117 protein-coding genes, 1 tRNA gene, 2 riboswitches and 1 other annotated feature (2 of these 121 cut by a window edge) are annotated in these 115,343 nt (G+C 40.6%); of the genes, 76 read left to right on the plus strand and 42 right to left on the minus strand.

Going from position 1 to position 115,343, the window contains the following annotated elements:
• Both ACCB35_RS07530 and ACCB35_RS07535 read right to left on the minus strand, forming a co-directional pair.
• Positions 1-73 carry the 5' end (the start) of an MATE family efflux transporter gene (locus ACCB35_RS07530; RefSeq protein WP_374056400.1) on the minus strand. 1,283 nt of this gene lie to the left of the window's left edge, so 73 of the gene's 1,356 nt are visible here — the first part of the coding sequence; its start codon is at positions 71-73; the stop codon falls past the left edge of the window.
• Positions 74-152: 79 nt separating this feature from the next.
• Complete coding sequence (locus ACCB35_RS07535) at positions 153-1,913, minus strand: alpha-glycosidase (RefSeq protein ID WP_374056401.1); 1,761 nt, start codon at positions 1,911-1,913, stop codon at positions 153-155.
• Between the two features lie 293 nt (positions 1,914-2,206).
• Between ACCB35_RS07535 and ACCB35_RS07540 the strand changes: the two genes are divergently transcribed.
• The 5 genes from ACCB35_RS07540 (at position 2,207) to ACCB35_RS07560 (ending at position 8,524) form a co-directional block, all read left to right on the plus strand.
• Positions 2,207-3,487: an extracellular solute-binding protein gene (locus tag ACCB35_RS07540; protein WP_374056402.1), complete on the plus strand. Its 1,281-nt coding sequence runs from the start codon at positions 2,207-2,209 to the stop codon at positions 3,485-3,487.
• Between the two features lie 151 nt (positions 3,488-3,638).
• Entirely contained in the window at positions 3,639-4,925 is a 1,287-nt protein-coding gene (locus ACCB35_RS07545; RefSeq protein ID WP_374056403.1) for a carbohydrate ABC transporter permease, read from the plus strand.
• A 1-nt stretch (position 4,926) separates the two neighbouring features.
• Entirely contained in the window at positions 4,927-5,769 is an 843-nt protein-coding gene (locus tag ACCB35_RS07550) for a sugar ABC transporter permease (protein ID WP_148993371.1), read from the plus strand.
• A 38-nt stretch (positions 5,770-5,807) separates the two neighbouring features.
• Entirely contained in the window at positions 5,808-7,343 is a 1,536-nt protein-coding gene (locus tag ACCB35_RS07555) for an alpha-amylase family glycosyl hydrolase (protein ID WP_374056404.1), read from the plus strand.
• A gap of 149 nt (positions 7,344-7,492) precedes the next feature.
• The gene (locus tag ACCB35_RS07560) at positions 7,493-8,524 is read left to right on the plus strand and encodes a LacI family DNA-binding transcriptional regulator (protein WP_044337714.1); all 1,032 of its coding nucleotides are present in this window, start codon (positions 7,493-7,495) and stop codon (positions 8,522-8,524) included.
• 64 nt (positions 8,525-8,588) lie between these two features.
• Here the strand turns inward: ACCB35_RS07560 and ACCB35_RS07565 are convergent, their stop codons facing one another.
• The 5 genes from ACCB35_RS07565 to ACCB35_RS07585 all read right to left on the minus strand — a co-directional run bounded on the left by ACCB35_RS07565 (position 8,589) and on the right by ACCB35_RS07585 (position 13,192).
• Complete coding sequence (locus ACCB35_RS07565; protein ID WP_374056405.1) at positions 8,589-9,458, minus strand: SDR family oxidoreductase; 870 nt, start codon at positions 9,456-9,458, stop codon at positions 8,589-8,591.
• Between the two features lie 367 nt (positions 9,459-9,825).
• Positions 9,826-11,178 carry a CoA-disulfide reductase gene (locus ACCB35_RS07570; protein ID WP_374056406.1) on the minus strand — a complete coding sequence of 451 codons (1,353 nt, stop codon included), beginning with the start codon at positions 11,176-11,178 and terminating at the stop codon, positions 9,826-9,828.
• A 69-nt stretch (positions 11,179-11,247) separates the two neighbouring features.
• Positions 11,248-11,739, minus strand: a complete 492-nt coding sequence (locus ACCB35_RS07575; protein WP_044337711.1) for a YajQ family cyclic di-GMP-binding protein — start codon at positions 11,737-11,739, stop codon at positions 11,248-11,250.
• 406 nt (positions 11,740-12,145) lie between these two features.
• Positions 12,146-12,277 carry a DUF3941 domain-containing protein gene (locus tag ACCB35_RS07580; protein WP_098353057.1) on the minus strand — a complete coding sequence of 44 codons (132 nt, stop codon included), beginning with the start codon at positions 12,275-12,277 and terminating at the stop codon, positions 12,146-12,148.
• 57 nt (positions 12,278-12,334) lie between these two features.
• A complete protein-coding gene (locus tag ACCB35_RS07585; protein WP_374056407.1) occupies positions 12,335-13,192 on the minus strand; it encodes a DegV family protein in 858 nt (285 codons plus the stop codon).
• Positions 13,193-13,379: 187 nt separating this feature from the next.
• Here ACCB35_RS07585 and ACCB35_RS07590 point away from each other — a divergent pair, with 187 nt between their 5' ends.
• Both ACCB35_RS07590 and ACCB35_RS07595 read left to right on the plus strand, forming a co-directional pair.
• Complete coding sequence (locus ACCB35_RS07590; protein ID WP_374056408.1) at positions 13,380-14,234, plus strand: YitT family protein; 855 nt, start codon at positions 13,380-13,382, stop codon at positions 14,232-14,234.
• Between the two features lie 54 nt (positions 14,235-14,288).
• The gene (locus ACCB35_RS07595) at positions 14,289-15,026 is read left to right on the plus strand and encodes a BsuPI-related putative proteinase inhibitor (RefSeq protein ID WP_374056409.1); all 738 of its coding nucleotides are present in this window, start codon (positions 14,289-14,291) and stop codon (positions 15,024-15,026) included.
• Between the two features lie 41 nt (positions 15,027-15,067).
• On the opposite strand, the gene ACCB35_RS07600 is transcribed toward ACCB35_RS07595, so the two are convergent.
• The 3 genes from ACCB35_RS07600 to ACCB35_RS07610 all read right to left on the minus strand — a co-directional run bounded on the left by ACCB35_RS07600 (position 15,068) and on the right by ACCB35_RS07610 (position 16,339).
• Positions 15,068-15,259 (minus strand): DUF3813 domain-containing protein, encoded by a 192-nt coding sequence (locus ACCB35_RS07600; RefSeq protein ID WP_374056410.1) that lies wholly within the window; start codon positions 15,257-15,259, stop codon positions 15,068-15,070.
• Positions 15,259-15,408 carry a hypothetical protein gene (locus tag ACCB35_RS07605; protein ID WP_181778135.1) on the minus strand — a complete coding sequence of 50 codons (150 nt, stop codon included), beginning with the start codon at positions 15,406-15,408 and terminating at the stop codon, positions 15,259-15,261. The genes ACCB35_RS07600 and ACCB35_RS07605 overlap by 1 nt, the downstream gene beginning before the upstream one ends.
• 115 nt (positions 15,409-15,523) lie before the next feature.
• On the minus strand, positions 15,524-16,339 hold the full coding sequence (locus ACCB35_RS07610; RefSeq protein ID WP_374056411.1) for a Cof-type HAD-IIB family hydrolase: 816 nt from the start codon (positions 16,337-16,339) through the stop codon (positions 15,524-15,526).
• A 190-nt stretch (positions 16,340-16,529) separates the two neighbouring features.
• Here ACCB35_RS07610 and ACCB35_RS07615 point away from each other — a divergent pair, with 190 nt between their 5' ends.
• Together ACCB35_RS07615 and ACCB35_RS07620 are read left to right on the plus strand one after the other, a co-directional pair.
• Positions 16,530-17,303, plus strand: a complete 774-nt coding sequence (locus tag ACCB35_RS07615) for a prolyl oligopeptidase family serine peptidase (protein ID WP_374056412.1) — start codon at positions 16,530-16,532, stop codon at positions 17,301-17,303.
• A gap of 86 nt (positions 17,304-17,389) precedes the next feature.
• The gene (locus tag ACCB35_RS07620) at positions 17,390-17,698 is read left to right on the plus strand and encodes a metal-sulfur cluster assembly factor (protein WP_044337705.1); all 309 of its coding nucleotides are present in this window, start codon (positions 17,390-17,392) and stop codon (positions 17,696-17,698) included.
• Positions 17,699-18,007: 309 nt separating this feature from the next.
• Here ACCB35_RS07620 and ACCB35_RS07625 read toward each other — a convergent pair whose 3' ends face one another.
• Both ACCB35_RS07625 and ACCB35_RS07630 read right to left on the minus strand, forming a co-directional pair.
• A complete protein-coding gene (locus tag ACCB35_RS07625) occupies positions 18,008-18,700 on the minus strand; it encodes a Crp/Fnr family transcriptional regulator (RefSeq protein WP_374056413.1) in 693 nt (230 codons plus the stop codon).
• Between the two features lie 72 nt (positions 18,701-18,772).
• A complete protein-coding gene (locus tag ACCB35_RS07630) occupies positions 18,773-19,582 on the minus strand; it encodes an undecaprenyl-diphosphate phosphatase (RefSeq protein WP_044337704.1) in 810 nt (269 codons plus the stop codon).
• A 204-nt stretch (positions 19,583-19,786) separates the two neighbouring features.
• Here ACCB35_RS07630 and ACCB35_RS07635 point away from each other — a divergent pair, with 204 nt between their 5' ends.
• Positions 19,787-19,966, plus strand: a complete 180-nt coding sequence (locus ACCB35_RS07635) for a YjzC family protein (RefSeq protein ID WP_044337703.1) — start codon at positions 19,787-19,789, stop codon at positions 19,964-19,966.
• Between the two features lie 160 nt (positions 19,967-20,126).
• The gene (gene clpB, locus ACCB35_RS07640; RefSeq protein WP_374056414.1) at positions 20,127-22,727 is read left to right on the plus strand and encodes an ATP-dependent chaperone ClpB; all 2,601 of its coding nucleotides are present in this window, start codon (positions 20,127-20,129) and stop codon (positions 22,725-22,727) included.
• A gap of 28 nt (positions 22,728-22,755) precedes the next feature.
• Here the strand turns inward: clpB and ACCB35_RS07645 are convergent, their stop codons facing one another.
• The gene (locus ACCB35_RS07645; protein WP_044337701.1) at positions 22,756-22,938 is read right to left on the minus strand and encodes a DUF2929 family protein; all 183 of its coding nucleotides are present in this window, start codon (positions 22,936-22,938) and stop codon (positions 22,756-22,758) included.
• 269 nt (positions 22,939-23,207) lie between these two features.
• Here ACCB35_RS07645 and ACCB35_RS07650 point away from each other — a divergent pair, with 269 nt between their 5' ends.
• The 4 genes from ACCB35_RS07650 (at position 23,208) to ACCB35_RS07665 (ending at position 25,954) form a co-directional block, all read left to right on the plus strand.
• Complete coding sequence (locus ACCB35_RS07650; protein ID WP_374056415.1) at positions 23,208-23,951, plus strand: hydrolase; 744 nt, start codon at positions 23,208-23,210, stop codon at positions 23,949-23,951.
• Positions 23,935-24,687, plus strand: a complete 753-nt coding sequence (locus ACCB35_RS07655) for a hypothetical protein (RefSeq protein WP_374056416.1) — start codon at positions 23,935-23,937, stop codon at positions 24,685-24,687. Before ACCB35_RS07650 ends, ACCB35_RS07655 begins: the two co-directional genes overlap by 17 nt.
• 113 nt (positions 24,688-24,800) lie before the next feature.
• Positions 24,801-25,769 (plus strand): BMP family ABC transporter substrate-binding protein, encoded by a 969-nt coding sequence (locus tag ACCB35_RS07660; RefSeq protein WP_374056417.1) that lies wholly within the window; start codon positions 24,801-24,803, stop codon positions 25,767-25,769.
• A complete protein-coding gene (locus ACCB35_RS07665; protein ID WP_044337697.1) occupies positions 25,766-25,954 on the plus strand; it encodes a ComZ family protein in 189 nt (62 codons plus the stop codon). The genes ACCB35_RS07660 and ACCB35_RS07665 overlap by 4 nt, the downstream gene beginning before the upstream one ends.
• A gap of 46 nt (positions 25,955-26,000) precedes the next feature.
• Here ACCB35_RS07665 and ACCB35_RS07670 read toward each other — a convergent pair whose 3' ends face one another.
• On the minus strand, positions 26,001-26,216 hold the full coding sequence (locus tag ACCB35_RS07670; protein WP_374056418.1) for a hypothetical protein: 216 nt from the start codon (positions 26,214-26,216) through the stop codon (positions 26,001-26,003).
• Positions 26,217-26,421: 205 nt separating this feature from the next.
• On the opposite strand from ACCB35_RS07670, the gene ACCB35_RS07675 reads away from it, so the two are divergent.
• From ACCB35_RS07675 to ACCB35_RS07690, 4 genes are all read left to right on the plus strand, one after another.
• Entirely contained in the window at positions 26,422-27,354 is a 933-nt protein-coding gene (locus tag ACCB35_RS07675) for a beta-ketoacyl-ACP synthase III (protein WP_044337695.1), read from the plus strand.
• A gap of 44 nt (positions 27,355-27,398) precedes the next feature.
• The gene (gene fabF, locus ACCB35_RS07680; protein ID WP_374056419.1) at positions 27,399-28,640 is read left to right on the plus strand and encodes a beta-ketoacyl-ACP synthase II; all 1,242 of its coding nucleotides are present in this window, start codon (positions 27,399-27,401) and stop codon (positions 28,638-28,640) included.
• 100 nt (positions 28,641-28,740) lie between these two features.
• A complete protein-coding gene (locus ACCB35_RS07685) occupies positions 28,741-29,511 on the plus strand; it encodes a DUF2268 domain-containing protein (RefSeq protein ID WP_374056420.1) in 771 nt (256 codons plus the stop codon).
• Between the two features lie 440 nt (positions 29,512-29,951).
• Positions 29,952-30,701: a YjbA family protein gene (locus ACCB35_RS07690; RefSeq protein ID WP_044337692.1), complete on the plus strand. Its 750-nt coding sequence runs from the start codon at positions 29,952-29,954 to the stop codon at positions 30,699-30,701.
• A 120-nt stretch (positions 30,702-30,821) separates the two neighbouring features.
• Here ACCB35_RS07690 and trpS read toward each other — a convergent pair whose 3' ends face one another.
• Positions 30,822-31,820 carry a tryptophan--tRNA ligase gene (gene trpS / locus ACCB35_RS07695; protein WP_374056421.1) on the minus strand — a complete coding sequence of 333 codons (999 nt, stop codon included), beginning with the start codon at positions 31,818-31,820 and terminating at the stop codon, positions 30,822-30,824.
• 51 nt (positions 31,821-31,871) lie between these two features.
• Positions 31,872-32,104 (minus strand) — a binding site (T-box leader).
• Between the two features lie 43 nt (positions 32,105-32,147).
• Positions 32,148-32,531, minus strand: a complete 384-nt coding sequence (locus ACCB35_RS07700) for a DUF3899 domain-containing protein (protein WP_374056422.1) — start codon at positions 32,529-32,531, stop codon at positions 32,148-32,150.
• Positions 32,532-33,040: 509 nt separating this feature from the next.
• On the opposite strand from ACCB35_RS07700, the gene ACCB35_RS07705 reads away from it, so the two are divergent.
• The 12 genes from ACCB35_RS07705 (at position 33,041) to pepF (ending at position 47,632) form a co-directional block, all read left to right on the plus strand.
• On the plus strand, positions 33,041-34,696 hold the full coding sequence (locus tag ACCB35_RS07705) for a peptide ABC transporter substrate-binding protein (RefSeq protein WP_374056423.1): 1,656 nt from the start codon (positions 33,041-33,043) through the stop codon (positions 34,694-34,696).
• A gap of 170 nt (positions 34,697-34,866) precedes the next feature.
• Complete coding sequence (opp3b, locus tag ACCB35_RS07710; protein ID WP_374056424.1) at positions 34,867-35,796, plus strand: oligopeptide ABC transporter permease; 930 nt, start codon at positions 34,867-34,869, stop codon at positions 35,794-35,796.
• A complete protein-coding gene (opp3C, locus tag ACCB35_RS07715; RefSeq protein WP_374056425.1) occupies positions 35,796-36,821 on the plus strand; it encodes an oligopeptide ABC transporter permease in 1,026 nt (341 codons plus the stop codon). Before opp3b ends, opp3C begins: the two co-directional genes overlap by 1 nt.
• A 19-nt stretch (positions 36,822-36,840) precedes the next feature.
• Positions 36,841-37,911 carry an ABC transporter ATP-binding protein gene (locus tag ACCB35_RS07720; protein WP_374056426.1) on the plus strand — a complete coding sequence of 357 codons (1,071 nt, stop codon included), beginning with the start codon at positions 36,841-36,843 and terminating at the stop codon, positions 37,909-37,911.
• Complete coding sequence (locus ACCB35_RS07725; RefSeq protein WP_374056427.1) at positions 37,911-38,846, plus strand: ABC transporter ATP-binding protein; 936 nt, start codon at positions 37,911-37,913, stop codon at positions 38,844-38,846. Before ACCB35_RS07720 ends, ACCB35_RS07725 begins: the two co-directional genes overlap by 1 nt.
• A 235-nt stretch (positions 38,847-39,081) precedes the next feature.
• The gene (locus ACCB35_RS07730) at positions 39,082-40,275 is read left to right on the plus strand and encodes a putative glycoside hydrolase (protein WP_374056428.1); all 1,194 of its coding nucleotides are present in this window, start codon (positions 39,082-39,084) and stop codon (positions 40,273-40,275) included.
• A gap of 292 nt (positions 40,276-40,567) precedes the next feature.
• Entirely contained in the window at positions 40,568-41,140 is a 573-nt protein-coding gene (locus tag ACCB35_RS07735) for a GNAT family N-acetyltransferase (protein ID WP_044337684.1), read from the plus strand.
• A gap of 299 nt (positions 41,141-41,439) precedes the next feature.
• Positions 41,440-41,835, plus strand: a complete 396-nt coding sequence (gene spxA, locus ACCB35_RS07740) for a transcriptional regulator SpxA (RefSeq protein WP_032089161.1) — start codon at positions 41,440-41,442, stop codon at positions 41,833-41,835.
• A gap of 356 nt (positions 41,836-42,191) precedes the next feature.
• The gene (gene mecA, locus ACCB35_RS07745) at positions 42,192-42,863 is read left to right on the plus strand and encodes an adaptor protein MecA (RefSeq protein WP_044337683.1); all 672 of its coding nucleotides are present in this window, start codon (positions 42,192-42,194) and stop codon (positions 42,861-42,863) included.
• Positions 42,864-42,938: 75 nt separating this feature from the next.
• Positions 42,939-44,444 (plus strand): cardiolipin synthase, encoded by a 1,506-nt coding sequence (gene cls, locus ACCB35_RS07750; RefSeq protein ID WP_374056429.1) that lies wholly within the window; start codon positions 42,939-42,941, stop codon positions 44,442-44,444.
• A gap of 88 nt (positions 44,445-44,532) precedes the next feature.
• Positions 44,533-45,720, plus strand: a complete 1,188-nt coding sequence (locus ACCB35_RS07755) for a competence protein CoiA (protein ID WP_374056430.1) — start codon at positions 44,533-44,535, stop codon at positions 45,718-45,720.
• Between the two features lie 88 nt (positions 45,721-45,808).
• Positions 45,809-47,632 (plus strand): oligoendopeptidase F, encoded by a 1,824-nt coding sequence (pepF, locus tag ACCB35_RS07760; protein WP_374056431.1) that lies wholly within the window; start codon positions 45,809-45,811, stop codon positions 47,630-47,632.
• Positions 47,633-47,732: 100 nt separating this feature from the next.
• On the opposite strand, the gene ACCB35_RS07765 is transcribed toward pepF, so the two are convergent.
• The 5 genes from ACCB35_RS07765 to ACCB35_RS07785 form a co-directional block, all read right to left on the minus strand.
• The gene (locus ACCB35_RS07765) at positions 47,733-47,921 is read right to left on the minus strand and encodes a hypothetical protein (RefSeq protein WP_052504431.1); all 189 of its coding nucleotides are present in this window, start codon (positions 47,919-47,921) and stop codon (positions 47,733-47,735) included.
• 284 nt (positions 47,922-48,205) lie between these two features.
• A complete protein-coding gene (locus tag ACCB35_RS07770) occupies positions 48,206-49,072 on the minus strand; it encodes a ClpXP adapter SpxH family protein (RefSeq protein WP_253275471.1) in 867 nt (288 codons plus the stop codon).
• The gene (locus tag ACCB35_RS07775; protein WP_374056432.1) at positions 49,065-49,466 is read right to left on the minus strand and encodes a globin; all 402 of its coding nucleotides are present in this window, start codon (positions 49,464-49,466) and stop codon (positions 49,065-49,067) included. The genes ACCB35_RS07770 and ACCB35_RS07775 overlap by 8 nt, the downstream gene beginning before the upstream one ends.
• Before the next feature lie 272 nt (positions 49,467-49,738).
• A complete protein-coding gene (locus ACCB35_RS07780; protein WP_374056433.1) occupies positions 49,739-50,383 on the minus strand; it encodes a lytic transglycosylase domain-containing protein in 645 nt (214 codons plus the stop codon).
• A 52-nt stretch (positions 50,384-50,435) separates the two neighbouring features.
• Positions 50,436-51,017: a CYTH domain-containing protein gene (locus ACCB35_RS07785; RefSeq protein ID WP_374056434.1), complete on the minus strand. Its 582-nt coding sequence runs from the start codon at positions 51,015-51,017 to the stop codon at positions 50,436-50,438.
• Positions 51,018-51,697: 680 nt separating this feature from the next.
• On the opposite strand from ACCB35_RS07785, the gene ACCB35_RS07790 reads away from it, so the two are divergent.
• From ACCB35_RS07790 to ACCB35_RS07805, 4 genes are read left to right on the plus strand one after another with little or no spacing between them, the layout of a single operon-like run.
• Positions 51,698-52,072, plus strand: a complete 375-nt coding sequence (locus ACCB35_RS07790; RefSeq protein ID WP_374056435.1) for a hypothetical protein — start codon at positions 51,698-51,700, stop codon at positions 52,070-52,072.
• Positions 52,073-52,091: 19 nt separating this feature from the next.
• Complete coding sequence (locus tag ACCB35_RS07795; RefSeq protein ID WP_044337674.1) at positions 52,092-52,748, plus strand: GTP pyrophosphokinase family protein; 657 nt, start codon at positions 52,092-52,094, stop codon at positions 52,746-52,748.
• 18 nt (positions 52,749-52,766) lie between these two features.
• Positions 52,767-53,564, plus strand: a complete 798-nt coding sequence (locus tag ACCB35_RS07800; protein ID WP_034763479.1) for an NAD kinase — start codon at positions 52,767-52,769, stop codon at positions 53,562-53,564.
• Between the two features lie 21 nt (positions 53,565-53,585).
• Entirely contained in the window at positions 53,586-54,479 is an 894-nt protein-coding gene (locus tag ACCB35_RS07805) for an RluA family pseudouridine synthase (RefSeq protein WP_374056436.1), read from the plus strand.
• A 91-nt stretch (positions 54,480-54,570) separates the two neighbouring features.
• Here ACCB35_RS07805 and prpE read toward each other — a convergent pair whose 3' ends face one another.
• Positions 54,571-55,308 (minus strand): bis(5'-nucleosyl)-tetraphosphatase PrpE, encoded by a 738-nt coding sequence (gene prpE / locus ACCB35_RS07810; RefSeq protein WP_374056437.1) that lies wholly within the window; start codon positions 55,306-55,308, stop codon positions 54,571-54,573.
• A gap of 222 nt (positions 55,309-55,530) precedes the next feature.
• On the opposite strand from prpE, the gene mgtE reads away from it, so the two are divergent.
• The 5 genes from mgtE (at position 55,531) to ACCB35_RS07835 (ending at position 61,628) form a co-directional block, all read left to right on the plus strand.
• Positions 55,531-56,931 carry a magnesium transporter gene (mgtE, locus tag ACCB35_RS07815; RefSeq protein WP_374056438.1) on the plus strand — a complete coding sequence of 467 codons (1,401 nt, stop codon included), beginning with the start codon at positions 55,531-55,533 and terminating at the stop codon, positions 56,929-56,931.
• Between the two features lie 21 nt (positions 56,932-56,952).
• Complete coding sequence (locus ACCB35_RS07820; RefSeq protein ID WP_374056439.1) at positions 56,953-58,815, plus strand: monovalent cation:proton antiporter family protein; 1,863 nt, start codon at positions 56,953-56,955, stop codon at positions 58,813-58,815.
• A gap of 112 nt (positions 58,816-58,927) precedes the next feature.
• The gene (locus ACCB35_RS07825) at positions 58,928-59,413 is read left to right on the plus strand and encodes a DinB family protein (RefSeq protein ID WP_374056440.1); all 486 of its coding nucleotides are present in this window, start codon (positions 58,928-58,930) and stop codon (positions 59,411-59,413) included.
• Between the two features lie 81 nt (positions 59,414-59,494).
• Positions 59,495-60,271 carry an enoyl-ACP reductase FabI gene (gene fabI, locus ACCB35_RS07830; RefSeq protein WP_374056441.1) on the plus strand — a complete coding sequence of 259 codons (777 nt, stop codon included), beginning with the start codon at positions 59,495-59,497 and terminating at the stop codon, positions 60,269-60,271.
• Between the two features lie 805 nt (positions 60,272-61,076).
• A complete protein-coding gene (locus ACCB35_RS07835) occupies positions 61,077-61,628 on the plus strand; it encodes a CotO family spore coat protein (protein ID WP_374056442.1) in 552 nt (183 codons plus the stop codon).
• Positions 61,629-61,675: 47 nt separating this feature from the next.
• Here the strand turns inward: ACCB35_RS07835 and ACCB35_RS07840 are convergent, their stop codons facing one another.
• Positions 61,676-62,161, minus strand: a complete 486-nt coding sequence (locus ACCB35_RS07840; RefSeq protein WP_299740310.1) for a CotY/CotZ family spore coat protein — start codon at positions 62,159-62,161, stop codon at positions 61,676-61,678.
• A 128-nt stretch (positions 62,162-62,289) separates the two neighbouring features.
• Between ACCB35_RS07840 and ACCB35_RS07845 the strand changes: the two genes are divergently transcribed.
• The 10 genes from ACCB35_RS07845 to ACCB35_RS07890 all read left to right on the plus strand — a co-directional run bounded on the left by ACCB35_RS07845 (position 62,290) and on the right by ACCB35_RS07890 (position 68,282).
• A complete protein-coding gene (locus ACCB35_RS07845; protein WP_374056443.1) occupies positions 62,290-62,640 on the plus strand; it encodes a DUF1360 domain-containing protein in 351 nt (116 codons plus the stop codon).
• A gap of 263 nt (positions 62,641-62,903) precedes the next feature.
• Positions 62,904-63,371 carry a sporulation protein gene (locus ACCB35_RS07850; protein WP_374056444.1) on the plus strand — a complete coding sequence of 156 codons (468 nt, stop codon included), beginning with the start codon at positions 62,904-62,906 and terminating at the stop codon, positions 63,369-63,371.
• Between the two features lie 12 nt (positions 63,372-63,383).
• Positions 63,384-63,854 carry a stage V sporulation protein AC gene (spoVAC, locus tag ACCB35_RS07855; RefSeq protein WP_374056445.1) on the plus strand — a complete coding sequence of 157 codons (471 nt, stop codon included), beginning with the start codon at positions 63,384-63,386 and terminating at the stop codon, positions 63,852-63,854.
• Entirely contained in the window at positions 63,854-64,870 is a 1,017-nt protein-coding gene (gene spoVAD / locus ACCB35_RS07860) for a stage V sporulation protein AD (RefSeq protein ID WP_374056446.1), read from the plus strand. Before spoVAC ends, spoVAD begins: the two co-directional genes overlap by 1 nt.
• A gap of 18 nt (positions 64,871-64,888) precedes the next feature.
• The gene (gene spoVAE, locus ACCB35_RS07865) at positions 64,889-65,245 is read left to right on the plus strand and encodes a stage V sporulation protein AE (RefSeq protein WP_044337663.1); all 357 of its coding nucleotides are present in this window, start codon (positions 64,889-64,891) and stop codon (positions 65,243-65,245) included.
• Between the two features lie 15 nt (positions 65,246-65,260).
• On the plus strand, positions 65,261-65,953 hold the full coding sequence (locus tag ACCB35_RS07870; protein WP_374056447.1) for a DUF421 domain-containing protein: 693 nt from the start codon (positions 65,261-65,263) through the stop codon (positions 65,951-65,953).
• 80 nt (positions 65,954-66,033) lie between these two features.
• Positions 66,034-66,150, plus strand: a complete 117-nt coding sequence (locus ACCB35_RS07875) for a YjcZ family sporulation protein (protein ID WP_082051146.1) — start codon at positions 66,034-66,036, stop codon at positions 66,148-66,150.
• 383 nt (positions 66,151-66,533) lie between these two features.
• The gene (locus ACCB35_RS07880; protein WP_113970022.1) at positions 66,534-66,794 is read left to right on the plus strand and encodes a stage VI sporulation protein F; all 261 of its coding nucleotides are present in this window, start codon (positions 66,534-66,536) and stop codon (positions 66,792-66,794) included.
• Positions 66,795-66,991: 197 nt separating this feature from the next.
• Positions 66,992-67,270 (plus strand): hypothetical protein, encoded by a 279-nt coding sequence (locus tag ACCB35_RS07885; protein WP_374056448.1) that lies wholly within the window; start codon positions 66,992-66,994, stop codon positions 67,268-67,270.
• A gap of 115 nt (positions 67,271-67,385) precedes the next feature.
• Positions 67,386-68,282, plus strand: a complete 897-nt coding sequence (locus tag ACCB35_RS07890; RefSeq protein ID WP_374056449.1) for an MBL fold metallo-hydrolase — start codon at positions 67,386-67,388, stop codon at positions 68,280-68,282.
• Here the strand turns inward: ACCB35_RS07890 and ACCB35_RS07895 are convergent.
• The 4 genes from ACCB35_RS07895 to ACCB35_RS07910 all read right to left on the minus strand — a co-directional run bounded on the left by ACCB35_RS07895 (position 68,279) and on the right by ACCB35_RS07910 (position 70,925).
• Positions 68,279-68,953, minus strand: a complete 675-nt coding sequence (locus tag ACCB35_RS07895) for a DUF421 domain-containing protein (RefSeq protein WP_374056450.1) — start codon at positions 68,951-68,953, stop codon at positions 68,279-68,281. The genes ACCB35_RS07890 and ACCB35_RS07895 overlap by 4 nt on opposite strands.
• Positions 68,954-69,084: 131 nt before the next feature.
• Entirely contained in the window at positions 69,085-69,507 is a 423-nt protein-coding gene (locus ACCB35_RS07900; RefSeq protein WP_374056451.1) for a GNAT family N-acetyltransferase, read from the minus strand.
• Positions 69,508-69,510: 3 nt separating this feature from the next.
• The gene (locus ACCB35_RS07905) at positions 69,511-70,029 is read right to left on the minus strand and encodes a YjcG family protein (RefSeq protein ID WP_044337656.1); all 519 of its coding nucleotides are present in this window, start codon (positions 70,027-70,029) and stop codon (positions 69,511-69,513) included.
• A gap of 170 nt (positions 70,030-70,199) precedes the next feature.
• Positions 70,200-70,925, minus strand: coding sequence for an alpha/beta hydrolase (locus ACCB35_RS07910; RefSeq protein ID WP_374056452.1), 726 nt, complete (start codon positions 70,923-70,925; stop codon positions 70,200-70,202).
• Between the two features lie 151 nt (positions 70,926-71,076).
• Here ACCB35_RS07910 and ACCB35_RS07915 point away from each other — a divergent pair, with 151 nt between their 5' ends.
• From ACCB35_RS07915 to ACCB35_RS07930, 4 genes are all read left to right on the plus strand, one after another.
• A complete protein-coding gene (locus ACCB35_RS07915) occupies positions 71,077-71,631 on the plus strand; it encodes a phosphatidylglycerophosphatase A (RefSeq protein WP_374056453.1) in 555 nt (184 codons plus the stop codon).
• Between the two features lie 312 nt (positions 71,632-71,943).
• Positions 71,944-72,936, plus strand: a complete 993-nt coding sequence (locus tag ACCB35_RS07920) for a TAXI family TRAP transporter solute-binding subunit (RefSeq protein WP_374056454.1) — start codon at positions 71,944-71,946, stop codon at positions 72,934-72,936.
• A 123-nt stretch (positions 72,937-73,059) separates the two neighbouring features.
• Positions 73,060-73,578: a DUF1850 domain-containing protein gene (locus ACCB35_RS07925; protein ID WP_374056455.1), complete on the plus strand. Its 519-nt coding sequence runs from the start codon at positions 73,060-73,062 to the stop codon at positions 73,576-73,578.
• On the plus strand, positions 73,565-75,550 hold the full coding sequence (locus tag ACCB35_RS07930; RefSeq protein WP_374056456.1) for a TRAP transporter permease: 1,986 nt from the start codon (positions 73,565-73,567) through the stop codon (positions 75,548-75,550). Before ACCB35_RS07925 ends, ACCB35_RS07930 begins: the two co-directional genes overlap by 14 nt.
• Positions 75,551-75,606: 56 nt before the next feature.
• On the opposite strand, the gene ACCB35_RS07935 is transcribed toward ACCB35_RS07930, so the two are convergent.
• On the minus strand, positions 75,607-75,831 hold the full coding sequence (locus ACCB35_RS07935; RefSeq protein ID WP_044337650.1) for a hypothetical protein: 225 nt from the start codon (positions 75,829-75,831) through the stop codon (positions 75,607-75,609).
• A 147-nt stretch (positions 75,832-75,978) separates the two neighbouring features.
• Between ACCB35_RS07935 and ACCB35_RS07940 the strand changes: the two genes are divergently transcribed.
• Positions 75,979-76,050: transfer RNA gene (locus tag ACCB35_RS07940), tRNA-Val, on the plus strand.
• 184 nt (positions 76,051-76,234) lie between these two features.
• Here ACCB35_RS07940 and ACCB35_RS07945 read toward each other — a convergent pair.
• On the minus strand, positions 76,235-76,435 hold the full coding sequence (locus tag ACCB35_RS07945; protein WP_188048455.1) for a hypothetical protein: 201 nt from the start codon (positions 76,433-76,435) through the stop codon (positions 76,235-76,237).
• A 312-nt stretch (positions 76,436-76,747) separates the two neighbouring features.
• Here ACCB35_RS07945 and ACCB35_RS07950 point away from each other — a divergent pair, with 312 nt between their 5' ends.
• Positions 76,748-76,948 carry a cold-shock protein gene (locus ACCB35_RS07950; RefSeq protein ID WP_034763533.1) on the plus strand — a complete coding sequence of 67 codons (201 nt, stop codon included), beginning with the start codon at positions 76,748-76,750 and terminating at the stop codon, positions 76,946-76,948.
• Positions 76,949-77,072: 124 nt separating this feature from the next.
• Here ACCB35_RS07950 and ACCB35_RS07955 read toward each other — a convergent pair whose 3' ends face one another.
• Positions 77,073-77,204 carry a hypothetical protein gene (locus tag ACCB35_RS07955; protein WP_374056457.1) on the minus strand — a complete coding sequence of 44 codons (132 nt, stop codon included), beginning with the start codon at positions 77,202-77,204 and terminating at the stop codon, positions 77,073-77,075.
• A 183-nt stretch (positions 77,205-77,387) separates the two neighbouring features.
• On the opposite strand from ACCB35_RS07955, the gene ACCB35_RS07960 reads away from it, so the two are divergent.
• The 3 genes from ACCB35_RS07960 to ACCB35_RS07970 all read left to right on the plus strand — a co-directional run bounded on the left by ACCB35_RS07960 (position 77,388) and on the right by ACCB35_RS07970 (position 80,583).
• Complete coding sequence (locus ACCB35_RS07960) at positions 77,388-78,155, plus strand: 3-hydroxyacyl-CoA dehydrogenase (RefSeq protein ID WP_374056458.1); 768 nt, start codon at positions 77,388-77,390, stop codon at positions 78,153-78,155.
• A 113-nt stretch (positions 78,156-78,268) separates the two neighbouring features.
• Positions 78,269-79,414, plus strand: coding sequence for an acyl-CoA dehydrogenase family protein (locus ACCB35_RS07965; protein WP_374056459.1), 1,146 nt, complete (start codon positions 78,269-78,271; stop codon positions 79,412-79,414).
• A gap of 14 nt (positions 79,415-79,428) precedes the next feature.
• Complete coding sequence (locus ACCB35_RS07970) at positions 79,429-80,583, plus strand: acetyl-CoA C-acyltransferase (RefSeq protein ID WP_374056460.1); 1,155 nt, start codon at positions 79,429-79,431, stop codon at positions 80,581-80,583.
• 111 nt (positions 80,584-80,694) lie between these two features.
• On the opposite strand, the gene ACCB35_RS07975 is transcribed toward ACCB35_RS07970, so the two are convergent.
• Positions 80,695-81,621 (minus strand): nucleoside hydrolase, encoded by a 927-nt coding sequence (locus ACCB35_RS07975; RefSeq protein WP_374056461.1) that lies wholly within the window; start codon positions 81,619-81,621, stop codon positions 80,695-80,697.
• Positions 81,622-81,739: 118 nt separating this feature from the next.
• Positions 81,740-82,600: a MurR/RpiR family transcriptional regulator gene (locus tag ACCB35_RS07980; protein WP_374056462.1), complete on the minus strand. Its 861-nt coding sequence runs from the start codon at positions 82,598-82,600 to the stop codon at positions 81,740-81,742.
• 163 nt (positions 82,601-82,763) lie between these two features.
• On the opposite strand from ACCB35_RS07980, the gene gndA reads away from it, so the two are divergent.
• Positions 82,764-84,176 carry an NADP-dependent phosphogluconate dehydrogenase gene (gndA, locus tag ACCB35_RS07985; RefSeq protein ID WP_374056463.1) on the plus strand — a complete coding sequence of 471 codons (1,413 nt, stop codon included), beginning with the start codon at positions 82,764-82,766 and terminating at the stop codon, positions 84,174-84,176.
• A gap of 43 nt (positions 84,177-84,219) precedes the next feature.
• Here gndA and ACCB35_RS07990 read toward each other — a convergent pair whose 3' ends face one another.
• Positions 84,220-84,396 carry a hypothetical protein gene (locus ACCB35_RS07990; RefSeq protein ID WP_172655620.1) on the minus strand — a complete coding sequence of 59 codons (177 nt, stop codon included), beginning with the start codon at positions 84,394-84,396 and terminating at the stop codon, positions 84,220-84,222.
• Positions 84,397-84,522: 126 nt separating this feature from the next.
• Positions 84,523-85,299 (minus strand): SurA N-terminal domain-containing protein, encoded by a 777-nt coding sequence (locus ACCB35_RS07995; RefSeq protein WP_374056464.1) that lies wholly within the window; start codon positions 85,297-85,299, stop codon positions 84,523-84,525.
• 641 nt (positions 85,300-85,940) lie between these two features.
• A riboswitch (cobalamin riboswitch) is annotated at positions 85,941-86,122 on the plus strand.
• Between the two features lie 147 nt (positions 86,123-86,269).
• On the opposite strand from ACCB35_RS07995, the gene ACCB35_RS08000 reads away from it, so the two are divergent.
• Positions 86,270-88,516, plus strand: a complete 2,247-nt coding sequence (locus ACCB35_RS08000) for a ribonucleoside-diphosphate reductase subunit alpha (protein ID WP_374056465.1) — start codon at positions 86,270-86,272, stop codon at positions 88,514-88,516.
• 19 nt (positions 88,517-88,535) lie between these two features.
• Positions 88,536-89,573, plus strand: a complete 1,038-nt coding sequence (locus ACCB35_RS08005) for a ribonucleotide-diphosphate reductase subunit beta (RefSeq protein WP_374056466.1) — start codon at positions 88,536-88,538, stop codon at positions 89,571-89,573.
• A gap of 315 nt (positions 89,574-89,888) precedes the next feature.
• On the opposite strand, the gene ACCB35_RS08010 is transcribed toward ACCB35_RS08005, so the two are convergent.
• Both ACCB35_RS08010 and ACCB35_RS08015 read right to left on the minus strand, forming a co-directional pair.
• A complete protein-coding gene (locus ACCB35_RS08010; RefSeq protein WP_374056467.1) occupies positions 89,889-91,355 on the minus strand; it encodes an aldehyde dehydrogenase family protein in 1,467 nt (488 codons plus the stop codon).
• 19 nt (positions 91,356-91,374) lie between these two features.
• On the minus strand, positions 91,375-92,118 hold the full coding sequence (locus ACCB35_RS08015) for an SDR family oxidoreductase (protein ID WP_374056468.1): 744 nt from the start codon (positions 92,116-92,118) through the stop codon (positions 91,375-91,377).
• Between the two features lie 174 nt (positions 92,119-92,292).
• On the opposite strand from ACCB35_RS08015, the gene ACCB35_RS08020 reads away from it, so the two are divergent.
• Positions 92,293-92,622: a DUF3243 domain-containing protein gene (locus tag ACCB35_RS08020; RefSeq protein ID WP_374056469.1), complete on the plus strand. Its 330-nt coding sequence runs from the start codon at positions 92,293-92,295 to the stop codon at positions 92,620-92,622.
• 44 nt (positions 92,623-92,666) lie between these two features.
• Here ACCB35_RS08020 and ACCB35_RS08025 read toward each other — a convergent pair whose 3' ends face one another.
• From ACCB35_RS08025 to kynA, 3 genes are all read right to left on the minus strand, one after another.
• Entirely contained in the window at positions 92,667-93,119 is a 453-nt protein-coding gene (locus ACCB35_RS08025; RefSeq protein ID WP_374056470.1) for an SACOL1771 family peroxiredoxin, read from the minus strand.
• Between the two features lie 105 nt (positions 93,120-93,224).
• Positions 93,225-93,425: a cold-shock protein gene (locus ACCB35_RS08030; RefSeq protein WP_034763568.1), complete on the minus strand. Its 201-nt coding sequence runs from the start codon at positions 93,423-93,425 to the stop codon at positions 93,225-93,227.
• A gap of 215 nt (positions 93,426-93,640) precedes the next feature.
• The gene (kynA, locus tag ACCB35_RS08035; protein WP_374056471.1) at positions 93,641-94,480 is read right to left on the minus strand and encodes a tryptophan 2,3-dioxygenase; all 840 of its coding nucleotides are present in this window, start codon (positions 94,478-94,480) and stop codon (positions 93,641-93,643) included.
• A gap of 405 nt (positions 94,481-94,885) precedes the next feature.
• On the opposite strand from kynA, the gene ACCB35_RS08040 reads away from it, so the two are divergent.
• A complete protein-coding gene (locus ACCB35_RS08040; RefSeq protein WP_374056472.1) occupies positions 94,886-95,698 on the plus strand; it encodes a YihY/virulence factor BrkB family protein in 813 nt (270 codons plus the stop codon).
• A gap of 41 nt (positions 95,699-95,739) precedes the next feature.
• Here the strand turns inward: ACCB35_RS08040 and ACCB35_RS08045 are convergent, their stop codons facing one another.
• Complete coding sequence (locus ACCB35_RS08045; RefSeq protein WP_374056976.1) at positions 95,740-97,134, minus strand: peptide MFS transporter; 1,395 nt, start codon at positions 97,132-97,134, stop codon at positions 95,740-95,742.
• A 125-nt stretch (positions 97,135-97,259) separates the two neighbouring features.
• Between ACCB35_RS08045 and ACCB35_RS08050 the strand changes: the two genes are divergently transcribed.
• The 4 genes from ACCB35_RS08050 (at position 97,260) to ACCB35_RS08065 (ending at position 101,448) form a co-directional block, all read left to right on the plus strand.
• Positions 97,260-97,499 carry a hypothetical protein gene (locus ACCB35_RS08050; RefSeq protein WP_374056473.1) on the plus strand — a complete coding sequence of 80 codons (240 nt, stop codon included), beginning with the start codon at positions 97,260-97,262 and terminating at the stop codon, positions 97,497-97,499.
• Between the two features lie 57 nt (positions 97,500-97,556).
• On the plus strand, positions 97,557-98,612 hold the full coding sequence (locus tag ACCB35_RS08055; protein WP_374056474.1) for a M42 family metallopeptidase: 1,056 nt from the start codon (positions 97,557-97,559) through the stop codon (positions 98,610-98,612).
• Positions 98,613-98,795: 183 nt separating this feature from the next.
• Positions 98,796-100,271 (plus strand): UDP-N-acetylmuramoyl-L-alanyl-D-glutamate--2,6-diaminopimelate ligase, encoded by a 1,476-nt coding sequence (locus ACCB35_RS08060; protein ID WP_374056475.1) that lies wholly within the window; start codon positions 98,796-98,798, stop codon positions 100,269-100,271.
• A 124-nt stretch (positions 100,272-100,395) separates the two neighbouring features.
• Positions 100,396-101,448, plus strand: coding sequence for a GGDEF domain-containing protein (locus ACCB35_RS08065; protein WP_374056476.1), 1,053 nt, complete (start codon positions 100,396-100,398; stop codon positions 101,446-101,448).
• Between the two features lie 52 nt (positions 101,449-101,500).
• Here ACCB35_RS08065 and ACCB35_RS08070 read toward each other — a convergent pair whose 3' ends face one another.
• A complete protein-coding gene (locus ACCB35_RS08070) occupies positions 101,501-102,718 on the minus strand; it encodes a NupC/NupG family nucleoside CNT transporter (protein WP_044337631.1) in 1,218 nt (405 codons plus the stop codon).
• Positions 102,719-102,890: 172 nt separating this feature from the next.
• On the opposite strand from ACCB35_RS08070, the gene ACCB35_RS08075 reads away from it, so the two are divergent.
• The 4 genes from ACCB35_RS08075 (at position 102,891) to nhaC (ending at position 108,658) form a co-directional block, all read left to right on the plus strand.
• Positions 102,891-103,124: a YueH family protein gene (locus ACCB35_RS08075; protein WP_044337630.1), complete on the plus strand. Its 234-nt coding sequence runs from the start codon at positions 102,891-102,893 to the stop codon at positions 103,122-103,124.
• Between the two features lie 159 nt (positions 103,125-103,283).
• The gene (locus tag ACCB35_RS08080) at positions 103,284-104,852 is read left to right on the plus strand and encodes a peptide chain release factor 3 (RefSeq protein ID WP_374056477.1); all 1,569 of its coding nucleotides are present in this window, start codon (positions 103,284-103,286) and stop codon (positions 104,850-104,852) included.
• A gap of 199 nt (positions 104,853-105,051) precedes the next feature.
• Positions 105,052-106,080: an EAL domain-containing protein gene (locus ACCB35_RS08085; protein WP_374056478.1), complete on the plus strand. Its 1,029-nt coding sequence runs from the start codon at positions 105,052-105,054 to the stop codon at positions 106,078-106,080.
• Positions 106,081-107,251: 1,171 nt separating this feature from the next.
• On the plus strand, positions 107,252-108,658 hold the full coding sequence (nhaC, locus tag ACCB35_RS08090; RefSeq protein ID WP_374056479.1) for a Na+/H+ antiporter NhaC: 1,407 nt from the start codon (positions 107,252-107,254) through the stop codon (positions 108,656-108,658).
• Between the two features lie 65 nt (positions 108,659-108,723).
• Here the strand turns inward: nhaC and ACCB35_RS08095 are convergent, their stop codons facing one another.
• Complete coding sequence (locus tag ACCB35_RS08095; RefSeq protein ID WP_374056480.1) at positions 108,724-109,596, minus strand: hypothetical protein; 873 nt, start codon at positions 109,594-109,596, stop codon at positions 108,724-108,726.
• 196 nt (positions 109,597-109,792) lie between these two features.
• On the opposite strand from ACCB35_RS08095, the gene ACCB35_RS08100 reads away from it, so the two are divergent.
• The 4 genes from ACCB35_RS08100 to ACCB35_RS08115 all read left to right on the plus strand — a co-directional run.
• The gene (locus ACCB35_RS08100) at positions 109,793-112,882 is read left to right on the plus strand and encodes an efflux RND transporter permease subunit (protein ID WP_374056481.1); all 3,090 of its coding nucleotides are present in this window, start codon (positions 109,793-109,795) and stop codon (positions 112,880-112,882) included.
• Between the two features lie 127 nt (positions 112,883-113,009).
• A complete protein-coding gene (locus ACCB35_RS08105; protein WP_374056482.1) occupies positions 113,010-114,098 on the plus strand; it encodes an SDR family oxidoreductase in 1,089 nt (362 codons plus the stop codon).
• 182 nt (positions 114,099-114,280) lie between these two features.
• Positions 114,281-114,742 carry a hypothetical protein gene (locus ACCB35_RS08110; protein WP_374056483.1) on the plus strand — a complete coding sequence of 154 codons (462 nt, stop codon included), beginning with the start codon at positions 114,281-114,283 and terminating at the stop codon, positions 114,740-114,742.
• Positions 114,743-114,805: 63 nt separating this feature from the next.
• A riboswitch (yybP-ykoY riboswitch) is annotated at positions 114,806-114,902 on the plus strand.
• A 99-nt stretch (positions 114,903-115,001) separates the two neighbouring features.
• A protein-coding gene (locus ACCB35_RS08115) for a TerC family protein (RefSeq protein WP_044337623.1) crosses the window boundary here: on the plus strand, positions 115,002-115,343 show its beginning. 450 nt of this gene lie beyond the right edge of the window; only the first 342 of its 792 coding nucleotides appear in the window; the start codon lies at positions 115,002-115,004; the stop codon falls past the right edge of the window.

Raw genomic sequence — 115,343 nt, forward strand, 5'->3', positions numbered from 1 at the left:
TATGAAGAAAGATTTCAATGAAAATCGGCCAAGTCAAGGCAAAGAGGGTCATGTTTTTTTGATTCTTGGGCATAGATTTTCTCCTTATGATTTAAATAGATAAGGGGACTAACCGTTAAGGTGTAGTCCCACTTTTTACGAACAAAGCTTTATTAAAATTTCAATATTGCAAATCCATACCCCTCGAGTGCCACTTCGATGGACTCTGCTTCAGCGGCAAATTCTTCTCCACTCCACAGATTTGTGATTTTCTCTCCTTTTAATTCAAATGGAAGAGTGTAGGTGGTCGATTCATCACTGCAGTTTAATAGAACAAATATTGTTTCCTCTCCGTTTGATTTGGTGAAGGAAAGGCAATGCTCATGAAGGTCCCCGGGTAAAAATGTCAGATTCCCTTCGTTGCTTAACAGTGGATACTGCTTGCGAAGGGCGATATGTTTCTGTATATGCCCGAAGAGCTCTTCATTATGTTGTTCTTGTTCCCATGGGAAGCACTTACGGCACCCTGGATCCTGTTCACCGGTCAGGCCGATTTCATCACCATAATAAATACAAGGTGTACCTGTGAAAGTGAGCATGAACGTGTAGATTTGTTTAGCACGTCGGATATCTTCGGCGCACTCTGTTAATACACGCGGTGTATCGTGACTTCCGACAAGGTTGAAATTCACTTCGTTTACGTTCTTTGGATACATATGAACAACCGAAGTCATGTTTTCTACAAATCGAGAAGCAGAAATTGTTTGATGAGCGAACAGATTCAATAAATTTGTCGTGAAAGGATAGTTCATGACAGCATCGAATTGATCCCCCCGCAACCAAGGCATTGAATCGTGCCAAATTTCTCCTAAGATATATAAATCAGGCTTTATACTTTTCACTTCTTTGCGGAATTCACGCCAGAAGTGGTGATCGACTTCATTTGCAACATCCAGTCGCCATCCATCGATATCAAATTCCTTAATCCAGTAACGGCCAACCTCCAATAGATAATTGCGCACCTCTTCATTTTCAGTATTTAACTTCGGCATGGAAGCTTCGAATGCAAAGGTATCATAATTAGGCGGCAAAATGTCTATATCCAAAGGAAATTCATTTACATGAAACCACTCTTTGTAAGGAGAGTCCTCACCGTTTTCAAGTACATCCTGAAACTGGTCGAAGTAGAAGCCGCTGTGATTGAAGACGGCATCCAGCATGACTCTAATTTCATTTTCATGACAAACCTTAATTAATTCCTTCAATGTTTCTTTTGTCCCGAACTGTGGGTCTATTTCGAAATAATCAATCGTGTCGTATTTATGATTAGAATGAGCTTTAAAAATTGGAGTGAAATAGATCCCGGAGATCCCAAGCTCTTTTAGATAAGGGATGTTCTCGATCACACCTTCTAGATCCCCTCCGAAGAAATTGGTTGGAGAGGGCTCAGCGCTATTCCAAGCCAGTGTTCCTTCAGGATCATTCTCAGTATTCCCATTTGCGAATCGCTCAGGGAAGATTTGATACCATACTGTATCCTTCACCCAAGCCGGTGCTTGAAAGACATCGATGGTATTCAAGAACGGGAAGCAGAAGTAATCCCCGATATCAGTAGAAGGGGTCCCATTAAATCCTTTTTCTCCATAAAACACTTCTTCTGTTTCGTCATGCAGAAGGAAGCCGTAACGAAGGCGTCTGTAAGGAGGGGAGATGGGAGCAAACCAATAATCAAAAAGCTGATCTGTTCCGGTTAAAATCATCTCCTTACGATCATATAGCCATTTTCCATCCTCCCATCGATAAGGGTCTCCGTGCAGGAGTGTGACATTTTCTACATCATTCTTCTTCGTACGAATCCGTATGTGTAATTCATTCTTTGTGCAAGCGTATGCATAATTATCTTTCGGTCTATGATAGATGGCTTCCAATAGCATCGTATATCCTCCTCTTTTTCATTCCATTTAAAGAGTATTCTAAACCAACAATGTTGTCAATGATAGGTATCCAATCTAGTAAAGCGTTTTCTTTTTCTTCCTCGCAAACATAAAAAATTTTCAAAAAAGTATTGTCAAAGTAGATTTAATTTGTATAATAAGAAGTAGGTTGTGCAATCGTTTTCACAAAGAATGTAAGCGATATCTTGAGAGATTTAGTCATAGTATGTGCAAGCGTTTGTTCAGTCTAACAGAAAGCTTAATATTTTTCACCATACTTAGGAGGGGTCGAGATGAAGAAAGCGTTATCATTATTGATGGTAATCATGCTTGTACTAGGGGCGTTGGCTGCTTGTGGTCCTAATCGTGAAGAAGGATCAGGAAACAACGACAGCGGAGAGAAAAAAGCTGACGATGCAAACAAACCTGAAAAACTGGTTGTCTGGGAAGATGAAAAGAAATCTGGATGGCTGGATGAAGTAGGTGCTAAGTTCGAAGAAGAAACTGGCATCAAAGTAGAAGTAAAAGAAGTCGAAATGGCTACTAAAATGAAAGAACAATTACGTTTAGACGGTCCTGCCGGAACTGGTCCGGACGTATTAACATTACCACATGACCAAATTGGTGAACTTGCTCTTGCCGGTCATATTGCTGCATTAGAAGTTGAAGGGGACATTGAAGAGCGTTTCACTGAATCTTCCATGACAGCAGAGAGTTATGATGGGAAATTATATGGTCTTCCAAAATCTTCTGAAACGCCTGTATTTGTTTACAACAAAGCGTTGATGGAAGAAGCACCAATGACAATGGATGAAGTATACTCATTCTCTAAGGATTTCACGAAAGATGGAAACTACGGTTTCTTGGCTCTATGGGACAACTTCTATTTCGCTCATGCACCGATCGGTGGATTCGGCGGATATGTATTTGCTGAAAATGATGGAGCATTAGACGCGCAAGATCTTGGTTTAAATAATGAAGGTGCTGTAGAAGGTACTGAATATATTCAAAAATGGTACTCGGAAGGATTATTCCCTAAAGGTATCGTTGGAGAAAATGGTGGATCGGCAATGGACGGTCTATTTAATGAAGGAAAAGTTGCTTCTGTCATGAACGGTCCATGGTCTTTCCAAGGTTACAAAGATGCTGGAATCGATATCGGCATTTCGGCTATGCCTAAACTTCCAAACGGAGAGCCAATGAAAACATTCATGGGTGTTAAAGGCTGGCACGTATCAGGATATTCTGAAAATAAAGAGTGGGCTCAAAAATTCATCGAGTTCATCACTCAAGATGAGTATGCTAAATTACGTTTTGAACAAACACAAGAAGTACCAACAAACCAAGGCTTGATCGACGATCCTGCGATTGCTGATAACCCTGGTGCAAAAGCGGTTGCCGAGCAATCCCAATATGCGGTTCCAATGCCAAACATTCCTGAAATGGGAGAGGTTTGGGGACCGATGGCAGACTCACTTCAAACGGTTGTGACGGGCAAACAAGAACCGAAAGCGGCCCTTGATGCAGCTGTAAAGCAAATTCAACAAAACATTGAAGCGAACCACTCTAACTAATGCATAAACATAGCGGTACCTTCTCATACTTGAGAGGTACTGCTATCCTTTTAAAGACCCATTCAAGGGCTTTTTAAGGAAATAAAGACTTCTTTTCTTAAAAAGCTCTTGAAGCTTATCAAAATTGTGAACGCAGAAAGGGGAATATAGGATGGATCAACAATCCTATCAAACAAAACATAGAAAAACAGCACTGGCCCTTTCCCTAATCCCTGGATTAGGTCAGATGTATCATAGACAGTTTCTAAAAGGCGGATTCTTCTTGATCATGACAGCCGCTTTTATCCTTGTCTTTAGAGATTTGATCGGTTACGGATTATGGGGGATTACAACGCTTGGGACAGACATCTCATACGGAGATCATTCCATTTTCTTAATGGTATACGGAATCCTGGCAATCATCGTATTAATCTTCGGAATCGGATTCTACTTATTCAATCTTCGGGATGCATATAAAAACGGAGAAAAGAGAGACAGAGGAGAGAAGCTAAGTACGATTCGGGAACAGTACAGGAATTTAGTAGACAATGGCTTCCCATACCTCATAATGTCTCCTGGATTTTTACTACTCGTATTCGTAGTCATTTTCCCGATCATCTTTGTTATTTTACTTGCGTTTACAAACTATGATTTGTATCACTCACCACCGGCTAAATTGGTCGACTGGGTAGGGATTCAAAACTTTGTTGATATTTTCAAGATTGATATTTGGAGAGAAACATTCATTACCGTATTAGCCTGGACTCTTGTTTGGACATTCGGTGCCACAACGCTTCAAGTTGCCCTGGGTGTATTTCTTGCCATCCTGGTCAATCAAAAAGATTTAAAAGGAAAAGCAATCATTCGTACCGTGTTCATCTTACCTTGGGCCATCCCTGCTTTCGTGTCCATACTGGTTTTCGCTGGTATGTTCAATGAATCTTTCGGAACGATCAACCGGGATATCCTAGGATTCTTCGGTATTGAAGGTTTACCATGGATGACAGAACCGATGTATACACGAATTGCCCTGATCGGTATTCAAGCCTGGTTGGGCTTCCCATTCATCTTTGCCATGACGACCGGGGTACTTCAATCGATTCCTGACGAGCTTTATGAAGCAGCAACGGTGGACGGGGCATCAGCTTTCCAGAAATTCAAGAACATTACGTTGCCACTCGTTCTATTTGCAACGGCACCAATCATCATTACGCAATATACATTTAACTTTAATAACTTTAACGTTATTTACTTATTCAATGGCGGAGGACCTGCCCTGACAGGACAAAATGCAGGCGGAACGGACATTCTGATTTCATGGATTTACAGTTTGACTATGACATCCGCACAGTATTCGAAAGCCGCTGCCATCACATTATTATTATCTGTCATCGTCATTACAGTAGCGATCTGGCAGTTCAAGAGAACGAAATCATTCCAAGAAGAGGATATGATGTAATATGAATATGAAGAGACAGAAGCTCATACGTTTAACACTTTCATACGCAGCCATCGGAATCATGTTTGCCATCATTCTTTACCCGGTTGCATGGATCATCGGATCTTCATTCAACCCAGGTCAAAGTTTGTCCGGTTCATCCATCATCCCGAAGAATGCAACATTGGCACATTATAAAGAACTATTCGATCTGGAGCAAAGTAATTATATGCTTTGGTACTGGAACTCATTAAAAGTCAGTTTATCAACCATGGCACTTACGGTTTTACTGGTCAGTTTAACGGCTTACTCTTTCTCGCGTTACCGTTTCGCCGGCCGGAAGAATGGATTGATGACATTCCTGATCCTGCAAATGATCCCTAACTTTGCTGCATTAATTGCGATTTTCGTTTTAGCACTATTAACAGATCTATTGGATACCCATATTGGATTGATCCTCGTATACGTAGGTGGACAAATCCCAATGAATACATGGTTAATGAAAGGGTATCTGGATACCATTCCGAAAGAGCTTGATGAGTCAGCAAAAATGGACGGAGCAGGACATTTGCGTATCTTCTTCCAAATCGTCATGCCCCTTGCGAAACCGATCATTGCGGTAGTTGCACTATTTTCGTTCATTGCACCATTCGCAGATTTTATCATTGCCAGTATCCTATTGCGTTCAGAAAAAATGTACACATTGCCGGTTGCACTTTATGATATGGTAGCAAAACAATTCGGAGCTGAATTTACTACATTTGCTGCTGGATCTGTATTAATTGCCGTACCGATTGCTCTATTATTCCTGTTCTTCCAGAAATACTTCGTTTCAGGATTGACGGCAGGGGGTACAAAAGGATAATCTTATAGGCGTTACTAATAGTTTTAGGAGGAGCGGAGATGAAAAGAAGAGTATTATCTCTCATTTTAGTCCCGTTTCTTCTTTTTTACGCCCTTCCGGTAGGTGCAGTTGAAAAAGAAGAAAGAAAATGGCAGGATGAGACCATTTATTTTCTAATGGTCGATCGCTTTAATAACGGGGATACGAGCAATGATGTTCAAGTGGATACGAAGGACCCTAAAGCCTATCAGGGCGGGGATTTTCAAGGTGTGATTGATAAGCTGGACTATATTAAGGATATGGGATTCACCGCCATATGGCTGACCCCCGTCTTTGATAATCAACCGCTGGGTTATCATGGGTATTGGATAACTGATTTCTATAAGACAGAAGAGCATTTCGGTTCAATGGAAACGTTCAAAAAGCTTGTTGATGAAGCTCATAAGCGAGATATGAAAGTGATGCTGGACTTTGTGGTAAACCATGTCGGACCTGAACACCCCTGGGTGAATGACCCTGAAAAAGCGGACTGGTTTCACGAAAATCAACAGATGAACTTTGATAATGAAGAAAGCCTTCAAAATGCGTGGTTATATGATCTTCCCGATTTAAATACAGAAAATCCCGAAGTGAAAAACTACTTATTTGATGCCGCCAAATGGTGGATCGAAGAAACGGATGTTGACGGCTATCGATTGGATACGGTCCGTCACGTACCCCAGGAATTCTGGACTGAATTCAGCGAAGAGGTTAAGTCAGTCAAGGAAGACTTCTATCTTCTTGGAGAAGTGTACGATCGCGATCCCCAGAAGATAGCGAAGTACAATGATGTAGGAATTGATGGATTCGTTAACTTTCCTCAAGCAGAAGAAATGCGTTCTGTGTTCCAAAAACCTGATGGATCGATGGATCGACTGTTTAACTTCTGGAAATACAATGAAACGTACTATGATGATCCCTATTTAATGGGAACTTTTATCGATAATCATGATATGGAACGTTTTACGAGACTGCTCGTTCAAGAGAAGCTCTTCCCGGGTACCAGGTGGAAGCTCGCTCTGGCGTATATGTACACAACCCCAGGAATCCCGATTGTTTATTATGGATCGGAAATCGCCGTCGATGGTGGAAATGACCCGGATAATCGCCGCTTTATGAATTTCAGGGCAGATGAAGAACTGATTGATTATATCACTCAATTAGGAAAAATTCGTCAAGATTATCCTGCACTGACCAGAGGGACGATTGAACCCATCTATGAAAAAGACGGCATGGGAATATTCAAGCGTGTCTACGGGGATCAAACACTCATAATCGCGATTAACAACACTAGTGAATCTAAAAAAGTTCAACTGAGTGAAGAAGAATTAGCGGAAAATAGTGAGTTGAAAGGGTTACTAACCGCAGACCTGGTACGTAGTGATAAAGATGGAAACTATACAATCATACTTGATCGTGAAGAAGCAGAGGTTTATTCCCTTAAGCAGAAGAGTGGACTGAATTATCCTTATCTATTGGCACTCGGTACGGTGTATGTCCTTTTCTTACTCTTTATTTATCTTGTATGGAAACGTGGAAGAAAGAAAAAGCAGTAATAAATCCATCAAGGGCTCTGTCTAAGAGCCCTGTTTTTCCAAAACTTCAAGATTAATAAAATGGAAGCGTTTTAATTCACGAATAAAATAGAATAAAGCAGCCTTCGTCACGTAAGAGGGTAAGTTTTTTAAAGAGGGGGGTGGAATGAATGGCGGTCACCATAAAGGATGTTGCAAAGCTTGCAAACGTAGCACCATCTACGGTTTCACGGGTTATTGCAAATAATCCAAGAATCAGCGAGAAAACAAAGCAAAAAGTAAGAGAAGCGATGGAGCAATTGGGATATCATCCTAACTTCATCGCAAGGAGCCTGGCGAATCAATCCACGCAAGTATTGGGACTTGTATTACCAGGTTCAGCTAGTACTTTTTCACAAAACCCATTCTTTCCAACAGTATTAAGAGGACTAAGTGAAGGGGCACAGGAAAAACAATACGCACTACAAATGTCCACGGGTCAATCTGAAGAAGAAATATATGAAGGTGTCGTCCAAATGGTTCAAGGGGGAAGAGTAGACGGTATCATCCTCCTTTACTCGAAAGTGGAAGATAAGGTTATGAACTATTTAAAAGATCGCGACTTTCCCTTTGTTGTCGTAGGTAAACCCTATAAATATTGTGAAGAAATCACCCATGTAGACAATGACAATTACAGGGCAACGAAGGAAGTGACCGATTATCTCTTAAAGCTTGGTCATGAGTGTATCGGCTTTATCGGGGGGGACCTCAATCTCGTTGTAACCGTCGAGCGTCTATTAGGTTATGAGAAGGCTTTGCGGGATGCTGGGATTGATATGAAAGACAAGTACATCATTCATGAAGAATTCCTTCGAGAAGGAGGACGTGAAGCCATTAATGAGCTTATGCAATTAGATGATCCACCGACGGCCCTGGTAGTGGCCGATGACTTAATGGCATTGGGCGTACTCAACACACTTGATGAAATGGACATCCGTGTTCCTGATGACATCTCCATTGTAAGCTTCAACAATGTACTGCTGGCCGAAATGTCCCGTCCACCGCTCACATCAGTGGATATCAATATATTCAACCTGGGGAACGAGGCAGCTAAGAGTCTTATCCAAAAGATTGAAAACCCCAAAGAGCCGATCAAGAGAATCATCGTTCCACATCAGCTCGTTACAAGATGCTCCTGCAGTGAGCGAAAAGTGAAATCATAATAAAAAGCGACTGAAACGTTGGAATCTCCCTTAATGGAGAATCATATGTTCAGTCGCTTTCATTTTAACCGTTTATAACCGTCCCGCCATTAATATGAATCATCTGTCCTGATACGTAGCTTGAATCTTCGCTTGCTAAGTATACGTATGCAGGGCCTAATTCATACGGCTGACCGGCACGTCCAAGTGGAGTGTTCCCTCCAAACTGAGATACCTTTTGAGAGCTGAAGGTGGACGGAATCAGAGGAGTCCAAATAGGGCCAGGTGCCACTCCGTTTACTCTGATTCCATCGGATGCAATGTTTTCTGCAAGGGATCGCGTGAAGCTGACAATGGCACCCTTGGTAGAAGAATAATCAATCAAATCCTTATTCCCTTTATAAGCTGTGATAGAAGCCGTGTTAATAATGGAAGCTCCCTTTTTAAGATGAGGCAATGCTGCCCTGGTTAAGTAGAACATAGAGAATACATTCGTCTTAAAGGTACGCTCCAACTGTTCATCACTTATATCCGCAAGCCCTGCCTGAGGATGCTGTTCAGCGGCATTATTCACAAGAATATCAAGTTTCCCAAACTCTGAAATCGTTTTGTTCACGATGTCTTTACAAAATGTCGAACTTCCGATATCACCTGACAGCAGGATACACCTAACACCTTCAGCTTCCACCAATTCCTTCGTCTTATTCGCATCTTCATGTTCATCTAAATAAGAAATGGCAACATGGGCGCCTTCCCTGGCAAAATACCAGGCGACCGAACGTCCGATCCCGCTGTCTCCTCCGGTGATGAGGGCGACCTTCCCGTCTAACTTTCCGCTGCCTTTATAATTTTGATCTGTATGAATCGGCTGGGGATTCATCTCATCTACAGTACCAGGCTGATGATCCTGGTGCTGGGGGGGGAACGTTTGCTTCTGGTTTTGTTGTTGTGACAATGAAAACACTCCTTTGATGATTTGGGTTATCTTAGGATAGTGTTTACCCGGAAAAGATAATTATTAACATGTTTCTTTTGGTAGATTCATTAAATTTTTGGTCGAATTGACGTGTGATGCAGTAATTTCGTTTTGGGGTGAAGACATTTGATGAGTGATGGAGCCGTGATTGAAGGGAATTCAGCCGCTTTATAGGGGGATCCGTCCGAAATCGGAGGAAATCCGGTCGAAATCGGAGGAAATCCAGCCGTTATTCAGGAAAATCCGGCCGAAATCGCAAAAAATCCAGCCGTTTTACAGATTTATCCATCATCAAAGAGCATACTCACAAAAAAACAGGCCCCTCGCCAGAGAAGCCTGCCTGTCATTATTCTTCTTCCATCAACCCGGCACCCTTATATCCAATCATATTCAACAGCCCTTTAGGAGAAGAGAAGGGTGGGGCATAGCAGGTTTCGATTTCCTGGAGGTCGGTAATGGTCAGGCCTCCGTAAATGGCAGTGGCCAGAACGTCGATTTGCTTGTCTACCCCTTCGCCGCCCACTACATTTCCTCCAAATATCTTTCCCGTGTCAGGGCAAAAATGGACTCTAACATACACATCATGAGCACCGGGATAGTAGCCCGCATGTGACTTTCCTTCATGCACGGATGTTTTATACGAATAGCCCTTTTCATTTAATTCCTTCTCGCCTAATCCGGTAGATGCAATGGAAAGGTCAAAGACTTTTGCAATAGCTGTTCCAAGCATCCCCTTGAAAGGTACAGGGCTTCCGGAAAGGTGTCTTGCGATGATGTAGGCTTGTCGATGGGCAGGCCATGCGAGAGGGACCTGCTTTGGGGTCCCGTCAATAAAATCGATGGACTCCACCACATCTCCGACTGCATAAATGGAGGGGTCGTCTGTTTGCATAAATTCATTACTGACGACACCGCCTGACTCTCCAGTAGATAACCCGGCCTCCTTAGCAAGAAGGTTATTAGGCTTCACACCTACCGAAAGAAGAATGAAGTCAGACTGGAACGTCTCTTCGCTATCCAGTTTCAGGGTGCACTCCGGCAGTACTTCTTTCAATCCATCCTTTGTGTACAAATTCACACCTTGATCTTTGATATGCTGTTGCAGTTTGATGGCGGTCTCTTCATCGATTACGCTGATCACATGTTCCGATCTTTCCACAAGATTGACTTGCATCCCTAAGTGAGTGAAGTTCTCCGACATTTCAACCCCTATGTATCCACCTCCGATTATGGTACAGTTTTTTGGCTTTGAGGTTTCAACGAATTGTTTGATCCTGTCCATGTCTTCAACTGTTCTGAGATGAAAAGCTGGAATTTGATTCAGTCCAGGAATATCAGGGATAAAGGGGGAAGCCCCTGTGGCGAGCACAAGGTAATCGTATGTTTCTTCGTAATCCTGGTTTTTATCATGGTCTCTCACAAGTAAAGATTTTTTATCCCGATCAATTTTCAGTGCCTCATGATGCATGCGGACATCAATGTTTTTTTTCGTATGTAATTTTTCAGGCGTGGCTGCAAAAAGGCTTTCACGGTCCTTAATGACATCCCCTAAGTAATAAGGCATTCCGCAAGCCCCATAGGAAAGATAGGATGTCTTTTCAAGTAGAATGATCTCTATTTCACTATCCAGTTTTCTGATTTGGGATGCAGTGGTGGCACCCCCGCCTACTGCCCCTATGATGATGACTTTTCTCTTCATGTTTTTCCTCCTAAATGAAAGAAGTCTGATGGATATATTGTACCCATCAGACTTCTTTGAAAAACCGAATTAACGGAAGTTTACGTACTGTACATCAATTGAAAGGTCTGCTTCACGGATCGCAGCGATGATTTTTTGAAGATCATCCTTGCTTTTTCCAGTGACCCGTACTTGATCATCCTGAACCTGGCTCTTCACCTTAACGCCGGAGTTCTTGATGATGGTGTTAATTTTTTTTGCATTTTCTTTATCGATTCCTTGCACGAGTTTCGCACGCTGACGAACGGTTCCACCGGAAGCCCCTTCAAGCTTGCTGTAATCAAGATTCTTAACAGGGACATTACGTTTGATGAGTTTGCTGAGGAGCACATCCTTTAACTGATTCATTTTGAATTCATCATCAGAAACGAGTACGATTTCCTCTCCATCTAATTTAATGTCACTCTTACTTCCTTTAAAGTCATATCGTGTTTGAACTTCCTTCAACGCAATTTGAATCGCATTACTCACTTCAGACATATCCACTTTCGACACAATATCAAAAGAACTTTCCTTCGCCATATGTAACCCCTCCATAGTATTATCTCTTTTCATTATAGACAAGCTTTGAAGGTGCATACAACTTCTAAGAAAAGAATGGGGGGAGTTTTTTTGAAAATGGATAGATAAAATGTAAATGTTGGGATTCGATAATAAAAGGATGGAAGTCGATAATATATTTGGAAAGTTGATAATATAGGTGGTGAAGTCGATAATATATATGAAACGACGACCTCAACATAAAAATAAATCATGATTCATGAACATCAAGGAGCCGTTTTAATCGATAAAACACCTATTGAGGCCCACTTTTTATCTTTTCTCGCAATTATGAGGAGTTTCAGCCTGCTCTACAAAAAAAGCACCAGCTCTATCAAGAACTAGTACTTTCTCCTATTCGAGAGCAGGTGACTGCCCCCGCAATCCCTTACAAATGATCCGTCTTCTTAGAATACTGATTCTTCCCGGCTTTACGGTTCACTTCTTTGATTTTATTCTTTTCTTGGCGCAGGGCGTTGTTATCCTTGGCCTTTTTTTCGTTATCAGATGTATGTGGCATAGTGATTCTCCCTTCGAGTATGTTCTTCTCTCATAGTATGAGGAAGAGGAAGGGAGTTTATGAGTGTTCATTTAAGAAAAATATGGCCAGGGTGCCTGTGCCTGTATGAGAACCTATGGCACATCCAATAATACTGATATATACAGCTTTCGGTGAAAATCTTTCTTTAATGAGTTTTTCCATTTCAAGGGCAAGGTCTTCGTCATCGCCATGACTGATGGCGATTACCTGGTTGGAGAGATCTTCACCACGTTCTTCCATTAAGTCAAGAATTCGTTTTAGAAGTTTCTTCTTTCCACGCAATTTTTCAATCGGTACGAGCTTACCGTCTTCAACATGAAGAAGAGGCTTGATGTTTAACAGTCCGCCAAGAAAAGCTGATGCCTTTGAAACTCTACCGCCTTTGGCAAGGTATTCAAGGTCTTCTACGGTAAATAGATGTTCCATATGCTCTGAGTGGAATCTGGAGGCTTCGATAATTTCTTCTTTGCTGCCTCCATCCTGAAGAAGTTCAGCTGCCTTCATGACGACTAAGCCGTAGCCCAGGGAAGCGCACTTTGAATCGATGATGGTCAAATCAAGGGAAGGGTGATCTTCTTTCACCTGATCACGTATCATGGCAGCGGTTTGATACGTACCTGACAATTGTGAGGAAAACGCAATGTAAATACCGGGTTGATTCGCTTCTGCAAGCTCTGTGAACTTCTTCAGGAAAAGATCCGGTGATACTTGAGACGTTTTGGGCATATGGCCTTCCCTTATTTTGTTGAATACGGTTTTCGGCTCGATGGTGACCAAGTCCTCATAATCTTGACCATCAATATGTACTTTCAGTGGCAGCAGCTCTATGTTGTGTTGGTTAAAATATGCAGCAGGAAGGTCGCTTGCACTATCAGCAAATAATTTTACTGTCATCCTAATCATCCTTTGACTATACTATTTAGCTTTAGTCTAGCTATTTTTCATGAAAATGACAATCTATAGAGCATGAATTTAAGGTAAAAAGTATCATTGTTCTCTTAAAGGGTGAATATCAGGGGGAGTTTAGGTAAGATGAATTGTGGAACATAGAAAATAACAACTAGATGTGGGAGGTCTGTCAATGTCGAGAGATCATGTACAGTTAGAAGCGAAGAAGTTTTTCGTAGTGTTAGTAGGGGCCGTGCTTGGTGCCATTGCCATGAATTTTTTCTTGATACCTGCAAATGTTTATGCCAGTGGTTTTACAGGATTGGCTCAGTTAATATCCAGTTTATTGAAAGAATTTGCACCATTCAATATTTCAACGGGTATTTTATTATTCATCTTAAATATTCCTGTGACGATTCTCGGGTGGCTTAAGGTTGGCCGTTCCTTTACAGTGTATAGTTTCATTTCCGTATCACTGACGTCTTTATTCCTGGAAGTGATCCCTGTGATTAAATTATCCCCTGATATCCTCCTGAACGCCGTTTTTGGCGGAGTCATTGCCGCGGTGGGAGTTGGAATCACGTTGAAATGGGGTGCATCCACGGGAGGTATGGACATTATTGCCATGATTCTTTCCAGAATGAAAGATAAGCCAGTAGGAACCTATTTCTTCCTTATGAATGCGGTCATTATTACGTCTGCTGGATTTCTTTATGGATGGGAGAAAGCGTTATACACGCTGGTGACGTTGTATGCTTCAACGCGTGTCATTGATGCCATCCATACTCGACATGAGAAGCTGACAGCGATGATTGTAACAAAGAAATCCAATGAATTAAGAGAAGCCATCCATTCTAAGCTTGTCAGGGGAATTACGACCCTGCCTGCTAAAGGTGCATTTTCCGGTGAAGACAAGGAAATGCTGATCATCGTCATTTCACGTTATGAATTGTATGAACTTGAACGTACCATTAAAGAAGTAGATCCTAATGCATTTACCAATATCGTGCAAACGACAGGGATATTCGGATTCTTTAGAAAAGATTAGATTCTGGAATTTAACAAATACTAGAGGTGAACCTAGATAGAAAGGGGTATCACCTTGAAGGCAGTTGTTTATATACTTATTAGTTCTTTGATGCTCTTTTGTTTACCTTCTTCCATGAAGGCTGAGAAAACACCGCTGATCTTTACTGTAACAGCTTTTCCTGGAGAGGAAGGGTCAGAGATCCAGCTTCTTCTTTATAATAATAGTGAAGGGGATAAGAACATCACCTTTAACACGAGTCAAATGTTTGACTTTACAATCAAAAATAATGCGGGAAAAGTGGTTTACCATTACAGTCAGGGGAAATCATTCCTTCAAGCGCTCCAAACCATTTCATTGAAGAAGGGTGAAACGAAGATTTGGAAAGAAATTTGGGATTACAAGCAGGAAGGAAAACGTGTCCCAGAAGGAAAATATACGATTGAAGCCTGGTTGATGGGGGAGGATATAAGTGGATTTGATCATCCTTTGCGGGCTGAGTATTCATTCACAGTTCCTGAAGAAAACCAGTCTTTCAGGGCAGTAAAGGTACGAGAGTTGAAAGGACGGTTTACCATCCAGGGACAGGCGCGGGTGTCTGATGGGAGTTTTTATTACTATGTGGAGGATGGTCATAGAGTTCTTCTTAAAGAAACCTTATTCAAGGTTAATAAAGAATCGCCTAACTGGACCGACTTTACCATCATACTCCCTGAGTTGACAGGTAGTACAGACAAGTTCTTCCTAAGTCTTTATGAAAGGGATAATGAAGATGGGAAAATTCTGCACCGATACGTCATATCCATTCCATAAAAAAACAGGGTTGTCCATAAGGGGCAACCCTGTTTTTAGCTTTATGACAGGCGGTTTAACTCAGCTTGAAGAGCGTGAAGCTGCTTTTGCTCTTCAACATTTGAGTTGGCGTAAGCAGATGACAACGCGTTTTTCGCTTTATCAATGGACATTTGAGCGTTTTCTCCCGTACTGCATGCTTGTTGGGCAGAATGAACCGCGTTACGGGCCTGTTGGAATAATGGATTACTCATTATTCCATTCCCCCTGGCCCTTCGCCATGTGAAGCAAGCTTTTTAGCTTCTGCTTCAGCATACGTCAGATGGTACGGAATACGTTCATCATGTTTTGTTACTGCGATTTTACCTTGTTGTACAAATCGTTTCGATTTATTTCTACCCATCACTACCACCCCTTTTTCAAGTTGGAACGCATATTGCGTTCTCTTTTAGTATGGCTATCCAAGGTGAGAGAATACGATGAAAAGATATACCCTCATCTTCCATAAATTTATTGGTTTAGAGATCAAATCGTTTCTGAAGGTAGCGTCCGATACCGTCTTCTTCGTTTGATAATGTGATTTCATTCGCTATATCTTTGAGTGGGTCAATGGCATTTCCCATGGCCACCCCCGTTCCGGCATAATCAAGCATTTCGAGATCGTTATCTTCATCCCCGAATGCAATTATCCTTTCCCGGGGTATATTCAATGAGGAAGCCACACGTTCAATACCGACCGCTTTGTTTAATCCTGATTTAACGATCTCAATGATGTGCCATGGGGCAGCCCAACGGCGATGGTCAATCAACTCTGCATGAACATCATCTAAATGTGCACGTATCTCTGGTACATCTTCTTCTTCAGCGTGAATGAGCATGGAAGTGGGATGATCAGATAGTACACTGCGGATATCCCCAGTTGAAATGGAAGGGTTGCCCATCATGAATACGTCAATGATCTTCTCATCATGGTAATGCAGATATACATCATCCATCACTTCGGCAACAATGTTCCGGAAATTAAATTCGTCACATGCATCAATGATTTGTTTGGCCACCTTTAAATCCATAGGCTCATGAAACATCCCCCATGAATCATCTGTGGGATGATGCACGAACGCACCGTTAAAGTTTACGATGGGAGTTGTCAGCTTTAATTGTTGATAATACAATTCACTGGCACGATAAGGCCTGCCTGTTGCAATCATAACTTCGTGCCCTTTATGGCGAGCTTTTTTTAATATTTCGCTGGTTTTTGCTGAAATTTTCTTCTCATCTGTTAAAAGTGTTCCGTCTAAATCCAGAACGATCAAGTGTTTTTCTTGTGAATGCATGAATACAAATCCCCAATCTTATTGGTATTAAGGCAATTTCTAGTGTAGCGTGAGACATTGAAAGTTGTCCACTGCCGCTACAAATAATTTAATATATGTTTACAAACACTTTCGATTTAAATATTATACATACTACCAAATCTAGGATATCATAGTAAAGTGAAATGCAGTCAGGAGGGAGAGAATACACATGATCTTAGTTGATAAATCGACCATTCAAACCATTCCATTTCTTCATCTCGTGAAGGAAGAGGATGTAAATAAGCCAATACCCGTATGCTTTTTTATTCACGGATTTACTAGTGCGAAAGAACATAATTTACATTATGCCTATTATCTGGCTGAAAAGGGATTTAGAGTCATCCTTCCCGATTGTTTAGAGCACGGAGAACGATCTACAGGCAAATCAGAGCATCAATTAGGAGAAGTCTTCTGGAAAATCGTCTTACAGACGATTCATGAATTATCGATTCTTAAAGATGAATTTGAAGAAAAAGGATTGCTCGTTCCAAATGGGATCGGGGTTGCAGGGACCTCTATGGGTGGAATTGTCACACTTGGAGCCTTAACTCAATATGAGTGGATCTCATCTGCTGTCTCGTTAATGGGGAATCCTACATATGTGAAATTTGCTCAAGCCCAGTTAGCTCAAGTCGAATCGTTAGGTTATGAACTGCCATTCAGCGAAGAAGAGATAGAAAATATGTTAAATGAACTCGCTCACTACGATTTAAGTCTTCAGCCTGAGAAACTTGGGGGCAGACCCCTTATGTTCTGGCACGGAAAACGGGACAAGGTCGTACCGTTTAATCTGACACAAGAGTTCTACCAGAGCATCCTGCCTTTTTATGAATCACAGGAAGACAACCTGTTATTTATAGAGGACGAAAAAGCAGATCATAAAGTATCGAGAGAAGGCGTGATCAAGTTGGTAGAGTGGTTTGAGAAGCATTTAACAGCCTAACCTTTTGTTTTATGCACGTTAATTTGTTAAGATGAGTAGTGAAATTAGATAAGAAACAAGCTTGGATAAAGGAAGGAGTGTTAAAAATGGATCAGGATCTTAAAGATAATCTGATGGGTGCCCTTGAACAGGTTGTTGACCCTGAATTAGGAATAGACATTGTTAATTTAGGTCTGGTATATGATGTGGATTTAGATGAAGAAGGTAAAGCAACGGTCACCATGACCCTTACGTCAATGGGCTGCCCTCTCGCTGGCACCATTGTCGATCAAGTGAAAACAGCTCTAAGTGACATTCCGGAAGTCAAAGAAACAGAAGTAGACATCGTCTGGAATCCACCTTGGAGCAAGGACAACATGTCCCGTTATGCGAAGATTGCATTGGGAATCAGATAAGTAGAAAAGCGGAGGCGGCTTGTTCAGACCCGACAAGCTAAAGATCCGAAAAGACACATGTGTCTTTTCGGATCTTTTTTTAGGGAAGAAGAAATACATTGCTGAATTTATCTGTAATTGAGAAGACGGTCGGTATCTTGAAAATACGGTAGATATAATGAAAATAAGGTCGACAAATCCAAATAACGGTCGATAACTTCAACATCACCCTCTTATCCATTGGAAATCCCCATCCAAAAGTTCAAATTCATCCCATTTCAAATAAAAAGCCGAGAACACAGTATCCAATACTGCGTTCCCAGCTATTTATCAATCAATCCGACAAATTGAAACCGGACAATTCTCACAATCGATTTCATCCTTAAGATAGTTTAAATCAAGAATCGTGATATATCCTTTTTCTGACACAAGTACGTTTTCTTTTTTTAATTCACTCAGCAGCCGATTCACGACTTCCCTGGATGAACCACAGAAATTGGCGAGTTCCTGGTTAGTTAACGGAAAATCAATCAGGATGCCCTTTTCAACTTTTTTTCCGTAACTGTTGGACATACGGATCAGTGTTGAGTAAAGTGCACCTTTTTTCCCGTGAAGTATAAGATCGCGAAATTTCGTTTGGTTTTGTTGATTTTGAATTTGGATCCATTTTAGCCATTGGATGGTCAAGTCACCGTTATTGGTAAGTTTTTCTTCAAAGACCTCTTTTGGTAACACATAAATCTCCGTATTCTCAAGCATTTTTGCACTGAGCATGTAGTATGCATCTTTACTGAATAAGGTTAATTCACCGATCACATCATGACTTGAACAGATCCGTAAAGACAATTCACGTCCGTCAGGAATCACTTTGCTGATTTGGACACGACCGCTTTTAATTAAATATAATTCGTGAGCAGGCTTTCCTTCTTGAAACAGGAACGATCCTTTTTTGAAATTTTTCACCGTTTTTTTCTCGAAAAATAATTGTTTAATCTCGGAAGGAACTTCTGAAATTTCACTCATGAGATCACGTCATTTCTATCATAATGTCTTATACTTAAAGCTTACCAAAGGAATCAGACAGATAGAAGGGATTTAAGCGAAAATCAATACAGCAGCACCGACAACGGCACAATAAATGGCGAAATATTTCAGGTTTCCTTTAGCCATGATATTCATGAACCACTTTAATGAGAAGTAGGAAGCAATAAGTGATGCGATGAACGCAACTAAGTAAGGGATGGCCATTGAAGCGAGGTTCGGATCCTCAATAAGATCGCTTATTCCGAATACCATCACCCCTACACTTACAGGAATATAGAGGAGGAAAGAGAAACGTAATGCCGTTTCAGCCTTCATTCCACTAGCCATTGCAGCTACGATGGTTGCACCTGAACGGCTGATTCCAGGAATCAGGGCTACTGCCTGGGCAAGACCGATGATGATGGCGTCTTTAACATTTAGGTCACCATCATTTTTTCTTCCTCGAAGGTTGCGGATCAGCCATAGGGCAATACCTGTAATAATAAGTGTAATTCCTACTGTGATGACAGATGTTAAATGTTCCTCAATCACGTCACCGAATAATACACCAATCACCCCGGCAGGGATTGTACCAATCAATAAGTAAACAATGAAATGAAAATCACGTTTCGTTTCAGGTGTTTTATGTTTGAAATAGCCTAAGCCATTCACGATCAGTCGCATGATATCTTCACGGTAAATAATGAGTACAGCCACTAATGAAGCCGTATTAACCAGGATTTCAAATGTTAGGGTAGCATCCTTAATTCCAAGAAAATGCTGGGCCAATAGTAAGTGACCACTGGATGAAATCGGGATTGGTTCAGTAAACCCCTGAAAAATCCCTAAAAATAAGTATTTCATAATCAGATAAAAATCCATTGTGTATCCTCCAAGCTTTTTTTCTCCACAGTTTTTAATTTAACACCATAAAGGGAAAGACTGTAAAGACTTTTTCCAAATGTTAACCGAACCGTAACTTGTTTATCATATAAAGCATTCTGATATCCTTCATCTGGCATGCATGAATGACCGGCCTTGTAGAAAAATAGTAAGGAAGCATCGCTTCGAAAAGGAGGGGTAAGAATGGGACAGTCACGACAATTCAAAGCTGGAGAAAAAGCACCTAATAATGGAGAGTATATAGAAATTGGTGAAACTGGAAGCATGGTGAAAAATCCGCAAAAACTACGCTTAAAAGCGGGAGACCGATTTCCTGAAAACTCCAACCATAATCGTCTTTGGACGTATATGAGAAAACCTTAACCCCATAAGGAACAAGGATGTCGCGTCGACAGCTCACTATTAAATAAGAATGGTGACGCCAATCGGAGGCACTCCCTGTTCCTTTTTCTTTTCCTTTTATATTGAAAAGGATATAATAGATACAAAGGTCAATAAAGGTCAAAGTGTGAGGTGAAGCACGATGAAATTTGATAATATGACTCACAGCATTCAAGAAGGATTGGTTTTTGCAGGAGAGGCAGCCAAAGAAAAATTACATACAGATATCACCCTGCTTCATTTGTGGAAATCCCTCCTTGGATCAGATGACAGTTTTCTTAGCACGATCTATGTTGGTGCAGGGGTAGACGTAGTCGGCCTAAGAAAATGGATTGATGACAAATTAAACGATATACCTGCTGTGGAGGGGAAAGGGCTGCAGTATGGACAGTTTTTTGCAAGAGATATCCATCAGCTCATGCAAGATAGTGATGCCTTAAAGGCTAAATGGGAAGATGACTATATCTCGGTGGAACATCTTGCCCTTGGGTTATTCAACCAAAAGAACCACCCGATTACGATATATTTAACAAAACATAATCTAACAGAAAAACAATTAAAGGACATTATTGAATCGATCAGAGGAGGGAGCAAGGTGAACACACAGAACCCTGAAGTAAAATATGAAGCGTTGAAAAAGTATGGGAGGGATCTTGTTGCGGATGTAAAGTCGGGAAGGATTGATCCAGTCATAGGCAGGGACAGTGAAATCCGCCACGTGATCCGAATCCTTTCCCGTAAAACGAAAAATAATCCTGTTCTTATAGGGGAGCCTGGAGTCGGTAAGACTGCGATCATTGAAGGACTCGCACAGCGGATTGTCAGAAAAGATGTCCCGGAAGGCTTGAAGGATAAAACCATCTTCGAATTGGATATGAGCTCTTTGGTTGCAGGGGCTAAGTTCAGGGGCGAGTTTGAAGAACGATTAAAGGCGGTATTGCAGGAAGTGAGAAAGAGTGAGGGGCGCATTCTTCTTTTTATCGATGAACTTCATACGATTGTGGGCGCAGGGAAGACGGAAGGAGCAATGGATGCGGGTAATATCCTAAAGCCGATGCTTGCGAGGGGAGAACTGCATTGTATAGGTGCGACGACCCTCAATGAATACCGTAAGTACATTGAAAAGGACCCGGCTTTGGAAAGGCGATTTCAACAAGTGCTCGTGCAGGAGCCCAATGTTGAAGATACTATATCTATTTTAAGGGGCTTAAAGGAGCGTTTTGAAATTCATCATGGTGTCAACATCCATGACCGGGCCATTGTGGCAGCTTCCAAGCTTTCTGACCGCTACATTTCTGACCGCTTCCTACCGGACAAAGCCATTGATTTAATCGACGAGGCCTGTGCAATGATCCGTACAGAAATTGACTCTATGCCATCAGAATTGGATGAAGTCACACGTAAAGTGATGCAGCTTGAAATCGAAGAAGCAGCTCTAAATAAGGAAAAGGATCCGTCAAGCCTTGAACGACTCGATCGAATCCGTGAAGATTTAAGTAATCTGAAAGAAAAAGCAACCGTGATGAAGTTAAAATGGGAGCAAGAGAAAGAGAGCATCGGGATTGTTCAGGAGAAACGGGAAGAACTGGAGAAGCTCAGGCGAATGCTTGAAGAAGCAGAAAGTGATTATGATCTGAATAAAGCTGCCGAGCTCCGTCACGGCAGGATTCCCGCTATGGAAAAAGAGCTTGTTGCTGTTGAACAAGAAATGATGAAAGAACAGGAAGGGCGCCTGCTGCGGGAAGAAGTGACGGAAGATGAAGTGGCAAATATTGTAGCAAGATGGACAGGGATACCGGTCACTAAGCTGGTAGAAGGCGAACGAGAGAAGCTTTTGAAGCTCGATCGTATTCTTCATGAACGGGTGATCGGGCAGGACGAGGCTGTGCAATTGGTGAGTGATGCGGTTATTCGTGCTAGAGCAGGTATTAAGGATCCGAACCGTCCGATTGGTTCATTCATTTTCTTAGGTCCTACTGGGGTAGGTAAGACGGAGCTTGCGAAGACACTTGCTCATACTTTGTTTGATAGTGAGGAACAGATGATCCGAATTGATATGTCTGAATATATGGAAAAGCATGCAGTTTCACGCTTGATCGGAGCACCACCGGGATATGTGGGATATGAAGAAGGAGGCCAGCTGACAGAAGCAATCAGGCGGAAACCCTATTCGGTCATTCTGCTGGATGAAATTGAGAAAGCACATCCAGAAGTATTCAATATTCTTCTGCAAATGCTCGACGATGGACGGATAACCGATTCTCAAGGAAGGACGGTTGATTGTAAAAATACAGTCATCATTATGACCTCAAACATTGGATCTTCTCATCTATTGGAACGGAACAAGGGAGAAGAGGAAATCGATAAAGAAACGAAGAACCTGGTAATGAGTCAGCTGCGTTCCTCTTTCAGACCGGAGTTCCTTAACAGGGTTGACGACATTATTCTCTTTAAACCACTGAGCATTCAAAATATAAAAGGGATAATCGAAAAGCTGATAGAAGATTTGCAAAATCGGGTGGAAGAACAACATATCTCACTGTCTCTGACTGAAAGTGCAAAAGAATTCATTGCAAAGTCAGCGTACGATCCGATTTACGGAGCACGCCCTCTGAAAAGGTACTTGCAGAGAGAAATTGAAACCAAACTGGCAAGAGAATTGATTGCTGGAAATATTAGAACAAAGGACACTATCACCATTGAGGCAGGGGAAAATGGCTTATCGATCAATCAGGACAAATAAAAAAAGCAGCCGGATCTGGCTGCTTTTTTTAGTGCTTTTCGACTGGCTCGTTTGGAAGAACAAGCGTGATGATGAATACTAATACCGTAACACAAACCGATAATATTAATCCTGTTTCAAAGTGAAACGCAGTTCCATTCATTGAACTTACAACGTAAGTTAACATTTCAGTAAGAGCAAATGCCCAGAAAAACATCCAGAAAAATCTCACGCCAAGTCACCTCATTCCTATGTAATCAACTAAATTATTAGCATTTTGTAACCAATTTCAATCTTTTTTATCTTACCACAGCTTCAGGAATTAATAAATGACTAATCTGTGAAATGTAACCCTTATCATCCTTCCATACCGGTCATGCTTAATCAAGGGGAGAACTGACTAAATTTGCAAATATAAGGGGTTTCTTGGGCTTTCTCCCTGACCAATGACTTCTCCTTACATAAACTATAATGACTTACTATGTAAAAGGAGAAATTCTAATGTATCAGCGATTGTTTCAATTAGAGCAAGAGTGGTGCATGATTCATTATCCTGAACGCCCAAATGGATTCGCTGTAATGGTTATAGGGGATTCCCATCACTATGTAGATGATAAGAGCAGCTTTTGGGTACAGCATGAGGCGCGCTACAAGTGGATTCAAGAGCTGACCGCCAAAGGATATATTGTTTATTATAGTAATCTTTATGGTGCGAATTGGGGTAGCAATCAAGCCGTGCAATTAGCAAAGCGACTTTATCAACATGTTAAACGATCTGAAATCATTAATGGGAAGATTCATATATTGGCCGAAGGAATGGGAGCGTTGGTGTTAAAAAACCTCTACCCTAAAATGGAACAAGATATTAGGAGTGCTGTTATGCTCGCACCCTGTGTGTCACTATATGATCATTTAGAACAAGAGAAGGAACAGAAATTCTTTTATAAAAAGATAATAAAAGAACTCGCACACACGTTTCAGTTGAAGGAGGAGGACTGCGAAGCCTTCATCAGTCAACAATCAAAGGATTATGAAGTATTTAAAAACATCTCGATTCCACTTTATATTGTTCAGTCAGCGACTCTTAATCGTTATAAAAATCAATTCACTCTCATAAAAGATATATATACAGAGCGTTTAGAAAAAGGAACATCAACGGATTTGTTCTTTGTACTTCCTGAAAAGCGTGCTTCTCTTGGAGGGAAATTTGCCTCGTATTTTTCTTTACATGAGAAAGAGTTATAACAAATACATTGGAGTGATTGACTTGAATCATGCATTCGTTTTTGCATCTCAACAGTTTTTAGGATTTGAACTATGTGATGCCCTTCTTGAGAATGGATGGACCGTAACGGCAATTGATGAAAACAAAGAAATGAAGGATAAGTGGTTGGAAATTGGAAGGAACTCAAACATTCAATATGTTCCTTATGAAGATTGGGATAAGGAAATACAATCTGGATGCAGCGTGTTCCTTCCATACTATGATCAGTTAAGAGAAAACAAAGTGGATTACTTGCCGGAAGTAGAAGGACTGATTTCAAAATTTGAACAACCTCTCATGATCATCAGAATTTATCCCAATAGGGCGATAAATCAGAACCATAAAGAAGGAACGGTATTTTACCTTCCAACTTTATACGGAATTCACCAACCGAATGACTTTCTGTTCGCTCGATTGTTGACTGGAGAAGATGTTGACTCCAATTACATTGATGATCCAAGTGGAGCAATCTATGTGAAGGACGCAGCCCGTTCCATTATAAATCATTCATCCAAGAAAGAAGTCTATACGGTGAAAGCTCTCTCAAGTCAAAGCTGGAATGAAGCCTTATCTTACTTGACGAAGAAGTCTTATTCTCCCCCACGCATGAATGCTGAACCAGATGGTAAAGAGCTTATTGTAAAGCCGTCAAAGTCTCATGACAGAATATTGAAGGAACAATTAAGAGGAATCACTTTGCATGAAATTCAGGAATAATAAAATTTTTTCTTTCCTTGTGGATAGGGATGAGGGTAAAATAAATATGATGTAATAATTTCCTATTGATACTTTTTATAGATGCTGCACGGGCTTTAAAGGAGTTGCTGCAAATGAGTAAGAGATTTTATACCATTTTCTTGATTGTATTCCTCATTGGAATAAGTGGTTGTTCACCAGGAAAAAGCGCTGAAATAGAAAAAGTCGGTTTACTGGTTCCGGAAACCGTAGACGATGGGGTATGGGGAACAAAAGGATACAAAGGATTACTAAAGATTCAATCCGATTATAATGCAGACGTCTTCTATAAAGAGAGTATAAAAAATGATACATCAATTAAACAAGCGGTAAAAGCATATAATGATGATAAAGTTACTTTAGTTTTTGGACATGGAAGTGAATATTCCGGGATATTTAACACCCTTTCCAGTGAATATCCCAACATGCACTTTGTAAGCTTTAATGGAAACGCCACTGAGGAGAATACAACCAGTCTTCAATTTAAAGGGTATGCAATGGGCTTCTTCGGGGGCATGACGGCAGCCTTTCAATCTAAAACGAATAAAATTGGTGTAATTGCTGCTTTTGACTGGCAGCCCGAAGTTCAAGGTTTTATCGATGGAGCGAAATTCCAAAAAAGTGAATCTGAGCTCATTGTCGAGTATACCAATCACTGGGACGATCAAACTATTGCTTTTGAAAAGCTTGAGGGTTTAATGAATCAGGGAGTTGATGTTGTATATCCGGCAGGTGACGGCTATAATGTATCTGTAATCGAAAAGCTGAAGGAAAAGGGACTTTATGCCATTGGCTATGTATCTGATCAATCTGATTTAGGAGAATCCACGGTTTTAACGAGTACGGTGCAGCATGCAGATAAGCTGTATAGCGTCGTTGCGGAAAGGTTCGCAAATGATGAACTCGATTCAGGAAATCTTGAATTTGATTTTGAAGACGGAGTCATTTCTATGGGGAAATATAGTCCTGTCATTCCAAAAGAATTTCAAGCTGAGATGAAGCAACATGTTAAAGCCTACATCGAAACAGGTAAATTGCCGAACGGAAAGGAATCGAAACAATGAATCAAGACAAAACGATGGAATTTATGCAGATTGCCATGAAGTACTTCCCACAAGCAAAAGAGCAGCTTGATCAAGCGGGTGTTGAGTTCTCTCCTGAGATGCTGCAACCATTTATGACCCTGTTTACACAAGTCATGAGTGAAGCCTATGAACTAGGCAAACAGGATGCCTTACATAACGAGTAAGTGTATAGAAAAAACGGCTCATTGACCTTATCAATGAGCCGTTTTTTTATTTTATATTCCATTGCTTTAAGAATGGGCTGACTTTCTTATAGAGCGGTTTCAATTCATCTATGGAATTCATAATGGAATGAACGCCGTAGAGCAATGATCCTCCTTCATTGCTTCCCTCACGCTTTTCCTGAGAAGGAGAAGCTTCTTTTTTATGGGTCCTTCCTCCGAACATCATCTGATCAAATGGATGCAGCTTTTTTTCTTCAGACATATTCTCACCCCCTCTGCCTACTACATAACCTATGAGGAAAAGGGTTGTCCGAGTATGGTCAAACGTGTAGAAGAGAGGAAGAAGTAAAAAAATAATTGCAGAAAGTAGAAATCTTCGATAAAATTAGTACCAAGTCTTAATAATTGATAATAAACCAAAGTATAAGAGAGAAAACATAAAAAAATAGAAAGTAGGGAATGCCAGTATGAATACAGGAATTATTGGAATTGGGCGTTACCTTCCCGAGAAAGTCGTTACTAATGCAGACCTTGAGAAAATGGTGGATACATCAGACGAATGGATCCGTACAAGAACAGGCATTGAAGAGAGAAGAATAGCAGATAATGAAACAGACACATCAGACATGGCTTATGAAGCTGCAAAAACGGCAATCGAGGATGCAGCTATTTCTGCAGAAGAAATTGATCTGATCCTGGTGGCTACGGTCACACCTGATCAGCCATTCCCATCTGTGGCCTGCTTGCTTCAGGAAAGATTAGGAGCAAAGAAAGCGGCTGCGATGGATCTAAGTGCTGCATGTGCCGGATTTATGTATGGTATGATCACGGCAAAGCAGTTTATCGACAATGGTGCATATAAGCATGTACTCGTTGTAGGAGTTGAAAAGTTATCCAAAATCACAGATTGGGATGACCGTAATACCGCGGTCCTATTTGGAGACGCAGCAGGCGCAGCGGTCCTTGGGCCAGTTCCAGATGATAAAGGTATACTTGCCTTTGAATTAGGTGCAGACGGATCGGGTGCAAAACATTTGTACCAGGAAGAAAATATCATCATGAACGGACGCGAAGTATTTAAATTTGCCGTTCGTCAAATGGGCGAATCTAGCGTAAATGTAATTGAAAAAGCAGGCTTAAAGAAAGAAGATGTTGATTTCTTAATTCCTCATCAAGCCAATATCCGCATCATGGAAGCAGCAAGGCAACGATTGGAACTGCCGGTAGAGAAGATGTCTAAAACCGTAAATAAATACGGCAATACTTCAGCAGCTTCCATCCCGGTTTCACTAGTAGAAGATTTGGAAGCTGGAAGAGTGAAAGAAAATGATGTGGTCGTCATGGTAGGATTCGGTGGCGGTTTAACCTGGGGCGCTATTATCATGCGCTGGGGCAAATAAATAGAACTCCCTTCTATAACTTGCAGACAAAGGAGATGGAATAAATGAACAAGAAACGCGTAGTTGTAACAGGATTAGGAAGCGTTACCCCGTTAGGAAATGATGTCGAGTCAACGTGGGCAAATATTTTAGCAGGTAAAACCGGTGTTGGGCCGTTAACACGCTTAAATGCCGATGAATACCCTGCGAAAGTGGCAGCAGAGTTAAAAGATTTCAATATCGAGGATTTCGGTATCGAACGAAAAGAAGCGAGAAAAATGGATCGCTTCACACATTATGCGATTGCAGCCTCGTTAATGGCTGTCAAGGATTCGAAGCTTGACATCACAGACGAAAACGCTCACCGCGTCGGCGTATGGATTGGTTCAGGAATTGGTGGGATGGAGACATTCGAACAGCAGTATGAAACCTTCCAAAAACGTGGATACCGCAGAGTAAGCCCATTTTTCGTTCCAATGATCATTCCTGATATGGCGGCTGGACAAGTTTCCATCATGCTAGGGGCTAAAGGCTTTAATTCTTGTACTGTAACGGCATGTGCAACAGGAACCAACTCCATTGGAGATGCATTCAAAGTCATCCAGCGTGGAGACGCGGATGTCATGGTGTCAGGTGGGGCAGAGGCACCAATCACGAAGATGTCTGTAGCCGGCTTCTGTGCAAACACAGCCCTTTCTACCAATACAGATCCTGAAAAAGCTTCAAGACCATTTGATGCAAACCGTGACGGATTCGTTATGGGAGAAGGAGCAGGTGTCGTTGTCCTGGAAGAGCTTGAGCATGCACTGAAACGCGGAGCACCCATCTATGCTGAAATCGTAGGCTATGGTTGTACAGGTGATGCGTATCATATCACAGCTCCTGCACCAGCGGGAGAAGGTGGAGCAAGAGCAATGAAAATGGCTCTGGAAGACGGTGGAATCCTGCCCGAGCAAATGGATTACATTAATGCTCACGGAACCAGCACCCCTTACAATGACAAATACGAAACAATGGCGGTAAAAGAAGTATTCGGGGAGCATGCCTATAAATTAGCCATGAGCTCAACGAAATCCATGACAGGTCATCTTCTGGGAGCAGCAGGAGGAGTAGAAGCGATTTTCACAGTGCTCGCTATGAAAGACAGCGTGTTGCCTCCAACAATCAATATCGAAACACCAGATCCGGATTGTGATCTTGATTATGTACCGAACGAAGCAAGAAAACAGGAAGTGAATGTGGCGATGAGTAACTCATTAGGTTTCGGTGGGCATAATGCTACGATCGTCTTTAAAAAATATCAATAACTAAAAAAGAGAACGAGCCTGCTAATGCGTTAGCAGGCTCGTTTTTTGTTGTGAATCCTCTTTCCTTTACATATACATGATAAAAAGTCGGGAAAGAGGGATGAAGGTGACTGTTGCTCCCACTAATGAATGGCTTAAGGATTCCATTCATGAACCTTTAGAGCTTTTAAAGAAAACGATAAACGGAAGAGAAGATCAAAAGTCGTTTTATCAATACCTCATGAAGCATGGCATGTATAAATCATCACCTCAGGCTGAAGATATTTATGTGAAAATGAAAGAACGCAAAATATGGGAGCGTTTTTCCCTTTATGAAAAGAAGTATAAACATAAATGGAATGGCCCGAACGTGCCAATCTATCTATTCCCTGTACAGGAAAAAAGAGGCATGTTCCAATCGTCAATGAAAAAGTCAGGTGTATGCTTTAAAGACGAGATTTTCTTTTTTGTAACAGATCAAGAAGATACGAAAGAACACGAAGCTCTATTTGTTCACGAATACCATCACTGTGTCAGAATGAAACTCTTAAACAAAAAAGACACCCAATACACCCTGTTAGATTCCATCATTTTTGAGGGGCTGGCAGAGTTAGCTGTCAGAGAGTATTGTGGGGAGAAGTACATGGCTTCCTGGACAAAGGCTTATGAGAAAAAAAAGATGTCACTGTATTTTGAGAAGTGGATTAAGCCTAATTTGGATGTAAAACGAAGCAGTCCCCTTCACGATCACCTACTTCTTGGTCAAAGGTCTTATCCCAATATGCTGGGTTACGCTGCCGGGTATTACCTGGTACAAAATTATATTAAGGAAAAGAATGGTTCTACCATTGCTCTGATAGGAAAACCTTCAGCCACTTTCTTACTTCAGTAAAATGGGGATCGGCCATTCATCTTCTGATTCCTGTGCTGGCGATGAAATTAAGCTCTTTATATCGTCATATCTTCCATTTGCACTCATAGACTATAGTAAGAATGGACGAGCTAAATCTCTAAATGCGAGGATAGAGGCGGAAGGTATGGTGTTTCGAATGTTTATATTATTTATTGGGTTTGGACTGGCTGTTTCGGGTGGTGTAAGTTTAATCATCTATTTAAACCTTCTCACTACGGGAATGACCTTTACAGACTATATTCTCTTCGTATCCACCCGAGTCGAATGCTACTTATTTCTCTTAGGGATTCTCATCATAACGATCTCAATCTATATTCCGCGAAGGAAAAATAACCACTATCTATAAAATAGGAATAAATTTACACCGATTTGCCTATACTGATTGACAAATAAGATTGTAGCAAAGCGAGGGGTCAATCATGTTATATCTTCATGATGTATGGGTAAATTGGTTCGAAGGCGAAGAAAATGGCTACAATGTCTGTCATTTTCACGAGTGGAGAAAAGAGGATGTTATTGAGTTATTGGATCAAGTTCCTCTCATTAAAGTGGACACTGTTTTGTTTCATTACATCGAGAATGATTTATCAGAGTTACCTCAACAACTGCTCAATAATGTCTATCAAAAAGCATACTTGCGAAAAAACCATGAACGAATTCAACTGGATTATTGCTTCATTGTCACGGATGGGACAGGAATACTTGCCGTGGATACGATCGGGTATACCGTTCCAATAAGAAAAAGCAGGCTCATTCCAAGGCAGGAACAGCTTGTCTATGAAATGGTTGAAAGTCATGAAACGATGCACTACGCTATTCAGCCTGAAGGAAAGAAAGAGGATTCATACCACATTCTTTCACCGAGTCCTTATATGATGAGTGGTCTGACAAGAAAAGAAAGACAGTTGAAGCAATTATTATTTATGGCGCTGGATCAGCTCCACAGCTCAAATAACACGGCAGAAATACGTTACTGGTACACGGAATGGGCTCCGCAGCGATATCGGACCATTCAGGAGATGGACTTTGAAGAAATTTGGCAAATGTTGTACGAAGAAACACAGTATGGCTGGTCGGACAAGCATCTTACTCTCTGCGAGAACTTAATTAAGGGACAACCCTTCTTTGAAAAACTATGGGAAGTGGAAAATCGTCCTAAGGTAAATTAGTAGGTAAACGAAAACCTTGAGTCTATAATGGGCTTGAGGTTTTTTGTTTGGTGGGGGGAAGGTGGTGACCGTGAATGGAAATAAAAAAGCCAAGAGCCTGAGCGGCTCTTGGCACCATCACTATTTTCTTTTTCTCTCTTTACGCCCGAGTCCCATGGCCTTTTCCATCTTTTTGAGCATTTTGTTTGCAGCAAAGTTAGCCTTTTCAGCCCCACGGTCAAGGATGTCATCTAACTCTTCTGAATCAATCAATTCATAGTAGCGGTCCTGTACCGGCTTAATGGCATTGATTACTACTTGAGCCAAGTCAGATTTGAAATCTCCGTAGCCCTTACCTTCATACTTTTGTTCAAGTTCTTCTATAGAGCTGCCTTCAAGTATCGAATAGATAGAAAGAAGGTTTGATACCCCTGGTTTGTTTTCTTTATCGTATTTCACAATACCATCTGAATCCGTTACAGCACTTTTAATTTTCTTTTCGATCAGCTTCGGATCATCGAGGAGCGTGATAAATGATTTCTGATTAGCATCGGACTTACTCATTTTCTTCAGAGGATCCTGTAGGGACATGACACGTGCGCCCACTTTAGGAATCCGGACTTCCGGAACAGTAAAGATATTATTGTATTTGTTATTGAAACGCTCAGCAAGATTTCTCGTTAATTCCAGATGCTGTTTCTGATCTTCTCCCACAGGGACTAAGTCGGTACCATAGAGCAGGATATCAGCCGCCATTAATGGCGGGTAAGTTAATAAACCGGCAGAAACTGCTTCTTTACCATGTGATTTATCTTTGAATTGTGTCATTCTTTCAAGCTCACCAATATATGTCACACATTGCAGGATCCACCCTGCCTGTGCATGGGCCGGAACCTCCGATTGAATGAATAGCGTTGATTTATCCGGGTCGATGCCACAAGCAATATAGAGTGCTGCGAGACTGCGGATGTTCTTCCGAAGCTCCATTTTATCTTGTGCCACCGTGATCGCATGCTGATCCACTACACAGAAATAACAATTGTATTCTTCCTGCAGCTCAGTGAACTGCTTCATTGCCCCGATGTAATTACCAAGCGTAATCGTACCACTCGGTTGAATCCCACTAAAGATTTTCTTCATCTAACTTCCTCCTCTGAATAAACAAAATAAAAACCCATCCGGCCTAATAAAGATAGGGACGAATGGGATCATTTCCGCGGTGCCACCCTAAGTACTCAAATGAGTCAGCTTAGTCCATGAGAACATGGAACCTCTTTAACGTGAGGTTGATCCGTTATATGCTACTCAATTTCACAAATAAAGCTCAGAAGTCCATTCCCTTTCCAATGAATACTTGTTCTCACCAACCACAAGCTCTCTATCATTCAAAGATGAAAGGTACTACTCTTCATCGACGCTTATACTCTCATTCATATACATTTATTATATAAAATAAAGTTTCGTAATTCAAGTATACAGGAGATAGGACAAGGCGATGGAAAATACGAGCGAAAAAGTACCGACTATAAGAAATGATTTCGTAATGGAATATGAGCGCTTGTGGCCATATTCTTCATGAGCATCCTTTGTTTCATCCAAATCATCGAACTGAGAGATGTATTTTCCTTGTTTCGTACTTTTCCTGAATCTCTTAAGGGCATACACGATCCCATTGAAAAATCCCTTTTGAATAATATAGAGGAGGGCCCCTATGACAGCATAGGTAATTCCGATAATGAACAAACTGTCTATAATAGAAAGAAGCAGGTTTTTGCCCTGTAGAATAGCAGCCCCAAAGGCGATGATGAAAAACAGCAGTGTAAGAATGTAGAAAAAATTAATTCGTTTCATAGTACTCCTTAAATTGTTTTTTATAAAAGTATACATGATGGATAAAGTAGAATTCAATCATCGTTCATATATATTCAAATCAGCGTGCAATGCACGGGAAAAGAGAATAGAAATCCACATAAACCGTATACACTAGAAACACCTGCTGGTTTACAATTCCTGTGAACGAATAAAGTATATATTCTATTATTTATATTTAGTCTGGGAATCTTATATTTATAATAGAAGTAGGGGGCAGTGGATGAAAAATCCTGCACAAAACATTTGAGGTTGCCATATTTGAAATTTACATTTGTAACAATTGTAATGGGACAAACTCTCTAAAATAAACAGATAAAAGCCTTATGTATCAAGGTTTTAATAACAATATACCTATTAATCTGATAATTTCGCAAAAAAACTGTTAAATTCATATTGCAATAATTTCTCTATCATGTATAATAAGTAACAAATCTTCTGAAAATTAGAAGATAAATAAATATGAGATTTACGAGGAGGTCAATTTCAAGATGAAGAAAAAGTTTTCATTCTTGCTAGTTCTTCTTCTGGCTCTAAGTACTTTCTTGGCTGCATGTGGCGGCGACAAGAAAACTGAGGGCAATGAAGGAGCATCTGGTGAAGGCGGCGAGTCTGCTGAAAAGAAAGAACAGGTACTTAACTTACTTGAGAGTTCTGAGATCCCATCAATGGACTCTACTCTAGCAACTGACGCTGTATCATTCAAAGTAATGAACAACGTATTTGAAGGTCTTTACCGTTTAGGTGAAAATGATGAAGCTGTACTTGGTATGGCTGCAGAAGAACCACAAATCAGTGAAGATGGTAAAACATACACGTTCAAACTTCGTGATGCTAAATGGTCAAACGGAGATGCAGTTACTGCTAACGACTTCGTTTACGCTTGGCAAAAAGCTTTAAACCCTGATACTGGTGCAGAGTATGCGTACATCATGTACGATATCAAAAACGCTGCTAAAGTTAATGCTGGTGAAGTTCCAGTTGAAGAATTAGGTGTTAAAGCGGTTGATGAGAAAACTCTAGAAGTTCAGCTTGAAACAGCTGTTCCATATTTCAAAGCTTTACTTTCTTTCGCAACATTCTATCCTCAAAATCAAAAGTTCGTGGAAGAACAAGGCGATAAATTCGGTCTTGAAGCTGACACTGCTGTTTATAACGGTCCATTCACACTTTCTGAGTGGAAGCATGAACAAAGCTTTAAGTTAACTAAGAACGACGGTTACTGGGATGCAGAAACTGTTAAGCTTAAAGAAGTTAACTTCAACATCGTTAAAGATACTGCTACAGGTGTAAACCTTTATGAAACAAACAAAGCGGATGTTGCTGGTCTTTCAGCTGAATTCGTAGATAAATACAAATCTGATGAAAACTTCAAAACAAAGGCTGATACTGCGGTATTCTTCCTTCGTTTAAACCAAAAGAATGAAGTTATGGCAAACCTGAATGCACGTAAAGCATTTGATGCTGCATATGACAAGCAAGGTATGGTTGACGTTCTTCTTAACAATGGTTCTCTACCTGCGTACTTCTTAGTACCAAAAGATTTCGTTACTGGTCCAGATGGTGCTGAATATCGTGAAGCTGTAGGCGATTTCGGTGGTTTCGATCCTGAAAAAGCTGCAGAGCACTGGGCTAAAGCGAAAGAAGAGTTAGGTAAAGATTCTATTGAACTAGAATTACTAAACTATGACTCTGACAGCTCTAAGAAAATCGGTGAATTCTTAAAAGAACAATTAGAACAAAACTTAGAAGGTTTAACTGTTTCAATCAAAGCACAACCTTTCAAGCAAAAGCTTGAGTTAGAATCTAAAGGTGATTATGATGTTTCATTCGCCGGATGGGGTCCTGACTATCCAGATCCGATGACATTTGTTGACATGTTCGTAACTGACGGTGCTCATAACCAAATGGCTTACTCTAACCCAGAGTATGACAAGTTAATCGAACAAGCTAAAGGTGAGCTGATCGCTGATGAAGAAGCTCGCTGGCAAGCAATGGTTGACGCAGAAAAGATCCTTTTCGAAGATCAAGCGATCAGCCCGATGTACCAACGTGGAACGGCTTTCCTAGAGCGTCCATATGTTAAAGGTCTGTTACGTCACTCATTTGGTGCGGATGCATCATACAAATGGGCTTACATTGAGTAATCGTTAGCTCAATTAACAAACCTTAAGAGGAGAGTGTATGCGTAAGCATACGCTCTCCTTTTCCAGTGAATGTCGAAAATTATCAAAAAAGTAAAAATACATTGAAAATTTGTCGAGAATGGATATAATTAAAAATGTAGAAAAAATAGACTAAAAAGGGGGGCTAAAGAATGGTCAGATATACAATTCAACGTATCGTCTATATGATCATCACTTTGGTTATCATTGCAACCGCCACTTTCTTTCTGATGAAGCTCCTACCTGGATCTCCACTACAAAACGCAGAAAGGCTGTCTCCGGAACAACAACAAATCATCCTGGATAAATACGGTCTAAATGACCCGCTGCCACAACAATATGTGAATTATATGGTTGGGTTGGCAAAAGGTGATTTAGGATTGTCTTTCCAATATGACAATCGTCCAGTAACACAAATTGTTGGAGATCGTATTGGTCCTTCCGCACTTCTTGGATTCCAAGCTATGGTATTAGGCACATTCTTAGGACTACTTATTGGTATTGTAGCAGCAATCAAACATAACACCTGGATTGATTATGGGTCAACGTTCCTGGCTGTAATTGGAATATCGATTCCTTCCTTCGTATTTGCCGGTCTCCTGCAATATTACGTTGGGGTTAAACTTGAATGGCTGCCCGTGGCACTATGGGGGGAATACAAACATACGATTCTTCCAACCTTAGCACTTACAGTATTCGTAGTAGCGACCATTGCTCGTTTTATGCGTACTGAAATGCTTGAAATATTAAACTCGGATTATATTTTACTAGCAAAAGCAAAGGGGATTTCTAAAACGGCAACAGTTGTAAAGCATGCTGTTAGAAATGCATTGATTCCCATTGTAACGATCTTAGGTCCAATGACAGTTGGGGTAATGACTGGATCACTTGTAGTTGAACGAATTTTCGCAGTCCCTGGTTTAGGGGAACAATTCGTACTATCGATCAATACAAATGATTACACCGTTATTATGGGTATTACACTGTTCTTCAGCGCTTTATTCATTGGAGTTATCTTCTTGGTAGATATTCTATACGGAATCATTGATCCGCGTATTCGCTTAGCTGGAGGGAAGAAATAATGGAAGCAAACAAAAAGAAACTAGATCAACTTAGTCCAGACCTCTTCCAACCTCAAAAGGCTAGGGAAGACGAGTCAGAGAAAATTTCACGTCCGAGCTTGAATTTCTGGCAGGACTCATGGATTCGTTTACGTAAGAACAAAGGAGCAATTGCAGGTATCGTTATTACAGCGATTATATTCTTCTTTGCCGCTTTTGGTCCAATGATGAACGAGTATAAGTTTAGCGATCAAAATATCAGGCATGCAAAGCTGCCTCCGAAAATTGAAGCGCTTTCAGGGATTAGTTGGCTTCCTTTTGATGGGAAAGATGCAGACGGTTTTGATGTTTATGAAGCAAGGCAAGTTAAGGAAAACTATTGGTTTGGTACAGATGACTTAGGGCGTGACCTATGGACCCGTACATGGAACGGTACCCGTATTTCACTTTATATTGGTATTCTTGCAGCGATCATCGATTTTATCATTGGTATTTCATATGGTGGGATATCTGCTTATTACGGTGGGAAAGTCGACGATGTCATGCAGCGTATTATTGAAATCCTTGTCGGGATTCCAAACTTAATTGTTGTTATTCTCTTTATCCTGATATTCGAACCAGGGATATTCTCGATAACCATGGCCATGGTTATAACAGGTTGGACCGGTATGGCACGTATCGTTCGTGGTCAAGTGCTACAATTAAAGAATCAGGAATTCGTTCTTGCTTCACGTACACTCGGGGCTACAAGCAACCGTTTAATCTTTAAACACCTGCTTCCAAACGTAATGGGACCTGTTATCATCACTACGATGTTCACAGTACCTGCTGCGATTTACACAGAAGCATTCTTAAGCTTTATCGGATTGGGGATTGCTCCACCAAGAGCATCTCTGGGATCATTGGTTAATGACGGGTACAAATCTATCCAGTCATTTCCGCATATGATGCTGGTTCCATCAGCTGTCATCTCATTAGTCATCTTAAGTTTCAACTTAATGGCCGATGGATTGCGTGATGCACTAGATCCGAAAATGCGTAAGTAATGGAAGGGAGATTATGAATATGTCAAAAATTTTAGAAGTCAACAATCTACACGTCTCCTTCAATACGCATGGAGGAGAAGTTCAGGCTGTCCGTGGTGTAGATTTTCATTTAGATAAAGGTGAAACACTAGCGATCGTTGGTGAATCTGGTTCAGGGAAATCAGTTACTACGAAAGCTCTAATGAGATTGATTCCAAATCCTCCAGGCTTTATTAAAGGTGGAGAAATGATATTTGAGGGTAAAGATTTAGCAAAATTACCCGAAAAGGATATGCAAAAAATTCGTGGAAAAGACATATCTATGATTTTCCAAGATCCGATGACGTCTCTGAATCCAACAATGACGATTGGTAAGCAAATCATGGAACCGTTGGTGAAACACCAGAATATGAGTAAAAATGATGCGAAAAAACGTGCCATCGAGCTACTTAAATTAGTAGGTCTTCCTAGTCCGGAAACACGTTTCAAGCAATATCCTCACCAGTTTTCCGGTGGTCAACGTCAGCGTGTCGTCATCGCGATCGCTCTGGCCTGTAATCCAAAGATCCTGATTGCAGATGAGCCTACGACAGCATTGGACGTAACGATTCAGGCACAAATTCTTGAGCTGATGAAAGATCTGCAGAATAAAATTGATACATCCATCATTTTCATTACTCATGATCTTGGTGTTGTAGCAAATGTGGCGGACCGTGTTGCGGTGATGTATGGTGGTCAAATTGTAGAAACAGGTACAGTGGATGAAATCTTCTATGATCCACGTCACCCTTATACTTGGGGGCTGATCGGTTCGATGCCTACAACAGAAACTGAAGGTGAACAGGAATTAGTAGCTATTCCGGGAACTCCACCGGATCTATTAAATCCACCTAAAGGAGATGCTTTTGCCCTTCGCAGCGAATATGCATTAAAAGTGGATTTTGAACAAGAGCCGCCATATTACCAGGTTTCTGATACTCACTTTGTGAAGTCCTGGTTATTGCACCCGAATGCTCCAAAAGTTGAGCCGCCTGAAATCGTTAAATTAAGACAAAGACAAATGCCTTCTAATTACAAAGAGCCGGTACTTGTTGAGGGGGTTCGTTCATAATGGCAGAAAAGTTATTAGAAATTAAGAATTTAAAGCAGTACTTTAACCCAGGTAAGCCGAATATGGTTAAAGCTGTCGATGATATCAGCTTTGATATATATAAAGGGGAAACCCTTGGTCTCGTAGGAGAATCCGGGTGTGGTAAATCTACGACTGGTCGTACGATTATTAGGTTGTATAATGCCACAGATGGTCAAGTTTTATTTAATGGTGAAGACGTACATGGTAAAAAGTCACGTTCACAATTGAAGAAATTCAACCGTAAGATGCAAATGATCTTCCAGGATCCATATGCCAGTTTGAATCCTCGCATGAAGGTAGCTGATATTATTGCTGAAGGTATCGACATTCATGGCTTGGCACCTTCTAAAGAAGAACGTTTGAAAAAAGTTCATGATTTACTTGAAACAGTCGGTTTAAATAAAGAGCACGCAGGTCGCTACCCACATGAATTCTCAGGTGGTCAAAGACAGCGTATCGGGATTGCCCGTGCCCTTGCGGTAGATCCTGACTTCATTATTGCCGATGAGCCGATTTCAGCTCTTGATGTTTCGATCCAGGCACAGGTTGTTAACCTGATGCAGGAGCTTCAGAAAGAGAAGGGCTTGACGTACTTATTTATCGCCCATGATCTTTCCATGGTAAAATACATCAGTGACCGTATCGGGGTGATGTACTTTGGTAAATTAGTCGAATTGGCACCAAGTGATGCCCTTTATAAAAATCCGCTTCATCCTTATACTCAGTCACTATTATCAGCGATCCCACTACCGGATCCTGAGTATGAGCGCACACGCAGAAGAAAAGAATATAATCCTTCTGTTCACAACTATACAGAGGAAGATAATCTTGAAATGCGTGAAGTGGCCCCTGGACACTTCGTATATTGCTCAGACAAAGAGTTTGCGCAATATAAAGCTCAGTATAAAAACTAAAACAATAAAAAAAGCTCCCTTTAATGAGGGGAGCTTTTTTTATTGAAGGGTTCTTTATAGTTCTTCATCATTTTTACATGAAAATCATACTATCTAATGAAGATATTTAATTTCCTTGGAAATTTCGACAGTTTAGGAGTAATACCCCTTTTCTTTCAAGTTATTTCCTTGTTAGAATAGTATATGGTGTTACATATTTTACTAGATAGCTTATTTAATAGAGGAGAGGTTTATTTTGAAATGGAGTAAGGTAGCGACATCCTTATGTTTAGTCACAATGTGCGTATTACCGTTCCAAACAGCGAGTGCTGAAGGAGACGGGCCGGTAGACCACGAGAAGAGAAGTCTTTCTTTAAGTAAGAAGGAAATAACAAGTCCCGCGCCAAGATTTGCATATGATTCCGGCTTTAAATTTGAATACCCTGATGCGGTTAGAGGGGTTTATGTTACTGGGCACTCTGCAGGTGGAGCGAGATTTGAAAGCCTAACGAAACTTATGGATGATACGGATTTAAATGCCATGGTTATTGATATTAAAGATGATCACGGTTATGTTACATACGAACCCGAAGAATCTTCTCCATATGCTAAAGTAGGTCAACCATACATCAAAGATCCTAAAGCAATCTTAAAGGTACTTGAAGAAAAACAGATTTACCCGATTGCCAGAGTCGTTGTATTTAAAGATACGATATTAGCGAACGATAAACCGGAATTATCCTTTAAAGATGGAGGTCAGGTATGGAAAAACGGCAGAGGAGAATCCTTTGTGAATCCATTTCTGAAAGAAGTATGGGACTATAATGTAGGGATAGCCATCGAAGCCGCTAAGATGGGATTCCAGGAGATACAATTTGATTATGTTCGTTTTCCTGAAGGTTTTGAGAAGCGTGATGATGAGCTGCAGTACGACGGCGGAGAATATGCGAGTAATAATACCGATAACGTCCAGAAACGTGTAAATGCTGTTACGGATTTTGTAGAGTATGCCCGTGAAAAGCTTAAGCCCTATGGCGTAAAGGTTTCTGTCGATATCTTCGGTTATACGGCAACACTACCGGAGGCACCGGGTATCGGGCAGAATTTCTCGAAAATATCTGAGAACGTTGATGTGATTTCTTCCATGATTTATCCGAGTCATTGGACTCCATACTTCGGAATTGCCAAGCCTGATTTACAACCTTATGAATTGGTGTCTGAGTATGCGAAGCTTGAAAATTCTAAATTAGCGGAATTGAAAAACCCACCTATCTCAAGACCATGGCTACAGGACTTCACAGCTTCCTGGTTAGGTAGTGGAAATTATAAAGCCTACGGGAAGGCAGAGGTTGAAGCACAAATTAAAGCATTGAATGATCAAGGTATTAAAGAATTCCTTTTATGGGATGCAGGTAATACGTATACAGAAGGTGTAGACTACACACCATAAGCCGAATGCCTGCCCTGTCATTTACAGGGCAGGCATTTCTGTTTTCATTGTTATTATATATGAATTAAGCTTTTCGATTTGAAAAAATGCTCATCTATTGTTATTATTAATTTATTGGTAAGATTAACCGCTTTCAACCACATTACCCTCTTCATAGGCGTTACTGCCTTTGATTCCGTACTTTTAATCCCACGGATAAGACTAACATCTAACATAAACATTTTTTTTCTGTGAAAAATAATTGTATTCCGTTAGTCAATGTCACCCAAAATTCTTTTAAAGGAGTAGATCCATGCACTGGTATGAAAAGTTAAATCAGTATTTCCCTGTAGAGGAAATGAAATCAAAAGAACATCTTGAGTCATTACTTAAAGAAAGAAGCGATATCTATCATAAAGATGAGGGACCACACCACGTTCTTATGTATGCCGAACTTGATGACTTTATCTTTATTGATTATCTTTTTGTCTCAAAGGATGCCAGGGGTCAAGGTTTAGGTCATAAATTACTTGAGAAGTTAAAAGGAAAAAATAAAGCTATCATTTTAGAGGTAGAGCCCGTGGACTATGATGACAGCGATACGGAGAAGCGCTTGAAGTTTTACAAGCGTGAAGGCTTCGAGCATGCCGTTAGTATAGGATATGCACGTCGTTCTCTCGCTACAAATGAAATTAATGAAATGGAAATCCTTTATTGGGCTCCAGATCAAGAATCAGAAGACCTGATCTTCAACTCTATGAAGAAAACATATGAATTAATCCATACTTATAATGATAAGAAGTTTTATGGTGCGTCATACCAGCCGGTTGAAGAAGTCTTGAAGAAAGATGAAGATCGTGATGGAGATGTACTGAAAAATCTCTAAATGTAGAAGAACCTTATTGTCTATTCGCAATAAGGTTTTCTAAATGAAAATATGGAAATGTTCTCAATCATGTTTATTGGCTTTTTGAACCGGGTAAAGCGTTAATAGAAAGAGATCATATGACGCATGTAAAACCTATGTATAGGAAATTTGACAAATTAGTTAAAACTATGTTCAAGGGACAGTAATTCATGTATAATACATAATAGAGATTTCTTATTTAAACTAATTTTAATTAACAGCTATTGTTTAAATAAAATACTCTATATAAAAAATTCTTAAGGGAGTGTGAATGATTCGTGGTTACATTATTCACTTCACCTAGTTGTACATCTTGTCGTAAGGCAAAAGCTTGGTTAGAAGAGCATGAGATTCCATATACAGAGCGTAACGTATTTTCTGAGCCATTAAGCATTGATGAAATCAAGGAAATTCTTCGAATGACTGAGGATGGAACAGACGAAATTATTTCTACCCGTTCTAAGACATTCCAAAAGCTTAATGTAGATTTAGAAACTTTACCACTTCAAGAATTGTTCGAGCTTATCCAGAAAAATCCTGGTCTTTTAAGACGTCCAATCATATTGGATGAGAAACGTCTTCAGGTAGGTTATAATGAAGATGAAATCAGACGATTCCTTCCAAGGAAAGTTCGTACGTTCCAACTTCTAGAAGCTCAAAGAATGGTAAACTAAAGTATTTTTTCATTCTCAAGCATTATGTATGTATGAGAATATATAAGTAAAAGGGGCTGACCCTTTAAGGAACGTTGCGTATCCTTTGGGGTCAACCCCTTTTATATTAGATTAAGTATTAACACTTGAATTTTCTGCAAATATTCGCTAAAATGTCAAAAACGCGTTAAATAGTGTGATTTGTGAAGAAAAAAATGGGTGTTATTTTTATTCCATTTTCAGTGTTTATATCATAAAATAGAAGTACAAGGTACAAACTAACCTAAATGTATCTTCTATCTTCACCAGCAATCGGGCTTAAGGCTCAGAGGGTGTAGTCCCTTCACTAACATCATGCAAGAAGGGAGAGGTGTTAAATGGAAATCGAACGCATTAATGAAAATACCGTCAAATTCTATATTTCCTATGGGGATATAGAGGATCGCGGCTTTGACCGCGAGGAAATCTGGTATAATCGCGAAAGAAGTGAAGAACTCTTCTGGGAAATGATGGATGAGGTTCATCAAGAAGAAGATTTCGGAATAGAAGGACCGCTATGGATTCAAGTTCAAGCGTTAGATAAAGGGCTTGAAGTATTAGTTACAAGAGCTCAGGTTTCAAAGGATGGCCAGCGATTTGAGTTACCTATCCCAGAGGATAAACTCAAGGAACTTCCTGTAGATGAACGCATTGAGGAGCTTTTGGATCAGCATTTCCAAATCAAGCAGGATCAAGATGGAGAAGCAGAAGTAGCACTGGATTTCACATTGAAATTCAATGATTTTGAAGATGCCATTTCTCTGTCCCATCGGATGAAGGATATGCCATTGGATCACCTGGAGACAAAGCTGCTTGCATTCGAAAATAAATATTTTATTTACGTTAAATTTTCAGAAGAGCACTTCACGGAAGAAGATATCGACAATATGTTAAGTATACTGCTTGAATATGCGGATGAGTCACGAATGACCGTTCATCGCCTTGAAGAGTATGGAAAAGTTGTCATAAATGAACATGTGTTTGAGACATTGAGTGGACACTTTTCTTAAGGATAATACCGGTTTCATTTAGAAATCGGTATTTTTTTATTTAGCATCATTAAGCCAGTGGAAGGTGTTAGAAGTATGAAAAATACAGTGAGAGTCCTCCTATTTATTGCTGTTCTGGTGTTAAGTTATATTTTGTATTTTGATCAGTACCTCTCTGGTATGGTAAAGTATATTAGTTTGATTTTTACATTCTCGGTTATTGTAATCGGATTTCTTATCTTCTTTGAGAATCGCCATCCTACTCAAACATTGACATGGTTAGTCGTATTGGGTGCTTTCCCCATACTTGGCTTTATCTTTTATTTATTGTTTGGCCGTAACTACAGGAAAGAGAGGATGTATCAGAAGAAGTACATATTGGACAAGGAAACCTATAATAAATATGAACCTGGTCCCAAAGAAATGAACGCTGATATGTTTGGCATGTTTCAGGAAAAGCACATACAGCTTGCCCAGCGAATAGGGAACAGTGCCATTTCTTTTTCAAGCGAAACAAAACTTTTAACCAATGGCACTGAGACATTCGGGGAAATCCTGAAGTGGTTAAAAACTGCGAAGCATCACATTCATATGGAGTATTATATTGTCCGCCATGATGACATTGGAAATCAGATCAAGGATATTCTCATTGAACGGGCGAATAATGGTGTGAAAATCCGCTTCCTTTATGATGCGGTCGGGGCATGGCAGTTATCAAAGGACTATATAGTTGAATTAAAAGATGCAGGGATTGAAGTGGTTCCGTTTGGCCCCGTGAAAATTCCTGTTCTTAATAATAAGTTCAACTTTAGAAATCACCGTAAGATTATCGTTATTGATGGAAGTATTGGCTTTGTTGGTGGACTTAATATTGGAGATGAGTATTTAGGTAAGAATCCTCAGTTTGGTTTTTGGCGGGATACTCATCTATTTGTAAGGGGAGAAGCCGTTCGAACGCTGCAGCTCATCTTTCTTCAAGATTGGTATTATATGACGAACGACGATTTCTTAACGCCAGGGTATTTAAGCCCGGACCCATTGGAAAATACGAACGATGGTGGAGTTCAAATGATTGCTGGTGGACCGGATAATGAGTTGAGCGTTCTGAAAAATATTTTCTTTTCAATGATCACTTCAGCAAGAAAAAGCGTATGGGTTGCATCACCTTATTTCATACCGGATGAGGATATTTTCTCAGCTCTGAAAATCGCTGCCTTAAGTGGTGTTGATGTAAGACTATTGGTTCCTCATAAACCTGATAAACGAATAGTGTTTCACGCTTCAAGGTCTTATTTTCCCGATCTTCTCGAAGCAGGAGCCCGAATTTTCGAATATCAAAAGGGCTTTATGCATAGTAAAATTGTCATTGTAGATGAAGAAATGGCATCGATTGGTACTTCAAATATGGATATGAGAAGTTTTCATTTAAATTTTGAAGTCAATGCATTTCTTTATAAAACAGAAAGCACGAATTCACTTGTGAAAGAATATTTACATGATTTAGAGGATGCAGAAGAATTACATTTGGAAGAGTTTCAAAAAAGACATCTTGGCTATCGCTTACTGGAATCCACTTCCCGCTTAATGTCACCTCTTTTATAAGAAGAAGCCTTCAAGTGATATTTAACTTGAAGGTTTTTTTGCAGGAATTTCCCGTTTTTTGGCGAATGATTGTAGGAGGAGGTGTTCTATGTTAACAGCTGTATTTCAAGAGAAGGTGTTGTCAACCATTCACTATTCAAGAGAGGAATTAATAAGTCTGCGAAAAAAGAGTCTTCCATTCCTCTGTCCCCATTGCTTATCCCCCTTAACCCTGCGAATCGGAAATCAGAAGATTCCACATTTTGCTCATCACCCACAGTCTCATTGTAAGATAGGTAAGCAGCATGAGTCACCCCGACATCTACTCAGTAAGCAACTTTTATATGATAGATTAAAATTGCACTTTAAAGAAGTTAAGGTTGAGCATTATATTAAAAATCTTCAGCAAATCGCTGATGTATATGTAAAAACGGAATTGAAAAAAATAGCCGTTGAAATCCAATGTTCTACCATTCCCATTTCCGATATCATCTCCAGAACGCAAGGTTATCAAATGGAAGACATCACTCCCCTATGGATACTCACCCAGCCAGTAAAGAAAAAAGGAAACCTGTATCTGCCTTCCTTTCAGCAAGCATTTATCCGGTACTCACCTCAATTACACTACTTTCTTCTCCATTTTTCTCCTGAAGAAAGAAGCTTTCAATTATTTACTCATCTCATTCCTGTTTCAGCATCAGCGTTTATTAGTGCCTCCCCAGTCAGGGTTCCTATTGAAGAATTCACTCTTCCATTGGCCATTCCGCATTCTACAGTCAATTTCCCATACCTATTAAAAAATTGGAATCAATTTCGAATGAAGTGGATCTATAATAAACTTCATTATGGTAGAGCAAAAGATGATTTATTTTTACGTGAAGTTTATCAGGAAGGGGATACTTTTTTATATTTGCCTTTGTTCGTTGGCATCCCGGTATTACCTCATGGACTACAATTTAAGAATCATGCGGTCGAATGGCAATATTATATATGGAAGGATTGCATGAAGAAGGAACTCTTTTTTTCAGAGGAAAGAGTGGTTGAGGTGATAAAAAAAAGAATAGATAGAGGATATTTAAAGTTTCGTTCGCTTCCTTTAGCAGGGGTGGGGGAGATACTCAAAGAAATAGCAAAAAGTTACTTGACCCTACTAGAAGATATGCAGGTGGTTAACAGGTTGAAGAATGGTGATTTTCAGCTATCGGTGCCGTGGATTTGTCCAGACAATTTCTCTGGTTTTGAACGGCATCAGCATGATTTTTTTCCTAAATGGAAGCATATATTAAAAAAGGTCTAATAAAGATTGTTTTGTTGCAGGAAAATCTTAGATAAGAGAGAATGTAACTATAAGGAATTTTCTGTAGATTTCAGAATGGAGGATGTATATGTCAAAAGATACAGCTGTGAAAAGTCTGCCTGGTAGAAAAGAGGTAGAAGAAAAGTTAACGTGGAGATTGGAAGATATATTTGAAAATGATGAAGCGTGGGAAAAAGAATATAAAGAGATAAAAGAATTGACCGGCAATGCAGACGAGTTCAAAGGAACTTTAGGGGAGAGTGCAGATCAGTTATATAAAGCATTTGCCTTTCAGGATGAAATTATGGAACGTATGGGTAAGGTGTATACATATTCTCATATGCGCTATGATCAGGATACAACGAATTCGTACTATCAGGGTCTCGATGACCGTGCCAAAAGTCTTTATACACAATTAGGAAGTAAATTTGCATATTTAGTGCCCGAAGTGCTATCAATTGAGGAAAGTAAGCTGCAAGGGTTTCTAGACAAAAAAGAAGAGCTGAAGAAATACAAGCATGCTCTAGAGGAAATTAACCTACAGCGCCCACATGTTCTATCAGCAGAGGAAGAAGCGTTGCTTGCTCAGGCTTCTGAGGTGTTCAGTGCTGCGAGCAATACGTTTGGTATGCTGAACAATGCTGACCTGGAGTTTCCGAGCATTAAAGATGAAAACGGAGAAGAAGTTGACATCACACATGGCCGTTTCATTCGTTTTCTGGAAAGCGGTGATCGTCGTGTACGGGAAGAAGCGTTCAAGAAAGTATATGAAACATACGGGAAATTTGAAAATACCTTTGCCTCTACATTAAGTGGAGCAGTGAAGAAAGACAATTTTGTGGCAAACGTAAGACATTATGATTCAGCAAGACATGCGGCATTATCCAATAACAATATTCCTGAACAGGTGTATGACAACCTTGTCGATACGGTCAATAAAAACCTTCACTTGCTGCAACGGTATGTGAAGCTTCGTAAGAAAGTATTAGGTTTGGATGAAGTTCATATGTATGACTTATATACGCCTCTTGTGAAAGAAGTCAAGATGGATATAAGCTATGATGAAGCACAGGATATGATCCTTGATGGCTTAAAGCCTCTGGGAGATGAATATGCCAATGTCCTCAAAGAAGGCTTTGATAATCGTTGGGTGGACGTAGTCGAGAACAAAGGAAAGAGAAGCGGGGCATACTCTTCAGGAGCATATGGAACGAACCCGTATATCCTTATGAACTGGCAGGATAATGTCAACAATCTATTTACACTGGCTCATGAGTTCGGTCATAGTGTGCACAGCTATTATACGCGTAAAGCCCAGCCTTACACGTATGGTCATTACTCCATCTTTGTTGCTGAAGTGGCCTCTACGTGTAACGAAGCGCTATTGAATGATTTTCTATTAAACACAATTGATGATGAGAAAAAGCGACTGTACCTCCTAAATCATTATTTAGAAGGATTCAGAGGGACTGTTTTCCGTCAAACCATGTTTGCAGAGTTTGAACATCTCATTCATAAGAAAGCACAGGAAGGAGAAGCCCTTACATCTGAATTCTTGACGAAAGAATATTATGAATTGAATAAGAAATATTTCGGGGAAGATATTTCGATCGATGAAGAGATTGGATTGGAATGGGCTCGAATACCTCACTTCTACTACAATTACTATGTTTATCAATATGCGACTGGATTCTCTGCAGCGACAGCTCTCAGTCAGCAAATTCTTGAAGAAGGGGAGCCGGCGGTGGAACGCTACATCGACTTCCTGAAAGCTGGAAGCTCTGACTACCCGATTGAAGTCCTGAAAAAAGCAGGGGTGGACATGACAACCTCCAAGCCGGTAGAAGACGCGTGCAAGGTCTTTGAAGAAAAGCTGAATGAAATGGAAGAACTGCTGGAGAAACTTCAATAATTAGATTAGTGTAAGCATTCCATTTTAAAAATCCCAGAAGGAATTCCTTTCCTCTGGGATTTTTTATATTATTATACTTTGCAAGTTGAAGGTCCGTCCCTCATTTCATTGATTTGAATCCCCTGAAGCGGTTGCGGTTTCCAAGGGAGTGGAAGAAGAGCAGGAGTGAGAGAAAGAGGATGGGGGATGTTATATAGATCGGAACCAGACGCATGAGCCCGAGTATGTTTATGAAGAAGCTGATCAGGATTAACAAGAGGAGGATTGCGTATTTCATTTTTAATGCCATATCATTTCCCTCCGGTGATAAGTTGTCTTGTATCCATATATATGAAAGTGTAGTGGGGAACATGTGTGGATTTTGACAATATTGTGAAATACCATACAAACAACTTGCCAATACAAGTGGATGCGTGATATATTATCAGTGTGAAGTTGATCACAAGCAAACATATACCCCTTTGTTTGACCGTGAAAAATTTCTCCCATCCCCTTTGTTCGTATTGAAAAACCGATGTTGGAAACAACATCGGCTTTTCTTGTTTATGGGCTGATTTTAATATACTGAAATAATTAATCGCTAATATATTTCCAGAAGGTCCCGTGTTTTGCAGGGAGCCTTTTTACTTTTTGCTGAAGTGTCCATTTCTTCATTTGCTTTTCTACTTCTTCTATTGATAAATCATATACAACGGCTATTTCCTTCGACGCCACAACACGATAGTATTTCATGAATACTTCCAGTGGTGGCAAGGGCTGCTTTTCAGGCTTTGCCGCAAGCATCTCTTCAATAATATGAACATACACCTCATATGAATACAATCCCGTAATCTTTAAACCTTCATCCTCAATATTTTCATTAAAGAAGACGAGGGTCGGAATTTCTTCCACTTCCATCTCTGACGTGATTTTGACATCGCATTGAAAGGCTTTTGATGCAGAAGACGAGTTAATATCATTCATGAATTCATTTAGATCAAGCTTGGCTGCCTGTGCACATTCTTTTAGTACCTCAATGTTCGAGATGTCTTGTTTCTCTAGGAATAATCGTTCCTGTAAAAACCGTAAAAAGCGGATTCCCGAATGCTTACCTTGAAGCTCAGCGGCTTTTATGGCAAAAGAAGCAAGATAAGGTGAATCAATCGGATTCTCTATCCATAAGCTTCCGTCACACGACATCCCGGAGCGGCTCGCTGTTTTATCCCATTGTTGAGCTAAATCTTCCTGTTTTCTCTTAGTCGCAATGTTTAATGATGCGAGCTGACCGCTTAAGATATAGCGAATACGGAAGTATTGACCATATTCAATGTGCAGTTTCTTTAAGATTGGTTCAAGCGCCCAGCATTCCGGGCAAAGAGGGTCAACAAACATATATATTTCCAGGGGTTTCTTGTCACGACCACACCCTTTAAGGTGATGCCAGCTGTTTGTTCTAGTCAATGGCAGAACCCTTTGGTGTTTCAGTATTTACCATATGATGGGCGGTTAATACCAGCCTGTGAAAAAAGTCATCCCTCACTGGACCCTCTAGATTGACCTCATCCATTGCCTCATGCATACAGCTTAACCAAGCCTTTGCCCGTTCCTCTGTGATGGTGAAGGGAAGATGCCTTGCACGCAGCATAGGGTGACCATGCTCCTCTGTGTAAAGAGCCGGTCCACCTAAATATTGGGTTAAAAATTGTTTTTGTTTGCGGGCTGTCTCGGTTAAATCATCCGGGAAGATCGGTGCTAACTCAGGATGATTCGCTACTCTATAATAAAAAGCTTCAACGAGCATGGAGAGTTTCTTTTCGCCGATAAGATTATAAGGCATTTGTGGTTTCTCGACCATAAGAATGACTCCTTTTTCCTTAGATTGTATGTTTATTCTAGCAAGCATTTATTTATATCTCAAACAAATCGCCTTACATCAACTTATTATTCCTAAATTAGTGTAGCCTTCTTTCTGGTGTATATCCTGATTTCATAGAAATTTGTGGGGGATGGTATAGGTGAATTTAAGGGGGGTTAGGTCTATAAGACTATAGTTTTTTCTTGTTCGCCTGAATAAGAAAGTACAGAAGAAAAGACTGACCAGAAAATTAAGGTCAGCCATCTTTGTTATTACCCAAAATAGCGATCGGTCACTTTTTTTACATAGGCAGTGGTTTCTTTAAAGGGCGGGATACCGTTGTATTTGTCGACATTTCCGGGACCTGCATTGTAGGCTGCAAGAGCCAGGTGGATATCCCCATTGTATTTATCGAGCATTTGCTTTAAGTATTTCGTTCCGGCAAAAACGTTTTCTTCCGGGTCAAAGATGTTGTTTACACCGAGCCCTTTTGCTGTACTCGGCATGAGCTGCATTAAACCTGATGCACCTGCAGGACTGACAGCATTAGGGTTGAAATTGGATTCCTGCTTAATAACCGCTTGAATCAGTTTTTTTGGCAGGTCATACTGATCGGCTGCACGGGATATCATTTCATCAATCTCCTGGGGAGGATTCCAGTTCGGATTGCTCAGAGCGGAAAGTTCACGAAGAGGTGATGAAAGGGAGAAGGCTGTATTGTTTCCCAGTGCCTTTTTAACGGCCCCGAGTGTTTGATTTATATTTAAAGGGTTCTGGTCAGTGTGATGAAGTGCCTGATTTAATAGTTGTTGAAATAACTCGCTGGACCCCCCGGTGTGTTGTTGAACGGAAGATACTGTACCCAAGCTGTTTAAAGCTTGCAACTCCAACATCGTTTTCAACTGCTGAACATTCATGAGTATAACCCCTCTTCTGGAAGACTTTTTTCATATACTATATCGGTAATGATCAATCTTTTTTTAATTTTTCCTGGTAAAAACGTTTAATTTTATTATCTGTTTTCCGAAGTGGAATGTTTAGTTCCTTCAGTAAGTTGAGGAATATAGCTTCACCTGATTTGCGCTCTTTCACTTCATATTCCAGCTCATAGTCTACCTTTTGTAAATATGAACTTTTATCGAAGACCAGGAGCCCGTCTTTATAGTCGGTTTCAGCCCGGCTGGTCGAAAGCGTACCGAAATGCTGAAGGGATTTAATTGGGATTTGAAGGGAAACCAGAGTATCTTTGACTTCTCCATCAGGGAATATCCCTCGATATAAGAGAGATTCTGACTCCTCTTTCGTTAATTTTTGGTTCGTTTCTAAGAGATCTTCATTTAAAGGTGTTTTTAAGGTTAACGTATAAGTCCCATTCTTCTCCCGTATTCTTAATGCAGATTGATTATCCTTTAATTGATAGTGCGGCGTATCAAAATAGTGATTATCTTGTGAGATGAAATCCTCGTCTTTTATATGAAAATGTGAGGTTAATCGCGTAAACTCATTTTGTGTTACTAGATTCTTGAATTCTATTTCAATTTCCTGTCCCATAAAAAGCATCCTTTCCTTGCATACTTCTCCTATTATCTCTTTAATAGGCTAATTTCGCAAAGATTGTTTTATCATCATGGTATCTTGCTTTAGCTCTGTCGGCCGAGCCTCCTCAGCTTAGCCGAACGGGGTCTCGGCACGCCCGTACTTCCGCAGGAGTCTACGCAGTTCCCCTCACCATCTATAACAAAATTTCGTGACAGAGCTTATAATGAAAAAACAATCAGAATAGTGTTCTCTTTACAGAAGGTTATTTTTACAGTGGGAGAATTGTTGACTATTTTGAAAGATAGATAAATGAACCACCGATTTATGAGTTAACATAAATTACATTTACTCCTTTCATGATTAATGTAGTGGCACAGAGTGGATTGTAGCGGAAGGCACTTGACTCCTGCGGGATATAGAGGAAAAGTCGAGACCCCACAGGGCAAAGCCCGAGGAGGCTCGACTTCCTCCCCGCGGAAAGCAAGTGCCTGGAGCGGAAAGGAACGGTCCATGTTTACACACTATCTCATTTAAAAAATAATTTTACTCTCTTTGAAATCTGTGCATTATCAGTGACAAGGTCCTCAATGGAGCGACGAGCACTTTAATAAAACGCAACTTCAATATTTAGATGAAATGGTTTTCTTATGTTAAAATGATACTGATTGTTTTATGGAAGGATGAAGAAAAGCATGAGGAAAATTGTTCAATTTAAACAAGCTACATTTGAGAACGGTACATTAAACTTACATACGGACCAAACGGACCTGTTACAGGGTACGACTGCAGCCGGCCAGATCATTGCAGACTCCGATCGATATGCATTCGTATATTTAGCAGAAAATGAAGAGGAATATGTTTACTTATATCTGGAAGAGTCAATCTGGGCTGAGTTGAAAAAGGCACTGCAAGATAAGGCTGTAGTCATTGCGAAAAGCGGTGATTACTCACTTGAATTGGATCGGTTCAACGAAGAGCTGGACTATCTTGTAAGCAATATAGAAGGAAATGGGAACTACGGTGACGAAATGGTTAAAAAGGTAGAGAGCGCATTTCTAGAAAAGTAGGCGTGTAGAGGTGAGGAGAATGAATCACTGGGAACAATTTTTAGCTCCCTACAAGCAAGCGGTTGACGAATTAAAGATTAAGCTTAAAGGGATGAGGGGAGAATATGAACTTCATAATACTCATTCCCCCATTGAATTCGTTACTGGAAGAGTAAAGCCAATTGCGAGTATTCTTGATAAAGCAAATCAAAAAGGGATTAAGTTATCAAATATTGAGACAGAAATGCAAGACATAGCCGGATTAAGGATGATGTGTCAATTCGTGGAGGATATTCATGTCGTAGTTGAAAAGCTTCGCGGACGCAACGACTTTACTATTATAGAAGAAAGAGATTACGTGACACACAAGAAACAAAGTGGATATCGATCCTATCATATTGTCATTGAGTATCCTGTTCAAACGATCCACGGGGAAAAAAATATTTTGGTTGAAATTCAAATCCGGACTCTTTCAATGAATTTTTGGGCGACGATTGAGCACTCTTTGAATTATAAGTACAGTGGACAAATCCCGGAACAAGTCCGTCTCCGTCTTGCAGGCGCTGCTGAAGCAGCATTCAGACTGGATGAAGAAATGAGCTTGATTCGTGAAGAAATTCAGGAAGCCCAAGTCATTTTTACAAACAAAAAGGAAAAAGATCAGCGGGGGAAAAGCTCTAAACCAAATCAGCAGTGACTTGAAGGGGGTAAATGAATGAAGTTCGCGATTACATCAAAAGGTGATTCAAAATCAAATACATTAATGCACAAAATGAGAACCTATCTTCAGGATTTCAATTTGACTTATGATGATGACCAACCGGATATCGTCATTTCGGTTGGAGGAGATGGGACGCTGCTTTATGCATTTCATCGCTACAGATCCCGTTTAGATAAGACCGCTTTTGTTGGTGTACATACAGGACACCTGGGCTTCTATGCCGATTGGGTGCCGGAAGAGATTGAGAAACTTGTGATCGCCATAGCGAAGACACCTTATCAAATTATCGAATACCCATTATTAGAAACGATCATTCGTTATCAGCATGGGGGAAAAGAAACCCGCTACTTGGCATTGAATGAATCGACCGTCAAAAGCGTAGAAGGGACCCTTGTCATGGACGTGGAAATCAGGGGTCAGCACTTTGAACGCTTTAGAGGAGACGGGCTTTGTTTATCGACACCTTCGGGCAGTACTGCATATAACAAGGCATTAGGTGGAGCAATCATTCATCCGTCTCTTCCTGCTATTCAATTCGCTGAAATGGCATCCATCAATAATCGTGTATTTCGTACCATCGGATCACCTTTGATCTTACCGGCTCATCATACATGTATGCTTAAGCCGGTGAATGGACCTGATTTTCTGGTCACCATTGACCATCTATCTCTTCTACATAAAGATGTGAAGAGCATTCAATATCGTGTCGCTGATGAGAAAATTCGCTTTGCCCGCTTCCGCCCATTTCCATTTTGGAAAAGGGTGCATGATTCCTTTGTGGCGGATGAATAACTTAAGGATAGGAAATGTAAGATGAAATACTATACATTAAAATGGGTTATTCCATCTTCCTATGACGGGAAGGCGATGAGAGAGTTTCTAATCGATCATCAGATTTCCAAGCGTACTCTGACTGCTGTGAAGTTTGATGGAGGGGCTATAACCGTTAATGGAAAAGAAGAAAATGTCCGATATCTCCTGAAAGAAAGGGATATCCTCGAGATGAGGTTCCCTGAAGAAAAAGGGAGTGAGTCTTTAGTTGCCGAGGAGATTCCATTGTCAACCATATATGAGGATGATGATGTCCTCGTAATAGATAAGCCATGGGGGATGAAATCCATTCCGACTAAGAATGAGCCGACAGGAAGCCTGGCCAATGCCATAGCCGGTTATTATAAGAAGGTAGGTATTGGTTCAACGGTTCATATCGTCACTCGGCTAGATAAGGATACATCGGGGCTTGTTCTAATCGCAAAACACCGCCACGTTCATCATTTATTCAGCCTTCAGCAGAAGGGGCGGGAAATTAAGAGAACGTATGAAGCTTTTGCAGAAGGCCGGCTGGACACGGATATCGATACGATTGAAGAGCCTATCGGCCGGAAACCGGATAGTATCATTGAAAGAGAAGTGAGGCACGATGGCCGGTATGCCCTGACTCACTATAGAGTGAAAAAGCAGTTCAAGGATTTCGCTCATATTGAATTGAAATTGGAAACGGGAAGAACGCATCAAATCAGGGTTCACATGTCATTCATAGGACACCCACTGGCAGGGGATGATTTGTATGGAGGCAGTGTGGCGTTGATAGGAAGGCAGTCACTTCATTGTAAAAAGCTTTCTTTTTTCCATCCAGTTAAAAAAGTATGGTTTCATTTGGATGCTCTGCTGCCTCGTGATATGCGGATGATGCTTGAAAGACAATGAAAAAAGAGATTCTTTTCGGTTGAAATGAAAAGAATCTCTTTTTTTGGTGTGTGGAGGGGGAACAAACACAACCACGAGCACTTGCTGCACATCATTCAAAGCTTCGAAATTTCTCCTCCACAAAAGGCATGGAAGATTCAACACTCACTACTTCGATCTCAGGATATCTCAAAGCAGTCAGCTTCCCGCCAAAGACAGCACCAGTATCAATATTTGCAGTCTTATTAACGATTCGCGCTTCTTTTACCGGGGTGTGGCCATATACAATCCAGGCGTCACCTCTATAGTCCGAAGCCCAATCTCTTCTGACCGGCGTACCGTCTTCGTTCCTCTCCCCAGTGATGTCACCATACAAGACAAATGTTTTCACCCGGTTAGTCTTCATTCCGATCAGCTCTTCCTTGATACCTGCATGAGCAATGATCAGCTTGCCGTCATCCAACACCTGATATAATGGGGATCGTTCATACAAGGAGATGAACATATCTCGATAGCGCTCTCTTTCACTTTGGGGAAGGGCACTTAGTTCCCCTACTGTTGTTTCGAGTCCATGGAGAATCTTTACATTATTTCCAAGGAAGTATCGGTAAAGTTTATTACAATGGTTTCCAGGAACATAGTAAATAGCTTTTTTTTCAAATAGTTCATAAACCGTTGTAATAGTCTGAAGTGAGTGATGACCTCGGTCGGTCAAGTCCCCTACACACCCGATTAACCTTCCCTGTGGATGCACGGGGAGACCTGTTGACCAATCGTAGCCTATCTTTATCGTTAATTCTTTGAACTCTTTAAAACACCCATGTATGTCTCCAATTATATCTATTTTCATCGGATCCCCACTTTCCTGTGGCATTTTTCTTTTCTTTTCACGTATTTTATGCCATATTAATGTTTCAGTCTTTCATATCAAACGGATGTTTATTCATATTGTACCAAACGATTTTTTTTCTAAATCAAACCGTATCCCATTCATTTCATGAGAGACAATCGACTTAAGATTTGCTAGTATTATTACGACTATATACAATTCGAGATAAGAAGGAGGGTGTATATGATGTCTGAAGTAACTCAAGATCATGAAAAGGAAAGAGATAAGCAGGAAAAAGAAATGTTTGATGAAGACCTACTCATTAGAGCCCTTCAAGAAGAAGATCTGGATTTATTTCGTTCAGAATTCGTCCATTTACACTCTTATGATCAAGCGAAGTTTTTCTCTAAAATAGAAGAAGATTTACGAAGCCGCCTGTATCATTACCTTTCTCCGGAAGAGATGGCAGAGCTGTTTGAGAGTCTGGATATAGATGAAGAGGATTATCAGGATATTTTAGCCGAGATGAATCCTACATATGCCGCTGAAATGCTATCCAATATGTATGCCGATGACGCGGTAGATGTATTGAATGAGTTGGATAAAGATCAGGTTGTTAGTTATTTAACAATCATGGATGATGAATCAGCCAAAGAAATTAAAGAATTACTGCACTATGAAGAGTATACAGCCGGTAGTATCATGACCACTGAGTTTGTTGCCATATCAAAGAATCAGACTGTCCGATCGGCCATGTATATTCTGAAAAATGAAGCCCCGAATGCTGAAACGATTTACTACATATATGTAGTGGATGATGATAAAAAACTGGTCGGGGTCATCTCTTTAAGGGATCTCATCATCAGCCACGATGATGTGATGATCGGGGAAATCATGAGTGATCGCGTTATGTCAGTAGGTGTCAGTGAAGATCAGGAGACGGTCGCGAGACAAATGAAGGATTATGATTTCCTTGCCTTGCCGGTTGTCGACTTTCAGCATCACTTACTTGGGATCATTACCGTTGATGATATTATGGATGTCATGGAAGAAGAGGCATCTGATGACTACTCAAAGTTAGCGGGTATCGCCGATTTGGATTCCATCGACCGAAGTCCATTTAATGCAGCAAAAAAGCGTCTTCCATGGCTGATTGCATTACTATTTCTTGGAATGTTCACGGCAAGCCTCATCGGGAGATTTGAGGATACTTTAGATAAAGTAGCGATTCTGGCTGTATTTATCCCGTTAATTGCAGGGATGGCTGGGAATACAGGAACCCAGGCCCTTGCCGTAGCCGTCAGAGGGATCGCAACAGGGGATTTGGAAAAGGAAAACAAGATGTCTCTTGTCATCCGTGAAGCGGGAACCGGACTTATTACAGGTACCACATGCGGGATAGTCGTCAGCATCGTTGTCTATGTATGGAAAGGTGAATTCTTCTTGGGAGTCCTCGTGGGAGTCTCCGTGTTGGTTTCTTTATTTGTTGCAACATTGGCAGGTACATTAGTACCATTGCTTATGCACAAACTAAAAGTGGATCCGGCCGTTGCTTCCGGTCCTTTTATTACGACGATAAATGATATTATCAGTATCCTGATTTATTTTGGATTAGCCACTTTGTTTATGAATTACTTAATATAGAGAGAAGAGGGGGAGGAATAGATGGAACAACATGCATCTGTTACATCACTTGTCATTGTTATTCTCGTAGCGTTTTTAACTCCCATTTTGCTACATCGGTTTAAATTGAATTTCATCCCGGTTGTAATCGCTGAAATCATTATGGGATTGATAATTGGGAAGAGCGGATTTGATATCGTTCACCAGGACATGTGGTTAGAAACACTGTCTACTTTAGGGTTTATTTTCCTTATGTTCTTAAGCGGGCTGGAAATTGATTTCACTGCTTTTTCAGGAGGGAAAAAGAAAAAAGAACGGTTACCTAATGGAAAAGAAGAACCGAATCGTCTTAAGGTAGCCACCATTATATTCATTGGAATTTTCTTTGTTTCACTTGGACTGTCTTATTTATTCGTCTTATTCGGACTTATTGATAATGCATTCTTAATGACCTTAATCATTTCAACGATTTCACTGGGAGTAGTGGTTCCTACCCTAAAGGAAGCACATATAATGAAAACGGCCATTGGGCAAATCATTTTGCTTGTAGCCGTAATTGCAGATCTAGTGACCATGATATTACTGGCTGTGTTTGTGTCCCTTTACGGTGAAGGTCATGGGAACATGTGGCTTCTTCTGATCCTATTTGGTGTTGGGGTCCTCTTATATTTCCTGGCGAAGAGATTGAAGAACAACTCCTTCATCAAGAGTTTATCGACAGGAACCGTACAAATCGGTACACGTGCCGTTTTTACACTAATCATCTTATTGGTGGCAGTATCTGAGACGGTTGGAGCCGAAAATATTCTGGGAGCCTTCCTAGCTGGTGTACTCGTATCATTATTGGCACCGAATCAGGAAATGGTCCATAAGCTTGATTCCTTTGGATATGGATTCCTGATTCCCATATTTTTCGTGATGGTCGGGGTTGAATTGGATCTTGGATCACTGCTCAGCGATAAAAAGATGTTGCTGTTAATTCCATTGCTGCTTCTTGCATTCCTGATTTCGAAAGTCATTCCTGTTTACTTCCTGAAGTACTGGTATGATACGAAAACAACGATTGCTTCAGCATTCTTATTAACATCGACTCTGTCACTGGTAATTGCTGCTGCGAAAATCGCGGAAAGAATAGAAATTATCACACCACAAATGAGTGGTACACTCATTTTAGTAGCCGTGATAACATGTATTATTACACCTATATTCTTCAAAAAGCTCTTCCCGAGGGAAAGTGCAAAAGAGAAAAAGCTTAAGATTACATTCTTGGGGGCGAATCAGCTTACAATGCCGGTTTCCAGGGAGCTTCATTCATCCCTTTATGAGCCAGTTCTGTTTCACACAAAGCAAGATAAGTCTGATCGGAATATTGCCGATTCTTTATTTACCATCAACGAAATTGATAATTATGAGATAGACACGCTTGAAGATAACAACATCTTCGACTCAGATATCATAGTGATTTCAACAGGGGATGAAGAAATAAATGCAACACTTGCCGTCACGGCTAAAGAATATGGAGTCAATCGCGTCATCGTAAGGGTTGAGAGTCCAGACTTACATGAGACTCTGCGTGAACAGGACATTGAAGTATATTCCGTCTTCTTGTCAACGAAAGCCTTATTACGTGCACTGATTGAATCACCATCTGTGATGAATATCCTTACTAACCAAGAAACATCCCTTTATGAAATCCGGATGTTGAACAGTCAGTTCGAAGGCATGACCCTCAGGAAATTTCCTTTTACTGGAGACGTTATCTTTGTTCGGATCTTTAGAGGAAAAGACTCCATTGTTCCGCACGGAGATACAGAACTTCATATGAACGACCGTTTGATTGTGACCGGTTCTAAAGAATATGTAGATGAACTGAAACGCGAGCTTGAATTCTGTGAGTATTGCTAAGAAATAATCAACTTCCCAAGAAATTTTTCTTGGGAAGTTTTATTTTTTAGAGGAGTTTACCCTCTTACCACTAATATCTAATAAGAGAGAGATACTAAAGGGAGGCATGAAAATGTGGGAAGCTAAAGTATTTGAAATCAGGGATAAGGTGAAAGGTAGCTTCATGGATGTTCCTGTTGAGAAGCTGAATGAAAAGCCTTCGTCAGAGGAATGGAGCATAGCGCAGATTGTTCTCCATCTGGCTGGAGCTGAAAAAAGATTTTTAACTTTGGCTCTCCAGTCAGCTGAGAGTCAATCGGGTACATGTGCAAACAGAGCGGATCTATCTGTGTTTGATGATTTATCTATGAAATTAAAGGCACCAATCGAACCATCCTCTGAGCCGCAAAAAAAGGAAGATTTAATTCTAGCCTTAGATGAATCCCGCTCATTCACTACACGCTTTCTGGAACTATATACGAAAGAGAGCTTGAAGAGTCGATCAATGAACCATCATCGATTTGGAGACATGCCGATATGGCAGGTGTTAGAGCTTCTCGGTAAACATGAACAAAGGCATTTAGTTCAAATAGAAGAAGTTAAAGGGCGAATCCTGTAGGAATTCTTCTTTTCTTTTGTAGTGGATTACTGTAGAATTAGTATCAGGTACTAATAACATGTATAAATTAGGAGGATTATAATGACTCTTTCATTAAAAGGTAAAACATATGTCGTTATGGGAGTTGCAAATAAACGCAGTATAGCATGGGGAATTGCCCGATCATTACATCAGTCCGGTGCACGGTTGATCTTTACATATGCAGGGGAGCGTTTTGAAAAGGGAGTCAGAGATCTTGCCGGCACTTTAGAAGGCGGTGAAGATTCACTTGTTCTGCCTTGTGATGTAACTAGTGATGAAGACATTGAAAAATGCTTTGCAACCATTAAAGAAGAAGTAGGGGGAATCCACGGACTGGCTCATTGTATTGCATTCGCCAATAAAGAAGAGCTGGCTGGAGATTATATGAACACAACAAGAGACGGGTTCCTTCTGGCTCACAACATCAGCTCTTATTCATTGACTGCGGTTGCTAAAGTGGCGAAGGATCTTATGACTGAGGGTGGAAGTATCGTTTCCATGACGTACCTTGGCGGCGAGAGAGTGATGCAAAACTACAACGTAATGGGTGTAGCGAAAGCATCTCTTGAAGCAAGTGTGAAGTATCTTGCCAGTGATCTTGGTAAGCATGGTATTCGTGTGAATGCCATTTCTGCAGGACCGATACGCACCCTTTCTGCTAAAGGTGTTGGTGACTTCAACAGCATCCTGAAAGAAATCGAAGAACGTGCTCCACTTCGCCGCAACACCACACAAGAAGAAGTCGGTGATACGGCTGTATTCCTCTTTAGTGATTATTCAAGAGGCATCACAGGTGAGAACCTGCATGTAGACTCCGGTTATCATGTATTAGGTTAAAATAAATAGTACAGAACCCAGGTTGCAGAACTTTCTTGTAGCCTGGGTTCTTTTTGTTTGGATTTTTTTGTAAGGTTTGTTGCTACTGTAGAGAAGAAAGTAATAGTTGATTTCCGCTCCAGGATGTTCGCTTTCCGCGGGGCTGGCGGTGAGCCTCCTCGGCTGCGCCTGTGGGGTCTCACCTGTCCAGCTTCGGCGGCTAGCCCCTCGAGGTCATAAGCTAAATGGTCCATGAAGGCAAAGTACGCCTTCCCGGACCATTCATCTTATGCTTGTCGGGGCTGAGCAAGCCGCCTCCGCTTTTCGGACTGTTCAGCTATTCCCGCAGGAGTCGAACATCCTGCAGCGAGAATCAACTTTCTGAGTATGAATCCTTAATAGAAAACAATTAAAACAATCTTTTTAGCAAACAATCTCATTTAAGGTAATAGAGATGACTGTCTTAAGGAAGAAGAATTATTTTTTTCTGTTATTTTGTTTTCTTGCACACCATGAAGCTCTGTCATAAAAACTCTGTTAAAGATGGTGAGGGGAACTGCGCAGACTCCTGCGGAAGTACGGACGTGCCGAGACCCCGGAAGCGAAGCTGAGGAGGCTCGGCCGAACGTCCGCGGAAAGCGGAGCAGTTCCCCTCACCATCCAGCACAAACTAATTGACAGAGCCTGAACCTTGACAGAGCTTATTAAAAAGCAACTATCACTGCGAAAAGAGCGTTATGTTTTTATAGCATTTTCAGGCGGCTTACAAGAAACTCATAGGCGCTTCCTGCATACATATAAATGTAGAATGAATGGAGGGATAGGATTGAATAGACAGAAAAAGCCACTATTATATATACATCAGCCCAGATTGAATGATGTGAAAAGCAGCATGCAAGAAGTGTATAGAGGATCATCGTCAAAAAACGTTCAACCTAAACAAGTAGAAAGAAACGTCCGGCCTGTGGACAGGAAGAGCACTGAGTTATTTGAAGCCGCTCCTTTAGGGAAGTTAAAACAGCCTGAGTATCATACTATTGTAAAAAGAGAAACTGAATCCGTAAAAAAAGAGGCATCTAAGCGAGAAGAACCAAAACCCATTCACAGCGACTTAGGCAAAGAGCCTTCACATGACGGGTATTTTAAACCACTGACTCCTTTTAAAGACCTGGATATGGATGGAAAAATTGAGTATATGCAACAGAGTATAATGGGAAGGGCACCATTTCCATGTGCGTTTCAAACAGAAGAAGGGGTGTATCGTGGTGTATTAACCAGTGCGGATGGTGCATCCATTGATATTAAAACGTTTCAGGGAGAAGAAATCACTTTAAAAAGAAATTCAATAAAGGCGATCAAGATCATTGGATTAAAATAAAAGAAGCCAGCCGGAAATTCCGACTGGCTTTTTGTTCTGGTTCCTTATTAGTCACAAACGCCTTCTACTCTAACATCATCGATACATTGGATAGCACAGAAGCAATCCAGATCAACTGTGATACAATCTCCAGTTAATTCGTATACGAAGTTATTGTTTAACCCCATTAATTCGTCTTCAGATTCTACGTCTGCACCTGTTACGTGAACTTTCTTCAACACTTGTAGTGTTGCACAGCAGTCGTCAAATACATTCTTCACTCGGAAGTAAGGTGTTTTCCAGCAATAATGTTTAGGGTGTACCTTGAATAGGTCTCCTTTTTTATTATAAAGTTTGAAAACACGAGTATTTGGTGCATTTCCAACTGGACTTACTAAAGATCCTAATGGCTCAAGAAAACAATCATTTTTACAATCAAAACAGTCTTGATCTGCTGCATCTTGAACATCTTTAATAGCACGAACAGCAAGGCATACACAACCGCGGTCTCTTGCACCTGCAATGTCATCTTTTCTGTAATTTCCGCAACCCATAAGAATTTTCCTCCTTAAATAATTTTTACTACATTAATAACATATTGTAGAAGAGGTAATTGGGTAACGGACAAATGCCCCTTTAGACTAAATTGGGCTGGAAATTTACTTATAAAAGGAGTGTGTGCATGGGGATACTTGACATCATTATCTTGGGGCTCGCTGTGTTTAGAATGACTCACCTCATCGTTTTTGACAAAATTACTGAATTTTTAAGATCTCCATTTTTTGATGAAGTACCGGAAATGTCCGAAGATGGGGTGGAAGAAATCTTTCTTTTGCCTAAAAAAGGTGGAATAAAAGGGTTTGTAGGGGAACTATTATCATGCTATTGGTGTACAGGTATGTGGGTTGCTGTATTTCTCTATGTAGGAAATATTTTCATTCCTGTATTTTTTGCCCCGATTATAACAGTATTGGCAGTTGCTGGGGTCGCTTCTGTAATAGAGGCGGCTGTCCAAAGTTGGATAAGGGAATAAAACTTAGGTAATTAGTGGAAACAAGCTTAGCTTATTTCACATACAATGAATTCAAGGGGGATGGTAAAGGAGGTCGATTATGATGAAGAATGCTTCAGTAAATACCAAGAAACCAACCAATACTCCCATTAAGAAAAAGGGCTGCGGTTGTGGAAAAGCAAAGAAAAGATAAGATTGCTCATATTGGGCAGTCTTTTTTTTTTCATAAAATCTGACTTTAAGAAAAAAATAAAAGGTGAGTACAAACAAAAGAGGGATATGTCATGAACAAAAAACGAATCATCGTTCCCATTGCTTTACTGATCTTAATAGGCTGCGCCAATAAAGAAGATGGAAACGATAGCAAAATTGCGCTTATGAAGAAAACCGATCCGCCACCCATTGAATTAGTGGATAATCCTGAAACAGAGAGCTACGGTCACGCCATCAAGCGAGAAATATCGAAAATGAAAGAGCTTTATGATGTAGCGGTTATTCAAGGAAAAGAAGAAACACTCGTTGTATACAAAGTAAAGCACTTACAAAGATTCCATATGAAGAAAATCGAAAAAAAGATGGATAAATATCTAGAAGATAAGTACTCAGGTGAAGACTTTATTTTATCCAGTGATTACAAGATATTTCTTGAAACGATCCGCCTAAAGGAAAAACTCAGGAGGGGTTCAATTTCAAAGAAGGACGCGGAAAAGAAGTTTCAGGAGATCGTGAAGCTTCAAAAGGAAAAAACGTAGGAGGAATGTTTTGTGGGGAAAGCACCAAAAACACCCGAACAGAAAAAGTATGAACAGTTAGAAAAACAATATGAAACAAAGCGCCCCCTCCTGAAAAATATCATCAAGGCATTCTTTGTTGGGGGCTTCATCTGTTTAATCGGACAGGCCATTACGTATATGTACATTTATTTCTTCAACTTTACTGAGCAGACGGCAGGAAATCCAACCGTTGCAACGATGGTATTTATAGCAATGCTACTGACAGGATTTGGGGTCTATGATCATATTGGCCAATTTGCCGGAGCTGGTAGCGCGGTTCCGGTAACAGGATTTGGAAATTCTGTTATTTCAGCAGCCATTGAACATAAAACAGAAGGATATGTTTTAGGGGTTGGCGGTAACATCTTTAAACTGGCAGGTTCCGTTATTGTATTCGGAGTATTTTCTGCTTTTGTCGTTGCATTAATCAAGACGATCTTAATACAACTGGGGGTGATATAATGCTTCAAGGTTCAAGGTCATGGGTATTTCCTTCACATCCCGTCATCCTGTCTACAGGTGTCGTTGGTGGACCCTTTGAAAAGAAGGGCAACTTAGCAGCGGACTTCGATCAGTTTTATGATGACCTGTGGATGGGCCAGAATACGTATGAAAAAGCCAATCGAACACTCATTGAAGATGCCGTTCAAATCGCCCTGGAAAAACAGTCTCTCCAAAAAAGCGATGTGCAGTTTTTCTTGACGGGGGATTTAATTAATCAAATTACCCCATCAAGTTTCGCTGCCAGAACAAACGGAATTCCTTACTTCGGATTATTCGGAGCATGTTCAACATCCATGGAGGGTCTGGCGTTATCTGCATTCCTGGTTAACTATCATGGAGCTCATCATATTGTTACAGGGGCATCAAGTCACAATTCCGCAACAGAGAAACAGTTTCGCTACCCGACTGAATATGGAGGTCAAAAGCCTCCGACAGCACAGTGGACCGTGACCGGTGCCGGGTATGCGGTAATCGGAGAAGGAGCATCAGTCAATACGCTTGCACCCAGAGTTACATCTGCGACCATCGGCAAGGTGATGGATATGGGGTTGAAAGATCCCTTTAATATGGGAGGAGCCATGGCACCAGCCGCTGTGGATACCATTGAGGGTCACTTTCAAGATCTGGGCAGGGATCCTTCTTACTACGACCTGATCATCACGGGAGATCTTGCCAAGATCGGTCGGCAGACGGCAGTTGAAATGTTAAGGGAAAAGGGATATAACTTCTCGGATCATCAGTTTCAAGATTGCGGATTGCTGATATATGGAAATGATCAGCCAGTCCAATCTGGAGCAAGTGGCCCGGGGTGTTCAGCTACCGTCCTTTATGGACATCTATTAAATGAAATGAAAAAAGGAACTTATAAACGTATTTTAGTTGTGGCGACGGGAGCTTTGTTATCACCCCTGACATTTCAACAAGGGGAAACGATCCCCTGTATTGCTCATGCAGTTTCCATCGAATATATGTAAAGGAAAGGAGGAAACGAAGTGTTAGCGATGTTTTTTTGGGCCTTTACAATAGGCGGGATCATTTGTGTGATTGGTCAATTGCTGTTTGACGTAGCTAAATTAACTCCGGCCCATACACTAAGCTTACTCGTTGTGGCCGGGGCGGTTTTTTCAGGATTTGGTTTATATGAGCCTCTCATAGATTTTGCCGGAGCAGGCGCGACAATCCCTATAACGAGCTTTGGCAACGCCCTGGTCAATGGTGCCATGCAGGAATCACAGGAACACGGGATAGTGGGAGTCCTTACGGGCATGTTTGAAGTGACAAGCTCCGGGATCTCCTCCGCAATCATATTCGGCTTCATTGGAGCTCTCCTTTTTAAGCCAAAAGGATAATAGAGGTGAAGATTGATGCCTGAGTACTTAGAGGTGGCATTACGCAGTATATTCATTTTACTTTCCCTATTCGCCATTACCAAATTATTAGGGAAAAAACAGCTTTCTAAACTCTCCTTTTTTGAGTACATTACAGGAATCACGGTTGGAAGCATTGCAGGAACGCTCTCAATGGATCTTGGCCTGCCATTAAGTGAAGGTCTGATGAGCATCCTCTTATGGTTTGCGTTCCCACTCCTGTTCTCCTATTTGTCACTGAAAAGCATTCGGTTCAGAAGATTTGCTGAAGGAAAACCAACCGTATTTATAAAAGATGGAGAGATTGATGAGAAGGCTTTAAAAAAAGAAAAGTATTCCGTGGACGAACTACTGGAACAATTGAGGAAGAAAGATGTTTTCCGTGCTGCCGACGTAGAGTTTGCAACACTTGATACCAATGGAGACCTAAGTGTTTTGCTCAAAAGAGAAAAGAGGCCCCTTGTTCGGGAAGATTTATATAACATCTCACCAAAGTCAACTCCTCCACAGGCCGTCATTTCAGACGGGAAAATAGATGCAGCGGCCCTGCGGGAAGTTGGATTTCCCCTGCCCTGGTTACAGAAAGAACTAACCAAAAGACAATTGCAGGTTGAATCCATTTTCCTTGCCCAGCTGGACAGTGAGGGAAATCTCACCTTCGACTTGTACAATTGGACAAACACACAATAAATTATCGAAAAGCCCATACGTTCACCTCTCTGTTTACATATGTTATAAGAGACTAAAGGTAAAAGAGAGGTGATACTAAAATGTATGGATATGGTTACGGTGGCTGCGGTTATGGCGGAGGCGGTTATGGTTCGACTTTTGTATTAATCGTTGTGCTTTTCATTCTTTTAATTATCGTTGGAGCTAGCTTCTGTTAGAAAGGGGTACAAAAGGCAGAATCCTCATAGGAGGGATTTTGTCTTTTTGTTTTATTGGGGGAAGAGTCACTTTGAGAATTATGGATAAGTTTGAAGTGCCAGTAAAGGTGATGGAAAGTGAGATGAAAATAAACGTGGTGAAGTTGAACCGGTAGGAAGTCGATAATATGTGACCAAAAGTCGATAATAAACATTCTTATGGCCACTAAATTCAATTACCATACCAAAGAGATTTTTAACCTTCAACGATTCCTCCAAAAAAATCGTGTAAAGACAATCTAAAATAAATAAAAACATCCTCAACCTTCAAAAAAATCAATTCATAATCACGCTCCTGGGTTTTTTACATATGATGCTTATAGTTAAAAGGAGGCGTGAAGGAAATGAATAATAACTTTTTTAAGAATTTAGAGAAGAAGACAGGCGTAAACATGAACGAAGTGTTAGAGCTTGCGAACTCATTACAAAATGCAAATTTCAAAGATGAAGCAACGGTTAGAAGCGTCATTAAACGCGTATCCAAAATTGCTAATAAACCCGTAAACAAGGAAATGGAAAATAAAATAGTGCAGTCGATTGTGAATGATGGAAAGCAATTAGACTTTGGAACCATTTCCAATATGTTAAATAAGGGGAAGAAATAAAGATTTATCTGAAATAAAGGAGAATGGACATAAAGATGTGCTCAGGCACGTATTTTATGTTAATTCTCCTTTCTTTTTATTGTGTACGTTCTCACGTTCTACACTTTCCTTCAGAATCTCAGCAGGCAAACGGATAGCCACTAGAAAGTTTATTGCAGAACCTTAAATGGGTATTTACTAACAAGGGGGTAATGAAAATGGGATATATCGCTCCGATTCCTCACCATCAATATAAACAGTATCAAGAGCGTGAATTAAAGGTTGAAAAACATCCGTTCACCTTTCTACCCGTCCAACCAGTGAAGCCAATGAAAAATAAATCTCAAGCCCATCCTGAAGAGACAGGAACATCCAATCATGTATATCGATCAAATCAACGCAAAACTTCATACCAAACATTCACTAAACCGTCCATCCCGTCAAATTTATTAGCCCAGTTAACAGGAAAAGGAAACCATATTAACGAATATGTATAAAGAAGTTTAAGGGGGGCACATATAGGCAAATTGAAAAATCCCAAAAGGAGCAGCCTTCCTTAGAGGTTTTTTATTTAACTGATCTTGAGCCCCTGACATATCTGGAGGTAATGACTTGAAACTACAAAGCCTTACTGAGCACTGCTACGCATTTACAGGAAGCGTTACGATAGGTTACTGCGTGAAAGAGGGAAAAGGGCTCCTTATTGACAGCGGACTGGATGATTCTTCGGTGAAGAAAGTGATCAAGATCCTAACAAAAGAAGGCCTGCCCCTGAATTATTGTGTAATCACCCATGCCCACGCAGATCATTTTGGCGGAGCTCACTACCTGAAGAAAAAAAACGGCCTCCAATTATTTGCTCCTAAAATAGAAAAAGCGATTATAGAGAATTCGATCCTGGAGCCCATTTATTTATTCAATGGTGCTAATCCCATAAATGAATTGAGAAATAAATTCCTCGAGGGCCAATCAGTGAGGATTGATGGCGAATTGAATGTTGGTCAAAATACCATCGGGCCTTTCACTTTTGAAGCTATTGAATTACCGGGACATTCATATGGTCAGGTGGGACTGCTTGTTGATGATATTTTATATGCTGCGGACAGTTATTTTGGCAGGGAGACATTGGAGAAGCATGTGATTCCGTTCATTATTGATGCGGATCAAACCCTGGATTCATTAAAAAAACTCCTTCACATATCCTGCAAAGGAGCGATTCCGGGTCACGGAGACTATGAAGAGAGCTTTGTTGAAACGGTCCAGGAGAATATCGACCTTCATCAAGAACGAATGAACTCACTTCTCACACTTGTGAATGAGAGGTCAGAAGGTTATTCCTTTGAAAAAGTAATAAAAGAGTTTTTGAAATTACATAAAATAGCTGTATCGAACGTGGGGCAATGGCTCTTGTTCAGAACGTCGGTGACGGCCTACCTTACCAGTCTTGAACGAAAGAAACTTCTATCCTTCACGATAAGAGAGAATGAACTTATCATTAAGCCCCATTAATACCCTTGAACTAACAGGCTTTCTCCTTCTTCCCATTCAGCGTATAAAACGTCTTCGGAAGAGAGGAAGCCTTGTTTTTTTATTTCGTTTAACAGCCAATCCTCCTTCTGCTCGGCTAGCTTTAAATTATCATAAACGATTTCTCCATCCACGATTAAAGAAAGTGGGAGAGTAGCTGTTTTTGCAGGGATATTTAGGTCTTGGCGCTGAACGATTTCATAAAGGGGCTTTCTAATGACACTTAGTGTCCCGTCGGACTCTAACAGGGCATATTCACATTCCCTGACTGAGAAAATATCTTTAGCACGAAGTAAATGCTGAAGCTGATTAAGATCTAAGTGATTCTTCTTTAGTTCATTAAAGTTTATCTTCCCTTTATTAATGATCAATGCAGGTGTTCCTTCCAGCATATGGCGGAATCGTCTCGATTTCTGAGTGAAATACTCAGTGAAAAAGATCAAGCTGCCCCAAATGAAAATGGCTGTAAGGATCGGAAGCACACTGACTTTGCCATCATATAGGGAGTTACCTACAAGTTCACCTAATATTAAAGCTGAAATGAAATCAAAAGCAGATATTTGTGTGATTTGAGTTTTACCAAGGATTTTTGTAAGAATCAATAAGGCAAAATATCCTACGATTAACTCGACGGCAATCGACATGAATTCCATAAGGGTCCCCCTTCCCATACACTTTCCCATTATCGACGAGTTGATAATGTAATATACTTCTTTATATGGGAAATTGCTGAAGTAAAAAAGGAACAGGCAATTAAGCTGATCGGCTTAATTGCCTGTTCCTTTTAGATTTCTTTTTTCATCGTTTTATGAGGGATCCCTGCGTCCAGAAATTCATCAGACGTAACTTTGTAGCCTAAGCCTTCATAAAAAGGGATTGCATATGTCTGGGCATTTAATTTTAATTGAGATAAGGGCTGTTCCTTAGCGTATTCCTCAATGGCGAGCATAATTTCACGACCTGCTCCTTTTCCCCTGGCGGACTCTAGAACGCATATTCTTTCCACTTTCCCGATTCCGTCAAGAATACGGAATCGACCGGCACCTACAGCGTGGTTTTGGTCGTAAAGGACAAAATGTGTAGAAGCATTTTCGAATTCATCGATTTCTTCTTCAAGGGGAACCTTTTGTTCTTCCACAAATACCGTCTTTCTTATGTTGAATACCTCTTGTATCTGTTCTTCTTTTTGGGCAACTTCTACTCTCAACTCTTACTCTTCCTTTCCTAGACGGAAGGTTTCATATACTGTCCAAGAGCCGTTCTCTAATTGATACAACAGGTGGAAGCGGTCAATGGTTTCCTCATGATCGATTCCAAGCATACGGAGAGATCCGAAAATATCCGAGTGCTCATCATTCGAAAGCTTTTGAGCGACAGTAATGTGAGGAACGAAAGCGAATTCAGGCTCGTCACCCATGAAGTTTTGACTATGCATATCATCGTGTAATCCTTCCAGTTCAGGAGTGGAATTCACCTTGAAATAAATCACATTGTTCACAGGCTGAAAGGAACTTACTTTATACACCTTAAGATTGAATGGATCGTATTTCTTTGAAATAGCAGCTAATTTATTAGCGATATCTTTGATCTGATCATCATCTGCACTAAAGACATTTTTTAATGTCAAATGTGGTGGAACTAAAGCATAATGAGGATCATAACGTTTCCTATAAGAGTTTGCGATATCTTGTAGCTTTTTCGATGGGAAAATGACTATACCATAATTCATTTTCTTCAATCCTCCTCTATTTAACTATCTTTGTAATATGTATAGTATAGCAAATTTTTCAAAAATTTAATATAGGGCGAACGAAAGAGGGAAGGTACTTTTCAAAATGTGAAAAATAGCTTCCCTCTTTCGTTTGATGTGGATGCTTGTCAGGATGGATGAGCAATTGTTTAGCTGAACATCATCTTTAAGGCACGTCTTAGATCAGGCTGCCAGTGTTTCCAAGTGTGGTCCCCGTCGAATTCATCATAAAAGGAAGAGAATCCATTTTGATCGAATGTTTGGTGGAGCTGACGGTTGGGATTTAAGAAGTCTTTTACTTTGCCATCCGTCGTTTTCACCTCTGTTTCTTGCTGACCAATGATATGGTAAATGCTTAATAGGTGAGGTTGTGAGAAGTTTTCCACTGCATCTAACACTTTCTCGTTGACGAAAGGTGACTGAAGGAGAACCTTGCCGAATGTATTTGGATATTTCAATGCAGTCATTAATGAAACTGTCGCTCCTAATGAATCACCAACCAGGGCACGCCCCATTCCCATATGATAGGTTGGGTAATGCTCATCCAGATACGGGACCAGTTCATGTGCTAAAAAGCGGATATAGGCATCATTTTCTTCACCATGCGGGTGATATTTTCTTCTGCGATCCTCAACATCTTTATAAGGAACCCCGACGATAATCATGTTTTCAATTTCCCTATTATCGAGAAGTTCATCGACTAAACGAGGTATTCTTCCAAGCTGGAAGTAGTCTTTCCCATCCTGGGTAATCAGGAGTGAATATTTATAGAGGGGAGAATAAGTAGCTGGAAGGTATACCAGCATCTTGATCTCTTCATTCAGTTCTTTACTAAAGAGGTTTAATTCAGTTACATTTCCTCTTGCGGTTGTCATGACGATAGCCTCCTATAATCAGTGTTAACGTTTACAGAAAGATTGTATCATATTCTCCAGGATAATTCCCTAAAGCGGATTGCAATACGAAAATTCAAAACAATGCTATAATTTATGTGAGCTGATGGACTGTTAAGAAAGGGGGATTAGAATGAGCAAACCTGTACATTCAAGAGATGTAACCAAAGCTGCCTTGCAAAGGCTGAAAGATAGGGGCGTATTAATAGAGGATATTGCTGAAATCGTCTATGAAATGCAGTATCCATATAATAATGGATTAAATATGGAAGATTGTATCGACAGTGTGAAGAAAGTGCTGTTGAAAAGGGAGATTCAGCATGCAATTCTCGTAGGGGTGGAATTAGATCAACTTGCTGAAGAGAAGAAGCTTTCAGAGCCCCTTCAATCGATTGTGGAATCAGATGAGGGATTATTTGGAGTAGACGAGACCATTGCATTGGGTGCAGCACTTGGTTATGGAAGCATCGCTGTCACCACCTTTGGTCATCTTGATAAAAATAAGATTGGTATCATCCGAGAACTTGATACGAAAAACGGGAAGGGTGTACATACCTTTTTAGATGATATCGTGGCAAGTATTGCGGCGAATGCATCTTCAAGAATTGCACATAGCTTGAGGGACCGTGAAGAAAATATCTCAGAAGAAGATAAGATGAAGTTTGAGGATGAAGAGTTAATAGGTTAGAATGTATCTTGATATATACTAGATGGACTGAAGAGGAATTATTCCTTTTCAGTTTTTTTATGGACAAATATGCCCTATGAATGAAAAAAACGGGCGGGGAATGTAACCGCTTTATACATTCTCTATACATTTGTGAAATAACTGACAAGATGGGAACAAGCCACATTACGGGTCTGGAGTGCAATGTACTGTGTGAGGATAGTTTTTTTATGAAAAATGTTAAAGGTTTATGTATTTGATTTGACAAGATTGTTACAGACTGTGTTACAATTATTTCGTTAACGTATAAAATTTAATAGGGGGAATTAGAATATGAAAAAACGCAGTTTATTTCTAAGCACTGCACTACTTCTAGTTCTATCTGTCGTTCTTGCTGCATGTGGCGGCGGATCAGGTGGAGGATCATCTGAGGGTGAAGGTAACAAAGAGGTTGACTTCATTGGAATCGCTACAGGTGGAACAGGGGGTACATATTACCCGTTAGGCGGAACATTCGCTAAGATCATTGAAGATGAAACAGGTATCAAATCCTCGGCTTCTACTTCTGGCGCATCGGCTGAAAATATGGCTGCCATTAAAGACAGTAAAACTGAAATCGCTTTTACACAAACCGATATCGCATCTTATGCATCGGAAGGAACTGAAATGTTCAGCGATAATAAAGTTGAAAACGCAAGAGGAATTGCCACTCTATATCCTGAAACGATTCAAATCGTCACAACAAAGGATTCAGGTATCAAGTCCGTTGAAGATCTGAAAGGTAAAGTTGTTTCTGTCGGTGAAGCCGGATCTGGAACATTACTGAACGCGAAACAAATTTTAGAGGTTCACGGAATTACGTTGGAAGATTTAGAGGCTCGTAATCTATCATTTGATGATTCAACTACAGGTATCCAAGATGGTACAATCGATGCAGCGTTCATCACTTCAGGTACTCCAACTGGAGCTGTTGAAGGGTTGGCAGCTACGGAAGACATCGCGATCGTCCCGGTTGAATCCGGCAAAATCAGTGAGCTGATCGAGAAGTATCCTTACTACTCTGAGGATGAAATTCCTGCAGGCACGTACAGTAAAGTCGATGAAGCAGTGACAACAGTTGCAGTTCGTGCAATGTTAGTAACAAATGCCGATATTTCCGAAGAAGTAATCTATGATGTTACGAAAGCCATTTTTGAAAATACAGATGCAATCACTCATGCCAAAGGTGAGTTAATCAAGGCTGAAGATGGACTGAAGGGTATGGGAATTGAACTGCATCCTGGTGCGAAGAAATACTTTGATGAAAAAGGCGTTTCAATGGAATAAATCCACACCAGAAGATGGACGAAGGGATAGGCCGCTTATAACGGTCTATTCTTTTGTTTTGGAAAAGGCTAAATATCTGGAGAAATAAGCCAGTAGAAATAATGGAATGGTGGGGATTTCGTTTTGAAGAAATATTCATTTGCAGGAGCAATTCTCATTATTCCCGTTCTCTTAATCATCATCTTTATACCCTTTCAAATTTTCATAGTAATCGAACCTAGGAATACGGATGGGACCGCCGCCCTTTTCAAACTTCCTGACGATCATTCATTTTCGGTTCGTTACACCCATTCTATTCATCTCTCAGAAGTAGAAGAGTTTTATCGCCAATCTACTAATCAAATTCAACAAACAAAGCTACTTTATGAAGATACTGCGATAGGTATGCCTGCAAATGCAGAAGGAGATGAAACCTTCAAAGTAACAAAAGAAGGAAAATATTTAATTTCAAATATGAATAAAGTGTTTCCGTACATTGATATCCGAATCGGGCAGGTAGTTGCCAATCATCGACTCGTGATCGATGGTAAGGCCTATCCTTTAGCCGACTATTTCGATAAAGGATCTGTCGTCCGGCTTCAATTAAAGAAACAATCACTTTATGATCAGTGGAGAGGAGTGACTGTTGTTGGAAAAAGATAAAGAATTCGAATCGTTAACCTCCGAACAACAACAAGAATTACTAGAAAAGTATGATCCTGAATCATCGACGAGAAAGCTTCATCATGGACTGTTCAAATGGATCATATTCTTTGGTTTATTAGCATTTTCATTATTTCAATTAGTAGCATCAATCTTTCAATTCATCCCTAGACAATTATTATTATCCATACACCTGGGGTTTGCTTTATCACTTGTCTTTCTATTATTCCCGGCAAGAAAGAAAAATTTACGCAAAGATAAAGTGGCTTGGTATGATGTCGTTCTCTCTATCATATCTGTCGGGATTGGTGCTTACTGGCCGATCATGCAGGATGACATTGTCAGCAGAGTAGGATTAATGACATCACTTGATTTTTACGTTGGTTTTGCTGCGATGATTTTAGTATTAGAAGCAACCCGTCGTGCCGTCGGTTTGCCCATCACCATCATTGCTTCTTCATTCATTCTCTATATGTATTATGGAAGATTGATGCCTGGATTCCTGGCACATAGAGGCTATGATTGGGACGATATCGTTAAAACGATGTTCTTCACAAGTGAAGGGATTCTTGGAACGCCATTATATGTTTCAGCAACCTTCATCTTCCTATTCCTGTTATTTGGGGCCTTCCTCGTTAAAACAGGCGTGGGTCAATACTTTAATGATTTAGCTGTTGCGATCGCCGGTAAACGCACGGGTGGTCCTGCAAAGGTTGCCATATTCTCGAGTGCATTGCAAGGAACGATCAGCGGAAGTTCCGTTGCAAACGTTGTAACATCGGGCTCCTTTACGATTCCAATGATGAAAAAGCTTGGCTATCGTAAAGAGTTCGCTGGTGGAGTAGAGGCAGCAGCCTCAACGGGTGGCCAATTAATGCCGCCAATCATGGGAGCTGCAGCATTCTTAATGGTTGAATTCATCGGTGGTATCTCTTACTGGGATATTGCAAAGGCTGCCACCATTCCTGCTCTTTTGTATTTTACAGGAATTTGGATCATGACTCATTTTGAAGCGAAGCGAATCGGTCTGCGCGGTCTTTCAGACGAAGAAATGCCGAATCGTAAAGAAGTATTAAAGAAAATCTACTTGTTAATGCCGATTCTTACAGTCATTATTTTATTAGTCAGCGGTATGAGTGTTATGCGTGCAGCGCTTTGGTCAATTGTTGCTACAATCGTGATCAGCGCGATCCGGAAAGAGACAAGGATTGGCTTTAAAGATGCAGTCGACGCACTGGTAGATGGTGCCCGGACCGCTCTTTCCGTAGCTGTAGCGACTGCTGCTGCAGGGATGATTGTAGGGGTAGTGACGAAAACCGGTTTAGGTCTTACACTTGCGAATGGTTTAGTAGACCTTGCTGCAGACTTAACAAATTCAACAGAAGGTAAATTAATCCTGACTCTGGTGTTTACGATGATTGCATCGATTGTGTTAGGGATGGGATCACCAACAACAGCTAACTATGTAATCACGTCGACAATCGCTGCACCGGCGATCATCCTGTTAGGTGCACCTGAGTTAGCGGCCCATTTGTTTGTCTTTTACTTTGGTATCATTGCAGATATCACGCCGCCTGTGGCTCTTGCAGCATTTGCCGCCGCCGGGGTGTCAGGAGGAGAGCCGATACGGACCGGGGTCAATTCTGCTAAATTAGCAATTGCCGCCTTTATCATTCCATATATGTTCGTACTGTCACCTGAGTTGCTGATGATTGATACAACTATCCCGAGGTTATTATGGGTTGTCTTTACGGCCATAACCGGAATGATGGCCATTGGTGCAGGTATGATCGGGTATTGGTACCGAAGAGTGTATGTTGTTGAACGTTTCCTTTGTGTAGCAGCCGGTTTAATGCTGATCTATCCGGAGGGAAGCACAGACATCATTGGTTTAGTATTATTTGCTGTTATGCTCGCGTTACAATTCTTCATTAAAAGAGAAGACAAAGCACCAAAAAATGCAACAGCATAAACAAAGATGCGTGAGACTGACCTAATTAGGTCGGCCTCACGCATTTTAGTTTACAACTAGGATATGGTCCGTTTTGTATAAGGAAGAAGGGGATAAGCGGCCAAAATATCATGTAGTCTGAATCTCCGAAACTCTTTTCGTAAAAAGCAATAGGCAAGAATAATGTCCTCATCGATTTTTTTAACGATGATCTTTCTTTTCGTGCAAATGGATTCAGGAGTCATATAGATGATTACAATGGGGCGTTGGTCCATGAATGAGCGTTGTAATACCGTATTCATTTGGGGCTCCTCTCCTGGAAGTGTACTCACAGTATATACGAACGAACGTTCTTTTATTCGCGGATTCTCAGAAAATAAATGTTTAGAATAAAAAATGATTGACATTTTTCTAATCATGACTATAATTTAATATATACCTTCCATTGCGACTTGTTAGCTCAGTGGGAGAGCACTTCCTTGACAGGGAAGGGGTCGTGGGTTCGAATCCCTCACAGGTCATACATAAAGAAAGCCTGCATCTTTATAAAGATGCAGGCTTTCTTCTTTTATATGGAGATCAAATCTTTATCAAGGATTCTAAGTATTAAACAGCCAGCACTGTCATGCCCTTAAAAGTAAAAAGGACTCTGTTGGCATTCACGTAAGAGTCCTTGAAAAATTATATTATGATATGATCATTCTGTTAGTTGACTTCTAATTCTTCCTCAAAATAAAACGTGCCAGGATGTTCTTTTACGATATACGAGTATCGCTTCATGTTTTTAACGTATTGCCATTTCAATATTGTCACTGTTTCTCCAGTTTCCTTTATCGTAACCATTGCGCCATTACTAAACCGATTTTTTGTGGATTTCATTGGGCACTCCCTTTCATATTCTCTCATTATACCACAGTTTATCCTTCATTTTAGAGTCTCATTAAGGATAAATCTTGATAAAAATATTGTTAGCGCTTTAATGGGCATATAGGTAGTATTCATTAATAACTATAAAAAACATTTGATGGGGGAAGGTCGTGTGAGAGGTCTGACTTTCAAAACTTCTCCTTGAAGAACTTGCTTATTTGTTTCATTACTGTTATTCTATAGAAGAATTATTTTTGTCCGGTATACGAGGGAAGAACAAGATTTGGTTTTCACCTGATATCGCAAGAATAGTAATACATTGTGTGTAACGCACTTTAGGAGGCAACAAACATGGAAAATGGTAAAGTAAAATGGTTTAACGCAGAAAAAGGTTTCGGATTCATCGAAGTTGAAGGTGGAGACGACGTATTCGTACACTTCTCAGCGATCCAAGGTGAAGGTTTCAAATCACTTGACGAAGGTCAAGAAGTATCTTTCGACGTTGAACAAGGTGCTCGTGGACCACAAGCAGCTAACGTTCGTAAAGCATAATCTAACTTTACACATCCAAAAACAGACTCATTCGTGAGTCTGTTTTTTTATGGGATCATAAGACAAAAATCGTCTCTTCTTCAGGCTTTTTTTATCTTTGAACTCAATAAAAACCCGTACTATTTTATTGATTCTTTCCTAAATCCTTCTTCGTTACTTCACTGCGGATATTGATTTCTTTCGAGAATTCAGTACCGCTTTTTTTATTGTTTGGGTATTTATTTTTTCGTTCACGATTATCATTTTTATTAGTCATCGTTGTTTCCTCCTAAATTGTAAATGGTTGTTACATTCTTATTCTTAACAAGTGATATTTCGTTATCCTTGGTAAGTAAGGGAAGGATTTTGAGTAGACAGAATTTTAAAAACATTATATCTTTTTCCTCCACACAACGCTAAAATTAATGTATATGCTTTTATATGAGTGGAGGGACTTATCTTGGAATTGAAAGAAATAGTGGCTTTGGTGACAGGTGGTGCATCCGGTCTGGGTGAAGCTACAGTAAGAAGGATTATTGAAGAAGGTGGTAAGGCCTATATCCTGGATCTCAATGAAGAGAGAGCAGCTGCGTTAAAACATGAGTATGGGAAATCCATTGGTTTTTATCAAACAGATGTAACAAAGGAAAATCAGGTTTCAGAGGCTTTGAACGGGGCCATACAGGCTTTTGGGGGGGTAAATACTGTGGTGAACTGTGCAGGGATTGCCCCGCCTGGGAAAGTGGTAGGAAGAAAGGGGATTCATTCTCTTGAGCATTTTTCCAAGGTGATTGAGATTAATTTGATTGGTACGTTCAATGTGATTCGTTTAGCTGCGGATAGGATGATGGGGAATACTCCAAACCAGCATGGGGAGAGAGGGGTTATCGTCAATACAGCTTCAGTTGCGGCATTTGACGGGCAAATCGGTCAGGCTGCTTATAGTGCATCAAAGGGTGGAGTAGTCGGGATGACACTTCCGATTGCCAGGGAGCTTGCAAGGGATGGTATCAGAGTGATGACGATTGCGCCAGGATTATTTCATACTCCGATGTTTGACACGCTGCCTGATGAAGCAAGAAACTCGCTTGGGAAAATGGTGCCATTTCCACCAAGGCTCGGTTACCCTTCTGAATATGCTCAATTAGTAAAGAGTATACTCGAGAATCCAATGCTGAACGGTGAAACCATCCGATTAGACGGCGCGATTAGGATGCAGCCTAAGTAACCATTTAAAACTATGGTGAATGTTAACCACTAATGAATGCATGTTCATTCACTTTTGGTGAAAATGAAAACGCTTAATAAATGGAATCCCATATGAAAAGAGGTTGAGTACGCATGAAACATCCTTATTTATCGGAGGATCATAGCATATTCAGGAGTGCACTTCGAAAGTTTTTACTTAAAGAAGCTTATCCTTATTATGATGATTGGGAGAAAAACAGAATGGTTCCAAGGGTCTTTTGGACGAAAATGGGAGAGCAAGGATTTCTTTGTCCCGACATTGACGAAGAGTACGGTGGAAGTGGAGTGGATTGGGGATTTTCCGTCATTATTAATGAAGAATTGGAACGGGTGGGCTCTGGTTTGATCGGGATAGGATTGCACAATGATATTGTGGTCCCATATATATCTGAATATGGAAGTGACGAACAGAAAAAGAAGTGGCTCCCCGCATGCACGAGTGGAAAAATGATTACGGCCATTGCCATGACTGAGCCTGGTACAGGATCAGATTTAGCAGGGATTAAAACGACGGCCAAGCTTGAGGGGGACCATTATATTGTGAATGGTCAAAAGACCTTCATTACAAATGGTATACAAGGGGATCTGGTGATTGTGGCATGTAAAACAGATACGACCATCAGCCCGTCTCACAAAGGTATCAGTTTGATCGCCATTGAAAGGGATGCACCCGGATTCTCCAGGGGAAGAAAGCTGGATAAAGTTGGTTTGCACTGTCAGGATACAGCCGAACTTATCTTCGAAGATTGTAAGGTGCCAAAAGGGAATCTTATTGGGGATGAAGGAAAAGGATTTCATTATCTGATGAATAAGCTCCAGCAGGAACGTCTTGTCGTAGCGATTGCCGCACAGACGGCGTCAGAGGAAATGTTCTCTCTCACGATGGATTATGTGAAGAACCGCCAAGCGTTTGGTAAGAATATAAGTCAATTTCAAAATACACAATTTAAGATGGCGGAAATGGCGACGGATATTGAAATGGGCAGGGCTTTCCTCGATGGCTTGATCTCCGAACATATGGATGGGAAAGATGTCGTGACGAAGGTTTCCATGGCCAAATATAAGCTGACTGAAATGGCCCGTCATATCGCTACTGAATGTATGCAGCTCCATGGGGGATATGGTTACATGGAAGAGTATCAAATCGCAAGAAGGTACCGGGATATTCCTGTAGCAAGCATTTATGCAGGTACTAATGAAATCATGAAAGTGATCATTGCGAAGAATTTAGGATTATAGAAAGGAAGAGGCAGATGAGAGAGGTTGTCATTGTAGAAGGTATTCGATCAGCGGTCGGGAGAAGAAAGGGTTCATTGAAAGATATGAGGCCGGATGATTTGGCTGGAGATATTCTAAAGGGGTTAATGGACAGAACGGGGATTGACCCTGGGCTAGTCGATGATGTCATTTTAGGCTGTGTCACTCAATCAGGTGAGCAAGCTGGTGATATTGCCAGGGTGGCTGCATTGATTGCCGGTTTTCCAATCGAGGTACCTGGTACGACAATCGACCGGCAATGCGGATCGAGCCAGCAGGCTGTTCATTTTGCATCACAAGCAATTCTTTCCGGCGACATGGATGTCGTGATTGCTGGTGGGGTAGAGAATATGTCAAGAACTCCAATCGGTTCAAACTATCAGGGGTCTGCTTTTAGTGAAAAGCTTCGAGAGCAGCATGAAATCATACACCAGGGACTATCAGCTGAAAGGATTGCAGAAGAGTATGGATTCAGCCGTGAAGAGCTTGATCAATTCGCATTCTCAAGTCATCAAAAGGCGTTAAAGGCACAAGAAGCAGGTTATTTTGATAGGGAAATTTATGAGGTGACGGTTAAAGGACCGGACGGAACTTCTTTTTCATTTTCTAAAGACGAGGGACCAAGAAAAGAAACGTCTTTGGAAGTACTGGCAAGTTTAAAACCTGCATTTAAAGAAGATGGAATCATTCATGCAGGTAATGCTAGCCAAATTAGTGATGGGGCAGCCGCACTTCTTCTGATGACAAGAGAGAAGGCAGAAGAATTAGGGTTGAAGCCACGATTCAAGGTCCATACACGCGTCGTAGTGGGTTCTGATCCAACCCTTATGCTTACCGGCCCAATACCCGCAACGAAGAAAGCTTTACGCAAGGCAGGAATGTCGGTGTCGGAAATTGATCTTTTCGAAGTGAATGAAGCTTTTGCGCCAGTGGCCCTTGCGTGGTTAAAGGACATGGGAGCAGATCCTTCAAAGTTAAATCCAAATGGGGGAGCAATTGCCCTGGGACACCCCCTGGGTGCGAGTGGTGCTCGAATCATGGTAAGCATGATGCATGAGCTTGAACGTTCCGGGGGGAGATTTGGCCTCCAAACGATGTGCGAGGGGCATGGGATGGCAAATGCCACGATCATTGAAAGACTGGACGCCTGAGAAATTGGATGCAGACATAAAAGGTGAAGTGGATAAGAAGCTGGAGAAGGATGCACGGGAATATCGGAAGTGAAAGAGTAGGGACGGAACCTTGGAACAAGGTCCGTCCCTCTACTTGCTCATGATCGTCATGAAATCATGGATAAATGCCTGGTAATCCAGTGAAAGGTAGATTTTTGTAGTGGACTCTTTTTCTTCTGAACCGACACGGAAATCAGCTATGGACTCCCCGCGGGCTTCTCCAAAAATTTGAACATCTACATCCCTCTTGAGGTAGCTGCCCATGTCAGGGTTCATGAGTAAAGAGAGGGTCAGAACATCGTGGAGAGGAGCTCCGCTAATACCCGGTATCAACTTCTGATAAGCTTGTAAATAATAATCATATACTTTATCAAGGATTTTGATCAAAGGACTTGAGGAGGCATTCTGGATTTCCTGGATTTGCGACTTCGTTATGATCGCTTTATTTGTCACATTCAGTGGTACCGATGTAATATTTTTCACTTGGGTCATGACAAAATTACTGGCTACGGGATCACCATAGAAGTTTGCCTCAGCTAATTTAGTGACGTTCCCTGGTACAAAAAAGGCGCCACCCATAATGTGAAATTCTTTAATCTTCTCTCCAAACTTATCATCCAATATAAAAGCCACGGCTAAAGAAGTATTTCGTCCTACATCCACAACCACAATGTCCTTAAAGTTTTCCACCAACTTAAAGATTTCCGAGAAATTCAGTAATTCCCCTTTTATGGTATCAGGTGGACGAATTGGCCCTAACCCTTCTTTCCCATGAATCTCCGGATAGTAGACAGGGTATTCCCCTGTACAGGATCGAGTGGCACCTCCGATGATCGGAATATTCGTTTGATTGGCCAGGTGAAGCAAATAGGCGACATTATTCGTTGCCTGTTCTTTATCCACATTCCCATAACCTGATACAATTCCAATAATATTAATTTCCGGGTGTAAAAGTGCGTACATGATCGCTATGGAGTCATCGATTCCAGGGTCAGCAAAAAGGAGTATGTTCTTCATTTAGTAATCTCCTATAGATATGTTTTGTTCCAATATATGTATAGGATAATGTAATATGCTGCACCTTTAGCCCTTGATCAAAAAAAGACTATCCTTCAGATAGCCGTTAGTGGATATACTATATTTTCTTAATGGAGATAGCGTCACGCATTTTTAGCAAAGAGTCTTTCGACAGTTCATTTCTTTTCATCATGGTATTAACATATAGTGCATCCACAATACTAAGCTGACTAATCCTTGAAGCTAGTGCTTCTGACCGATACTCGGTCTCCTGAGATACGGTAAATAGAGGAATATCGACGCCATTGCTTAGAGGGGATTTAGCAAAATGAGTGATGGCAATGGTTTTGACACGATTTTTCTTGGCAACTTCCAGCACTTCCATTAAATCTTTGTTCGATCCTGAATGAGAGATAAACACAATCACATCTTCTACTGTTAGTTGAGAAGCCGAGATAATCTGCATATGAGAATCATTGTAAGCCGTAGTGGTCATCCCTGTTCTAAGAAACTTATGATGAGCATCCATGGCAACAAAACCAGATCCACCCGTTCCGTAAAATTCGATTCTTCTGGCACTAAGCAGCCCTTGAACGGCTCTCGTGAACATCTCCTCGTCCAGCAAACGTGATGAATCCTCTAGGGTTCTAATATTAGATCGGAACACTTTTTGGGCAATAACTCCTTCAGAGTCCTCCTCATTGATCGTTTCATGAATATCTTTAATAGGATTTACGAGGTCCGAAGCCAGGGAAATCTTCATGGCCTGGTAGCCTTTAAAGCCTAATCGCTTACAGAATCGGAAGACTGTGGCGTCTGCAACCCCCAGGTCCTCTGCTACACCACTAATGGTAGAGTGGATAATTTTTTCAGGATTAGCAATAATAAAATCTGCAATCATCTTTTCTTTTTCACTGAATTGGGAGTAATGGGTTCTGATTCGTGGCAAGCAATGTTGTACATTTTCATCGGTATTCATGTATAACCTCCTTTTTGCATTTACTACTGATGAAAATAATTTTAACCTAAATGACAAAATAAAAAAATATTATTTCATAAAAAACACACCACGGAAAATTATTTCGTATTATAATATAAACGGTGAAAATATATTTACTCGATTTGAAAGGAATGTTCAATCTATGACAAAACAACAAATAGGAGTCGCTGGTGTCGGAGTGATGGGAAAGAGTCTGGCCTTGAATTTCGAAAGCAGAGGCTATTCAGTTTCTATATATGATGTTTCTGATGAGAAGGTAAGGGAAGTTCTTGAAGAACATCCGGGAAAGAAAATGGTCGGTACACACGATGTGAAGGAGTTCGTCCAGTCATTGGAAACACCACGAAAAATATTAATCATGGTACCTGCCGGTAACATCACCGATAAAGCGATTGAGTCATTGCTTCCTCATTTAGATCAGGGAGATATCCTGATTGATGGAGGAAACACATACTTTGAAGATACGGTCCGCCGCAATAAGGAACTTGATGAAAAAGGAATCAACTTCATCGGTGCAGGCGTCTCGGGCGGGGAAGAAGGCGCTTTATACGGTCCTGCCATCATGCCGAGCGGTCAGAAGGAAGCATACGATTTGGTCGAGCCTTTCCTGACAGCAATCGCGGCAAAGGTAAAGGGCGATGCATGCAGTACATATATCGGTCCGGATGGATCAGGCCATTATGTGAAAATGGTCCATAATGGAATTGAATACAGTGATATGCAGCTTATCTGTGAAGCGTATTATCTTATGAAGAATGTATTGGGTTTAAGCGCAACAGAGCTGCATGAAATATTCAAAGAATGGAACGCGGGGGAGCTCGACAGCTACCTGATTGAAATCACGGCGGATATTTTCACAAAAGTGGATGAAGAAACAGGAAAGCCCCTTGTTGACGTGATCCTGGATACAGCAGGCCAGAAAGGAACTGGGAAATGGACGAGTATTTCTGCACTGGAATTAGGTGTACCATTATCAATCATTACTGAATCTGTGTTTGCCCGTTTCATTTCTGCAATGAAGGAAGAAAGAGTGAAGGCAAGTAAAATCTTAAGAGGACCAAGAAATAAGGAGTTCTCAGGTAACAAAGAAGAGTTTATCGAAATGATTCGTAAAGCGTTGTATTTAAGCAAAATTTGTTCGTATGCACAGGGTTTCGCCCAGCTTCAATCTGCTTCGGATGAGTATAACTGGGACCTGAAGCCCGGCGAGATTTCCATGATCTTCAGAGGTGGATGCATCATTCGTGCAGGCTTCCTGGAAGAAATCAAGAAAGCTTATGATCGTGAACCGGGATTAACGAATTTACTTCTTGACCCATATTTCAAGGAAATCGTAGAAAACTATCAGGAGGAAGCTAGGGAAGTGGTGGCTACAGCCATTAAATTAGGGATCCCTGTACCAGGTCTTGCGAGTGCTTTAGCATATTATGACAGCTATCGCTCTGAGTCACTGCCTGCCAACCTTCTTCAAGCCCAACGAGATTACTTTGGAGCCCATACGTATCAGCGAGTGGATAAGGAAGGAACATTCCATACGGATTGGTTATCTAAATAAAAGAGTGCCCTGTGGGAATCCCACAGGGCTTTTGATTTACGTATTATTCTTTGCTTGATGAGTCATCTTTCGTATGATGTTTATTTTTCTCGTCCAGCTGCTCTTTTTTTAAGTCATCGAGGGGAATTGGATCCACATTTTGCTCACTTTCATGCTGATCGAGAATGCCGTCATGATCTTGATTGATTTGTTCGGGATTGTCATTGGCCCTCTTCGTCATAATCTTTCATCCTCCCTTAATGAGTCGTTGTTGTACCATACCCTTCTTGATCAGAGAAAAACATAATGGGGGAATAGAACATAAGAAAGCCACCTATCTGGATAGGTGGCTTTCTACAATGATGCTTTAGATTTTTACATCAACTTTAGCATTTTTCTTTAAATCTTCTACATGCTGAACAAGTTTTTCTTGTTTTTTCTGTTGTTCTAACTGAGTCTTGATCTGAGGTTTAACTTCTTCGAATTTTGGTGCGTCCTTTGATTCACCTTGACCTTGCTGACTTGCATACTGATCGTAGAATTTCTTCATTTCCTCTTCAGAGACTTCTCCTACTTTGATTTCTTTCTCAACGTAGTTTGTGTATTTGATGTTTTCAGCGATTTGAGTTTTTAACTCATCCATCGTAAATCCGGCTTTTTTCATTGCGTCTTCAAACTTCTTTTCATCACCATACTGCTTTTTAACTTCTTCCAATTGTTTATTGATTTCGTCTTCAGATGCTTTGTAGCCTTTTTCATCAGCCTGCTGCATAAGGAGTGTTTGTCCAACTAGACTATCAATCGTTTGTTCTTTTATTTTCTTTGCTGCATCTTTACTTGTCGGGTCTTGTCCCATCTGTTGATACTGCATTTGTGATTGAGTCAATACGTTATTGAAATCTTCACCTTTAATTTTTTCGTCGTTTACAATGGCAACGATCTTATCTTTTTCAACCTTCTGTTCATCCATTTTCTTCTGCATTTCTTCCATTTGCTTCGCTTGCTCTTCTTGAGCCTGTCCATCGCTTTTTTCTTCTGTTTTCGCTTTATCGTTAGCTTGTTTTTGGCTCTCCTCGTTCGAACCGCAAGCGGCTAGTCCAATCGTTAATAATGTCAATAGTAAAGCCGTTAATAATTTTTTCATAATAGACTCCTTTCAGAAGTAAGGTGTGATTTCAAAAAATCACTTAATGCGCATTTTAAATGAAAAGCCAGTAAAAAGAAAGTATTTAAGCCGAAAAGTATAGATTGTAATAAGGTTGAAATACAGTGCATTACTAATAGGTCCCTCTTTCACTATAATGTATGCAGTTACATCCGACTGTCAACTGCCGGGCAGAAATGAAAATGTAAGAACCCTGCTGCTAAAAAAAGAGGCTGTTTAAATCGAGATATCTTCCTCCATTTAAACAGCCTATAAAAAATATTGGGGACCAAAGAATACTGTCAAACAACCTTCTATTTGAATTATAGAGAGTGCTTATCATTTTCTCAACTAACATATATGAAGGTGTCGGGGGACTAGTGTCCTTTTGAACATACTATTCAATCTTCTCCTATTCTTTTCATGGAAAATAATAATTATAAGCATATTTCAAAGGAAGGATTTTTCCTTCCTTCTTTATAACATATCTTGACTTTACGAGTGTAATAGCGTGATACTAGTAAAAGATTCTAGCTTCAAAACAAAATAAATAGTTTCACTTGTAAAATTATTTTTAATCGTTTATGATTTAACAGAACACAACATTTTGTGTTCCATTTCATTAATTCAACTATATATTGATAATGACCTGTGAATAGGGTGTCTGAATGGACTTAAAAGGGAATCCGGTGTGAATCCGGAGCTGTCCCCGCAACTGTAAGTGCTGACGAAATAAGGAACTGCCACTGTCGTATACGATGGGAAGGCCTTAGAGTAGGGTGAAGCATGAGTCAGGAGACCTGCCTTGTTTATCATGTATTATCTTCTTCGGGAATTGGGAGGATAAAGCGAGGATTGGAATAGGCCGTTTAGCCTATGCATATATCTATCGTACATAAAGCCCATCCGCTAAGAAGGATGGGCTTTTTTTGACTCCTTCCCACACTGTATAAATTTGGGAGGAATGATGATGTCAATCGTATCACAGGATCAAAGGATCAAAATGGAAGCGAAAGCGATTCTTACAAAACTCCACAGTCGCTTTCCACACCTACCTTTTAAAGAATTCGATGAAAAGACTTTTAAGTATGCAGAAGGTCAATCTGAATCGAGCAAAGAAAAGCTATACCATTTCATGATCCTCACGGCAGTCGAACGAATTTCTGCACATGAACCTGATTGGACGTATGTTGCTGCAGAATTATATTTAGTGAAACTCTATCGTACCGTCGCTTATTCAAGGAGAGTTGAAGAAAGCGTGCTGTACAGTTCCTTTTATGAATTAATTCAAGAATTGACTGATAGAAAACTATTTACGACCGAACTATTGGAATCCTATAGCAAAGATGAAATTGACTCTTTGGGGAGGATCATGGACGCATCTAAAGACCATCTGTTTACGTACATAGGGATCGTGACATTGTCAGAGCGGTATTTAACTAAATCCCATGATGGTGAAATCCTTGAATTACCGCAGGAGCGATTTCTAATAATCGCCATGACACTCTTTATGAACGAACCCCGTGATAAGCGGATGGCGCTCATTCAGGAAGCATATTGGGCACTTTCCAATTTGTATATGACGGTAGCAACACCTACGTTCGCCAACGCCGGCAAAAGTCATGGTCAGTTATCAAGCTGTTTTATTGATACGGTGGCAGATGATTTAAGAAGTATTTACGACAGCAATACAGATGTTTCCACATTAAGTAAAAACGGTGGAGGACTTGGTATCTATTTAGGGAAGGTCCGAAGCCGGGGAAGTAATATCAAAGGTTTCAAGGGAGTAAGTTCAGGTGTCATTCCGTGGATGAAGCAGTTAAATAACACAGCCGTATCCGTTGATCAATTAGGTCAGCGTCAAGGAGCGATCGCTGTTTACTTAGATGTATGGCATAAGGACATTTTTCCTTTTCTTGATACACGATTAAATAATGGAGATGAAAGACAGCGTACCCATGACCTTTTCACGGGTGTCAGCTTACCTGATTTATTTATGGAGCAAGTGGAGAAGAGAGGGGAATGGTATTTATTTGATCCTCATGAAGTAAGGGTGGTCATGGGGTATTCACTGGAAGATTATTATGATGAACATGATGGAGGAGGTTCTTTCAGGGATAAGTATTGGGAGTGTGTAGAATATCCCGATCTCTCAAGGGAAGTCGTCCCGGCAATTGAAATTTTTAAGCGGATCCTGATTTCCCAGCTCGAAACAGGAACACCATACATGTTTTACCGTGACTCAGTTAACCGGCTAAATGCCAATGGGCATAAAGGGATGATTTACTGTAGTAATTTATGTACGGAAATCGCCCAAAATATGAGTGCGACAGTCATGGAAGAAGAGGTTATAAAGGACGGGAAAATCATTACCTATAAATCTCCCGGAGATTACGTCGTCTGTAATCTGGCATCTGTTTCTTTAGCTAAAACAATCATGGATGATGAACTGGAAAGAGTCGTATCCATAGGTGTAAGATTACTTGATAATGTCATAGATATTAATAAACTTCCAGTCCTGCAAGCCCAATTGACAAACAGGCGCTATAGGGGGATTGGATTAGGAACCTTTGGGTGGCATCACCTCCTTGCATTAAAAGGGTTGAAATGGGAGAGCGATGAAGCCGTTGAATATTGTGATTCCCTTTACGAGGAGGTTGCCTATTACACGATAAAAGCCAGTCATGAATTAGCAATAGAGAAAGGTTCTTATCCATATTTCAGCGGTTCAGATTGGTCCACAGGAGAGTATTTTTCAAAGAAAGGGTACTCTGGACCTAGGTGGGATGCACTCAAGGATGATATTTCTTCAAAAGGAATCCGAAATGGGTATTTAATGGCCGTGGCACCTAATTCATCCACCTCGATCATAGCGGGATCCACTGCAAGTATAGATCCTTTATTCAGATTAGAGTACTCGGAAGAAAAGAAGGATTATAAGATTCCCGTGACAGCCCCTGATTTATCGCCTAAGACCACCTGGTATTACAAAACGGCTTATAACGTAGATCAGCACTGGAGTATTAAACAGAATGAGATGAGACAGCGTCATATAGATCAAGGAATATCGTTTAACTTGTATGTGCGGAATGACATCAAGGCGATAGAGTTATTGTCTCTTCATTTAGATGCATGGAAGTCAGGATTGAAAACTACCTACTATGTGCGATCAACATCTGTTTCAAATTTTGAAGAATGCGAAAGCTGCCATAGCTAACAGGAAGGAAGAAGAGAACGTGAACGAATTAAAGGAGCGAATCTTAATAGATTCAAAGGCCCCAAATAAATCAACAGGTATCGTAAACGGGAAAAGCTCGAATATATTAAACTGGGATGATGTCAGGTTCTCGTGGGCATATCCGAAATATAAGAGAATGCTCGGGAATTTCTGGACACCTTTTGAGATCAACATGGCAAAGGATATCAAGCAGTTCCCTACTCTTTCATCAAGGGAGCAGGAGTCCTTCTTGAAAATTATCGGCCTTCTGGCTCTCCTAGATAGTGTGCAGACAGATTACGCGGGTAAAGTGGCAGACTATCTCACTGATTCCAGCCTGAATGCACTGATGATCATTCTGGCACAGCAGGAGGTCGTCCATAACCATTCGTACAGTTATGTGTTATCCAGTATCGTGTCCAAAAAGAAACAGGATGAAGTGTTTGATTTCTGGAAGAACGATCCAATCTTAAAAAAGCGGAATGAATTTATCACGAATGGATATAAAGGATTTGTCGAATCCCCAACCATTGAGAATCTATTAAAGTCGATTATTTATGATGTGATTCTGGAAGGATTGTTCTTTTACTCCGGGTTTGCCTTTTTCTACAATTTGGCCAGAAATCAGAAAATGGTGGCGACCTCTACGATGATCAATTACATCAATCGGGATGAACAACTGCATGTCGGCTTATTTGAAAAAATATTTAAAGAGGTACTGAACGAGAACCCTTCTTATCAAACGGAAGAGCTGAGTTACTTTGGACAAGATGCTTTCAAACAGGCGGCTCTCCTGGAGATTGAGTGGGGAAGGGAAATCATCGGATCTCACGTTGATGGGCTGTTAATGAGCGATCTTGAAGATTATATTAAATTCATGGCGAATAAAAGAGCCAAGCAGCTGGGATTTGAAGAGCCATTCCAGGGGTATAAATCGAATCCTCTAAAATGGATCATTGCCTATCAGGAAGTGGACAGAGGGAAGACCGATTTCTTTGAACAGAAATCAAGACAATATACGAAGACTTCGGATGCTAATGGGTTTGATGAACTATAAAATTAGATTAGTCGTGATTAGCCAGTTCGCCGTTATATTTGAAATTTCGCCGATAAAAGTACTGATTTCGCTGATAAAATCAGAATATCGCCGATAAAATGAAAATATGGCTGATATCCAGTCAACTTTAAATAATAATGAATGGAATTTTGGTAACTTGTTATTGAAATGGACCAACTTCCTTTCAAAATGCGTTTTTCAGAGCTAAATGCTGTATTTTTCTCATTGAAAAGCAGTTTTTTATTTACAGATTTTATAAAACTGCATTACAATCATCCCATAAGAAAAGCGAGTCATCACGACTCGCTTTTTGACTTATTTCTTCTCAATAAAAGGTCCATAATCTCTTCTCTTATGTTGAACGGCGACCCATTTAACCGTTGTGAATTCTTCAAGAGCCCATTCGCCATTGAAACGGCCAAGACCAGAATCCTTTTCTCCTCCGAATGGCATGTGCGGCTCATCATTCACAGGTTCATCATTAATATGAATCATCCCGGTCTGAACTTGGTGTGCAAGATTCGTCGCCCTCTCAATAGAAGCTGAATGTACAGCCCCACTTAACCCATAAGGATGTTCATTGGCCAAGCGGATCGCCTCATCGTCATCTTCAAACGGGATGATGGCTGCTACAGGTCCGAAGATTTCATTTTTCGCAATCGGCATTGAGTTGGTTACGTGAGTCATTACGGTAGGGTGCAATAAATTTTTATCAGCGTTGCCTCCTAATACAACTTCCGCTCCTTGTTCCTTGCTGCTTTCAATATCCTTCAGGATTCGGTCTACTTGATCTTGGTCAATTAAAGGACCGATATGGGTTGTTTTATCTGAAGGATCTCCTGCATTTAGTTCTTTTACACGTGATACAAAGGTTTCGATAAATTTATCGTACATGCCTCTTTGAACCATGATCCGGTTTATAGACATGCAAATTTGTCCTTGATGATAAAACTTACCGAATAGGGCAGATTCAACCGCCTGATCAAGATCCGCATCATCCAAGACGATGAAGACGTTATTCCCTCCTAACTCAAGAGCAGTCTTCTTGAGGTTCTTTCCAGCAAGCTCACCTATCCGACGTCCCACCTCAGTGGAACCTGTAAAGGAGATTAAACGCGGAATCGGGTGAGTGACGATATCATCACCTATTTCTGACCCCTTTCCGACGACTACATTCAGTAATCCCTTTGGGAGTCCCGCTTCCTCAAAGATGCTTGCAAATAATAATCCGCCTGTCACAGGGGTGTGGGTAGCGGGTTTAACCACCACACCGTTTCCGGTTGCTAAAGCCGTTGCGATTGAGCGTACAGCTAAATGGAAAGGGAAATTCCAGGGGCTGATTACTCCCACAACTCCCAGTGGTTCTCTATAGACACGGTTTTCTTTCCCGGGCACTTGAGAAGGCAGGATTTTTCCTTCCATTCTGTAAGGGTAGGTTGCCGCCTCCTTCATACTATTAATGGAGACCTTCACTTCGCCTGCCGCTTTCATGTATGTGCTGCCAGACTCTTTGATGAGCCAATCAATGATCAATTCCTGATTGTTTTCGACGACATGGACGGCTTTTTCCATCACTTCTCTTTTTACTTGAGGAAGTTCCTTCGCCCAGGCTTCTTGAGCTTTTTGAGCTGATTTATATGCGGTGTCCAGATCTTCTTTACTGGCAGCTTTAAAGGAACCAAGCTCTTTATCATTGAATGGGTTTTTATTGGGGATCAAATTCTCACTGCTTCCCTTAACCCATTCTCCATTAATAAATAGTTTATCGAATTGTGTATTCATGATTCATCCTCCTTGTGGTTTACATGTCTTGTTGCGTAGGGCGTACGATGATTTCATTTACATCTACATGGTCCGGCTGCTCGACGGCGTAAGAGATCGACTTCGCTATATTTTCACTGTCGAGTGGCTTCATGTCACGATCTTTAAACGCGGCTAATATATCTTCATCCGTAATCGTTTCTGTCAGTTCGGTTGCAACTGCACCTGGACAGATAATCGTCGTACGAATGTTATGGGAAGCGTTCATTTCCTGCCTTAAACCTTCTGTAATCGCACGAACGGCATATTTGGTCCCACTATAGACGGAGCTTCCGGGCATCACTTTATGACCTGCTACGGAAGAGATATTTACAATATGTCCTGACTTTTGTTCTTCCATATATGGGAGAACAGCAGATATTCCATAAAGTACTCCTTTAATATTCACATCAATCATCTGATCCCATTCTTTAATTTTTCTTTTATTTATTAATGAAAGGGGCATGAGTCCTGCATTATTTACTAGAATGTCAATATGGCCGGCCAGTTCTACCGTCTTTTTAGCCAGTTGTTCCATTTCTTCTGCATTCGTCACGTCTGTTACATGGTAATAAGCAGTTCCGCCCAATTGTTCAATTTCATCCTTCAATTCTTGTAATCGTTCTTCGCGTCTTGCCGCAAGCATCACGGTTATATCTTTTGAGGCTAATTCCTTCGCGGTAGCTTGTCCGATCCCACTGCTTGCTCCTGTAATAATGGCAACTTTCTTCTTATCATTCTTCATTTTTTTCGTCCTCCTCATTTTCTAGTGTCCACTATATTGTTTACACTCTGGAGCAAATGATTAAACAGGAAGGAGAGAGTTGGGGTTTCCATTACCAATAATATGTATATATATGTTTAACTCTCCCAGTGGTGGGAATATACATACTAGATTGAATGAGAGGAGAGATTTTACATGGCAAATCATTCTACAGAGGAAAAAATGGAGTCGAAAGTAGACAGTGCGTTAGACAATATGTCTCAGGACAAGAAAGAGGATATTCTTTCAAACTTTGATCGTTTCAAACAATACTTAGGTAATAAAGTTTCCTTGGCTGATAAGTTAGGGATGAATGAAGAGCAGCAAGCTAAGGCAGCCCAGAAGGTAGGGGACTATCTTGCAGCACATGAAGAGCCTAAGAATAGAGAAGAGAAGTTATTATATGAATTATGGAAAGCGGGTAACAAGGATGAGCAGCATATGCTTGCCCATATGTTAGTGAAGCTTGTTCACGCTGAATCATAATCGATTTCAATAAAGGTAAGGGCATCCGCTTGGGTGCCCTTTGTTTATGACTTTGATAGATGAAGGGTGGGATCAACTTTAACAGTGACATTCCCCTTGATTGCACGGGTGATCATACAAGACTGCTCGGCTTTCAACAACAGTTTTTTAGCAAGGGAGATGTCTTTTTCTGTAAGGGAGGGGACTAATGTCAAGACAGGACGATGAATGATTTCCTTATACGTAATAACTCCTTTTTCCACTTCTACAATTCCTTCAGATGTCATCGTTAAGCCGGTTTTCCCGATGTGGCTTCGTTCAAGCATTGCGGCCAGTGTAATGATGTAACATGTAGCTGCAGCCCCCAGAAGCATTTCATCAGGGTTTGTTCCGATCCCAGGGCCGTCCATTTCCGGTGGAATCGATATTGTTGTTTCTAAATTTCCTGAGCTCAAGGTTCCTACATCGTTTCGTAAACCCGGCCAATCCGTCGTGATATGAAAAGAGTGTCGAGTCATAATTAAAGCCTCCTAGTTTGAGTGATATGACTATTGTAAACGCCTTAATGGATGAGGGCAAAGAAAAAAGACCCTACAGAGTAGGGTCTTCGTGAGTAGCATGAATTATGCTTTAGTAACGTTAGCAGCTTGGTCGCCACGGTTTCCTTGAACGATTTCGAAAGAAACTTTTTGACCTTCTTCTAAAGTTTTGAATCCTTCGCCTTGAATAGCTGAGAAGTGTACGAACACGTCGTCTCCACCTTCGCGCTCGATGAATCCGAAACCTTTTTCTGCGTTAAACCATTTAACTGTACCTTCTAACATAATGTTACCTCCTCGTGTGTTCTCCACACAATTGTATTACTATTCTTGCTCATGTAACTTCAAGGCGAAAAGCTTTAAAAACTTTGTCTATCCTTCCATTCCGAACAAAAATAATTCTCTTACATAATATCAGGTAACCATATAAAAGGCAACCCTTACGAATGATGGAAATAAAAATAGGCCGATAGAATGCGTGAATATTACGTCATTTATTTTCAAAGGTTCGTACGTACATTCCACAGCTCAGGGAAGAACCGATGGTCCAGTACCTTTTTTAAATAGCCTACTCCGCTTGATCCTCCCGTGCCCATTTTATGCCCGATGATCCGTTCAACGGTTTTCATATGTCGGAAACGCCATTGTTGAAGCCAATCCTCAATATCGATCAATTTTTCGGCTAATTCGTATAAATCCCAATATTGATCGGTATGCTTATAGACTTCTGTCCATGCTTCCAATACAGTCTGATCTTCCGTGTAAGGCTTCTTATAGTCCCGAAGAAGTACATCCTCGTGAATGGGTAAGCCTGCTTTTGACAGGGCGAGGATGGAAACATCATAGAGGGAAGGGGCTTCGTATGCCTCTTTTAGCTGGGCTAATAACTCAGGATCCTTCTTATAAATTTCCAGTACATGTTTCGTTTTGTATCCGAGAGCAAATTCGATCATTCTATATTGGTAGGATTGAAATCCTGAGGCTTGCCCAAGACTATCCCTGAACTCGACATACTCTGAAGGAGTAAGTGTGGATAGTACATCCCAGGCATGAATGATTTGTGATTGGATTTTTGAAACGCGTGCCAACATTTTAAATGCAGGAGAAAGTTCACCTTTTTGAATGGAAGTGATACTAGCCTTGATTTCATGAAGGATCAATTTCATCCATAACTCGCTTACCTGATGAATGATAATGAATAACATTTCATCATGGTGACCGGATAAACGTTTCTGACTATGGAGTAGTGTATCCAGACCAAGGTATTCACCATAGGTCATTTTATTAATAAAGTCTGTGTATACATCTTCATTCCCCATTATTTCCTTATTGTTGCCCATATCAATTCTCCCTTTCCTTTCGTCTGTTTTAAACAGTGATGCAAGAAATTTTCGTTCTAATATTCATTTCTTGAATGAACGGGAGAAATCCTTTATTAGTTTTGGATGTTTTCTATTTAATCATATGAAAATACATCCCCAATATAGAAAATAACGATAATATTGAATGATTTATAATGCATAAAGGTGAATGGTATGGAAAAATTTATCTTTTTTTCTCATTAAAATTTATGGGATTTGTTAAAAAAGGGGCTTTTCCATTATTCTAAGTATTTCTCAACGCTTACCATATTGAAAGGGAAAATGAAGAAAGGACAAATGCTCATGCAAATCAGATCAATAATGATTGAATTGTGAGTGAAAGGGGAAAATAAGAATATCATTCCTATATAGGAGTTTAAAATCATGAATATCTTACATCATATCAAGATGGTGACCGTTCGTTTTTTTAAAGAACGCTTCTTCGATCATTCTGCACAGTTGGCGTATTATTTGTTATTATCCATTTTTCCGTTTTTAATTTTTGTCTTCTCGTTGATTAGTTATCTGCCCATTTCAGAAACCAATGTATTGCTTCTCATTAAACCATTTGCACCTGATAAATCGTACGCCATCATTCAAAATAATATAGATCGTATTTTGTATGACCAACGGGGAGATGTGTTGTCCATTTCCATCTTCTTTACGTTCTGGCTTTCCTCTATGGCCGTCCAATCCATGGTGAGATCATTGAATAAAGCGTATAAGATTGAGAGGAAGAAGCCCTTTCTGGTTGCGTTATTGTATGATCTTTTATTGACAGTCGGTTTTATGTTCCTTATTTCTTTTTCTCTTATCGTACCGGTGGTCGAGGAATATATCCGTCACGCACGATTCGCAGAGGGGAGGATTAACGGAGAATGGAGTCAAGCATGGGTCATAGGAAAATGGGGCTTAAGTTCACTCTTTATGCTCATACTCTTCCTGTTTCTATATATGGTTGTTCCAAGTAAACGAATTTCCTTCCTGCATGTCATTCCCGGTGCACTAGTCGCTACCTTTGGCTGGCAGGGGGTTTCCTGGTTATATGGTACGTATGTGAAATTGAACGATTATTCCCAGTTTTATGGTCAGTTGGGCAGTGTCATTACGTTGGTTGTATGGTTCTACATTTCTTCCACGATTTTATTGATTGGTGGATTATTGAATGGGAGTGTAGCTGGGAAGAAGGTGAAATAGGAGAACCGCTTGGCTTGAATGCCAAGCGTTCTCCTATTTTTTTACGTATGGTTTTCTTCCCTCATCATTAAGACAAGCTTTTTCGAAATGACAAGTAATACGAAGCCCAGGATGATGGCTGTGGCACCGATGACAGCGAAGATTTCCAAATATCCCAGCGTAGCTGTCAGGGAAGCCAATTGTCCCGCAAGAAGGCTCGCCACACCTATCGCAGCCATCCAAACGCCCATTAGCAGGGAGGCAATCTTTACTGGTGCTACTTTACTGACAAGGGACAAACCAACTGGTGAAAGGAATAACTCTCCCAGTGTGTGAAGCAGATAAGTAAAGACGATAAATAACAGGTTTGCCTTTACGGTAATATTTTGTTCATCCGAACCCGTTTGCATCACTGCTGGAATGAGAATCATAAATCCGAGTCCAAGGAGAATCATTCCGATTCCCATTTTTGTCGTCATGTTCAAATCCCCTCGATTTGATCTTGAAAGCTTAAGCCAGACACTTGAGAGGATCGGTGCCAGGATCACAATGAACAAGGGATTAACTGACTGGAACCAGGCAACGGGTATAGTGTAGCCGAAAACTTCCCGATCGATGAAGTTTTTAGTGTACAAAGTGAACGAGCTTCCTGCCTGTTCAAAACCAGCCCAGAAGAAAACGACAAAGCAGGCGAGGATGAGAATGGCTGTTGTACGCTGCTTTTCCTTTTTCGTTAAAGGAACATTCTGGTTTTCATTCGCTTCTTCAGCTAACGTTTTATTAGGCTTAAGCCCAACGGTTCCGAGATACTTATTATTTAATGTACTAAAGATAATTTGTCCGGTAACCATTCCGATGGAGGATGCAAGAAATGCCCATTTAAATCCATAGTGCATCGTTCCATCCGATAGCGTTGTGAGGAATAAATCCTCTGCAAGAAAACCTGCAATCAGCGGTGCGAATAACGCTCCCAGGTTAATCCCCATATAGAAAATCGTAAAGGCCGCATCCTTTCGTTTATCGTGTCGTGGATAGAGCTCCCCGACGAGGGTTGAAATATTCGGTTTAAAGAATCCGTTTCCGATCACTAATAGGGCTAATCCGGCATACAAACCTATTTGGGAGTGGGTCAGGAAGATTAAGAAATCTCCACACGCCATTGTAATACCCCCAATGGTGATCGCCTTTCTTAACCCAATATAGCGGTCCGTAAGCCACCCTCCGAAAATTGGGGTGAAATATACACTACCTGTATAGATACCATAGATGGATAATGCCTTCGCGGGATCCACACCTAATCCTCCGCTCACAAAAGCGGTTGTTAAATAAAGGACAAGAAGAGCTCTCATTCCGTAGTAACTATACCTCTCCCATAATTCAGTAAAAAATAGAAGATATAGTCCTTTAGGATGTTTCTTTCCCTGAGGTAAACTGTCCAATGTAGATGAGTTCACTATATCACTCCCAAGTAATGTGTATTGAATACTGTTAGGTATAAGACGAACAGTAAACTTTCTTCCAAATCCTTTCATAGTATTCCCGTTCATGTCATAGGCATGTACAAAAAGGAATGGAGGAAAATATGATGTTTAAAGGATGTTTATATTGCGGTCATACCACAATAAATGAAAGCGAATTATTCATGAAAGAGGAATATGGTGATCAATTGGTATATCCCCATGGACAGAGGTTAGGGGGGAATGTGGCCATTTACAGCTGCGGACAGTGTGGATTTGTTCATCCTTTCATTAAAGAAAAGAGAAAGAAATTTGAAAAGGAAGCTGTTAAGGGATTTAACGACATTCGATGGAATATTCGGTAAACATGATTTGTAGTAATCTGGCAAATGACGGTATAATACGGAAAGGGAGGGAGTCAAATGAATACATATCCGGATACAAAGAGAACACTTCAATTAATTAAGGAGCTTGTAGAAATTCCAAGTCCTTCAGGAAACACGAATAAGATCATGAATTTTGTTGAGGAATATCTTTCAGACTTAAATGTAGAAATGAAAAGAAACAGAAAAGGTGCGCTTATCATTTCGCTTCCTGGTGAAGACTCAGGAAGACATCGCATGCTGACGGCACATGTGGACGCTCTTGGCGCAATGGTAAAGGAAATCAAGAGCGATGGCCGTTTGCGTTTATCCATGATTGGTGGATTCAGATGGAATGCAGTCGAAGGGGAGTATTGTCAGATTGAAACCTCTTCAGGCAGAACTTACAGTGGAACGATTCTGATGCATCAGACTTCCGTTCACGTTTACAAAAATGCAGGTGAAGCAAAACGGGACGAAACGAATATCGAAGTTCGTATTGACGAAAAGGTACGCAATGCCGAAGAAGTAAGAGGGCTTGGTATAGAAGTGGGGGACTTTGTTTCCTTCGATCCACGTGCTGAAATTACTGAAAGCGGATTTATTAAATCCCGCCATTTAGACGATAAGGCAAGTGTAGGTATGCTTCTCTGCTTGATTCGCCAAATCAAATCAGAAGGAATCTCTCTTCCTTATACGACCCATTTCTTAATATCCAATAATGAAGAAATCGGATATGGGGGGAATTCTAATATTCCTGACGAAACCATTGAATACCTGGCAGTGGATATGGGAGCAATCGGTGATGGTCAATCAACGGATGAATACACCGTATCTATTTGTGCGAAGGACTCGAGTGGACCTTATCACTACGAGTTACGTAAGCATTTAGTATCATTGGCTGAAGAGAATGGAATCGATTATAAGGTAGATATTTATCCGTATTATGGATCTGATGCATCAGCGGCGATCCGGGCTGGATTTGATATTGTTCACGGACTGATAGGAGCAGGTATCGATGCTTCTCACGCATATGAACGGACACATGAATCATCGATTCTTCATACAGAAAAATTACTTTGGCACTATGTTCAATCGAAGATGGTTGCGGAATAGAAAAGAAGTCCTTCATCCCCCAATAGGAGATTGAAGGACTTCTTATTGTTTTAATTCGTATAATTGAGGGTAGGTGACATTTGTGTGAAAAAAGTTTGTTTTGATTTTAGGAGGTATTTCTCTTATCAAAGCTAAGATGATAAGATAAAATAGATACAATATTAATTCAAATGAGGTAAGAATATGATTACATATAACCTGTTAGACAGCATTAAATTAAAAACCATTTACGGTGAATTACCTTCAGAAATAAAAGAAATTCATGTAGATTCCAGAAAAGTGACAGAAGGCAGTATGTTTGTATGTACAAGAGGCTACACAGTGGATGGGCATGATTATGCACAGATGGCCATTGAAAAAGGAGCCACCCTGATTGTTGCAGAAAAACAATTGGACATTGATTTAAATGAAGCGGCATTGGTCGTTGTCAAAGACTCCTTCAAAGCCTTGGCGCAATTATCGAATAAGTATTATGATTACCCTTCCCAAAAGTTAACGGTTTTCGGTATAACTGGTACAAACGGGAAGACCACAGTAAGTAACCTGATCCACTCCATTCTGAAAAAAGACAACCGGAGCTCCGCATTATCCGGTACCATCGGTTTTAATTTAGACGGAGAGCTGCTACCGAGTGAAAACACAACCTGTGACAACTTAACTAACCAGCAGATGCTTCAAAGAGCAATAGATCGCGATATTGAGAATTTTACCCTTGAAGTATCCTCACATGGACTCGCCTTGGGAAGATTATGGGGTATCGACTTTGATGTAGTGGCTTTCACCAATTTAAGTCATGATCATTTGGATTATCATGGGACGATGGAACATTACGGATATGCGAAAGGGTTATTGTTCTCACAACTGGGTCAAGACTTACAAAATCCAAAGTACGTTGTTCTCAATGCAGATGACGACTGGTATGAGCGCTACAGTTACATGACTCCTCATGAAGTAATCAGCTATGGACTTGAAGGGCACGCAGACTTTAAGGCAGAGAACGTGGAGTATTTTAATGATTTGACGAAGTTCACGCTGATTTCTCCTCAAGGGAGCTTTGAGGTGGAAATGAAGCTATTAGGGAAATTCAATGTATACAATGTCCTTACAGCTATGGCATGTCTGTATGCGAGGGGTATGGAAGTATCCAGACTGGTTGAGATTGTTCGGGACCTTCCACCTGTCAGTGGCAGAATGGAGAAGGTGGAAATGGATGCACCACTGTCTGTTTACATTGATTATGCACATACGCCGGATGCAATCGAAAACGCCATTCAATCAGTCCTGCCGTTTAAAGAAAACAAAATCATTTTCCTTGTCGGTACAGGAGGGAATCGTGATAAGACAAAACGTCCTACCATGGCAGAAAAAGCATCACTCGCAGACTATGTCATCTTAACGACAGACGACCCGAGATATGAAGAGTACGACAGCATTCTAGAAGATCTTGAAAAAGGGATGCAGCATGAACAATATGCTTTAATAGGGGATCGCGCAGAAGCAGTTAAGCATGCAGTGGAGGTAAGTGAACCCGGTGATATCATCATCTTTGCAGGTAAAGGTCATGAGGATTATCAAATCATCGAAAATACGAAATATCCTCATAGTGACAAAAATATTGCGATAGAAGAAAGCAAGTTGAGGTACGGTGTAACCGAATAATCTTCTCCTGAGTAGCAGACCAATATGATAAATGTTGGTCTGTTTTTTTGAATATGAACATAGACGCCTTTCATAAACTTTGGTAAATTTAAACTATATATTAAACAATGAGAGAATGAAGCTTATGAGATTTTCGTTGTATTTAAATGATTATGAAACAGAGAAATTGTTTTCTACTTTGAGGTGGCTGTTTGTAGTGATTGCTACACTCCTATTTTACGCCCCTCCCTTTTCAGATAATATCTCTACGAACAAAGAGATCTTCCCCTATTTATTGATATCCGGTGTCATCTATATGCTTGTGACTCAAATCGCACTAATACGGGCAAGGGATGATAAAAGAAGTCTTCAAATCATCTTAAAAGCGGGGATCATATTCGATTTCCTGGCATTGATCTGGCTGATGTTTCTATCAGAAGGGATACATAGTCCGCTTTATCCGATTTCAATTTTGTTTGTCATGCATGCAACGATTTACTGGAGAACGAAAGGGGCCCTCATTTCCCTTGTTGTATTCAGCCTCGCATATCTATTAATGGGGATCATGACCGTCAACTTAAATGAATTTCAACATTATTTCACACTTTCTTTTAATTTGTTTTTCCTTTGGATCATCGGTCTTTTTGGGGCGTTGATCATGCTGCGGGAGCGTGCACATTATGTGCAAAAGGAAGCCTATCATCATCTCGCCCATAGAGATTATTTATCTGGCTTATTCAATCAACTATCATTTCAGGAAAAGTTTAGAAAGAAAGTGGATGCGAATGAATCCTTCACCATATTCCTGGGTGACATTGATGATTTCAAAAAAGTGAATGATGAATATGGTCATTTAACAGGGGATGAAGTCATTCGAAAGGTAGGGGAAGTTTTTCGTACCCTCTCGGAGGGCTATAAGGGACAGGCATTTCGATATGGCGGAGAAGAATTTGTCATCCTATTGCCTCATATGGATGACAAAGTTATCCACCAGTTTTTGAGGGAATTATACGACAGGTTGGAGTCCTTACAGCCTCTGCCGATTTCTATGAGTTTCGGTCAAGCCGAAACGACTGAAGCCAACGACCCTGAAAAGCTTATCACACTTGCTGATCAAAGACTTTATACAGCGAAGAAATCCGGGAAAAGAAGAACCTGTCTTTCAGATGATGAGTTGTTTATTCCATCCGCAGTCTAGAATGAAAAGAAGCTGTCCACCCAGTGGACAGCTTCTTTTTTGATCGTATAAATTATACAAACATACCAGCAATTGCAGCGCTTAGTAATGAAGCGAGTGCACCGGCAATGACGGCTTTTAATCCTAAGCGGGCGATATCTCCTCTGCGGTCAGGGGCAAGGTTTCCAAGTCCACCAAGTAAGATACCCAATGAAGAAAGGTTCGCAAATCCACAAAGAGCGAATGAGATGATGGCTACCGCTTTATCTGATAAGTTACCGATTTCAGGAGCGAACGCGGAATAAGCAACGAATTCGTTGATGACAAGCTTTTGTCCAATGAAGTTTCCTGCGACAACTGCCTCACTCCAAGGAACACCAATTGCAAAAGCAAGTGGAGCAAAAGCATATCCAAGTAATAGTTCAAGTGAAAGGCTGTCAAAACCGAACCAACCACCTACAAACCCTAGTAAACCATTAATGAGGGCAACGAGTGCAATAAACGCAAGTAGCATCGCACCGATATTAAGTGCTAATTGAAGCCCGACGCTGGCACCTTTGGCAGCGGCATCGATCACATTTGCCGAATCAGAATCCGCTTCCATATCAAGCTCTTTTGGTTCAGGCGTATGATCTGTTTCAGGTACAAATAACTTTGCCATTACGAGTCCGGCAGGAGCTGCCATGAAGCTTGCTGCCAATAAATATTCCAGAGGGACACCTAATAAGGAATACCCGACTAATACGGAACCGGCAACGGAGGCAAGTCCGCCTGTCATGACTGCGAAAAGTTCCGATTCAGTCATTTTAGATAGATAAGGTCTTACTACTAACGGAGCTTCTGTTTGTCCGACGAAAATATTCGCTGCAGCAGACAGTGACTCCGCCTTTCTTGTTCCTAACAGCTTTGCCAATCCGCCACCTAAAATTTTGATGAAAAATTGCATGATCTTAAGATAGTAAAGAACTGAAATTAACGCAGAAAAGAAAATGACGACAGGAAGGACATTAAATGCAAAAATAAACGCTATATTGGATTCTTCTGTATAAAGACCACCGAAAAGGAAGGTGATCCCTTCGTTTGAATAATTGATTATAGCGTTTACACCCTGAGTCAACCATTTAAGAGAACTCTGACCCCAAGAAGTTTCTAACACGACAAAAGCGAAAAATAGCTGTATAGCCAGTCCTCCAAGGACGGTTCTGAAATTGATACGCTTTTTGTTCGTGGAAAATGCAAAAGCAATTCCCAGAACGACAATGATACCCATGATACCCCATAAATATTGCACTTCTTTCACCTCTTCAAAATGTAAGTTTGTAACTTGATGCTTTCGGTTTTTTATTTTACAATTCTTTCAGACGTCTGACAACCTACAATTACACGATATTATCAAAGTTGTACGGACAACATCGTCATTAGTATGCGTCAATAAAGCGTTTTCATGAAAGGGGATACAAATTATGAAGATCAGAAAAAATTTTTTGGAAGGCTTGGAACAAAAAGTATATATCTACGAAAACAAGAAAGAAGAGTTCATTTTGATTGCAGTGCCTGATATTCAATGGTCTTATTCTTTTACCTATGAAGAGGAAGATATACAAACAAAATTATTCCATTCATTGCAGGAGAGGGTTTCAGAAGAAACAGCATCTACATTAAGCTCCCGGATTGTTCAGTGGACACGTGAAATGTAATAAAAGCCTGGATAATGAATGCGAATGTCGTCCCGTTCATACTAATAGGAGATGATCTGTGAAACCGACCTGAATGACCAAGGTTTTGATTCTTTGTTGCATTGTTACTTTAGAACGAATATGATGAGAAAGTGACAATGACGAGAAAGGGTTTTATGAATGAAAATAGACTTTATACAGGAAGTTCAGTCAAGACGAACTTTCGCTATTATTTCCCACCCGGATGCTGGGAAAACAACATTAACAGAGCAACTTCTTCTTTTTGGAGGAGCGATTCGAGCAGCTGGAACTGTAAAAGGAAAAAAATCAGGGAAGTTTGCAACATCTGACTGGATGGAAATCGAGAAGCAAAGAGGGATTTCGGTCACATCTTCTGTGATGGCATTCGACTATGATGATTATCGGGTGAATATCCTGGATACACCAGGTCACCAAGATTTTTCTGAAGATACGTATAGAACCTTGATGGCTGTTGATAGCGCGGTTATGATCATTGATTCAGCCAAAGGAATCGAGGCGCAAACCTTAAAGCTTTTTAAAGTTTGCCGCATGAGAGGGATACCGATCTTCACCTTCATTAATAAGCTCGATCGTCAAGGACGTGAGCCGTTAGAATTATTGGAAGAGCTTGAAGAAGTACTGGGAATTCAATCCTACCCGATGAATTGGCCAATAGGGATGGGGAAAGAATTTTTAGGAATCTATGATCGATTCCATAATCGAATTGAGCAATTCCGTGTTGAGGATGAAGATCGCTTTATACCCTTAAACGATGAAGGTGAAATTGAAGGCGAGCACCCTCTTAAGGAAAGCAATCTATATGATCAAACTCTTGAAGATGTTCTGCTTCTGAACGAAGCAGGAAACCAATTTTCCCGTGAACGCATAGCAAATGGAGAGCTATCTCCTGTCTTCTTCGGTAGTGCATTAACGAATTTTGGCGTTCAAACGTTTCTTGAAACATATTTACAGTTTGCACCGTCTCCACAGCCAAGGAATTCTGATGCAGGTGAGATTGAGCCGACAGCAGAGGAATTCTCTGGTTTTGTGTTTAAGATTCAAGCCAATATGAATCCCGCTCACCGTGACCGGATTGCATTTGTCCGTATATGTTCAGGTCAATTTGAAAGAGGGATGACTGTTAATCTTTCCCGAACAGGTAAATCCATTAAGCTTGCCCAGTCTACACAATTTCTTGCAGATGATCGAAGCACTGTAAATGAAGCTGTGAGTGGGGATATTATTGGGGTTTATGATACGGGTACGTATCAAATCGGTGATACGCTTGTTCAAGGAAAGCAAGGCTTCCAATATGAAAAGCTCCCTCAATTTACTCCAGAACTTTTTGTTCGTGTTACAGCTAAAAACGTAATGAAACAAAAACACTTCCAAAAAGGAATTCTTCAACTGGTTCAAGAAGGGGCCATTCAATATTATAAGACCCGCACGGAAGATATCATTCTTGGTGCAGTCGGTCAGCTTCAGTTTGAAGTATTTGAGCACAGAATGAAAAATGAGTATAACGTTGATGTCAAAATGGAACCGATTGGATCAAAAATAGCAAGATGGATTGAAAATGAAGAAGATGTTAAGGAAACAATGTCAAGCTCTCGAAGCATGCTGGTGAAAGACCGTCATGACAACCTTGTCTTCTTGTTTGAAAATGATTTTGCCATGAGATGGTTCAATGATAAAAATCCTGATATAAGACTATATAGTTTGATGTAAAGTCTGTAAGCACCCCTCAAGAATCGGATCTGGAGGGGTGCTTTTTAAGTTCCGGGAATTCAGGGTGTCCCCTGGAATCGTGTGAGCATTATCATGTGAAATAATCCTAAAATAAAGGGATATTAGTGGCGTTGTTTAGGTAAAAAGTCATAGTATATACTTATAGGATATATTTTCATATAAAGGGAGAGAGTTGAAAATGGAAATCGCTTGTGCAAATTGTACTGTAACTATGAAGTATCACGACACAGGGTACTTTTTTCTACATAATAATCAGAATCATTCCGTACCGGTGATGGGATATTCTACCCGATTAGAAGATGGTACATATGTTTTTCTATATGAAAACCTGAATGAGCTATACGAAAAGCTTATGAGAGTAGAGGAATTAATGGATGAGGACGGATGGAAGTGCAGCATAAATTGTATAGATCAGCCTGGACCTTTCATGACAGTAGGCAGATTTATGTTATTAATGAAGCATAAAGAGATGGTAGAGATGATTCAGGATGGGCATTTCACAAGTCACCTTCAACCAATCGTTGATTTAAGCGATTACAGTCTCTTTGGTTATGAATCTCTTTTGCGGGCAGGGGACCAGTCAAAAAAATTAAATCCCGGACAATTATTTCAAGTTGCTGCCAACACAGGCTTTCATTCCATGTTGGATCAGAAAGCAAGGAAATCTGCAATCGAATGCCGTGTAGGTCAGGTGACTCCTGGTATTAAAAGTTTTATTAATTTCCTGCCTTCTACGATTTATAACCCTGAATTTTGTTTGCGCCATACTTTTCAGATCGTGAACGAATTAGGATTAAATCCAGAGGATCTCGTATTCGAAGTGGTTGAAACAGAAAAGATTGTGGATGTGGAGCATTTAAAGTCCGTCCTTGATGTATATAAACGTGAAGGAATGAAGGTCGCGCTGGATGATGTTGGATCCGGATTTGCTACAGTCGAAATGCTGACCCTCCTTAATCCGGACTATGTAAAAATTGATCGTTCCTTTATCAATCATTGTGATAGCGATGCAGAAAATCAGGAGTTTTTACGAAAAGTCATGAAGATTGCAGGTGAGTTAGATATCCTTGTATTAGCTGAAGGAATTGAGAGGAAAGAAGAATTGTTATTCTGTAAAGAAATCGGTGTTCATTATGCACAAGGCTATTTCATAGGAAAGCCGGCACGATCAGCAGAAAAACCCTTCGCCGATTCTCTGCTGGTATAAAAAAAGATGACCTCGCTTCTACGAAGAGAGGTGTTTTTTTATGAGCTCTTTTCTTAAAGTTTGTTCTATTGTAGAGAAGAAAGTAATAGTTGATTTCCGCTCCAGGATGCTCGCTTTCCGCGGGGCTGGCGGTGAGCCTCCTCGGCTGCGCCTGTGGGGTCTCACCTGTCCAGCTACGGGCTTAGGGGCTCGAGGTCATAAGCCAAGTCTGCCAAAAAGGCAAAGTGCGCCTTTCCGGCAGACTCGTCTTATGCTTGTCGCCCCTGAGCAAAGCCCATCCGCTTTTCGTACTGTCCAGCTATTCCCGCAGGAGTCGATCATCCTGCAGCGAGAATCAACTTTCTGAGCATGTATCCTTAATGGAAAACAAAACAATTAAAACAAGTATTTTAGCAACCAACCTTAATTAATGGTAGAGATGGATTCTCATTATAAAAGAAGAATTATTTTTTCTAGTTACATGGTTTTTTGCGCATGTTGAAGCTCTGTCACAGTAATTCTGTTAAAGATGGTGAGGGGAACTGCGCAGACTCCTGTGGAAGTACGGGCGTGCCGAGACCCCGTTCGGCTAAGCTGAGGAGGCTCGGCCGAACGCTAGCTGCAAGCGGATCAGTTCCCCTCACCATCCAGCCCACACTAATTGACAGAGCCTTGCAGAACTTATGTTAAAGACAATAATCTTTGAGAAGTGAGCGTTTTATAAAAATGTAGTTGACATATTTTAAGATGATGTTACAATACTAGTATAATTACTTTAGTGCATAAAAGCTTAAAAGCGTTTAAGAGCGAAAGAGGGTTATGCCCTTTCCAACTCTTAGCGGTTAATCACATATCTTTGTCTTGAGCAACGAAGTAGGAAATAGGTAGACAGCAATCAGAGACTAGGCGGCAGGTGAAAGCTTAGGTCCACTATTTCTGAATTACATTGCTTATAAACCCTCTGAGTAAAGGAGGCTTTATCAAGAGACAAATCTTTATGAAGTGGGAATAAACAAATTGTCATACATTCATGAATAGTAATGAATGGACAGAGGGAATGTATGACAATAGGTTTATTCCAATTAGGGTGGTAACGCGGAGAACTCTTCGTCCCTATTCGGGATGGAGGGTTCTTTTTGTTGTTCTTTCTATTCCCTTTCATCAATTTCAACTTAGAGAAGGAAGTGTTACTATGTTAAACATTCAAAGCGTAAACAAACCAACCGTAATAGAAGCTTCAGCGATATTACTCGCTATACTGGGGATGATTAGTGGCAGTATTATAGGACTCCAATCAGTCCCTCATATTCCGATCATCTTTTCACTCTTTTTTCTAATGGTGTATGGGCTTATTCGAAAAGTTAATTTCAAAGAGATTGAACAAGGAATGATTGTTGGGGCACAAGGTGGCTTAGGGGCCATTTTACTCTTTTTCTTTATTGGTCTTCTAGTGAGCAGCTGGTTACTCAGCGGAACCATTCCTACATTGATGTTCTATGGATTTGAATTTGTTACTCCCAACTATTTTTATGCAATTGCCTTTTTGCTTACTTCCTTGAGCGGCATCGTGATAGGGAGTTCATTGACGACGGCCGCAACCATAGGTGTGGCACTTATCGGAATCGGTGAGGCGATGGGACTGTCCGTGAGTATCACAGCAGGAGCGATTGTTTCAGGTGCTTTTTTTGGAGATAAGATGTCGCCTTTATCAGACACAACAAACCTTGCTTCTTCTATTGTGAAGGTGGATTTATTTACTCATATTCGTAATATGGCCTGGACAACTGTCCCTGCTTTTATCATTACGCTCATCGTATTTGGGTTTCTATCACCGGAAACAAGTGGTGTCAACTTATCACAACTAAAAGCCCTGCAGGAAGGCTTAAGTCAAACTGGCCTCATTCATTGGTATAGTCTCGCACCTGTATTATTGCTGATTGTCCTAATCGTATTTAAAACCCCTGCCTTGTTAACACTGGCAATCAATATAATGGTCTCAATCGGCTTATCATTCTTACATGGATCTTTGAAGCTGAATGAACTCTTTCAGGTGTTATTTTCCGGATTTGAATCCAAAACAGGGGTGGAATCCATCGACTCACTTTTAACTAGAGGAGGGGTAAACAGCATGATGTTTACGATTTCTCTTGTTATCCTTTCTTTAAGCTTGGGTGGATTACTATTTAAGCTTGGCATTATTCCTGTGTTACTTAATAAAGTTTCAACAATCATACAATCAGGCAGAAGAACGATCCTTTCAACGGCTTTATCGGCCATTGGTATCAACCTGGTTGTAGGGGAACAGTATCTCTCCATTCTATTGACTGGAGAAGCCTTTCAATCTCAATATAAGAAGCTTGGGTTACATCCTAAAAACTTATCACGTACGTTGGAAGATGCAGGGACGGTCATTAACCCGTTAGTGCCGTGGAGCGTATGTGGTATCTTCCTTACCGATGTATTAGGTGTCGCAACATTAGAGTATTTACCGTTTGCAATCTTTTGTCTCATTTCCCCGGTCATAACCATTCTCTATGGATTTACCGGCTGGACCATTGAAAAAGAACAAACTGAAACGAATCCAATTGCCTCAAACTAAAATTTTATAAAGTAGTAAAAAGGACTGTCCCGGTCATTCATCGATTCTCATTTGAAAGAGATGAATTATCCGGAGGGCAGTCCTTTTCGTTTGACTTCAACAAATGTTTGGTAATGGTGAGCGTAATAATAGCCGCCTATTACCATCATTGAAAGGTGAAATAGGGGAAGAACCATCAACATGATAGGGCTCTTTAGTAGCAGCACCCCTTCTTGGACCATAAATGCTTCAATCGTTAAGAGAAAAAGGATGGTCCACAGTACATACTTCTTATCCTTATATCTAAAGAAGATCACCAGAGTATAAAAGTAGGTGGTAAACCAGATGTACATTGCATTTCCTGCGATCAAGTCCCGTGTAGGGTTAGAGAAATGATGCAATGGGAGGATATATAGTTCCAAAAGGGATGAAAGAATCCAGGCAAATGAAAGGGAGACGGTCGACAGAGCAAAAAACAAGGTGATGAATAGTACATAGTGATTAGGGTCATTTTCAAGTAGCTTCCACCACACTTTAGACAGTATGACAGAAAGGACTAGGAAAAATGATGTGTAATACGATTGCCACCAATGGTGTTCGTACAAATTTGAATAGGTGAACCATGTTTCAATGAGAAAGAATAAACCAATGATCAAGGCAATCCTGGTTGCTCTTAAATGATAGACAACAATATATGTGAGCGCGATTGGCACTGAAAAAGCCTGTGAACTAATCGACCCCAACACACTGTCATTGTAATTATTCGATAAAATATGGGGATGATACGTATAGCTGTTAAACAAAACAAAGATTATATATTCGAATACATAGGCTAATCCGGAAATAAAAAGCCAAAATAATATAATCCGAGCAGAAATATGACGGTTCTTAACCACTATGCAGGCTAATAGAAAAATGCTGATAAGACTAAGGGAAACAAATGGAACCCAATTCGCCATGCTAATGCTCCTTACGTTTCAGTATAAAAATAGTGTTTACAGATTAGGGGTATTTATTTATCAAGATGAATAATTTGTGAACATTATCCCTCATAGAAGCTTTAATATTGAAGGATCTTCCTTAAGAGACTATAGTTAACATTAACAGCTTCCGAACGGTATTGATCAATATACATAAAGAAAGGGGAGCGCACGTTTGAAAATTAGTGATTTTTCCATACGCCGCCCTGTATTCACCATCGTCACCATGCTACTCATACTTATTCTTGGAGGAGTTTCCCTCTCGAGAATCCCATTAAAGCTCATTCCAGACTTAAACCCCCCTGTTGGGGTCGTCGTCACCAATTATCCAGGAGCCAGTCCTGAGGAAGTGGTTGAAAAGGTGACGAAGCCACTGGAAGAAAGCCTGTCCACATTACCAGGGATGAAAAACATCCAATCTACTTCAAGGGAAGGCTCAAACTTTATTCTCCTTGAATTTTCATGGACAACCTCCATTGATGACATAGAAAATGATGTGCTTCAAAGAATGGATCAAACTCCACTCCCGGATGGTGCGGATAATCCAAGGTTTCTTAAGTTCGATCCGGCCCAGTTTCCGATCATTCAGTTTTCGTTGCGTGAAGAAGGTAAGGAAAGTAATTTAAAAACGTTATCTGAGAACTTGAAATTGGAATTAACCCGTGTTGAGGGGGTCGCAAATGTAAACGTTTCAGGTTCACTCAAGAATGAAGTTGTCATTGAATTGAATCAGCAAACGCTGAAAGATAATCGTCTAAGTCAATCTGACGTTATTAACACGATCAGGGCAAATAATGTAACCTCACCGGGTGATACCATCGAAACCGACGGGCAAACCTTAACCACCCGTGTTATGAGTGAATTACAGTCTGTCGATGAATTAAAAAAATTGGTTCTTCAAGTAAATCCTCAAACTGGAAAGAAGATTACCCTTGGAGAAGTTGCGAAGGTTGAGAAGAAGCAGGAGGATACAAATACAATCACCCGTGCTAATCAAGAATCAGCCATCCTTTTTAGTGTGTTACAACAATCAGACGCAAACACGGCTTCTGTCTCCAAAGCATTTCAAAAGGAACTTGACCGTTTACTCAAACAAGATCAATACAAATCAATCAAAGCTGACATTCTCTTTGATCAAGGAGACTACATTACGCAAGCCATTGGGAATATTGCAAACTCCCTGATAATTGGTGGGGCGTTTGCCATGCTCGTTCTATTTCTCTTCCTGAAGAACGTAAAGAGTCCTTTAATAATAGGTGTGGCGATTCCATACTCTGTCGTCGTAACATTCGTCTTGATGTTCTTTGCTGATTTCACTTTGAATATCATGACTCTTGGTGCACTTGCACTCGGAATCGGAATGCTTGTGGATAACGCCATAGTTGTAATTGAAAATATTTATCGGCACTTATCCTTGGGGAAAACACCCAGGGAGGCTGCAAGTATAGGGGCCAAAGAAGTGGGTGGAGCCATAACGGCATCTACTTTAACAACGGTTGCAGTGTTTTTGCCAGTTGTTTTTATTTCAGGCTTGCTTGGTGAGCTATTTACGGAATTTGCACTGACCATATCCTTTAGCTTATTAGCATCTCTCATTGTAGCTTTAACGGTGATCCCGATGCTAGCAAGCAGATTGTTGAAAAAGCCTAAAGGGAATTTAGAAGCGAAGCGCAGACGTTCAAAAAGCCGCAAAACATTTTCCCGGTCTGTTAAGTGGGCCCTTCGTCACCGTTTCATTGTACTATTTATTACTGCCGTTGCTTTAGTTGCAGGTGGTATCGGTTTGACTACAGTAGGTACACAGTTTTTACCTCCGACAGATGAAGGATTTTTCAATATGAGGGTCGAATTGGAAAATGGAGCATCCGTAGAAGAAACGAACAAAGTCGTGAATGCAATCGAAGAGAGGCTGGAAAAGGAAAAAGACGTTGATGTTTTTGTAAGCCTCGTCGGTACAACTCAGGAAGAGTCCTTCAGGGGAAGTTCGAAAGGGAATATAGCTGAGGTTTATGTAAAAATGAATCCTTTGGAGGATCGGAAGAGATCGATATTCGCTTTTGCAGATGACGTAAAACCTGAGGTCGACAAAGCTGCTAAAAAGGTGAATGATTCTGCTGAAATCTCTTTTAACCTTCAGTCTACATCAGGATCAAGCCCTCAAACCCTGACATTCAATTTAAGAGATACAGACCCAAATCGGTTGAATCAATCTGTGGATACACTTTTCAATTCTCTAAAGGAGATGGATGATGTATCAGAAGTGACTACCGATCAGATGGAAACAGTGAAAGAAATACAAATGAAAGTGAACCGTGACAAAGCTCTCGAACAGGGGCTTGCGCCTGCTCAGATCGGCACTCTTGTACAGGATGTAACACGGGGTGTATTGACGACCCAAATGGTTACAGAGACATCTGATGTCATAAATGTTTTCGTACAATATGACCGTAATATTACTGAGAATCTGGACTCATTAAAAAAACTTCTTATCCCTAATGGGCAAGGAAAGTATATTCAATTGAATTCCGTCGTTGATTTTTCCATAGAAGATGGTCCTGTCAGTATACAAAGAATCGATCAGCAGCACGCAGTTCAATTCACCTTGAAGTATTCATCTTCCACCAATCTCGGGGCAATCTCGAAAGCTGTGGATGAAGAGATAGAATCTTTGGATCTTCCGAATGAGACTTTAGTCTCGTTCAGTGGTGACAGAGAGCTGCTGGAAGATTCCATTGACGACATGGCACTGGCACTTGGACTGGCCATTATTCTTGTATATCTTGTGATGGCTGCACAGTTTGAATCATTTAAATATCCATTTGTCATCATGTTTACTGTGCCACTCATGGTCATCGGTGTTGCGATAGCGCTGGCGGTCACTCAAACACCGATAAGCATTTCAGCGATCATTGGTGTTATTGTACTGGCAGGTATTGTTGTAAACAATGCGATTGTGATTGTCGATTATATTAACCAGCGTAAAGAAGCAGGAATCAATAGCTTTGATAGTATTGTTGAGGCTGTGCAGGACCGGGCAAGACCGATATTAATGACAGCTTTGACTACTATACTTGGCTTATTACCTCTGGCTCTGGGACTCGGGGAAGGTACAGAAATCAATCAGCCGATGGGTATAGCCGTAATCGGTGGTTTGATAAGCAGTACACTGTTAACGATTTATGTCATTCCGATTGTGTACAGTTTCTTTGATAAAGAAACGAGAAGAATGAAGAGAAAACGTCAAGCATACGGTAATCAAGAATAGCCAAAATCCAACTGAGCTAACCTGACATCTAAGTAGTCACCTCTTTGTATCAAACGGGTACCTTAGCATGTAGGTTAGCTTTTTTACTACCCATTTTTGAAAGAAATCCTAGGCGGGGGGAAGCGGTATGAAGAAAGGGATATATTTAATCACCGGGTTTCCAGGATTTTTAAGCCTTAACATTGTGGAAGAATTAATTAGTCAAGACAAGGCTTCAGCAATCTATTTGCTCCATTTAGGTACTATGACTGCAGAGGCAGAGGAAATAGTTAGGAAGCTGACAGGGACTACAACAGCTGACCTCATTTTAGTAGATGGAGACATTACACAAGCCAATCTTGGAATGACGGAAGCCAGAATTGGCGAAATACGCGAAAAAGTTGAGTATGTCTGGCATTTAGCTGCCATCTATGATCTTGCCGTCCCTGAAAACCTTGCTCATAAAGTAAATGTCCGGGGTACACGAAACGTTAATTCTTTCTGCCAAACTCTCCACCGATTAAAGAGATATGTTTATTTCTCTACGGCTTTTGTGGCCGGAACACGTAAAGGAGAGATATATGAGAATGAGCTGGAGTATCCGAATAGCTTTAATAACTTCTATGAACGGACAAAGTATGAAGCAGAGGTATTAGTTGATGAAATGAAGGGGATCCTGCCTATTACCATCATCCGTCCCGGGATTGTAAAAGGAAATTCGGAAACGGGTGAGACTGTTAAGTTTGATGGACCTTATTTTATTATGAATATGTTTAAGCGATTATCCTTTTTACCTTGGATACCATTTCTTGGAGATGGCAATGCCCTCATAAATATCGTTCCCGTCGAATATGTCGTTCGAGCTTCCATCCACCTCGGCCATGAAGGGACAGGTACAGGGAAAACCTATCATCTTACCGATCCACATCCAATAACGGTAAGGGAAGTGTACGAACAGATTCTTTGGCATATGTACAAAAAACATCCCCGGGGAAAGATTCCATTGTCCCTTTCCAATTGGGCACTGAGTTTTCGATTTGTACGCAAGTTTTTGATGGTTGAACGGGAAGCGCTTGATTATTTTACACTTGAAGGTAGGTTTCATTGTGAACAAGCCCAGGAAGACCTGAGGGGATCTGACATTCAATGCCCGTCCCTGTCTAGCCAAATTGAAAAGATGGTTGAATTTTATCTTGAACATTCGTCTAACGAGAAATTACATGTGAAGATTAATTAAGAATGTTTTCATGATGATTGTTGGATTGCGTCCTAAACGCCGTAATAATTGGGAGGAAAATGGTAAAAATAATGGGAAAGCATCATTAGGAGGATTCTCGAGATGTCATTTTCCCTTAAGCAAGATCCGACCCGGTATATACCTATAATTCATACACTTCATCGGCTATTGCCGGGATGCCCATGAAAACGTCCATTACAAAATTAGAGGGAATTCTATGGAGCATTGCTCTCCCTGGTTTTCCACAATTACTGGTTGGACTTTGGTTTAAGGGAACTTTATTTGTAATTCTTGAGGTTATCATCAATGTACAAAGTAACTTTAATCAAGGAATTATGTATAGCTTTTTAGGGGAAACCCATAGAGCAGCTTCTGTGATTGATTATCAATGGTTGATGTTTTATCCTTGTCTCTATATGTTTGCTTTGTGGGATTCTTATAAGCTTGCTCAAACCAAGGAAGAACCATATATATTTTTACCCTTTGTCATGTCTGCTTATATGGTGACCGTTGGCTTGATGTACTCTCCGAAAGTATATTTATTCGGTAAATTTATCGGGCCTATCTTTTTGCCTATGTTGTTTGTCATTCCCGGAGTTTTACTTGGGCTAATCATTCGATCGATCCTCATCAGGATTCAATAAGCTTTATTTCTTTACGAAACGTCAATCATGAGGTAAGATATGGGTATACAACTTAAACGTTTTCTACCTGTCAAAGGGGAGTAGCTATAGGTGTCATACCTAAACAAAGTCGTCAGTTCATGGATTATTCCATCGGCTTTGTTGGCATAATGATTATGCTCAGCAAGACCTTTGCCTTATTTAGGCAAGGGTCTTTTTATTTTATAAAAATCCTTGCCTATTGGAAAACTAACTGTGTAAATAGGAGGGACTTATATTTATGGATGCTTCAATGTTATTGGAATACGGTTGGGTACTGCTCATCCTGGTTGGTCTTGAAGGAATCCTGGCTGCTGATAATGCAGTCGTTATGGCAGTCATGGTGAAACATCTGCCCGTAGAACAAAGAAAGAAAGCACTCTTTTATGGTCTGTTAGGAGCATTTGTATTTAGATTTGCTGCACTATTTCTTATCTCGTTCTTAGTGAATGTTTGGCAAGTTCAAGCCATCGGGGCGATCTATTTATTCTATGTTTCGATTCACCATTTCGTTAAAAAGAGGAAAGACACGGGAATCGTAGAGTCTGAGTCAAACAAGGGCTCAGGTTTCTGGACCACTGTA

Origin of the sequence: Rossellomorea sp. FM04394, assembly GCF_041889765.1 — a bacterium.
Classification (GTDB): Bacteria; Bacillota; Bacilli; order Bacillales; family Bacillaceae_B; genus Rossellomorea; species Rossellomorea aquimaris_B.

Excerpts from the sequence above, each read along its gene's own strand:
- ACCB35_RS07895 (WP_374056450.1), bottom strand. The coding sequence starts at position 68,953 with ATGGAATTCATGTCGATTGCCGTCGAGTTAATCGTAGGATATTTTGCC.
- ACCB35_RS07700 (WP_374056422.1), bottom strand. The coding sequence starts at position 32,531 with ATGAAACGAATTAATTTTTTCTACATTCTTACACTGCTGTTTTTCATC.
- ACCB35_RS08065 (WP_374056476.1), top strand. The coding sequence starts at position 100,396 with ATGAGATTTTCGTTGTATTTAAATGATTATGAAACAGAGAAATTGTTT.
- ACCB35_RS07655 (WP_374056416.1), top strand. The coding sequence starts at position 23,935 with ATGAGAAAGAGTTATAACAAATACATTGGAGTGATTGACTTGAATCAT.
- ACCB35_RS07945 (WP_188048455.1), bottom strand. The coding sequence starts at position 76,435 with ATGAGAGAATATGAAAGGGAGTGCCCAATGAAATCCACAAAAAATCGG.
- ACCB35_RS07975 (WP_374056461.1), bottom strand. The coding sequence starts at position 81,621 with ATGAAGAACATACTCCTTTTTGCTGACCCTGGAATCGATGACTCCATA.
- kynA (WP_374056471.1), bottom strand. The coding sequence starts at position 94,480 with ATGGGCAACAATAAGGAAATAATGGGGAATGAAGATGTATACACAGAC.
- ACCB35_RS07705 (WP_374056423.1), top strand. The coding sequence starts at position 33,041 with ATGAAGAAAAAGTTTTCATTCTTGCTAGTTCTTCTTCTGGCTCTAAGT.
- ACCB35_RS07965 (WP_374056459.1), top strand. The coding sequence starts at position 78,269 with ATGAAACATCCTTATTTATCGGAGGATCATAGCATATTCAGGAGTGCA.
- ACCB35_RS07790 (WP_374056435.1), top strand. The coding sequence starts at position 51,698 with ATGAGGAAAATTGTTCAATTTAAACAAGCTACATTTGAGAACGGTACA.
- ACCB35_RS07560 (WP_044337714.1), top strand. The coding sequence starts at position 7,493 with ATGGCGGTCACCATAAAGGATGTTGCAAAGCTTGCAAACGTAGCACCA.
- ACCB35_RS07690 (WP_044337692.1), top strand. The coding sequence starts at position 29,952 with ATGTTATATCTTCATGATGTATGGGTAAATTGGTTCGAAGGCGAAGAA.
- ACCB35_RS07785 (WP_374056434.1), bottom strand. The coding sequence starts at position 51,017 with ATGGGACAGGAAATTGAAATAGAATTCAAGAATCTAGTAACACAAAAT.
- ACCB35_RS07725 (WP_374056427.1), top strand. The coding sequence starts at position 37,911 with ATGGCAGAAAAGTTATTAGAAATTAAGAATTTAAAGCAGTACTTTAAC.
- ACCB35_RS07625 (WP_374056413.1), bottom strand. The coding sequence starts at position 18,700 with ATGAGTGAAATTTCAGAAGTTCCTTCCGAGATTAAACAATTATTTTTC.
- gndA (WP_374056463.1), top strand. The coding sequence starts at position 82,764 with ATGACAAAACAACAAATAGGAGTCGCTGGTGTCGGAGTGATGGGAAAG.
- ACCB35_RS08085 (WP_374056478.1), top strand. The coding sequence starts at position 105,052 with ATGGAAATCGCTTGTGCAAATTGTACTGTAACTATGAAGTATCACGAC.
- ACCB35_RS07605 (WP_181778135.1), bottom strand. The coding sequence starts at position 15,408 with ATGGGTAGAAATAAATCGAAACGATTTGTACAACAAGGTAAAATCGCA.
- ACCB35_RS07840 (WP_299740310.1), bottom strand. The coding sequence starts at position 62,161 with ATGGGTTGCGGAAATTACAGAAAAGATGACATTGCAGGTGCAAGAGAC.
- clpB (WP_374056414.1), top strand. The coding sequence starts at position 20,127 with ATGAAATTTGATAATATGACTCACAGCATTCAAGAAGGATTGGTTTTT.
- ACCB35_RS08060 (WP_374056475.1), top strand. The coding sequence starts at position 98,796 with ATGATTACATATAACCTGTTAGACAGCATTAAATTAAAAACCATTTAC.
- ACCB35_RS07915 (WP_374056453.1), top strand. The coding sequence starts at position 71,077 with ATGAGCAAACCTGTACATTCAAGAGATGTAACCAAAGCTGCCTTGCAA.
- fabI (WP_374056441.1), top strand. The coding sequence starts at position 59,495 with ATGACTCTTTCATTAAAAGGTAAAACATATGTCGTTATGGGAGTTGCA.
- prpE (WP_374056437.1), bottom strand. The coding sequence starts at position 55,308 with ATGAAAATAGATATAATTGGAGACATACATGGGTGTTTTAAAGAGTTC.
- ACCB35_RS07935 (WP_044337650.1), bottom strand. The coding sequence starts at position 75,831 with ATGAATACGGTATTACAACGCTCATTCATGGACCAACGCCCCATTGTA.
- pepF (WP_374056431.1), top strand. The coding sequence starts at position 45,809 with ATGTCAAAAGATACAGCTGTGAAAAGTCTGCCTGGTAGAAAAGAGGTA.
- ACCB35_RS07535 (WP_374056401.1), bottom strand. The coding sequence starts at position 1,913 with ATGCTATTGGAAGCCATCTATCATAGACCGAAAGATAATTATGCATAC.
- spoVAD (WP_374056446.1), top strand. The coding sequence starts at position 63,854 with ATGCTTCAAGGTTCAAGGTCATGGGTATTTCCTTCACATCCCGTCATC.
- ACCB35_RS07650 (WP_374056415.1), top strand. The coding sequence starts at position 23,208 with ATGTATCAGCGATTGTTTCAATTAGAGCAAGAGTGGTGCATGATTCAT.
- ACCB35_RS07850 (WP_374056444.1), top strand. The coding sequence starts at position 62,904 with ATGAACAAAAAACGAATCATCGTTCCCATTGCTTTACTGATCTTAATA.
- ACCB35_RS07780 (WP_374056433.1), bottom strand. The coding sequence starts at position 50,383 with ATGAATGTTCAGCAGTTGAAAACGATGTTGGAGTTGCAAGCTTTAAAC.
- ACCB35_RS07550 (WP_148993371.1), top strand. The coding sequence starts at position 4,927 with ATGAATATGAAGAGACAGAAGCTCATACGTTTAACACTTTCATACGCA.
- ACCB35_RS07765 (WP_052504431.1), bottom strand. The coding sequence starts at position 47,921 with ATGGCATTAAAAATGAAATACGCAATCCTCCTCTTGTTAATCCTGATC.
- ACCB35_RS07555 (WP_374056404.1), top strand. The coding sequence starts at position 5,808 with ATGAAAAGAAGAGTATTATCTCTCATTTTAGTCCCGTTTCTTCTTTTT.
- ACCB35_RS07615 (WP_374056412.1), top strand. The coding sequence starts at position 16,530 with ATGATCTTAGTTGATAAATCGACCATTCAAACCATTCCATTTCTTCAT.
- ACCB35_RS07720 (WP_374056426.1), top strand. The coding sequence starts at position 36,841 with ATGTCAAAAATTTTAGAAGTCAACAATCTACACGTCTCCTTCAATACG.
- ACCB35_RS07825 (WP_374056440.1), top strand. The coding sequence starts at position 58,928 with ATGTGGGAAGCTAAAGTATTTGAAATCAGGGATAAGGTGAAAGGTAGC.
- ACCB35_RS07755 (WP_374056430.1), top strand. The coding sequence starts at position 44,533 with ATGTTAACAGCTGTATTTCAAGAGAAGGTGTTGTCAACCATTCACTAT.
- ACCB35_RS07990 (WP_172655620.1), bottom strand. The coding sequence starts at position 84,396 with ATGACGAAGAGGGCCAATGACAATCCCGAACAAATCAATCAAGATCAT.
- ACCB35_RS07875 (WP_082051146.1), top strand. The coding sequence starts at position 66,034 with ATGTATGGATATGGTTACGGTGGCTGCGGTTATGGCGGAGGCGGTTAT.
- ACCB35_RS07675 (WP_044337695.1), top strand. The coding sequence starts at position 26,422 with ATGAATACAGGAATTATTGGAATTGGGCGTTACCTTCCCGAGAAAGTC.
- ACCB35_RS07910 (WP_374056452.1), bottom strand. The coding sequence starts at position 70,925 with ATGACAACCGCAAGAGGAAATGTAACTGAATTAAACCTCTTTAGTAAA.
- ACCB35_RS08095 (WP_374056480.1), bottom strand. The coding sequence starts at position 109,596 with ATGGCGAATTGGGTTCCATTTGTTTCCCTTAGTCTTATCAGCATTTTT.
- ACCB35_RS07970 (WP_374056460.1), top strand. The coding sequence starts at position 79,429 with ATGAGAGAGGTTGTCATTGTAGAAGGTATTCGATCAGCGGTCGGGAGA.
- fabF (WP_374056419.1), top strand. The coding sequence starts at position 27,399 with ATGAACAAGAAACGCGTAGTTGTAACAGGATTAGGAAGCGTTACCCCG.
- ACCB35_RS07795 (WP_044337674.1), top strand. The coding sequence starts at position 52,092 with ATGAATCACTGGGAACAATTTTTAGCTCCCTACAAGCAAGCGGTTGAC.
- ACCB35_RS08055 (WP_374056474.1), top strand. The coding sequence starts at position 97,557 with ATGAATACATATCCGGATACAAAGAGAACACTTCAATTAATTAAGGAG.
- ACCB35_RS08105 (WP_374056482.1), top strand. The coding sequence starts at position 113,010 with ATGAAGAAAGGGATATATTTAATCACCGGGTTTCCAGGATTTTTAAGC.
- ACCB35_RS07885 (WP_374056448.1), top strand. The coding sequence starts at position 66,992 with ATGGGATATATCGCTCCGATTCCTCACCATCAATATAAACAGTATCAA.
- ACCB35_RS07995 (WP_374056464.1), bottom strand. The coding sequence starts at position 85,299 with ATGAAAAAATTATTAACGGCTTTACTATTGACATTATTAACGATTGGA.
- ACCB35_RS07955 (WP_374056457.1), bottom strand. The coding sequence starts at position 77,204 with ATGACTAATAAAAATGATAATCGTGAACGAAAAAATAAATACCCAAAC.
- ACCB35_RS08080 (WP_374056477.1), top strand. The coding sequence starts at position 103,284 with ATGAAAATAGACTTTATACAGGAAGTTCAGTCAAGACGAACTTTCGCT.
- ACCB35_RS08075 (WP_044337630.1), top strand. The coding sequence starts at position 102,891 with ATGAAGATCAGAAAAAATTTTTTGGAAGGCTTGGAACAAAAAGTATAT.
- ACCB35_RS07580 (WP_098353057.1), bottom strand. The coding sequence starts at position 12,277 with ATGCCACATACATCTGATAACGAAAAAAAGGCCAAGGATAACAACGCC.
- trpS (WP_374056421.1), bottom strand. The coding sequence starts at position 31,820 with ATGAAGAAAATCTTTAGTGGGATTCAACCGAGTGGTACGATTACGCTT.
- ACCB35_RS07805 (WP_374056436.1), top strand. The coding sequence starts at position 53,586 with ATGAAATACTATACATTAAAATGGGTTATTCCATCTTCCTATGACGGG.
- ACCB35_RS07820 (WP_374056439.1), top strand. The coding sequence starts at position 56,953 with ATGGAACAACATGCATCTGTTACATCACTTGTCATTGTTATTCTCGTA.
- ACCB35_RS07540 (WP_374056402.1), top strand. The coding sequence starts at position 2,207 with ATGAAGAAAGCGTTATCATTATTGATGGTAATCATGCTTGTACTAGGG.
- ACCB35_RS07980 (WP_374056462.1), bottom strand. The coding sequence starts at position 82,600 with ATGAATACCGATGAAAATGTACAACATTGCTTGCCACGAATCAGAACC.
- ACCB35_RS08025 (WP_374056470.1), bottom strand. The coding sequence starts at position 93,119 with ATGACTCGACACTCTTTTCATATCACGACGGATTGGCCGGGTTTACGA.
- ACCB35_RS07610 (WP_374056411.1), bottom strand. The coding sequence starts at position 16,339 with ATGCATTCACAAGAAAAACACTTGATCGTTCTGGATTTAGACGGAACA.
- ACCB35_RS08015 (WP_374056468.1), bottom strand. The coding sequence starts at position 92,118 with ATGAAGAATGATAAGAAGAAAGTTGCCATTATTACAGGAGCAAGCAGT.
- ACCB35_RS07575 (WP_044337711.1), bottom strand. The coding sequence starts at position 11,739 with ATGGCGAAGGAAAGTTCTTTTGATATTGTGTCGAAAGTGGATATGTCT.
- ACCB35_RS07905 (WP_044337656.1), bottom strand. The coding sequence starts at position 70,029 with ATGAATTATGGTATAGTCATTTTCCCATCGAAAAAGCTACAAGATATC.
- ACCB35_RS07585 (WP_374056407.1), bottom strand. The coding sequence starts at position 13,192 with ATGACAGTAAAATTATTTGCTGATAGTGCAAGCGACCTTCCTGCTGCA.
- nhaC (WP_374056479.1), top strand. The coding sequence starts at position 107,252 with ATGTTAAACATTCAAAGCGTAAACAAACCAACCGTAATAGAAGCTTCA.
- ACCB35_RS07630 (WP_044337704.1), bottom strand. The coding sequence starts at position 19,582 with ATGGATTTTTATCTGATTATGAAATACTTATTTTTAGGGATTTTTCAG.
- ACCB35_RS08010 (WP_374056467.1), bottom strand. The coding sequence starts at position 91,355 with ATGAATACACAATTCGATAAACTATTTATTAATGGAGAATGGGTTAAG.
- ACCB35_RS08050 (WP_374056473.1), top strand. The coding sequence starts at position 97,260 with ATGATGTTTAAAGGATGTTTATATTGCGGTCATACCACAATAAATGAA.
- ACCB35_RS07660 (WP_374056417.1), top strand. The coding sequence starts at position 24,801 with ATGAGTAAGAGATTTTATACCATTTTCTTGATTGTATTCCTCATTGGA.
- ACCB35_RS07570 (WP_374056406.1), bottom strand. The coding sequence starts at position 11,178 with ATGAAGAGAAAAGTCATCATCATAGGGGCAGTAGGCGGGGGTGCCACC.
- ACCB35_RS07670 (WP_374056418.1), bottom strand. The coding sequence starts at position 26,216 with ATGTCTGAAGAAAAAAAGCTGCATCCATTTGATCAGATGATGTTCGGA.
- ACCB35_RS07950 (WP_034763533.1), top strand. The coding sequence starts at position 76,748 with ATGGAAAATGGTAAAGTAAAATGGTTTAACGCAGAAAAAGGTTTCGGA.
- ACCB35_RS07620 (WP_044337705.1), top strand. The coding sequence starts at position 17,390 with ATGGATCAGGATCTTAAAGATAATCTGATGGGTGCCCTTGAACAGGTT.
- opp3C (WP_374056425.1), top strand. The coding sequence starts at position 35,796 with ATGGAAGCAAACAAAAAGAAACTAGATCAACTTAGTCCAGACCTCTTC.
- ACCB35_RS08000 (WP_374056465.1), top strand. The coding sequence starts at position 86,270 with ATGTCAATCGTATCACAGGATCAAAGGATCAAAATGGAAGCGAAAGCG.
- ACCB35_RS07870 (WP_374056447.1), top strand. The coding sequence starts at position 65,261 with ATGCCTGAGTACTTAGAGGTGGCATTACGCAGTATATTCATTTTACTT.
- ACCB35_RS07685 (WP_374056420.1), top strand. The coding sequence starts at position 28,741 with ATGAAGGTGACTGTTGCTCCCACTAATGAATGGCTTAAGGATTCCATT.
- ACCB35_RS07920 (WP_374056454.1), top strand. The coding sequence starts at position 71,944 with ATGAAAAAACGCAGTTTATTTCTAAGCACTGCACTACTTCTAGTTCTA.
- ACCB35_RS07665 (WP_044337697.1), top strand. The coding sequence starts at position 25,766 with ATGAATCAAGACAAAACGATGGAATTTATGCAGATTGCCATGAAGTAC.
- ACCB35_RS08030 (WP_034763568.1), bottom strand. The coding sequence starts at position 93,425 with ATGTTAGAAGGTACAGTTAAATGGTTTAACGCAGAAAAAGGTTTCGGA.
- mecA (WP_044337683.1), top strand. The coding sequence starts at position 42,192 with ATGGAAATCGAACGCATTAATGAAAATACCGTCAAATTCTATATTTCC.
- ACCB35_RS08020 (WP_374056469.1), top strand. The coding sequence starts at position 92,293 with ATGGCAAATCATTCTACAGAGGAAAAAATGGAGTCGAAAGTAGACAGT.
- ACCB35_RS07635 (WP_044337703.1), top strand. The coding sequence starts at position 19,787 with ATGGGACAGTCACGACAATTCAAAGCTGGAGAAAAAGCACCTAATAAT.
- ACCB35_RS08040 (WP_374056472.1), top strand. The coding sequence starts at position 94,886 with ATGAATATCTTACATCATATCAAGATGGTGACCGTTCGTTTTTTTAAA.
- ACCB35_RS07775 (WP_374056432.1), bottom strand. The coding sequence starts at position 49,466 with ATGGTCGAGAAACCACAAATGCCTTATAATCTTATCGGCGAAAAGAAA.
- cls (WP_374056429.1), top strand. The coding sequence starts at position 42,939 with ATGAAAAATACAGTGAGAGTCCTCCTATTTATTGCTGTTCTGGTGTTA.
- ACCB35_RS07845 (WP_374056443.1), top strand. The coding sequence starts at position 62,290 with ATGGGGATACTTGACATCATTATCTTGGGGCTCGCTGTGTTTAGAATG.
- ACCB35_RS07800 (WP_034763479.1), top strand. The coding sequence starts at position 52,767 with ATGAAGTTCGCGATTACATCAAAAGGTGATTCAAAATCAAATACATTA.
- ACCB35_RS07880 (WP_113970022.1), top strand. The coding sequence starts at position 66,534 with ATGAATAATAACTTTTTTAAGAATTTAGAGAAGAAGACAGGCGTAAAC.
- ACCB35_RS07600 (WP_374056410.1), bottom strand. The coding sequence starts at position 15,259 with ATGAGTAATCCATTATTCCAACAGGCCCGTAACGCGGTTCATTCTGCC.
- ACCB35_RS07545 (WP_374056403.1), top strand. The coding sequence starts at position 3,639 with ATGGATCAACAATCCTATCAAACAAAACATAGAAAAACAGCACTGGCC.
- mgtE (WP_374056438.1), top strand. The coding sequence starts at position 55,531 with ATGATGTCTGAAGTAACTCAAGATCATGAAAAGGAAAGAGATAAGCAG.
- ACCB35_RS07590 (WP_374056408.1), top strand. The coding sequence starts at position 13,380 with ATGTCGAGAGATCATGTACAGTTAGAAGCGAAGAAGTTTTTCGTAGTG.
- ACCB35_RS08110 (WP_374056483.1), top strand. The coding sequence starts at position 114,281 with ATGAAAACGTCCATTACAAAATTAGAGGGAATTCTATGGAGCATTGCT.
- opp3b (WP_374056424.1), top strand. The coding sequence starts at position 34,867 with ATGGTCAGATATACAATTCAACGTATCGTCTATATGATCATCACTTTG.
- ACCB35_RS07735 (WP_044337684.1), top strand. The coding sequence starts at position 40,568 with ATGCACTGGTATGAAAAGTTAAATCAGTATTTCCCTGTAGAGGAAATG.